Raw genomic sequence first — 115,343 nt, forward strand, 5'->3', positions numbered from 1 at the left:
ACCGCGACCATACGCCCGCACAGCGCCAAACTCGACTACGACACCGAGTACGAGATCGTCATCGACGCCGGCGTGTTCACCGGCGCCGGCATCGCCCCGTGGACCTTCCGCACCCGCGCGGCGGCGCCGACCGGCAACAACCTCAGCGTCGACGATGACGGTCCGGCCGACTTCCGCACCGTCCAGGGCGCGCTCAACCACGCGATGGGCCAACTGCCGCGCGCGGCGCCGGTGTCGATCCGCATCGCCGACGGCCGCTATGACCAACTGCTATACCTGCGCGGCAAGGACAACATCACTTTGCGTGGCGAAAGTCGCGACGGCGTCATCCTCGAAGCGACCAACAACGACGGCATCAATCCCGGCACCGGCGCCGGCCGCGGACCGCTGACACCGGCCGCCAACGGTGGCCGCTCGGTGTTGCTGATCGAGGATGCCGACATGGTGACGCTCGACCATCTCACCTTGATCAACAACACCGTGCGCGCGCACAGCAAGGGCGGCCAGGCCGAGACGCTGGTCTTCAGCAGCGACCGGGGACGCCTTGTCGCGCGCGATGCCAGCTTCTTCAGCGAGCAGGACACGATCCAGGTCAAAGGCTATTCGTGGTTCCACCGCACGCTGATCGCCGGCAATGTGGATTTCATCTGGGGCGGCAACCGGGCGGCGCTGTTCGAGGACAGCGAGATCCGCACCGTCGGCGACAGCGCCCATGCCGGCGGGGGCGGCTACATCGTGCAGGCGCGCACCGTCGCGGCCGGAGAGCCGGGGTTTGTGTTTCTCAACAGCCGGTTGACGCACGGTCCTGGCCCGTTGGGCAACGATGTGCCGGCGGGCAAAGCCTACCTCGCGCGGCAGGGGCCGCCGGCGACCTGGGACAACGTCAGCTTTATCAACTGCCGCATGGACAACCATATCGCGGCGCAGGGCTGGGCGCCGAAAAAGCCGCAGACGCCCGAGGCAAAACCGGGCGCCGGCTGGGGCGAGTTCGGCAGCATGGACCTGGCGGGACGGCCACTGGATGTGAGCCAGCGCACGCCGGGCCACCAGTTGACGGCCGAACAGGTCGCGGCCCGCTTCGGCAGCAGACAACAGATTTTCAACACATTCAACGACGGCAAGGGTTGGAACCCCGTCCCGTAATTGTTTCACCTGGCTTCACCGCTTCACCACAGACGTTTCATTATAAAAAAATAGGAGACTAGAACATGACAACCACGACGAACAATCCCAAACCCCGGCTCGCCCTCACGGCCATCACCCTGGCGGTGCTGGCCCTGACCAACCCGGCCCACGCGCAGACGCAGCAAGCCGACGAGAGCATGACCCGCGTCGAAGTGACCGGCTCGTCGATCAAACGCATCGCCACCGAGAACGCCCTGCCGCTGACCACCTACAAGGCCGAGGAACTGGAAGCCCAGGGCCTGACCACGATGTCCGAGGTGGCCACCTCGCTGGTCACCGGCGCCACCAACGAGCCGGTCGGCGGCGGGGGCGGCGGCACCATGATCAATATGCGCGGCCTCAACACCAACCGCACCCTGGTGCTGCTCAACGGCCGCCGCCTGCCCAACGAGGCCATCGGCGCCAGCTCGGTCAACGTCGATGTCGTGCCGATGAGCGCGGTCGAGCGGGTCGAAGTGCTGCGCGACGGCGCCTCGGCCATCTACGGCACCGACGCCATCGCCGGCGTGATCAACTTCATCACCAAGCGCACCGTCAACAAGGTCAGCCTGAGCGCCGGCATCGTCAAGCCGCAACGCTCCGGCGGCGGCGAGCAGCAGCGCGTGTCCATCACCGGCGGCACCGGCGACCTGAAAAAGGATGGCTGGAACGTCTTCGCCTCGTTCGACATGCAGCGCCGCACGTCGCTGATGCAAAAGAGCCGTCCGGAAATCTGGGACCCGGAACGCATCGCGCAACTGGGCGGCACCGTCTTCACCAGCAACACCTCGGGCTCGTCCTCGTCGCCGGCCAACTACACCGTCTACAACAACGGCAAGCCGACCACCGCCACCGGCAACCCGTACTGGTCCACGGGCTGCGGCAGCAACTACGACGCGCCCTACAGCCTGGCCTCGACCAAGGCCTCCGGCGCCGGCGCCAAGACCTGCATCCTCGACCCGACCATTTACCCGCAACTGCTGCCGGACAACAAGCAAACCACCCTGTTCACCAAAGCCTCGATCCGCCACGGCGACGACAAGCTGTTCACCGTGGAAATGCTCAACACCGAGTCCTACATCGACGCGCTCAATCCGCCGCAGGTGTTCGGTGCGCAAACCGATTACGACAAGCTCAACCCCGGCGTGCGCAAGCCGCTGTTCATCAACCGCAGCAGCAAGTGGTATCCGGGCGGCAGCGGCGGCGTGCCGGCCGTGGCCGGCGTCACCGGCCAGGACCTGGCGCTGACGTGGAGCCTGGACGAACTGGGCACGGCCGGCACCCACGACCGCCAGAACACCAACCGCATCGTCGTCGCCGACGAGGGCGCGGTCATGGGCTGGGACTACCGCGTCGGCTTCAACGCCGCCATGAGCGAGCGCCGGGTCGGCTACAAGAGCGGCTTCGTCACCACGCCGGAGCTGTACGCGGGCGTGGCCAACGGCACGCTCAATCCGTTCGGCAAGCAGGACGCCGAGGGGCGCGCCTATCTCGACAGCATCAGCGTCGACGGCGAAAACTACCGCACCGCCCGCGTCAAATATTTCGGTCCGGACTTCAACCTCTCGCGCGAGCTCATGCCGCTCGAAGGCGGCGCGCTGGCGATCGCCGTTGGCGGCGACCTGCACCGCGAAATGTACAGCGACCGCACCAGCATGCTGGCCAACGCGGTGACCTACAAATCGTCCGGCGCGCCGGGCACCAATCCCAAGGGCGCGCGCACCATCGGCGGCCTGTACATGGAGCTCGACGCGCCTATCACCAAAAAGCTCGACCTCACGCTGGCGGCCCGCGCCGACCACTTCAGCGACTTCGGCTCGACCTTCAACCCGAAGGCCAGCGTGCGCTGGGAACCGCACACGGCTGTCATGTTGCGCGGCACGGCCAGCACCGGCTTCCGCGCGCCCACCCTGCCGGAGCTGTACGGTGCCGCGCGCACCCGCAGCCCGTCGGTCAACCGCTGGGACGATCCGCTGCTGTGCCCTGGCCCGACGCCGTCGCAGCCGAACACCGGCAGCTTGACCACCGACCCGCGCTACGCCGGCCTGAACCTCGATCCGGCGCGCGTCTGCAACACCCAGCTGACCACCCTGACCGGCGCCAACCCCGATCTGCAACCGGAGGAATCGCGCACCTACACCGCCGGCATCGTACTCGAGCCGGTCAAGAACATGATGCTGTCGTTCGACGTCTGGGACATCAAGATGAAGGGCACCATCGCACAGATCACCGAGGACACCATCTTCTCCGACGTCGACCGCTACAACAACCTGTTCACGCGCAACCCCGACGGCACGCTGGACTACATCGTCGTCACCCGCATGAACATGGGCGGCCTCCACACGCGCGGCATCGACGTCAGCTTCCGCTACGTGGTGCCGACCAAGCAATGGGGCAAGTTCGGCGTCAACCTGGACGGCACCTATGTCGACCAGTACGAAGGCCAGAACGACGCCGGCGGCGCCTGGGTCGACAGCGTCGGCCGTCCGGGCGCGCTGGCGACCGGTTCGACCTCGGCCAACACCTACATCTTCAAGTGGAAGCACAACCTGCGCTTCTCGTGGAACTACGCCAAGTTCGGCGCGCAGCTGACGCAGTCCTACACCTCCAGCTACGAGGACACCAACGCGCTGCCGACGCAAAAGCCGGGCCAGCCGTTCCACAACGTCATCGACCACTACATCCTGTATAACCTGAGCACCAACTACAAGTTCTCGGACAACCTGAAAGTAACCTTTGGCGTCAACAACCTGCTGAACGAGGAACCGCCGCTGTCGAACCAGCGTTTGAGCTCGCGCGTGGTGTTTGCGCAAAACATCGCCAAACCGATCGGCCGCGCCTACACTTTGCGCGCCGAATACACCTTCTGATGCCATGACCATGACAACCATGAACCGCTACAAAATCGCCGGCGCCGTGCTGCTGCCGCTCGCGCTGGCAGCGTGCCAGACCGCCCAGGTGGACTCGCCAGCGCCGGCCAAGCCGGCCGCCGCCCCGTGGGTATCGGACCTCGGCAACGGCCAGTACAAGAACCCCGTCCTGCACGCCGACTATTCCGACCCGGACGCGATCCGCGTCGGCGACACTTACTATATGACGTCGTCGAGCTTTAATAGTTCCCCCGGCCTGCCCCTGCTGACCTCCAAGGACATGGTCAACTGGGAGCTGGTCGGCCACGCCTTGCCGGCCCTGGTGCCGTCCGAACGCTTCGCCGTGCCGCGCCATGGCGAGGGCGTGTGGGCGCCGTGCCTGCGCTATCACGACGGCAAGTTCTGGATCTTCTACCCGGATCCGGACCACGGCATCTTCGTCATCACGGCGGACCGTTTCGACGGCCAGTGGAGTACGCCCAAGCTGATTCTGCCGGGCAAAGGCATCATCGATCCGACCCCGCTGTGGGACGACGATGGCAAGGCCTACCTGCTGCACGGCTGGGCCAAGAGCCGCGCCGGCTTCAACAACATCCTGACCTTGCGCAGCATGGCGCCGGACGCCAGCAAACTGCTCGACACCAAAGGCACCACCCTGATCGACGGCAACGCGATCAAGGGCTACAAGACGCTGGAAGGGCCGAAGTTCTACAAAGCCAACGGCTACTACTACGTGTTCGCGCCGGCCGGCGGCGTCGAGGAAGGCTGGCAGTCGGTGTTCCGCTCGCGCAGCCTGAACGGACCGTACGAAGTGCGCACCGTGCTCGAACAAGGCAAGACCGAGGTCAACGGCCCGCACCAAGGCGCCTGGGTACGCGCGCAAGACGGCAAGGATTGGTTCCTGCACTTCCAGGACAAGAATGCCTACGGCCGCGTGGTCCACCTGCAACCTATGCGCTGGGTCGACGACTGGCCCATCATGGGCGAAGCCGGTCCCAATGCGGGCGCCGGGCAGCCGGTGCTCACCCACGCCAAACCGGTGGCGGGCGCGGCGATCAAGGCGCCTCCCACCTCGGATGAGTTCGACGGCCCGCGGCTCGGCCTGCAATGGCAGTGGAACGCCAACAGCAATGCGAAATGGTATTCGCTGAGCGAGCGTCCCGGCCAGCTGCGCCTGTTCACGCAGGCGGCGCCGGATGCGGCCGACTATGTGCGCGCGGCGCCATCCATCCTGGCGCAGAAGCTGCCGGCGCCGGAGTTCGTCGTCAACACCCGCGTCCAGCTCAATGACGCCAACAGCGGCGACCGCGCCGGGCTGATCGTCAACGCCATGCAATACGCCTGGCTGGGCCTGCGCAAGACAGCCGACGCGACCCAGCTGGTCTACACCACGTGCGGCCCGGCCGTGCTGCGCTGCAAGGAAACCACGGCCGTGGTGCTGCCGTCGGCGCCGTCGGCGCTGTACCTGCGCATGACGATGGCGCCCGGCGCGATGGCGAGCTTCGCCTACAGCACCGACAACGTGACCTTCCAGACCGTGGGCCAGCCGCTCAAGATCAGCAAGGGCCGCTGGGTGGGCGCACAGATGGGCGTGTTCAGCATCGGCGACGGGGCGTCCGGCAGCACAGGCGCCAAGGCGTCCAGCCTGGATGTCGATTACTTCCGCGTCAGCGCGCAATGATGGAGAATAAAATGACTAAAGCAGTAAACCCACAACGCCGCAACGTCTTGCGCGCGGCCTCGGCCGGCGCCATGCTCGGCGGCGCCGCGCCGCTCGCGTTCGGCCAGACCGCGCCAGCCGCCGCCGCCGACCCTTGGGCCACGGCGCAGCGCATCATCGACCGTTTCGCCAAGCCGCTGGTATTTCGCAAGGAAGACTTCCCGATCACGAAGTTCGGCGCCAAGCCGTGCAAACTGGCCGAGGTCACCACCACCGGCGGCGACGAGCCGCTGAAGCGCATGTCGCCGGTCGCCAAGTCGCCTGACTGCTATCCGGCCATCGCCGCCGCCATCGCCGCCTGCAACAGGGCCGGCGGCGGCCGCGTGCTGATTCCGGCCGGCGCCTGGTACTGCGCCGGCCCGATCGTGCTGCTGTCCAACGTCAACGTCCACCTTGCCGCCGGCGCCGAGGTCTACTTCAGCGCCAACCCGAACGACTACGCCAAATACGGCGACATCGATTGCGGCAAGAACGGCAAGCTGGTGATCTCGCGCTGGCAGGGCAACGACGTGCTGAACTTTTCGCCGATGATCTACGCCTACAACCAGCGCAACATCGCGCTGACCGGCGAGGACTGGACCAGCATCCTCAACGGCCAGGCAGGCGTGCCGTTCGAAACCGGCGGCGGCTCCTGGTGGGACTGGAGCGGCAAGAACAAGCAGGCGCCCATGCACGGACGCAAGATCAACCCGGCCAATCCGGAATCGCTGGCGGCGGTGGCGCCATCGCTGTCGGACGCCGAGCGCGCGCTGATCCAGGGCACCCGGCCCGACTGGCGCACCGACTCGCGCTACCTGCCGGCGCTGTCCGAGGCCGGCGTGCCGGTGGCCAAGCGCATCTTCGGCCTCGGCCACTACCTGCGCCCGTGCATGGTCGAATTCGTCGGCTGCACGGACGTGCTGATGCAAGGCTACCAGTTGCTCGATTCGCCGTTCTGGCTGCACCACCCGGTCAACTGCCGCAACGTCCACTTCAGCAAGGTCAGGATGGAAAGCAAGGGCGCCAACAGCGACGGCTTCGATCCCGAGTCGTGCGACACCATCCTGGTCGAAGGCTGCCTGTTCAACACCGGCGACGATTGCATCGCCATCAAGTCCGGCAAGAACCGCGACATCGCCGAAGGACCGACGCGCAATATGGTGATCCAGGACACCATCATGAACAGCGGCCACGGCGGCGTCACCCTCGGAAGCGAGATGGCGGCCGGCATCGAGCACGTGTACGCGCAGCGCATCGAGTTCCGCAACGTCCACTGGGACAGCGACCCGCTCGGCACCGCCATCCGCATGAAGACCAATATGAACCGCGGCGGCTTCCTGCGCCACTTCTACGTGCGCGACGTGACCGTGCCCAACGGCGTCAAGACCACGCCGGGCTTCTACAATCCGCTGCCCGGCTCGGTCATCAAGCCGAAGACGGTATCGACCAGCGGCGGCGGCCTGATCACCATCGATTGCGACTACGCGCCGGCCGACGACGATGTGCGCATCCGGCCGCCATCGGTGTCGCACGTGCACATCTCCAACGTCAAGGCCGGCAACATCAAGGTCGGCGGCGCCGAGGTCTCCTGCTACCAGGCCATGGTGATCCTGGGACCGGTGGCGACCAGCTTCAACGGCAAGCCCGGCACGCCGGTGTTGCCGCTGACCGACATCACCATCACCGACTGCGATTTCGGCACGCCGCGCAACGCCGAGCAGCCTTGGTTCACCCACAACGTTAAGGGCCTGGTCTTGAAGAACGTGCGCATCGCCGGCAAGACCATCTCGACGGTACTGGATACCTGACGCGATGACCACGATGACCACGTCCACCACCCAAGCCGCCCGCCGCAACTTCATGCAGACGCTGGCGGGCGGTACCCTGGCCCTGGCCGGCGGCTTGCCGGCACAGTTGATGGCGGCCCCGGCCGCTTCCGCCGACCCTTGGCGCCAGGCCCAGGCCATCATCGACCGCGTGTCGAAGCCACTCACCTTCCGCAAGGAGGATTTCGTCATCACCGCGTTTGGCGGCAAGGCGTGCGACGTGGTGCCGATCAACGCCTGGGTCGGCTCCAGCGAGCGCGCCGACATCCACACGCCGGCGCCCGGCGCGACCGATTGCCATCCGGCCATCAGCGCCGCCATCGCCGCCTGCCACAAGGCCGGCGGTGGCCGCGTATTGATCCCGGCCGGCAACTGGCTGTGCGCCGGGCCGATCGTGCTGCTGTCGAACGTCCACGTGCATCTGGCCAAGGGCGCGCACGTCTACTTCTCCGCCAATCCGCTCGACTATGCGCGCCATGGCGAATTCGATTGCGGCGCCAACGGCAAGCTGTCGCTGACCCGCTGGGAGGGCAACGATTGCCTGAATTACTCATCGCTGGTGTACGCCCACGGCCAGCGCAACATCGCCCTCACCGGCGAGGACTGGACCTCCATCCTCGACGGCCAGGCCGGCGTGCCCTTCCCCGGCGATGCCGATTGCTGGTGGTCCTGGAAAGGCCGCGAGCGCAAGGGCGAGGTGCATGTGCCGTTTACCGTGGGTAAAGTGCAGGAGCGGCCGAACCCGCGCAACCGCCCGCTGGCCGAGATCGCGCCGCATTTGTCCGCCGAAGAAGCCGCGAAGATCCAGGGCGACGATCCGTGGTTCCTGTCGGACTCGCACTACCTGCGCGCGCTGAGCGAGGCGCGCGTGCCTGCCAGGCAGCGCGTCTTCGGCATCGGCCACTTCCTGCGGCCGCACATGGTGCAGTTCATCAGTTGCACCGATGTGCTGCTGGCCGGCTACCAGACCACCAACACGCCGTTCTGGCAGCACAACCCGGTGGACTGCGCCAATGTGCACGTGAAAGGCATCTACGCCAACAGCATGGGCGCCAACAACGATGGTTTCGATCCGGAATCGTGCCGTTACGTGCTGATCGAAGGCTGCCAGTTCAACACCGGCGACGATTGCATCGCCATCGATTCCGGCAAGGGCACGGATACGCAGTTCGGTCCATGCGAGAACGTGGTGGTGCAGAATTGCCGGATGCACAGCGGCCATGGCGCGCTAACCTTGGGCAGCATCATGTCCGGCGGCATCCAGAACGTGTATGCGCAGAATCTGGTGTTCGAGAACGCCAACTGGAAGACCGATCCGCTCAACATCGCCATACGGCTGAAGACCAATATGGCGCGCGGCGGCTTTTTGCGTAATTTCTATGTGCGCAATGTGCAGATCCCCAACGGCATCCGCACCACGCCGGCGTTTTACAAGCCAACGCCGGGGTCCGGGATTCCGGAGAAGACGGTGGCCGCCGGCGCCGGTGGCGTGGTCACCTTCGATTGCGACTACAGCCCGCTCGACGATACCATCCGCACGCGGCCGCCGCTGGTGACCAACGTGCATATCTCGGGTATTAAGGTGGGCAATGTGCAGACCAAAGAGGGCAAATTCTCGTGCTACCAGCCGATCGTGGTGCTGGGACCGGTGGCGGTGAACTACAACGGGCCGGGCAAGCCGCAGATTCTGCCGGTGAGCAATGTCACCATCAGCGACTGCGACTTCGGCACGCCGGTGGTGCAGCAGCCGGCGTACCTGTATAACGTCAAGGAGCTGGTGTTGAAGAACGTGACCATCGCCGGCAAGGTGCACAACCAGCGCTTGTCGTCGTAACCGCCGTCAAACCGCCGCCAGCGCCAGCTGGGGCGCAGGCCGCTTTTGCGGCTGGTGGCCCGCCGGCGCGGCGCGTCCCTGCTCGAGCTTGAACACGCTGACGACCTGCGTCAGATGCGACGCCTGGCCTTCCAGCGCCGCCGTGGCGGCGGCCGCTTGCTCCACCAGCGCGGCGTTCTGCTGCGTCACGGCGTCCATTTCGTTGACGGCCTGGTTGATCTGTTCGATGCCGACCTCCTGCTCGCGGCTGGCCGCCGTGATTTCGCTCATGATGTCGGTGACCCGCTGGATGCTGGCGACCACCTCGGTCATCGTGGTGCCGGCCTTGGCCACCAGCTGATTGCCGGCGTTGACCTGCTCGACCGAGTCGTTGATCAAGGTTTTGATTTCCCTTGCCGCGCTCGCCGAGCGCTGCGCCAGGTTGCGCACTTCCGACGCCACCACGGCAAAGCCCCGTCCCTGCTCGCCGGCGCGCGCCGCCTCCACCGCCGCGTTCAAGGCCAGGATGTTGGTCTGGAAGGCGATGCCGTCGATGACGCCGATGATGTCGGCGATCTTGCCGGCCGACGCGTGGATGTGGCCCATCGTCGTCACCACTTCCTTCACCACCGCGCCGCCCTGGCGCGCCACGTCCACGGCGGACACGGCCAACTGGTTGGCTTGCCGCGCGTTGTCGCTGTTTTGCTTGACGGTGGAGGTCAGTTCCTCCATCGACGACGCGGTCTCCTCCAGCGCGCTGGCCTGCTGCTCGGTGCGCGACGACAGGTCCAGGTTGCCGCTGGCCACTTCCGCCGTTGCGGTCGAGATCTCGTCGCTGCCGGCGCGCACCTGGCCGACGATGTTGTTCAGGCTGTGGGTCATTTCATTGAGCGCTCGCAACAGCGCCCCGATCTCATCCTTGCTTTGCACGTCGACATAGCCGCTCAAATCGCCGGCGGCGACGGTCTGCGCCAGCGCCACGGCCCGGTTCACCGGCACCGTGATGGAACGCGTGATGAACCAGCCGATCAGCACCGCCATGATCGTCGCCGTCACCGACAGGATGAGCGTCAGTTGCACGGCCAACGCGCCGCCCGCCGCGATCTGCTCGCCGTCCTTCTTCATCAGCGATTCCTGGAAATCCTCCATCGCGTTGATGGCGTTGAAATACGGCGTTTGCGCCACCCGCAGTTCCTTGCTCACGTACTTGCCGGCCTGCTCGGACTGCCCCTCCCTGATCATCTTGATGATGGCGGTGCGCGCGACCGTGTAGGCGTCGCGCCGCTCGCTCAGCGTCTTGAACAGCTCCTTGCCCTTGGGAAGCGTCAGCATGGCATCCAGCTTGACGATATATTCTTCGTTCGCCTTCAGCGACGCATCCAGCTTCTCCAACTGCGCCCGCACCTCCGCCGGGTCGCCCGCGCCGATGATGGCGTTGCGCAGCAAGCGCGATTGCACATTCACCTCGGTCTGAATCTGCCGGGCCAGCGTCAACTTGACGAAGCTGTCGCTCAAGATCCGGTCCGTCGCCTCGTTGATCAGGTTGATGCGGGTGATGGCGACCAGCGCCACGGCGGCCAACAGCAGCACCACCACGCCGAAACCCAGGCCCAGCCGCGTTCCGATTTTCAAGTTAGAGATGTTCATGATAGTTTCCATTGGGGTCTATTGGCATAGCAACATTTAGATGTTGGCCCCAATGGCCGTTGCGCATATTGCGGCAAGGCAAGCCAGACGGTTGCGTGTTGTTTCAGCGCGTCAGCATGCTGGTTGATAGCGTAAACGCTGAACGGCGCGGCCATGCCGCGCCGTTCAGGCGTGAATGCGTCGATCGGGGCGCCGCGCCGTCAGGCGGCGCGGTCCTCAGCCGGCCAGCGCCAGGCGCGGGACCGCCCGTCGCGATGGCGAGGGTGAATGGACCGCCACCGGCGCGCCCGTTCTGCCGCCCGTATCCAGCTTGAACACGCTGACCACCTGCGCCAGATGGGCGGCCTGCTGCTCCAGCGCGCCGGTCGCGGCGGCGGCCTCTTCCACCAACGCGGCGTTCTGCTGCGTCACCGTGTCCATTTCGGTGACCGCCTGGTTGATCTGCTCGATGCCGACTTCCTGTTCGCGGCTGGCGACGGTGATCTCGCCCATGATATCGGTCACGCGCTGGATGCTGGCAACCACCTCGGTCATCGTGGTGCCGGCCTTGGCCACCAGCCTGTTGCCCGCGTCGACCCGTTCGACCGAGTCGTTGATCAGGGTTTTGATTTCCTTGGCCGCGCCCGCCGAGCGCTGCGCCAGGTTGCGCACTTCCGACGCCACCACAGCGAAGCCCCGGCCCTGCTCGCCCGCGCGCGCCGCCTCCACTGCCGCGTTCAACGCCAGGATGTTGGTCTGGAAGGCGATGCCGTCGATGACGCCGATGATGTCCGAGATCTTGGCGGCCGACTCGTTGATCTGTCCCATCGTCGTGACCACTTCGCCCACCACCGCGCCGCCCTGGCGCGCCACCTCGACGGCGGACACGGCCAGCTGGTTCGCCTGCCGCGCGTTGTCGCTGTTCTGCTTGACGGTGGAGGTCAGTTCCTCCATCGACGAGGCGGTTTCTTCCAGCGCGCTGGCTTGCTGTTCGGTGCGCGACGACAGGTCCATATTGCCGGTGGCGACTTCCCCGGTCGCGGTCGCGATCTCGTCGGTGCTGACGCGCACCTGGCCGACGATGTCGTTCAGGCTCTGGTTCATGTCCTTGAGCGCCTGCATCAACGAGCCGATCTCGTCCTTGCTTTGCACCTCGATGCGGCTGCTCAAGTCGCCGGCGGCGACGGTTTGCGCCAGTGCGACGGCGTGGTTCACTGGAATCGTGATCGAACGCGTGATCAACCAGCCGATCAAGACGGCGGCGATGGCCGCGCACGCCGACAATACAAGCGTCATCCGCACGGCGAACTGGCCGGCCGCCTTGGCTTGCTCGCCGTCCTCGCGCATCAGCGATTCCTGAAACGCCGCCATGGCGTCCATGGCTTCGAAAAACTCATTCTGCGCAGTACGTAAGTCCTTGAGCAGGTATTTTCCCGCCGCTTCAGCCTGGCCATCCCTGATCATCTTGACGTTGATGTCACGCCTTTGCGCATAGACATCCCGGCGCTCGCTCAGGGTTTTGAACAGCGCCCTGCCCTTGGGAAGGAACAGCATGCCGTCCAGTTTTTTCAAGTTGGCCGCGTTATTTTTGAGCGAGGCATCCAGTTTTCCCAAGGAAGTGCTCACCTCGGCCGGATCGGCGGCGCCGATGAGGGCATTGCGCAGATAGCGCGCTTGAAGGTTCACTTCGGTCTGGATCTGTTTGGTCACCATCAGCTTGGCGAAGCTTTTGTCCAGTATCCGTTCGGTCGCATCGTTAATCAGGTTGATGCGGCTGACGGCGATGAAAGCCACGGCGAGCAGTAAGACGACGACCACGCCAAATCCAAGGCCTAGTCGTGTTCCGATCTTTAAGTTAGCGATTTTCATTATGTTTCCGTTTTCGAGCTGCAAGCGCAGCGATGTAAGTAAGAAACGACGAGCGATGCGGATGGCGTTGGCATCAGGTCCGCTTGCGCGAAAAGCGGCAGGAATCAGGGACGCGGAGAATGACAGCGTTGTCCCGGGGGCATGGGGACGGAAGAGTATATCGACCAGGACATCGCTGGCCCGGCAACCACAAGTTAATTACCCATCTTAGCAAATGTCAAAGGAATTGCCACAAGAAAATAGATATCCCGAACTTTTTCTGACGACACCCTCCAATGCTGAGGCTGCCAGTCCACATTATGGTGTCGGACCCAGCGGGAAATGGCCGTTCGTGATACTTGCTGCTATATTTCCTGATCGATATTTCACACGCTGGAACCCGCATGACACGCCTGCCCTCGCACCTCCCGACCACGCTCGCCGCCTGCACCGTGCTGGCCGGCTGCGCCACCACCCAGATGTCGTTGACCGACTTCACAGCCGGTTCCGGCGGCCCCCGCGCGCCGGAGCAACTGGTCGTCACGTTCGACAAAGCCGACCTGGCGCTGCGCGTCGATCCCGCCACGCAAAGCATCCGTGGCGACGCCGCGCTAACCTTTACCGCCAACGCGCTGGCAACGGCGCCGCTGACCCGCATTGCCGTCGAGCTGGATCGCAACCTGCCGGTCGACGGCGCCAGCGTTGACGGCGTGGAACTGGCGCGCTCGGCGATCAGCAATCCGGAGGGCCGTCTGTACCTCACCTTGCCGACGCCGCTGCCGGCTGGCGCCAGCACCACCGTGCGCATCCGCTACCACGGCGTGCCGCACGTGGCCAGGCGCGCCCCGTGGGATGGCGCCTTCACCTGGAGCAAAACAACGGACGGCCAGCCGTGGATCGCCACCACCGTCGAGGGCGAAGGCTGCGACCTGTTCTGGCCCTGCATCGACCATCCGATGGGCAAGGCCAAGCTGATCGACCTGCACATCAGCGTGCCGGCGCCGCTGGTGGTGGCCGGCAACGGCGTGGCCGTCGGCATGGACGAAAGGGACGGCTGGCGCACCTACCATTGGCGCGCCAAGAACCCCAGCACCTACGGCATCGCGCTCAACATCGGTCCCTACGAGATGCTGTCGGGGGACTACGCCAGCCGCTACGGCAACACCATTCCACTGCGCATGTGGTATTTGAAAGGGCACGAGCGGCAGGCCAAAGACCTGTTCGCCGAGTTCGCGCCCATGCTCGATTTCTTCGAGCGCCGCATTGGGCCCTACCCGTTCGGCGACGAGAAAATGGGCGTCGTCGAAACGCCGCACCTTGGCATGGAACACCAGACCATCAACGCCTACGGCAACGGCTACCTGAAGTCGCCTTACGGCTACGACTGGCTGTTGCACCACGAACTATCGCACGAGTGGTTCGGCAACCAGATGACCAACGCCGACTGGGACGACATGTGGCTGCACGAGGGCTTCGGCAGCTACATGCAGCCGCTGTACCTGCAATGGCTGCGCGGCGACATGGAATTCCAGGCCGAGCTGTTCAACCAACGCAAGTCGCTGCGCAACAAGGTGCCGGTGGTCGGCGGCAAACCGCAGCGCATCGAAGACGTCTACGACGACAAGCGCGGCGGTCCGGGCAACGACATCTACACCAAGGGCTCGCTGATCCTGCACACGCTGCGCAACCTGATCGGCGACGACGCCTTCTTCCGCGCCACGCGCCGCATGGTCTACGGCACAGAGACGCCGACGCCCGGCAACTTCCAGCCGCGCTGGAGCAGCACCAGGGAATTCATCGCCATCGCCAGCGAGATGTGCGGCAGCGACCTGGGCTGGTTCTTCGACGCCTACCTGTACCACGCGGCGCTGCCCGAGCTGGTCGAAACGCGCAGCGGCGACCAGCTGCGGCTGGCGTGGAAGGTGAAGGATGGCGGCCCGTTCCCGATGCCATTGGAAGTGCGCATCGTCGACGACCGGGGCGAGCGCATCGTCCGGCTGCCGATGAGCGGCGGCGGTGGCGAACTGACTTTGGCGGCCGGCGCGCACTATACTGTCGATCCGGCGTCCCGCGTGCTGCGTCAGGAAGCGCATATCGACGAATGGAAGCGCGACGAAGACGAACGTAAAAAGCAGAAAGAGAAGGCCTCATGAAAAAGATCTCGCTGGCGCTGCTGATGGCGGCCGCCTTGTCCGCCTGCAGTCCGCAATACGACTGGCGCGATTACCGCAGCAATGACGCCCCGTACGCCGTGATGTTCCCCGGCAAGCCCGCCAGCCAGACCCGCGCCATCAAGCTGGACGACCTGGACGTGAACATGACGATGACGGCGACCGAGGTGGACGGCGTAGTGTTCGCGGTCGGCAGCGCGCAACTGGCGGACGCGGCGCGCACCCCGGCAGCCCTCGAGGCCATGAAGACGGCGCTGGTCAAGAACATCGGCGCCACGGTGACCAAAAGCGCGCCGTCGGCGGCGGCCGGCCGGACCATGCTCGATGTCGAGGCTAAAGGCAGCCAAAATGGGGAGCCCATGCTGCTGATCGGGCGTTTTATCGCCAAGGACACGCGCATTTACCAGGTCATTGTCATGGGGCGGGAGAAAAATATCGTGCGCGACACCGTGGAAACCTGGTTCAGCTCCTTCAAATTGAACTGAAAACAGGCGCCTGGCTTAGAAGATGCTTAATTGACGTGCGCTAACGTCCATACAGATAGGCTCGTCTCTTGTAAAGTTTCCCTGACGACCTAATGTGAACAGCAACGGCACGCCGCTGCTTTGTCATTCGGCGCACCGTCGGACCTCTCGATCAATAATACTAAGAAAGCGCATCATGTTAATTGCCTTCAAATCCAAATCCAGCCCTGAAGTCCTGATGTATCAGGAACACGCTCAACGCATCCTCGACCTGCTGCATAAAAATCCCACGCGCGGCGTGATCACCGCCGCCGAGGCGGAACAGGCGCTGTCGGTGCTCGAGCATGAAGTGGCCGAAAGCAAACTCCACCCTGAAAACGATGTCGAGCACGACATCCACGCGCACGAGAAGGAAGAGAACGAGACGGTGGAGCATGCCGTCATGCAGCGCGTGGGCTTCCACGCCCGCGCCTATCCGCTGCTGGAGATGCTGCGCTCGGCCAAGCAGGAAAACGAGAGCATTATCTGGGGCGTGTAACGCGATAAAAGTGGGAACCCGGTTCGTCAATCCCCCGCCAGGCTGGCCTTGAGCGGCAGATCCATCGTGAACCGCGTCCCCACCCCGACCACGCTGTCGACCCGGATGCTGCCATCGAGCAGCGACGTCACGATGTTGTACGTGATGCTCAATCCCAGCCCGTTGCCGCCCTGTCCCAGCTTGGTCGTGAAAAACGGGTCGAAGATGCGCGCCTGATGCTCGATGGCGATCCCCGCGCCGTCATCCTGGAACACTATCCGCACCCGGTCCGGTCCCAGCCGCACCGCCCACAGCCGGATCACGCCACCGCTGCGCCCGTCGAACGCGTGCAGCAAGGCGTTGTTGATCAGGTTGATGATCACCTGGCCGTAGGGGCCCGGGAAGCTGTCCATCTCGATATCGTCCGGCATCTCCAGATCGACCTGGTGGCCCGCCTTGCGGATCTGGTTCTTCATCGTCGTGACGATTTCCTGGCTGGCCTGGTGCAGGTCGAAATGGCGCCGCTTGGCGCTGGCCTGGTCGACCGCCACCTGCTTGAAACTGTTGACGAGCTCGGCGGCGTTGCGCAGGCTGCGCATCAGCAAGGTCGACGCCTCGCGCGCGGCGTCGATGAATTGCGCCAGGTCCGAGCGCCGCAGCACGTTGTTGTTCTGGCGCAGCTCGATCTCGGTGGTCTTGTCCTCGAGCGTGCTGGCGATCACCAGGCTGTTGCCGATCGGCGTGTTGAGCTCGTGCGCGACGCCAGCCACCAGCGAGCCCAGCGCGGCAAGCTTCTCGCGCTCGACCAGCTGCTGCTGCGTGTCTTGCAACTGCCGGTAGGAATCGGCGTTCGCGAACGCCACCGCCACATATGACGCCAAGGTGGTCAGCATGTCGGCGTCGATGCGGTGATAGGCATGCGCGCGGTAGCTGTGGACGGTGATAATGCCGCGCACCTGGCCGTTGACGGAAATCGGCACATAGATCAGCGAGCGCGGCTCGGTCGGCAACGAGCCGTCTTCGAGCGTGCCCATGTCATCGGCGCCGGACACCAGCGCCACGCTGTCGATGTAGCGCCCGTATTCCTTCTCCAGGTCGTTGATGAACACCTCTTCCGCATGGTTGATGCACCACACCGCCAGCTGGTTCGGCTCGCGCATGCTGCGCGTGTACGGCGTGTAGCGCTTGCCCTTCTCCATCGCGAACGGATACTCGATCAACTCCTGCTCGGGCCGGTAAATGCCGATGCCGAACACGCTCGCGTCCATCAGCGCGTGCACCTGCTGGTACAGCATGGTCATGATGGCCTCGCTGTCGAGGTTGGCCGTGATGCGGCGGCCGATGTCGGACAGCAGCGAGATATTGCGGTGCGCCAGCTCCACGCTGTCCTTTTGCAGCTCGGCCTCCTGCTTCTGGCGTTCGACCGATTCCTTCTGCAGCACCAGCTCGCGCGTGCGGCTGCCGACCTCCTCTTCGAGCGCCTGCTTTTGCCGCATCAACATGCGGATGCGGATGCGGAACAGCAAATACGCCGCGCCCAGCGCCAGGCCGATCATGAGCAGGCGGAACCACCACATCTTCCACACCGGCGGCGTGACGATCAACTCCAGCACCGCCGGTTCCGGACTCCAGACGCCGTCCTTGTTGGCGGCCCGAACGCGAAACACATAGCGGCCCGGGTCCAGGTTGGTATAGGTGGCGAAGCGCTTGCCGGCGTCCGTCGTCACCCACTGCGGATCGAAACCTTCGAGCTGGTAGGCGTAGCGGTTGCGCTGCGGATCGGCGAAATGCAAGGCCGCGAATTCGATCGAGAACATGACGTCGCGATGGCTCAAGGTCAGCGTCTTGGCATCGCGCAGCGGGCCCTTCGGCAGCACGTCGGGACGCCGCACGTCGCTCAGGATCGACTCGTTGAAGATGAAGAAATCGGTGATGGCGATCTGCGGCGGACGCCTGTTGTCATGGATAGCCGACGGCTTGAACGCCGTCATGCCCGCCAGGCCGCCGAAGTACAGCGTGCCGTCCGGCGCCTTGTGGGCCGCGCCGATGAAGTACGAGCCGTCGATCAAGCCGTCCTTGGCCGTGTAGTGCTTGAAGAATCCGCTCTCGGGATTGAACATCGCGATGCCGGCGGTGCTGCTGATCCACAGCTTGCCGTTGTCGTCTTCCAGAATGGCGCCGATCGGATCGACGGCGCCGCCGTTCTGTCCGGGATAGTAGCGGAAGCGCAGGTCGCCGTCCGGCTGCGGCAAGGCCTTGCACAAGCCGGCGGCGGTGCCGACCCACAGCACGCCCTTTTTGTCCTCGAAGATGAACGGCACCCTTTTGTGGCTCAGGCTGTCCGGCCGGTTCGGATCGTGGCGGTAGTGGCGGAACTTGCCGGTGGCGCGGTCGAAACGGTTCAACCCGTTTTCCGTGCCGATCCACAGGATGCCTTGGCGGTCCTCCAGCAACGCGTAGACGCGGCCGTCGACGCTGTCCGGATTGTTCAGATCGGCGCGATGGGTGGTGACGGCGCCGGTGTCGGGATCGATGCGGTGCAGCCCGCCGCGCGTGCCGGCCCAGATGACGCCGGCCCGGTCGACCAGCAGGCGCTGGATCGACAGCGAATTCGGATCGGCGCCCAACGGCACTCGCGTGTAGCGGCCGGTGGCCGGATCGCGCCGGGCCAGCCCGGTGGAAGTGCCGACCCACAACCGGCCCTTGAGATCGGTGGCCAGCGCGATCACCATGTCGCCGGGCAAGCTGCCGGGATCGCGCTCGTCGCGGTGCCAGGACTCGACCGTGCGCTTGGTCACGTCCAGCCTGGTCAAGCCTTCGCCCGAACCGAGCCAGAGCTGTTTGTCGCCGGCGCCGTCGATCGCCCGCACCTTGCTGTTGGTCACGCCGGGCAGCACGCCGGACGATCCGGTGTAGCGCTCGAAGCCGCCGCTGTCGAGATCGACCCAGTCCAGGCCAGCGTACCAGTTGCCCACCCACAGCGTGCCGGTGCGGTCCTGATACAGGGCGGTGATCTGGTTGTCGCCGATGCCGTGGCGGTTCAGGCTATCCCAACGGTAGCTGTGGAACTCGCCGCTGGCGGGATCGCGCCGTTTCAGGCCGTCCTCCTGGGTACCGACCCACAAAGTGCCGTCGCTGTCATGCATCAGGACGTTGACGCGCTGGGTGCCTAAGGACTGGGACAACGCCTGCGGCAGGCGGGTCGGCTTGGCGCCATCGACCCGCCATGCCTGCAGGCCGGACATGGCGCCGACCCACACCACCCCGTCCGGTGCGACCGACAGCGAAGTGATGTTGTTGGACCGCGTGGTGCCGTCCAGAGGCGTCAGATGAAGGAATTTTGCGGCGCCCGGCGGCAGCATTTCCAGCCCGCTGGCCGTGCCTATCCACAGATTGCCGGACTTGTCGCGCGCCACCGCGTTGACCCGGTCGTCGGAGATGCTGTCGGGGTCGGCCGGCGCGTGCCGCCAGGTGCGCACCTGGCCGCTCGTGATATCGAGATGCTGCAGGCCCTCGCTGGTGGTCAGCCACAGCCCATCCTTGCCGTCACCGATGATGTGGGTGACGGCAACGTTGCCGGCCTTGATGGCTTGGTGGACGAAGCCACCGGTCGACGGATCGTAACGGTCCAGCCCGCCTTTACTGCCGACCCACAGCCGGCCGCCCGCGTCCTCGTACAGCGCCTGGACATAGTTGTCGAGGAGACTGTGGGGGTTGGCGGGGTCGTTCTTGAAAACGTTGACGCGGTAGCCGTCGAAGCGGTTGAGGCCGGCCTGCGTGCCGATCCAGATGAAGCCCTGGCGGTCCTGGATCACACGCGTGACGGACTCCTGCGTTAAGCCTTGCTCGACACCCAAATGTTCAAAGCGCAGGCTGAGCGGAGCGGCATGGACGAGCGAACAGAACGCCAGCAGAAGCAGGCCGCAAAACCGCGCCGTACGCATCGTGAAAACTGACATAAGGTTGCACTCCGATATTAACGATATTGTAATGCAGAAACACGCAGCGACGACAAGGGATGACGGTAGCTGGCCGGGAGATCCGCAACGCTTGCCACACTCAAGAACCATCCGGCTAGAATTACATTTTTATTCATTTCAGGGGTGAATCGATGAAAAAAGTTCTGGCGGGGTGTGTGCTGTTGGCGTCGCTGGGTGCCGGCGCGGGTGCGCAGGAGTGCAAGAGCCAGCAGGAATATGCCAAGGCGCGGGACGTGATCAGGGACTTGGGCCGCATCGTCGCGCCGTCCGGCGTGCAGGAAGCCTATAAGACCAACATCGGCGGCATCGACCAGTGGATCAACGTGCGCGGGCAGGACAAGAACAATCCCGTGATCCTGTTCGTGCACGGCGGTCCGGCCTCGCCGCTGATCCCCACGATCTGGCAGTTCCAGCGCCCGCTGGAAGAGTACTTCACCATCGTCAATTACGACCAGCGCGGCGCCGGCAAGACTTTCAATGAAACCGCGCCGGATTCGCTCAATGACAGCATCCACATTCCGCGCTACATCGACGATGCGATCGAAGTCGCCGAGTACATCAAGACCCGCTACCACAAAGACAAGGTGATCCTGATGGGCCACAGCTGGGGCACGGTGATCGGCATGGGCGCGGCGCTGAAGCGACCGGACTTGTTCTACGCTTACGTCGGCATCGGCCAGGTGATCAACACCCGCGAGAACGAACGCATTAGCTTTGACTACGCGGTTGAGCAATCGAAAGCGCACAACAACGAGAAGGCAATCAAGGAGCTGGCGTCGATCGCACCGTATCCGGGCGACCAGCCGATCACGCGCGAGCGCATCGTCACGGCACGGATCTGGGCGCAGTACTATGGCGGCCTGAGCGCCTATCGCGACAGTTCGGACTACTTCCATAACGCGGGCAAGCTATCGCCGGAGTATAACGACTGCGACGTGCGCGCCATCGACGCCGGCAATATGTTCTCGCTGGGCCGCTTGCTGCCGGAATTCCTCGGCGTGGACTACGGCAACGTGCGCAGCTTCCCGATTCCGGTGGTGATGTTCATGGGCCGCCATGACTACACCACGCCATCGGCGCCGACCGACAAGTGGCTCAAGCGCGTCAAGGCGCCGTACAAACGCGGCGTGTGGTTCGAGCATTCCGCCCACATGATCCCATGGGAGGAGCCGGGGAAGACGCTGGTCACCCTGCTGGAGACGGTGCGGCCGCTGGCCGTGGCGCAGCCAAAATAACCACGGGTCTACGTGGCGGTCGTGCATAACCCCCACACCCCGCCGCCGTATCGCATGCCGTCGGGGTATGGGGTCGTACCCCGTACGGGGTACGACCCCGGGTGGCAGTGCGGGTTTCAAAACGCAAAAAAGCCCACCAGGATCACCTGGTGGGCTTCTTCTTATAACTAGCCTGACGATAACCTACTTTCACACTGGTTGCAGCACTATCATCGGCGCAGAGTTGTTTCACGGTCCTGTTCGGGATGGGAAGGGGTGGGACCAACTTGCTATGGTCATCAGGCATTGACTTGTACGAGCCGCGTTCTTGTGAACGTTGCTCAGAATCTGGAGAAGTAAGTAAATGGGGTAATGAAGTTGTGTATCAACGAACGTTTCAACGCACTTCTCATTCACCATAACCTGCTAAGGTTATAGGGACAAGCCGTACGGGCAATTAGTATCAGTTAGCTTAATGCATTACTGCACTTCCACACCTGACCTATCAACGTCCTGGTCTCGAACGACCCTTCAAAGAGCTCAAGGCTCTGGGAAATCTCATCTTAAGGCAAGTTTCCCGCTTAGATGCTTTCAGCGGTTATCTCTTCCAGACTTAGCTACCCGGCAATGCCACTGGCGTGACAACCGGTACACCAGAGGTCTGTCCACTCCGGTCCTCTCGTACTAGGAGCAGCCCCCTTCAAATTTCCAACGCCCACGGCAGATAGGGACCAAACTGTCTCACGACGTTTTAAACCCAGCTCACGTACCACTTTAAATGGCGAACAGCCATACCCTTGGGACCGGCTACAGCCCCAGGATGTGATGAGCCGACATCGAGGTGCCAAACTCCCCCGTCGATATGAACTCTTGGGAGGAATCAGCCTGTTATCCCCAGAGTACCTTTTATCCGTTGAGCGATGGCCCTTCCATACAGAACCACCGGATCACTATGTCCTACTTTCGTACCTGCTCGACTTGTCAGTCTCGCAGTTAAGCACGCTTATGCCATTGCACTATTAGCACGATGTCCGACCGTACCTAGCGTACCTTCGAACTCCTCCGTTACACTTTAGGAGGAGACCGCCCCAGTCAAACTGCCTACCATGCACTGTCCCCGACCCGGATAACGGGCCAAGGTTAGAACCTCAAATGAACCAGGGTGGTATTTCAAGGTTGGCTCCACGAGAACTGGCGTCCCCGCTTCAAAGCCTCCCACCTATCCTACACAGATTGATTCAAAGTCCAATGCAAAGCTACAGTAAAGGTTCATGGGGTCTTTCCGTCTAGCCGCGGGTAGATTGCATCATCACAAACACTTCAACTTCGCTGAGTCTCGGGAGGAGACAGTGTGGCCATCGTTACGCCATTCGTGCAGGTCGGAACTTACCCGACAAGGAATTTCGCTACCTTAGGACCGTTATAGTTACGGCCGCCGTTTACTGGGACTTCAATCAAGAGCTTGCACCCCATCATTTAATCTTCCAGCACCGGGCAGGCGTCACACCCTATACGTCCACTTTCGTGTTTGCAGAGTGCTGTGTTTTTATTAAACAGTCGCAGCCACCAGTTTATTGCAACCCGTTCGCCCTACTGAAGTAAATCAGCCAAGCTACAAGGGCGTACCTTTTCCCGAAGTTACGGTACCAATTTGCCGAGTTCCTTCTCCCGAGTTCTCTCAAGCGCCTTAGAATACTCATCTCGCCCACCTGTGTCGGTTTGCGGTACGGTCTCGTATGACTGAAGCTTAGAGGCTTTTCTTGGAACCACTTCCGATTGCTTCGAGACCGAAGTCTCTCGTCCCACTCCCTTGAATTACGCGCCCGGATTTGCCTAAGCGCCTTCTATGAAGCAGCAACCAACTATTCCAACAGTTGGACAACCTTCCGCGATCCGTCCCCCCATCGCATCATACGACGGTGCAGGAATATTAACCTGCTTCCCATCAGCTACGCATCTCTGCCTCGCCTTAGGGGCCGACTCACCCTGCTCCGATGAACGTTGAACAGGAAACCTTGGGCTTACGGCGTGGGGGCTTTTCACCCCCATTATCGCTACTCATGTCAGCATTCGCACTTCTGATACCTCCAGCATCCTTTACAAGACACCTTCGCAGGCTTACAGAACGCTCTCCTACCATATGCTTACGCATATCCGCAGCTTCGGTGACTGGCTTAGCCCCGTTACATCTTCCGCGCAGGACGACTCGATCAGTGAGCTATTACGCTTTCTTTAAATGATGGCTGCTTCTAAGCCAACATCCTGACTGTTTTAGCCTTCCCACTTCGTTTTCCACTTAGCCAATCTTTGGGACCTTAGCTGGCGGTCTGGGTTGTTTCCCTCTTGACGCCGGACGTTAGCACCCGACGTCTGTCTCCCAAGCTCGCACTCATCGGTATTCGGAGTTTGCAATGGTTTGGTAAGTCGCGATGACCCCCTAGCCATAACAGTGCTCTACCCCCGATGGTGATACTTGAGGCACTACCTAAATAGTTTTCGGAGAGAACCAGCTATTTCCAAGTTTGTTTAGCCTTTCACCCCTACCCACAGCTCATCCCCTAATTTTTCAACATTAGTGGGTTCGGACCTCCAGTGCGTGTTACCGCACCTTCATCCTGGCCATGAGTAGATCACTTGGTTTCGGGTCTACACCCAGCGACTATCGCCCTGTTCGGACTCGATTTCTCTACGGCTTCCCGAGACGGTTAACCTTGCCACTGAATGTAAGTCGCTGACCCATTATACAAAAGGTACGCAGTCACGGAACAAGTCCGCTCCTACTGTTTGTATGCACACGGTTTCAGGATCTATTTCACTCCCCTCCCGGGGTTCTTTTCGCCTTTCCCTCACGGTACTGGTTCACTATCGGTCGATTACGAGTATTTAGCCTTGGAGGATGGTCCCCCCATATTCAGACAGGATTTCTCGTGTCCCGCCCTACTTGTCGCACGCTTAGTTCCACACATCGCATTTCACATACGGGGCTATCACCCGCTATGGCTCCTATTTCCAGAGGATTCTGTTATGCGTCGTGCTAAAACGTGCAGGCTCTTCCCATTTCGCTCGCCACTACTTTGGGAATCTCGGTTGATTTATTTTCCTGCAGCTACTTAGATGTTTCAGTTCGCCGCGTTCGCTTTGCATACCTATGTATTCAGTATGCAATGACCTAAAAGGCCGGGTTTCCCCATTCGGAAATCTGCGGATCAAAGCTTGTTTGCTAGCTCCCCGCAGCTTATCGCAAGCTACTACGTCCTTCATCGCCTGTAATCGCCAAGGCATCCACCATGTGCACTTATTCACTTGTCCCTATAACGTTAGCCCCTGCGACTAAACAAGGAGCGTTTATAGGAATAAGAAGTACTACGTTGTTGCGTTTGTTGATACATACAATCATTACCCATCGTCTTACGTTTTACCGTAAAACGATCAATAAAAATTTACTTACTTCTTCCAGATTGTTAAAGAACGTACAGCACTTGATCTCTAAAAGATCAAACATAAACATGCGCGATGCGCGTTGCTTGCATTTGAACTTTTTGGTGGAGGATGACGGGATCGAACCGACGACCCCCTGCTTGCAAAGCAGGTGCTCTCCCAGCTGAGCTAATCCCCCTGAGATTTACTACTAGGGTAAAACTGGTAGGGCTGGTTGGACTCGAACCAACGACCCCCGCGTTATCAACACGGTGCTCTAACCAGCTGAGCTACAGCCCCAAATGCTGTTCTTTATATTGACAGTCGATAAGTGTGAACGCTTGATGAGTGAACCGTTTAACGGGTTCGTGCGACTCTAGAAAGGAGGTGATCCAGCCGCACCTTCCGATACGGCTACCTTGTTACGACTTCACCCCAGTCACGAATCCTACCGTGGTAAGCGCCCTCCTTGCGGTTAAGCTACCTACTTCTGGTAAAACCCGCTCCCATGGTGTGACGGGCGGTGTGTACAAGACCCGGGAACGTATTCACCGCGACATGCTGATCCGCGATTACTAGCGATTCCAACTTCATGCAGTCGAGTTGCAGACTACAATCCGGACTACGATACACTTTCTGCGATTAGCTCCCCCTCGCGGGTTGGCGGCGCTCTGTATGTACCATTGTATGACGTGTGAAGCCCTACCCATAAGGGCCATGAGGACTTGACGTCATCCCCACCTTCCTCCGGTTTGTCACCGGCAGTCTCATTAGAGTGCCCTTTCGTAGCAACTAATGACAAGGGTTGCGCTCGTTGCGGGACTTAACCCAACATCTCACGACACGAGCTGACGACAGCCATGCAGCACCTGTGTGATGGTTCTCTTTCGAGCACTCCCAAATCTCTCCGGGATTCCATCCATGTCAAGGGTAGGTAAGGTTTTTCGCGTTGCATCGAATTAATCCACATCATCCACCGCTTGTGCGGGTCCCCGTCAATTCCTTTGAGTTTTAATCTTGCGACCGTACTCCCCAGGCGGTCTACTTCACGCGTTAGCTGCGTTACCAAGTCAATTAAGACCCGACAACTAGTAGACATCGTTTAGGGCGTGGACTACCAGGGTATCTAATCCTGTTTGCTCCCCACGCTTTCGTGCATGAGCGTCAGTTTTGACCCAGGGGGCTGCCTTCGCCATCGGTGTTCCTCCACATATCTACGCATTTCACTGCTACACGTGGAATTCTACCCCCCTCTGCCAAACTCTAGCCTTGCAGTCTCCATTGCCATTCCCAGGTTGAGCCCGGGGATTTCACAACAGACTTACAAAACCGCCTGCGCACGCTTTACGCCCAGTAATTCCGATTAACGCTTGCACCCTACGTATTACCGCGGCTGCTGGCACGTAGTTAGCCGGTGCTTATTCTTCAGGTACCGTCATTAGACCCCTGTATTAGAAAGGTCCGTTTCTTCCCTGACAAAAGAGCTTTACAACCCGAAGGCCTTCTTCACTCACGCGGCATTGCTGGATCAGGCTTGCGCCCATTGTCCAAAATTCCCCACTGCTGCCTCCCGTAGGAGTCTGGACCGTGTCTCAGTTCCAGTGTGGCTGGTCGTCCTCTCAGACCAGCTACTGATCGATGCCTTGGTAGGCTTTTACCCTACCAACTAGCTAATCAGATATCGGCCGCTCCAGGAGCATGAGGTCTTGCGATCCCCCACTTTCATCCTTAGATCGTATGCGGTATTAGCGTAACTTTCGCTACGTTATCCCCCACTCCAGGGTACGTTCCGATATATTACTCACCCGTTCGCCACTCGCCGCCAGGTTGCCCCGCGCTGCCGTTCGACTTGCATGTGTAAGGCATGCCGCCAGCGTTCAATCTGAGCCAGGATCAAACTCTTCAGTTTAATCTCTGTTACTTTTGCCGTTTACCGGCACTCTTATTACTAAGAGGTCGCTCACTCAAAATACTGACAGGCCACTACTTTCGTAGCGCCTATTTCATTACTTCTTGTGAACATTTGATATTTTAAGTATCGCGGAACCGAAGCTCCGCGTGCACTTTCATCAAACGTCCACACTTATCGACTGTTAATTTTTAAAGAACTTGTTTGGTACTGCTTGGTACTGCTTGCTGAAGAAGCGTTGTGTTCATCAGCGAAGAGGCAAGATTATGAGGCGTTTCGAATATTTCGTCAAGCACTTCTTTTTCTTCTCTTCTTCGCATCACTTGGCACTCAGTTGCTAATGAGATGCGTCGTTCTGCGAGGGGGCGAACTATAGCAAGGGCCGCCGCTGCTGACAAGGGTAAAATAACAAATTCATCGATTGCCAGGCAGGCCATGTTCATTCTTCCAACTATCTCCCCTACTCATAACGATGCGCTAGGCGCCTTGCTCGACAAGGCCATCAACAACAAGACCAAACCGCTCGGCAGTCTGGGAGTGCTGGAATCGCTGGCAAGGCAAATTGGCCTGATACAGAACAGCCGCGAAGTCGCGCTGGCGCAGCCGGCCATCCTGGTCTTCGCGGCTGATCACGGCGTCGTCGCCGAAGGCATCTCCGCCTATCCGCAGGACGTTACCTGGCAAATGGTGGAGAACTTCCTGGCGCGCGGCGCGGCCATCAACGTCTTCGCGGCGCAAAACAACTGCGAATTGCGCGTCATCGACGCCGGCGTCAATCACGACTTCGGCCCGCGCGACGGCCTGACCGACCGCAAGCTGGCCCACGGCACCCACAACTTCGCGCAGGAACCGGCGATGACCCACGCCACCTGCGAGGCGGCGCTGGCCGCCGGCATGGTGCTGGCCGCCGAGTTGGACGGCAATGTCGTCGGCTTCGGCGAAATGGGCATCGGCAACACCACCGCCGCCGCAGCGCTGATGCATAAGCTGACGGACATCCCGGTCGCCAATTGCGTGGGCGCCGGCACCGGCCTCTCCGCCGACGGCATCCTGCACAAGCAGCACGTGATTGAAGCGGCGGTCGCCAAGCACGAAAACATCAAAGAACCGCTCGACGTGCTGGCCACCTTCGGCGGATTGGAAATCGCCATGATGGCGGGCGCCATGCTGAAGGCGGCCGAACTGCGCAAGGTGCTGCTGATCGACGGCTTCATCGTCACCAGCGCGCTGCTGGTCGCCGCCCGCCTGCAGCCGGCCATTCTCGATTACTGCGTCTTCGCGCACTGCTCCGACGAAAACGGCCACCAACAAATGCTCGCCGCGCTGGACGCCAAACCACTGCTCAATCTCGGCTTGCGGCTGGGCGAAGGCACCGGCTGCGCGCTGGCGCTGCCGCTGCTGCACGCGGCGGTCAACTTCCTGAACCAGATGGCCACCTTCGAATCGGCCCAGGTCAGCGAGAAGTCTGAGTAAGGGCAGCGCCAGTGCACCAGCTCCGACTGTTCTTCACCGCGCTGCAGTTCTTCACGCGCCTGCCGATCCCGCGCTGGGTGGGCTTCGATCCCGCCTGGCTCAATCAGGCGTCGCGCTATTTTCCGCTGGTCGGCGTGGTCGTCGCGCTGATCGCCGGAGCGGTCTACGCGGTCGCCTTCAAGTTCTTCCCTCCAGTGATCGCCGTCATCCTGTCGGCCGCCGCCGGCATTTACGCCACCGGCGCCTTCCATGAAGACGGCTTTGCCGATATGTGCGACGGTTTCGGCGGCGGCATGACGCCGGAACGCGTGCTGGAAATCATGAAGGATTCGCGCATCGGCGCCTACGGCGCGATCGGGATCTTCTGCCTGCTGCTGCTGAAGTGCGCGATCTTGACCCGAATACCACCGTTCGGGGTATTGGCGGCCCTGCTGGTGGCGCACCCGATGTCGCGACTGATGGCGGTCTCGCTGATCTGGCGGCTGGACTACGCGCGCGCCGAGGGCAAGGCCAAGCCGCTGGCCCAAAAAATGCGCACCATGGAATTCGCCATCGCGGCCATCACGGCTTTGCTGCCTGCGCTGATACTTATATATCTGGGCTGGCTGTCGTGGACAATGCTGATCAGCGGCTGCGCCTTCGCATTGGTGGCGACCTTCTGGCTGGCGCGGAAGTTCGTTCGCCGCATCGGCGGATACACGGGGGACTGCCTCGGCGCGGTACAGCAAGTGACCGAGGTGGTCTTCTATCTGTGCGTGCTCGCCGGGCTGCATACCAGCGCGCCATTTGAGGTTTTCTGAGCCGTGCGGCTGATACTCATTCGTCATCCCCAACCGCTGCTCGCGGCGGGCGTCTGCTATGGCAGCACCGATCTGGACGTCGCGCCGGCGGAACTGGCGCGCACCCTCGCCGAGCTGGCGCCGCGACTGCCGGCCGGTTTGCCGCTATATTCCAGTCCATTGCGCCGCTGCGCCGGACTGGCCGCCGGCCTGTCGGCCACGCCGATTTTCGACGCCCGCCTGGTAGAAATGCACTTCGGCGGCTGGGAGATGCGCGCCTGGGACGACATTCCGCGCGCCGACGTCGACGCCTGGGCTGCGGATCTGGTCAACTACCAACCGGGCGGCGGCGAGAGCGTATTGCACATGGCCGCGCGCATCGCAGCTTTCCACGCCGACCTCCAGCGCCAGCTGGGCGACAACGGCGAGGCCATCGTCATCTGCCACGCGGGCGCCATGCGTTTGCTGTCCGCCTGCCACGCCGGCCTGCCGCCGCCGGAGATGGCCCTGCAAGCCGCCCGGACGCCGCACCATATCGCCTACGGCGCCCAACTTGTCCTGGCGTGACGCCCGTCGCCGTCACCTTCAAGTCGCAGCCATCCGCAGTTTGAGAAAGGCGTTGACGGTCAGCCTTCCGACCGTCGGATCGTCGACCATCAACTCCGGTCGCGTGATAAACCCGGAGTGGAACAGCCCACCATTGTAGAAAATCGCCCGATTGAACTTGGGCTCGACCGTCAGCACTTTCTCGAAATGGTCGTCGGAGGCGATGGCGTAGGTCGGCGCGGAGACGCCGGCCGGCGCCTCCCCCGCCTGGTCCATGCGCTTCAAGTCAAGCAACCAGGCGTCGATTTCCTCGATCGGAAGCTTGGGCTTGAAAAAGCTGGTGCCGCCGAGCCGCTCGTCCTTGAACAGATACAGCACCATCGCGCCGACGCCTTCCATAGGCCCCAGGCCGTAGGAGTCGCGGTGCGGAATGCGCTGGCCCGGCAACAGCTGCTCCGGACGACGCGTCACCAGCGACAGGCGGCTGTGTATGCTGAGCACACGGCGCGCCTTGAGCGGCGTGCGCGCATGCAGCAAGAACGCTTCCTGCATGCTGGCGACGATGCGACCCGTTAGCGGCAGCTCCGGTCCCGGATAATAGTTACCGGCCGAGTCGACGAAATGCCGGTGCTCCAGCGCGGCGTACTCCACCATGATCTCCGGTTCCGCCAAAAAATTATCGACGACGACGCACTGGTGGCCGTCGAAAATCGGCACCACGCTCACCAACGGGCGGGGATTGACCATCGGCCGCACCGCGCGCGCGGGCGTAGACGGAGGCTGGGAAGAACGTAGGTCGAACATGCGCGCTCCTGCGACAATGAAAAGGGCTTGGTTTGTTTGGCGGCAGCCATCATATCGAAAAAAGCCTGTCGTCTCCCACCAACTGTGAACTATTTTTCACTAGGGGAGCCCCCCGCAAAGCCGTATAATGACCGGCTTTGGTGCCCGCGCGTCCGTCCGGATGCGCAGTTAAACGGGAAACACGAAGCCGCCCGGCGGCCCACGTGTGCTGCCCCCGCAACGGTAAGCAAGTGTCGCGCGGCGCGCGACAAACCAGCTCTGACAACCACTGTGCTCCGCATGGGAAGGTGAGATGGTCTAACTTGCCAGCCCGGATACCGGCCAAAGCAGGTGGAAGTGGGCGAACCGAATGCGCGCGCGCATCTCTCGGCTCTCCGCTTCTGTTCAATCTGGCCCACGGGGAAGTAGGCCGGTTGCTCCTAACAGAAAAATAAATCATGTCCTTTCCGCTCTCCCGCCTGGCCCCCCGCCCGGCGGCACTGACCTCGCTGGCACTGGCAATGGCCGCCGCCTTCTCGCACAACGTCGCCCATGCCGACGAGGCGCCCGCCGACACCGTCGTGGTGACCGCCACCCGCACGCCGCAACCGCTGGCCGACATCATCAGCGACACCGTCACCATCAAGGCCGAACAAATCGCCGAAGCCGGCGCCGGCTCGGTGGTCGACCTGCTCAAACGCCAGCGCGGCATCGAAGTGACGCGCAACGGCGGCGCGGGCAGCTCGTCCAACGTCTACATCCGTGGCGCCAACAGCAATCAAAGCATCGTGCTGGTCGACGGCGTGCGTATCGGCTCGTCCACCACCGGCGCCGCCAACTGGAGCGCCATTCCGCTGACCGCGATCGACCATATCGAGATCGTCTACGGCGCACTGAGCTCCCTGTACGGCGCCGACGCGATCGGCGGCGTGATCCAGATCTTCACCAAAAAAGGCAAGGGCGCGCCAGCGGTGACGGCCTTCGCCGGCTATGGCAGCGACAACACGCGCGAAGCCGATGTGACGGTATCGGGCGCCACCGGCGGTGAACACAGCTTCGGCTACGCGGTCAGCGCCGGCAAGGAAAAGTCCGACGGCTTCTCGACCTCCCGTCCCGGCCTGACCTCGTACAATCCGGACGACGACGGCTACGACAAGGAAAACGTCTCCGGTCAATTCAGCCTGCAACTGGCCAAGGGCTACGAGGCCGGTGCGCTTTTCCTGCATAGCAAACTCGATTCGCAGTACGACGCCCTGCGTGCCGGCACCTACGACGTGCGCAGCAAGAACGTCATCGACACCGCCAGCGTCTACGCCAAGGCGCAACTGCTGCCGGTCTGGGACAGCCTGCTGCAATACTCGGAGACCAAGGACAAAGGCGAAAACTACACCAACGCCACCGCCGCCGGCTATGCGCGCATCAAGACCAAGCAAAGCTTCATCACCTGGCAAAACGATGTGCGTGTCGGCGCCGACCTGCTGCAACTGCTGTACGAGCACCGCGAAGAGAAGGTACAGAGTAACGGCTCCAACGGTGTGCTGAACCGCCAGCGCGACACCAATTCGTTCGCCGCCTCGTACAACGCCCGTCGCGGCGCCAATCTTCTGAGCGCGAGCGTCCGCCGCGACAACACGGTCTACGGCTCGCAGAATACCGGCTCGCTGGGCTACGGCTACAACATCACACAGGCATTGCGCGCCACCGCCAGCTACGGCAGCAGCTTCCGCGCGCCGACCTACAATGAGTTGTACTTCCCGGAGTACGGCAATCCCGCCAACAAACCGGAAGAAGGCCGTAACGCCGAAATCGGCCTGCGTTACGACGATGGCGTCAACACGCTGAGCGCCGGCTACTACCGCAACCGCCTGACGGACATGCTCGTCAACATCAACCCATGCCCGTTCGGCCGCGCCGGCTATCCAAGCGGCTGCGCTTACAACGTCAATCGCGCCACGCTGGAGGGCATCACGCTGTCGGCCGCCACCAGGCTGGCCGGGATCAACCTCGCCGCCAACCTCGATCTGCAGGACCCGAAGGATGAGACGACCGGCAAGCGCCTGCAGCGCCGCTCGAAAAAACACGGCAACCTGACCGCCGACTATGCCATCGGCGCGCTGAAGGCCGGCGTGGAGCTGGAAGTATCGGGAGACCGCTATGACGACGCGGCCAACAGCAACCGCCTGGGCGGCTACGGGCTGGTGAACCTGTACGCGACCTACGCCTTCTCGCGCGACTGGTCGGCGCTGGTCCGCTGGAACAACATCGGCGACAAGCAGTACGACCTGGCGCGGTACTACAACACGCCGGGTTCGAAGGTGTTTGCGGGTATCCGCTACGGCTATAAATAGACACGAAAACACGTGGGACGGATTACGGCGTTATCGCTAAGTCTTGCTTAAGCTTGTAATACTGTAATCTGCCAGTGCTTCCCACTCTCTGAAAGTAGTGCATGCATTCTTTCTCACGCAATCTGCAGCAGCGCGCCGCCGTCACCTTGACCGGCCTGGCCCTGTTCGCGTTTGCCAGCCTGGTTTTCTCGGGCATGACCGGTTCGGTCGCGATTCCCCTTTCCGATATTCCCGCAGCGGTCAACGATCTGCTGCACGGCCAGACCACCACCTTGTCGGCCACCCTGCTCGACCTGCGCCTGGGCCGCGCCATCACCGCCTTCGTCACCGGCGCGGCGCTGTCGCTGGCCGGCGTCATGATGCAGGCGCTGTTGCGCAACCCGCTGGCCGACCCTTATGTCCTCGGCATATCCTCCGGCGCCTCGGTTGGCGCGCTGGCCGCGCTGATGTTCATGTGCGCCGCGTGGATGGTCGACGCGGCGGCCTTCGCCGGCGCGGTGGTGGTGTCGATGATGCTCTACATGCTGGCCCGGCGCGACCTGCGCGGCGGCGCGGCGGCCGAAGGCGGCACCGCCCTGCTGCTGCTGACCGGCGTGATCCTGTCGTCGGCCTGCATGGCGCTGGTCACCTTGATGCTGTCGATCGCGCCGGAGAGCCGCCTGCGCACGATGGTGTTCTGGATGATCGGCGACCTGTCCGGCGCGCCGCTGCGCTGGATGCCGTGGGTGGTGCTGGCCGGGGCGCTGATCTTCGCGCTGCGTAACGCGCGCGCCATGAACGTGATGGCGCTGCACGCGGAAGCCGCCGCCACCCTGGGCATCCGGGTCGGCGCATTGCGCAAGGGCCTCTTCTTCACCTCCGGCCTGCTGACCGCCAGCGCCGTGACCAGCGCCGGCAGCATCGGCTTCGTCGGCCTGATCGTGCCGCACGCCTGCCGCTTCGCCGTCGGTCCCGACCACCGCCTGCTGATCCCGGCGGCGGCGCTGGCCGGCGGCAGCTACCTGCTGCTGGCCGACACGCTGGCGCGCACCATCATCGCGCCGCAACAGCTGCCGGTGGGCGTGGTCACGGCCTTGATCGGCGCGCCGGTGTTCCTGTATCAGCTGCATCGGCTGCGTCAATAATATGCTCAGCACCCATCACCTCTCCCTGAAAATCGGCCAGCGCCAGCTGATCGCGGACCTGGACTGGCTTGTCAAGGACGGCGAATGCTGGAGCGTCATCGGCCGCAACGGCGCCGGCAAAAGCACCCTGCTGCGCACACTGGCCGGCCTGCGCCCGCCGGACGGCGGCCACGTGGCCATCGGCGGCCGCGCGTTGAAGGACTGGCCGCTGGCCGAACTGGCGCGCCAGCGCGCCTTCCTGGCGCAGAGCCGCAGCGACGCCTTCGCCTATACCGTGATCGAAACCGTGCTGTCGGCGCGCCACCCCTACCACGACAACCGCTATTGGGAAGGCGGCGAGGACCAGGCCATCGCCATGAAGTCGCTGGAGGCGATGGAGGTGGCCGGACTGGCCGCGCGCGACGTGCGCACGCTGTCCGGCGGCGAACGGCAACGCGTGGCCATCGCCGCCATGCTGGCGCAGGACACGCCGCTGTTGCTGCTCGACGAACCGGCCAACGCCCTCGATCTGGGCCACCAGGTCGGCGTCATGAAGCTGCTGTCGCAGCTGTGCCGCGAACAAGGAAAAACCGCCGTCATGATCGGCCACGACCTGACCCTGGCGCACGGCGTCTCCACCCACGCGTTGCTGCTGATGGGCGACGGCCGCTGGCTGGCCGGCGCCACCGCCGACGTGATGCGGGCCGATCTCCTGAGCGAGTACCTGGGCCACCCGATCGACATTATCCAGCACGGAAAACGCAGCATCTTCATTCCCACCGAGGACCAAGAATGACCGACCAGAATAAAGAAGACACCGCAGCCGTCATCGCAGAAACAGCGGCGCTCAACGAGCGCCATCGCGTGCGCATGGAGCGCAAGAAGGCCATCATCGACGCGCAGATCGCCGCCGCCGACAAGCAGATCGGCATCATCATCGTCAACACCGGCAACGGCAAGGGCAAGAGCTCGAGCGGCTTCGGCATGGTAATCCGCGCGCTGGGCCACGGCATGAAGGTCGGCGTTGTGCAGTTCATCAAAGGCGCGATGCAGACCGGCGAGGAAGCGTTCCTGCGCCGCTTCCCGGACGAGGTGAGCTTCCACACGATGGGTGAAGGCTACACTTGGGAGACGCAAAACCGCGAGCGCGACACCGAAAAAGCGCTGCTGGCGTGGGAGCAGGCCAAGAAATTCCTGGCCGATCCCGCTATCGGCCTGGTGGTATTCGACGAGCTGAATATCGCGCTGAAATACCGCTACCTGGACGTTGAAACGGTGATCAACGATCTGCTGGCGCGTCCGCCGATGCAGCACGTCGTCATCACCGGGCGTGGCGCACCGCCGGAGCTGATCGCCATCGCCGACACCGTCACCGAAATGGAAGTCGTCAAGCACGCCTTCAAGGCCGGCATCGGCGCGCAACTGGGGACCGAGTGGTAATGGCCACTGTCAAGGCGTTATTGATCGCCGCCGTGGCCTCGGGCCAGGGCAAGACCACCGTGACGGCGGCGCTGGCGCGCAAACTGGTTCGCTTGGGCAAACGCGTGCGCGTGTTCAAGTGCGGCCCTGATTTCATCGACCCGATGCTGCTGGAGCGCGCCAGCGGCGCGCCGGTGCGCACGCTGGATCTGTGGATGGTCGGCGCGGAACAGTGCCGCGCCCAGTTGGCGCAGGCGGCCGCCGAAGCGGACGTGATCCTGATCGAAGGCGTCATGGGCCTTTACGACGGCACGCCGTCGTCGGCCGACCTGGCGCGCGAGTTCGGCGTGCCTGTGATGGCGGTGATCGACGCCTCCTCGATGGCGCAAACCGCCGGCGCGCTGGTGCATGGCCTGCGTGACTACGGCCCGGTCGACATGGCGGGCGTGATCGCCAACCGCGTCGCCAGCGAAAACCACGCCAAGATGGTGGCGGCGTCGCTGCGCGATATTCCGCTGTTCGGCACCATGCCGCGCCAGACAAGATCGCTGCCGGAACGCCATCTCGGCCTGGTGCTGCCGGGGGAAGTGAGCGACATCGACGGATTGCTCGATACGCTGGCCGACCAGCTGGCGTTCGACGAAGCGGCGTGGGACCGGCTGCGCAACATCGACATAACGACTCCCGTGGCGATAGATCCCGGGCCGATGCCCGCACTGGCCGGGAAAACCGTCGCCATCGCGCGCGATCCCGCGTTCATGTTCCTCTACCCGGCCAACCTGGATACCCTGACGGCCCTCGGCGCGACACTGACATTTTTCTCGCCGCTGGCGGACGAAAAGGTGCCCGACGGCGCCGACGCGGTCTATCTTCCCGGCGGCTACCCTGAACTGCACGCCGAGGCCTTGTCGCGCGCGGACGCGTGGAAATCGTCGATACGCGCCATCCACGCGGCGGGCATCCCCATCGTCGCGGAATGCGGCGGCATGATGGCGCTGGCCGATACGCTGGCCGACCAATCCGGCGCGATCTGGCCGATGGCCGGCCTACTGACCGGCACTGTGGCAATGCAGCCACGCCTGGCCGGCCTCGGGCCGCAGGCGCTCCCCACGGAGCACGGAATTTTGCGTGGCCACACGTTCCATTACTCCAAATTGGCGACAACAGTGGAGCCGGCGGCGCATACTATTAAACATCCCTCCGCAATACAAGGTGAAGCCTGGTATCGCGCAGGATCGCTCACCGCTTCTTATTTTCACGCTTACTTCCCATCCAATCCGGCGGCTGTCGCCGCCCTGTTTTCAAGGAGTCCGGTATGACACGTACACTCGTTCTGGGCGGCGCACGCTCCGGCAAAAGCGCTTACGCCGAGCGCCTGGCCGTAGAATCAGGCAAGGAAGTCGTCTACATCGCCACCGCCACCGCCGGCGACGCAGAAATGGCGGCCCGCATCGCGCACCACCGCGCCACCCGCCCCGGCGAATGGACCACCGTCGAGGAGCCGCTGGCCCTCGGTAACCAGTTGCTGCGCTGGTCGTCCCCGGACCGCCTGATCATGGTCGATTGCCTGACGCTTTGGCTCAGCAACCTGCTGTTCAGCAGTGGCGAAGAGTATCCGGAAGTCGGCGAGATCACGCTGCCGGCGCTGTTCCACGAGCAGCAGGACATGCTGGCCAGCGCGCTGCTCAAATGCACCAGCGACGTGGTGCTGGTGTCGAACGAAGTAGGCCTGGGCATCATGCCGTCCGGCGCCATCTCGCGCTGCTTCCTCGACGAGCAGGGACGGTTGAATCAATCGGTGGCGGCGATCTGCGACCGCGCGGTGTTCGTCGCCGCCGGCCTGCCGCTGGTATTAAAAGGATAGCCGTGCTGTCAGGGTTGAGCTTTTACGCCGTTGCGGTGTTGATGGTGGCCGGCGTACTGCTGGACTTTTTACTGGGCGAGGCGCGCCGCTGGCATCCGCTGGTCGGCTTCGGCAATCTGGCGATGGCGCTGGAACGCCGCCTCAATCACGGCGGTTTGCGCTTCTGGCGCGGCGTACTGGCCTGGGCGCTGGCAGTGCTCCCGCTGAGCGCCATCGCCGCCTTGCTGGTTTGGCTGGCAGCACCGCTAAGCGCATGGTTGATGTACGCGCTGCACGCCTTCATGCTGTACTTCGCGCTGGGCCTGCGCAGCCTGCGCGACCACAATTTGCCGATCGCCGAGGCGCTGGCGCGCGACGACCTGCCCAACGCTCGTTTGCTGACGGCCCGCATCGTCAGCCGCGATACCACCGGCGCCAGCGAAATCGAACTGACCAAGGCCAGCGCCGAATCCCTGCTTGAAAACGGCAATGACGCCGTTTTCGGCACGCTGTTCTGGTTTATCGTCGCCGGCGGCCCTGGCGCGGTCATGTTCCGCATGGCGAACACGCTCGACGCCATGTGGGGCTACCGCACTCCCCGCCTGCTGCAATTCGGCTGCGCCGCCGCGCGTCTGGACGACGCGCTCAATTACCTGCCCGCGCGCCTGACCGCGCTCTCCTACGTGCTGCTGGCGCCGGGATTGCAAGGAAAACGGCGCGCCTGGGCATGCTGGCGCGCGCAAGCACCGGCGTGGAGCAGCCCGAACGCCGGCCCGGTCATGGCCAGCGGCGCCGGCGCGCTCGGCGTGCAACTGGGCGGCGCGGCAATCTACGACGGCGAGGTCGAAGAACGGCCGCCGCTGGGCCAGGGCGAACCGGCCACCGGCGCCGATATCGCCCGCGCATGGCATCTGGTGGTGCGCACCACGGCGCTGTGGCTATCCTGCGCGCTGGTCGCGGCGTTTATCCTGGAGTACGTGCATGCTTGAACACGGCGGCAACCTGCGCGACGCCGCGTTGCGTTTCGGCCGCGACGACTGGCTCGATCTGTCGACCGGCATCAACCCGCGCTGGTATCCGGCGCCGCCGCTCCCGGACAACGCGTGGCACCGCCTGCCCGAAGCCGATCCGGAACTGGCGCGCGCGGCTCAGGCCTACTACGGCGCGCCGCTGATGTTGCCGGTGGCCGGCACGCAGGCGGCGATACAAGCGCTGCCCCGCTTGCGCAAGCCGTCGCGCGTGGCCGTCACCGCGCCGTCGTACGCGGAGCACGCGCATCACTGGAGCGATCACGGTCACACTCTCACCCAAACACCATACGCAGAGCTGGATGCGGCGGTCGCCGCCAACGACGTCGTGGTCATCGTCAATCCCAACAACCCCACCGGCGCCACGGTGCCGAAAGCCCGGCTGCAGGAATGGGCGGACCAACTGGCTGCGCGCGGCGGCTGGCTGGTCGTCGACGAAGCCTTCGGCGACACGTCGGAGCACAATAGCGTCGCCGCCCATAGCGACAGACCGGGCCTGATCGTACTGCGTTCGGTCGGCAAATTCTTCGGGCTGGCCGGCATCCGCCTCGGTTTCGTCGCCGCCCATCCGGACCTGCTGCGCGGCCTGGCGGACCTCCTCGGCCCCTGGACCATCAGCGGTCCAGCCCAGCACATCGCCATCGCCGCGCTGCGCGACAAACAATGGCAAGCCGGCACGCGCGAACAACTCGACGCCAGCGGCGAACGTCTGCGCCGGCTGCTGTCCGCGCACGGCATCGCATCGAACGGCACGCCTTTATTCCAGTGGTGGAGCGAGGCGCGGCCGGAGGCGTTCTGGCAGCACATGGCGGAACGCGGCATCTGGGTACGGCTGTTCACGCACGCCGCGCGCGGCATCCGCCTTGGCCTGCCTCCCGACGAAGCGGGATGGAATCGCCTACAAAAAGCATTGAACGAATGGACCAACCAATGAAAATGAATCAAATCGCGGCGCTCTGCCTGTGCACAGCGGCCGTCGCCGCCGGATTATCCGCCGCCGACGCCAGCGCCGCCCCCATCACCGTGCGCGACGACGACGGCAACATGATCACGCTGCAAAAGCCGGCCCAGCGGATCATCGCGATGGCGCCCCATGTGACGGAACTGCTGTACGCGGCCGGTGGCGGGGACCGGATCGTCGGCGCCGTCACGTATAGCGATTTCCCGGAAGCGGCAAAGAAGATTCCGCGTATCGGCACCAACCGCCAGATCGACATGGAACGCGTGATCGCCATGAAGCCGGACCTGATCGTCGCCTGGATGCACGGCAGTTCCGAGCGCCAGATCGAAACGCTGCGCCAACTGGGCATTCCGATCTTCCATAGCGAGCCGTTAAAACTGGACGGCATCCCCGACAATCTGCTGCGCCTCGGCCAGTTGATGGGCACCGAGAACGTCGCGCAGCCCGCCGCTGCGGACATTCGCAAGCAGTTTGCGGCGCTGGCCAAACAGTACTCCAACCGCCCGCCGGTGCGCATGTTCTACCAGGTGTGGGACAAACCGCTCTACACGCTCAACGGCGTGTCCATTGTCAGCGACGCCATGCGCCTGTGCGGTGGCGTCAACATCTTTGCCGAGCTCAAAACGACGGCGCCCGTGGTCAGCGTGGAAGCGGTGCTGCAGGCCGACCCGGAGGCGGTCTTCGGCACAGCCGAAAAGGATTATGGCGGCGTCGCGCTGTGGAAGCCTTACACCACGATGAAAGCGGTCCGCAACGACAACCTCTTCACCCTGGACGGCGAGCTGCTGAACCGCGCCGGCCCGCGCATGGTCGCCGGCACCTCCATCCTGTGCGAAAAAATCGAACTGGCACGCCAGCACAGGAAGAATTAAAGTGAGCTTTCCCTATTCCACCCTGATGGTACAGGGCACCACCTCGGACGCCGGCAAGAGCACCGTGGTCGCGGCCCTGTGCCGCCTGCTCAAGCGCCGGGGCGTGCGCGTGGTGCCGTTCAAGCCGCAGAACATGGCCCTCAACAGCGCGGTCACCGCCGACGGCGGCGAGATCGGCCGGGCGCAGGCGCTGCAAGCCATCGCCGCCGGCCTGGCGCCGCACACGGACATGAATCCGGTCCTGCTCAAGCCATCGAGCGACATCGGCGCGCAGGTCGTCATCCATGGCAAAGTGCGCGCCGAGATGAACGCGCGCGACTACCACCAATACAAAACCGTGGCGATGCAGGCGGTGCTGGAATCGCACGACCGCCTGCTGACCCAGTACGACAGCGTGATCGTCGAAGGCGCCGGCAGTCCGGCGGAGATCAATCTGCGCGACCGCGACATCGCCAACATGGGCTTTGCCGAAAAGGTCGACTGCCCGGTGGTGCTGGTGGCCGACATCGATCGCGGCGGCGTGTTCGCGCACATCGTCGGCACCTTGTCCTGCCTGTCGGAGAGCGAGCGCGCGCGAACGATCGGTTTCGTCATCAACCGCTTTCGGGGCGATATCAAGCTGCTGGAACCGGGCCTGGAATGGCTGGAACAGCAGACCGGCAAGCCGGTGCTCGCCGTGCTGCCCTATCTTCACGGCCTGTTCCTGGACGCCGAGGACGCGGTGCAGCCGGTGCAGGCGTCCAAGGGCGCGTTCCGCGTGGTGGTACCGAGCCTGCCGCGCATGAGCAACCACACGGACTTCGATGCGCTGCGCGCCCATCCCGCCGTCGACCTGCATTTCGTGCGCCAGGGCGAGCCGATTCCCAAGGCGGATTTGATCATCCTCCCGGGCAGCAAGAACACGCGCGGCGATCTCGAATGGCTGCGCGCGCAAGGCTGGCCGAAGGAAATCGACCGCCACCTGCGCTACGGCGGCAAAGTGATCGGCGTGTGCGGCGGCTTCCAGATGTTGGGCCGCAGCGTCACCGATCCCCTCGGCATCGAGGGCAAGGCCGGCGACTCGGACGCCCTCGGCCTGCTCGACATGGTCACCGAAATGACGGCCGACAAACGGCTGGAACAAGTCCGTGGCACCTGCGCCTTCGACGCCGATGGCGCCACCGTGGCGGGCTACGAAATCCACATGGGCACCTCGACCGGCGGCGCGCTGGCGTCGCCAGCGTTCCTGATCGACGGCCGGCCGGAGGGCGCGCGTTCGGCCGACGACCAGATACTGGGCACCTACCTGCATGGCCTGTTCGATACGCCGGAAGCCAGCGGCGCGCTGCTGCGCTGGGCCGGCCTGCATTCGGAACACACGGTCGATACCTCGGCGCTGCGCGAAGCCAGCCTGGATCGCATCGCCGACGCCACCCAGCCACTGCTCGACGCCCTGATCGCGCTGAAGAAGGCGCCATGAATCGACACGCTTTTTCGGACGCCGAAATCGAGGGCGTCTACCGCGCGATACGCGAGCGGCGCGATGTGCGCCACTTCAAGCCAGGGCCGCTGGAGGACGGACAGCTGCTGCGCTTCATCGCCGCCGCGCACAACGGGCCTAGTGTCGGCTTGATGCAGCCGTGGCGCTTTATCCGCATCGCCAGTGCGGCGCTGCGCGCCAGCATCCACCAGCACGTGAACGAGGAGCGTATCAAGACCGCCGAGGCGCTGGGCAAACGCGCGGAAGAGTTCATGCAGCTGAAGGTGGAAGGCATCCTGGCCTGCGCCGAAGTGTTGGTGGTGGGCCTGGTCGACAAGCGTGACAACTATGTGTTCGGCCGCCGGACCATGCCGGAGATGGACCTGGCGTCGGCATCGTGCGCGCTGCAAAACTTCTGGCTGGCCGCGCGCGCGGAGGGTATCGGCGCGGGCTGGGTGTCGATGTTCGATCCGCAACGGTTGCGCGAGATTTGCGGCATGCCGGAGGGCAGCCAGCCGATCGCGGTGCTGTGCGTGGGGCAGGTGGAGGAGTTTTACACCGCGCCGATGCTGGAGCTGGAGCGCTGGGACCAGCGCCGCCCGCTGAGCGAGATCATGTTCGAGGACCGCTGGGGAGCGGTTGTCGACGAAAAACCCGGCGCCCCATACAATCCGGCCTAATGACCTGCCCCCGCCTTTTATGTGACAATTGAAGGCATGGATACTTCTGCCGCCAAACGCTACCTGCCCTGGGTCGTCGCCACCGCCCTCTTCATGGAGCAGTTGGACTCGACCATCGTCAACACGGCGATTCCCAGCATGGCGGTCAGCCTGCAGGTCACGCCGCTGAGCTTAAAAGCCGTCGTCACCAGCTACATCCTTAGCCTGGCGGTGGCGATCCCCATCAGCGGCTGGATGGCCGACCGCTTCGGCACCCGGCGCGTCTTCATGTCGGCGGTGGCGATTTTCACGGTGGCGTCGATCCTGTGCGGACTGTCCGTCAATTCGCCGATGCTGGTGGCGGCGCGGCTGCTGCAAGGCCTGGGCGCGGCGATGATGATGCCGGTCGGACGGCTGGCCATCATCCGCACCTTTCCCAAGGCCGAGCTGCTGGCGGCGATGAATTTCGTGATCATCCCGGCGCTGATAGGCCCCCTGCTCGGCCCCACCGTCGGCGGCTTGATCGTCCACTGGCTGACGTGGCGCGATATCTTCTTCGTCAACGTGCCGGTCGGCCTGGCGGCCATCTTCCTGGCCCACCGCTACATGCCGGACTATCGGGGCGACGGCGCGCGGCCGCTGGACCTGATCGGCCTTGTCCTCTTCGGTACCGGGGTGGCCTTGCTGTCATGGCTGCTGGAAGTCTTCGGCGAACACAAACTCGATGCGACATCGGCGGCGGTGCTGCTGCTGATCGCGTGCAGCCTGCTGGCCGCCTATGTGTGGCACGCGCAGGATGCCAAGTTCCCGCTGCTGCGGCTAGCGCTGTTCAAGATCCGCACCTTCCGCGTGTCGGTGGCGGGCGGCTTCGTCACGCGCATCGGCGTGGGCGGCCTGCCGTTCCTGCTGCCGCTTTTATACCAGCTGGGCCTCGGCCTGCCGGCCTGGCAATCGGGCCTGCTGATGATGCCGTCCGCCGCCGCCGCGATGGGCATGAAGTTCATCTCGGCGCGCGTGCTGGCCAGGTTCGGCTACCGCCAGGTGCTCACCGTGAACACGCTGCTGATCGGCGCGACCATCGCCATGTACGCGCTGGTCCATCAGGGCACGCCGCTGTACGTGATCGTGATGATCAGCCTTTGCCTGGGCTTTTTCAATTCGCTGCAGTTCTCCAGCATGAACAGCATCGCCTACGCCGATGTCGACAACGCCGATTCGAGCATGGCCAGCACCATCGCCAGTTCGATGCAGCAGCTGTCGATGAGTTTCGGCCTGGCCGCCGGCTCGCTGATCACCGGCTGGTTCCTCGGCGACCTGCCGCAGTCGAACCGCCTGGCGCTGACGTCGGCGCTGCACTACGCCTTCATCACGCTGGCGGTGCTGACAATGCTGTCGTCGCTGACCTTCCGGTCGCTGCGCAAGGAGGATGGCGAAAGCCTCAGCAAGGGCACGGCTAGCCGGGCGGCTTGACGAACAGGCGGTTCACATAAGGGTCGAGGACCAGCGGGCCCTGATACACCTCGGGCGAGTACTGGTAGGCATAGCTGGGCAGCAGCGAGTACTGGATCTGCAGCATCAGGCGCGGTTGCCGCGCCGGCGCCGTGCCCTTGTGGATGCCGGCGGTGTCGACGGCGAAGCAGAACCCGCGCGAGCCGACCGCCGTCAACAGCATGTCGGCGCCGTAGGCGCTGGAGATCTCGATGTCGGAATAAAAACGCAGGCGCATTGGCGCTTGGGTCAGATGGCTGCCATGCAAATACACATGCGGTCCGGCGTCCAGATCGACGTCGGTCAGGTAGACCAGTACTTTCAAATAGCGCCAGTCCTCCGAGTCGCGGTGGAAAGCCTGCAGCGCGCTGCAATCCCCTTCCACCGGAAACGACCAGCGCAGCCCGAGCGCGGAAATCGTCGGCTTGCAGTCCATGTAGCGGGCGGCCAGGCCCAATAATGGCGGGCTGTTGGCCAGCGCCAGGATGTGCGGGCAGGCGATGACGTCGCGTAAATGGTAGTCGGCCACCCGCACCCCGGTGGGCGCCTGCAGCAGCGTGAACGCCGCGCGGTCCCGGTCGCGGTCGAACAAGGACTTATTCTTTAGATAATCCTTGATCTCGTCGCATTGCGCATTGTCGAGCAAGTTTCCCAGCGGCGCATAGCCGCTGTCGCTCAGGTCCGCCAGCGCGGCCTTCTCCTGTGCTGTATTGCCGTACAACTCTTTTCCCGATCCTTGGCGCACGCGCAAGGCGCCGCTCAGCGCGCGCACCACCATGCGGCGCAGTGCGGGCCGCGTGACAATGCGCTGACTGTAATACAACAGGCTGTGGAGAGGGGCGAAACGGCGGCCGGGGGTCAGCTGCGCATATTCCATTTGGAAATTCCTTCCGGGTTCATCCCTCAGAAGGTAACAACCCGCCGCCCCGGGCGCTTTGATATCGGCTAAACCCCTTGCTTGCGACGGCGGATCATGACACCGATCAAGCCCATCCCGCCCAACAGCATGGCGTAGGTGGCCGGTTCCGGCACGGCGGCGGCAGCGGTCACGTCGGTGTAGGCGCCGTTGAAGTTGAACATCGCCCGCTGGCCGTTGATGCTGGTCATACCGATCAACGCCAGGAAGCTGGCGTCGGCCGAATAGTCGCCCAACAGGCGGAAGGCGTATGCGCCCGTGACGGCTTCGGTGAAGGACAGCGTCTTGCCGCTGACCACAGCGCCCAGTCCGTTGAAAGTCAGCGAGGACGAACCGAGCTGCACCGAGGCGTTGTCGAGCAGCGACAGGCTGGCGAAGGTTTGGCCGTCCGCGCCGGCGTTGGTCAGACGCAGCGCGCCGCCGTTCAGGATCAGCTGGCTGCCGGCGGCGATGCGGTTGGCGCCATCCAGGGTCAGGGTGCCGCCAGTCAGTACGGTGTCGCCGGAGTAGGTGCTCACACCGGACAAGACCACATCGCCGCTTTTGAATTCGACCCGGTTAAAGTTCGAAATCGCTCCGGCGTAGGCGAAGCTGCCGCCGGCCTGGACCACCATCGTGTTCATGCCGCCGACGCCACCGTTGATGTCGCCGTTGATGCTGCCGCCGGTAATGGTCAGGCTGTTGCTACCGCTGCCCATTTCGATGGCCTTGCCGCTGCTGGCGCCATTGATGTTGCCGCCGCTGACAATGACGGTATTGTCGGCGCCGGTCTTGATCGCGGCGTTGGTCGCGCCGCCGCCCTGGATCGTGGCGCCAGCCTGGTTCAGAATGGTGACGGTATATCCGCTGGCGGCGCCGACGGCGACGATGGCCGAATCGCTCTGGCCGCGGATCAGACCGCCGGCTTGATTGGTGATCGTCGCGTTGCCATACAATCCTTCGCGGGTGCCGTTGCTCAGATCGTTACCAGCCAAGGTGATGCCGCGCCCGACCGCGTTGGCGTTGCCCGCCGAGACCAGTCCTTCAATTATGCCGCTGTTGGTGACGGCGCCGCCACCGAAGCTGATGCCTTCGCTGTAAGCCAGACCGTCGGCCGGCGCGCTGAAGGCGTTGACCGAGCGAATGATGCCGGTGTTGGTGATGGTGGCCAGACCGTCGACGTCCAGACCGTCGCCATCGCCGGTGACGCCGTGGCCGATGATGCTGCCGTGATTGATGATGTTGGCGGTCTGGTTCTTGTTAAAGCCGTCCAGGTTGATGCCGGAACCGTTGCTGCCACGAACCACGCCGCCGGCCAGGTTGGTCAAGTCGATAACGAAGCTGTCGCCGGCCTTGTCCTGTCCGCCGGTGATGCCGTGGCGGGCGCCCTCGATCAGGCCGGTCGCACCGTTGAAAATCTTGATGCCGGTGTTGCCCTGGGCGTCGACGCCATCGCTGCTGGCGCCGGTGATGGTGATCGAGCGGATGGTGCCGTTGTTGTTGACCACGCCGTTGACGCCGGCGCGCACCGCGTCCGCCTCGGTCGCCTGCAGCAGGCCGCCGCTGAAGTTGTTGACGACGTTTGCGCCGCTGGTGATGGAACTGAAGTCGACCGCCTGGGCGCCGCCGGCGCTGGCGTTGAGCGAGATCATCGAACCATAGTTGTTCAGCGTGACGCTGGCATTGGCCTTGTTCATCTGGATCACATCGGCGTCGGCGGTCTGCATCAACGCCGCGCCGTTGGCGGCGCTGCCGTTGATGATGAGCAGCCCGGTGGCGCCCGTGTTGTCGCGGACCACGCGGCCGCTGCCGGTCTGGCGGATGCCGCCCTGGTTGTTGAGTGTCGCGTTGTTGCCGGTGATGGTCACCGCCACCGCGCCGCCGCCGACTGTCAGCGATCCGCTGGCAGTCACGGTACCGGTGTCGTCCTTGCCGAGGGTGCGGACGGTACTATTGGCGCCGGTGATGGTGAAATCGGCGGCGAAGGCCGATTGCATGGTCAGCGGCAAGGTCGCCGCGACCAGCAAGGCCTGGATGGCGGAGGAAGCTTTCGGCAAGGTGATCTGCATAGTTGTCCCGGATATTGTAGTAAGCAAACTTTCAATATCCCATAAAATTATGACAAGATCGTGACGCCAGACGGGCGCAGGCCCGCCCCTCCTTCCGTTAAAACGCCGTCAACGCCTTGCTGAACTTGATCAGCCACAGGCGGCTTGGACGCTCGCGGTCGTCGCCACGGGCGACGCGGATCGTGTTGGCCGCATTGCACCCGGCGGCGCTACTGGTGATGATGACGCCATTTGCATCGACATTGCACTTGGTGACGTCGGCGTCGTCCACCGCCACGCCGGCCGCGTCGTAGACCTTGGTTTTGAGGCCGAAGTCGTTGTCGTTGACCAGCGCGAGCGTGTTGCCGTCGACGATGGTCAAACCTTCGGCCTTTTCCGCCAGCCAGCCGATCGCGTTCAGGTCGAGCAGCTGGGTTTTCTTCAGCGCCACCACGGACTTCCAGTCTGCGCCATTGACGGCCGCGCCGCCCATGCTGCTCTTTTCCAGATCCGACGTCGTCACGTTGTAGGCCGCCGCCGCGATGTTGGTCGCCGCGCCGATCTCCACCAGCATCAGCTTGTTAAATACCTTGCCGCCCGGCGCCGCGCCCTGCTCGATCACGATGAACTTGCCGTTGCCCAGCGCAACCACGTCACCCAGCTTGGCGTTGCCGGTGCGGCCATCCTGATAGTCGGCGCCGTCGAGCGGATAGGCGTACATCTTGCCGGACGTGCCGGTGGTCGGATCGAACTCGACCCAGCGGGTAAAGCGCGCGTAGCGTTCGACCGCCTCGTTCTTGCCGGTGACCGAATACGGCGCGTTGCCGTCGGAAAGCGGACTTTGCAGGAAGGCGTGCAGCTTGTCGGTGGTGGTGTCGAGCGCCATGCCTTCCATGCCGCGATTGGCGCGGCGCTTGAGGAAGATTTCCGGCAAGCCGCTGCCGGGCGCGTACTTGTTCAGGATGATGCCGGTGGCCGGATCGATCTTGACGATGAACGGACCGTATTCGTCCGACACCCACAGCACATTGCGTTTCTTGTCGACGACGATGGCTTCGGAGTCCAGGCCGCCGGCGTTGAAGGTGGCTTTGCCGGCGGCGTCGTACTTCATCACATCCATCACCGGCAACTCGGCCGAATTGCCGACCGAGCCAGGCGCAACCGGCAGGCCGGAAGCATTGACGTTGGCCGAGACCTTGATCGGCGTCGACGCTGTCAGCACCGCGCCGGATTTGCCGACGGTGATCAGGCCGAACGCCGGCGTGAAGCTAGGCGACGGGAAGATCTTGGCGCCGGTAACGCCGGTGCCGCTCAACGACGGCAGGTTCGGACCGTCGCCGTTGGGGCCGCGATCGGTCAGGCCGTAGAACTCCAGGTCGCCATTGGCGGCGACGCCTTTGAACGCGATCGAGGAACCATAGGATGGCAAGAAGCCGAGCGGGAAATCTTCCTTGACCTTGGCGTTGCTGCCTTCGTAAGGGATGTAGAAATTGTTGGCCGCCTGGATTTGATAGCGGGTCACGCTGACAGCGACATCGCCGAGTTGGGTCTTCTGCGTGAAGGATTCGTTGACCGGCGTGCCGACCTTGGAGGCCAGCGTGTCTTCGAAGTGTTCACGTACAAGGCCGCGACGGTTGTCGTCGACGGTGCGGGCGGCGTACTTGGCGCCGGCGGCTTTCAAGTTGTCGGTCATGGCGGTATTGAAGGTGGAGGCGGACGCGCCGAAGTCCGCGCTTTTGGATGCGAGCGCGGTTTTCACGTCGGCGGCCAGCTTGATGCCGTTCGACGGATCGCTGTCTTCGTCCAGCAGCTGCAGGGCCAGCAAGCGGTTGATCACTTTGACGTCCTTGATGTCGGTAACGCCAGCCAGTTGCAGCGGCGTGATGGTGGCCGCGCACGGTGCGCTGCCCAGGGCAATACCGCCGATACTGAAGCTGACGGTGTCGCCAGCGTAACACGTGAACTCGCCTTTGGAAGTCGTGCTGGCTTTGGCGGCGGTGCCGGCGACATAATCCAGGTTCTCCACCGCGCCATCGAGGAACACGCCGGTCATCGACTGGCGAACTGGCGCCTCGTTATCGCTGCCACCGCAGCCGGCCAGGACGGAGAATACAGCGAGCGACAATAAGGAAAGAGTTTTCATGCTAACGGGCCTCAAATTGAAAAAGAGGCAAGTCTAGCGGGGCTATGTGACCAGAGTGTGACGAGAAATATGGACGCAAAAAAGCCCCAACTGGATCACCAGAAGGGGCTTCTTCTTATAACTAGCCTGACGATAACCTACTTTCACACTGGTTGCAGCACTATCATCGGCGCAGAGTTGTTTCACGGTCCTGTTCGGGATGGGAAGGGGTGGGACCAACTTGCTATGGTCATCAGGCATTGACTTGTACGAGCCGCGTTCTTGTGAACGTTGCCCAGAATCTGGAGAAGTAAGTAAATGGGGTAATGAAGTTGTATCAACGAACGCTCAACGCACTTCTCATTCACCACAACCTGCTAAGGTTATAGGGACAAGCCGTACGGGCAATTAGTATCAGTTAGCTTAATGCATTACTGCACTTCCACACCTGACCTATCAACGTCCTGGTCTCGAACGACCCTTCAAAGAGCTCAAGGCTCTGGGAAATCTCATCTTAAGGCAAGTTTCCCGCTTAGATGCTTTCAGCGGTTATCTCTTCCAGACTTAGCTACCCGGCAATGCCACTGGCGTGACAACCGGTACACCAGAGGTCTGTCCACTCCGGTCCTCTCGTACTAGGAGCAGCCCCCTTCAAATTTCCAACGCCCACGGCAGATAGGGACCAAACTGTCTCACGACGTTTTAAACCCAGCTCACGTACCACTTTAAATGGCGAACAGCCATACCCTTGGGACCGGCTACAGCCCCAGGATGTGATGAGCCGACATCGAGGTGCCAAACTCCCCCGTCGATATGAACTCTTGGGAGGAATCAGCCTGTTATCCCCAGAGTACCTTTTATCCGTTGAGCGATGGCCCTTCCATACAGAACCACCGGATCACTATGTCCTACTTTCGTACCTGCTCGACTTGTCAGTCTCGCAGTTAAGCACGCTTATGCCATTGCACTATTAGCACGATGTCCGACCGTACCTAGCGTACCTTCGAACTCCTCCGTTACACTTTAGGAGGAGACCGCCCCAGTCAAACTGCCTACCATGCACTGTCCCCGACCCGGATAACGGGCCAAGGTTAGAACCTCAAATGAACCAGGGTGGTATTTCAAGGTTGGCTCCACGAGAACTGGCGTCCCCGCTTCAAAGCCTCCCACCTATCCTACACAGATTGATTCAAAGTCCAATGCAAAGCTACAGTAAAGGTTCATGGGGTCTTTCCGTCTAGCCGCGGGTAGATTGCATCATCACAAACACTTCAACTTCGCTGAGTCTCGGGAGGAGACAGTGTGGCCATCGTTACGCCATTCGTGCAGGTCGGAACTTACCCGACAAGGAATTTCGCTACCTTAGGACCGTTATAGTTACGGCCGCCGTTTACTGGGACTTCAATCAAGAGCTTGCACCCCATCATTTAATCTTCCAGCACCGGGCAGGCGTCACACCCTATACGTCCACTTTCGTGTTTGCAGAGTGCTGTGTTTTTATTAAACAGTCGCAGCCACCAGTTTATTGCAACCCGTTCGCCCTACTGAAGTAAATCAGCCAAGCTACAAGGGCGTACCTTTTCCCGAAGTTACGGTACCAATTTGCCGAGTTCCTTCTCCCGAGTTCTCTCAAGCGCCTTAGAATACTCATCTCGCCCACCTGTGTCGGTTTGCGGTACGGTCTCGTATGACTGAAGCTTAGAGGCTTTTCTTGGAACCACTTCCGATTGCTTCGAGACCGAAGTCTCTCGTCCCACTCCCTTGAATTACGCGCCCGGATTTGCCTAAGCGCCTTCTATGAAGCAGCAACCAACTATTCCAACAGTTGGACAACCTTCCGCGATCCGTCCCCCCATCGCATCATACGACGGTGCAGGAATATTAACCTGCTTCCCATCAGCTACGCATCTCTGCCTCGCCTTAGGGGCCGACTCACCCTGCTCCGATGAACGTTGAACAGGAAACCTTGGGCTTACGGCGTGGGGGCTTTTCACCCCCATTATCGCTACTCATGTCAGCATTCGCACTTCTGATACCTCCAGCATCCTTTACAAGACACCTTCGCAGGCTTACAGAACGCTCTCCTACCATATGCTTACGCATATCCGCAGCTTCGGTGACTGGCTTAGCCCCGTTACATCTTCCGCGCAGGACGACTCGATCAGTGAGCTATTACGCTTTCTTTAAATGATGGCTGCTTCTAAGCCAACATCCTGACTGTTTTAGCCTTCCCACTTCGTTTTCCACTTAGCCAATCTTTGGGACCTTAGCTGGCGGTCTGGGTTGTTTCCCTCTTGACGCCGGACGTTAGCACCCGACGTCTGTCTCCCAAGCTCGCACTCATCGGTATTCGGAGTTTGCAATGGTTTGGTAAGTCGCGATGACCCCCTAGCCATAACAGTGCTCTACCCCCGATGGTGATACTTGAGGCACTACCTAAATAGTTTTCGGAGAGAACCAGCTATTTCCAAGTTTGTTTAGCCTTTCACCCCTACCCACAGCTCATCCCCTAATTTTTCAACATTAGTGGGTTCGGACCTCCAGTGCGTGTTACCGCACCTTCATCCTGGCCATGAGTAGATCACTTGGTTTCGGGTCTACACCCAGCGACTATCGCCCTGTTCGGACTCGATTTCTCTACGGCTTCCCTATATGGTTAACCTTGCCACTGAATGTAAGTCGCTGACCCATTATACAAAAGGTACGCAGTCACGGAACAAGTCCGCTCCTACTGTTTGTATGCACACGGTTTCAGGATCTATTTCACTCCCCTCCCGGGGTTCTTTTCGCCTTTCCCTCACGGTACTGGTTCACTATCGGTCGATTACGAGTATTTAGCCTTGGAGGATGGTCCCCCCATATTCAGACAGGATTTCTCGTGTCCCGCCCTACTTGTCGCACGCTTAGTTCCACACATCGCATTTCACATACGGGGCTATCACCCGCTATGGCTCCTATTTCCAGAGGATTCTGTTATGCGTCATGCTAAAACGTGCAGGCTCTTCCCATTTCGCTCGCCACTACTTTGGGAATCTCGGTTGATTTATTTTCCTGCAGCTACTTAGATGTTTCAGTTCGCCGCGTTCGCTTTGCATACCTATGTATTCAGTATGCAATGACCTAAAAGGCCGGGTTTCCCCATTCGGAAATCTGCGGATCAAAGCTTGTTTGCTAGCTCCCCGCAGCTTATCGCAAGCTACTACGTCCTTCATCGCCTGTAATCGCCAAGGCATCCACCATGTGCACTTATTCACTTGTCCCTATAACGTTAGCCCCTGCGACTAAACAAGGAGCGTTTATAGGAATAAGAAGTACTACGTTGTTGCGTTTGTTGATACATACAATCATTACCCATCGCGTCACCTGTCGGTGACACGATCAATAAAAATTTACTTACTTCTTCCAGATTGTTAAAGAACGTACAGCACTTGATCTCTAAAAGATCAAACATAAACATACGCCGCTTGGCGTTGCTTGCATTTGAACTTTTTGGTGGAGGATGACGGGATCGAACCGACGACCCCCTGCTTGCAAAGCAGGTGCTCTCCCAGCTGAGCTAATCCCCCTGAGATTTACTACAGGCAGAAACTGGTAGGGCTGGTTGGACTCGAACCAACGACCCCCGCGTTATCAACACGGTGCTCTAACCAGCTGAGCTACAGCCCCAAATGCTGTTCTTTATATTGACAGTCGATAAGTGTGAACGCTTGATGAGTGAATCATTGCTGATTCAGTGCCACTCTAGAAAGGAGGTGATCCAGCCGCACCTTCCGATACGGCTACCTTGTTACGACTTCACCCCAGTCACGAATCCTACCGTGGTAAGCGCCCTCCTTGCGGTTAAGCTACCTACTTCTGGTAAAACCCGCTCCCATGGTGTGACGGGCGGTGTGTACAAGACCCGGGAACGTATTCACCGCGACATGCTGATCCGCGATTACTAGCGATTCCAACTTCATGCAGTCGAGTTGCAGACTACAATCCGGACTACGATACACTTTCTGCGATTAGCTCCCCCTCGCGGGTTGGCGGCGCTCTGTATGTACCATTGTATGACGTGTGAAGCCCTACCCATAAGGGCCATGAGGACTTGACGTCATCCCCACCTTCCTCCGGTTTGTCACCGGCAGTCTCATTAGAGTGCCCTTTCGTAGCAACTAATGACAAGGGTTGCGCTCGTTGCGGGACTTAACCCAACATCTCACGACACGAGCTGACGACAGCCATGCAGCACCTGTGTGATGGTTCTCTTTCGAGCACTCCCAAATCTCTCCGGGATTCCATCCATGTCAAGGGTAGGTAAGGTTTTTCGCGTTGCATCGAATTAATCCACATCATCCACCGCTTGTGCGGGTCCCCGTCAATTCCTTTGAGTTTTAATCTTGCGACCGTACTCCCCAGGCGGTCTACTTCACGCGTTAGCTGCGTTACCAAGTCAATTAAGACCCGACAACTAGTAGACATCGTTTAGGGCGTGGACTACCAGGGTATCTAATCCTGTTTGCTCCCCACGCTTTCGTGCATGAGCGTCAGTTTTGACCCAGGGGGCTGCCTTCGCCATCGGTGTTCCTCCACATATCTACGCATTTCACTGCTACACGTGGAATTCTACCCCCCTCTGCCAAACTCTAGCCTTGCAGTCTCCATTGCCATTCCCAGGTTGAGCCCGGGGATTTCACAACAGACTTACAAAACCGCCTGCGCACGCTTTACGCCCAGTAATTCCGATTAACGCTTGCACCCTACGTATTACCGCGGCTGCTGGCACGTAGTTAGCCGGTGCTTATTCTTCAGGTACCGTCATTAGATCTCTGTATTAGAAAGACCCGTTTCTTCCCTGACAAAAGAGCTTTACAACCCGAAGGCCTTCTTCACTCACGCGGCATTGCTGGATCAGGCTTGCGCCCATTGTCCAAAATTCCCCACTGCTGCCTCCCGTAGGAGTCTGGACCGTGTCTCAGTTCCAGTGTGGCTGGTCGTCCTCTCAGACCAGCTACTGATCGATGCCTTGGTAGGCTTTTACCCTACCAACTAGCTAATCAGATATCGGCCGCTCCAGGAGCATGAGGTTCTTGCGAATCCCCCACTTTCATCCTTAGATCGTATGCGGTATTAGCGTAACTTTCGCTACGTTATCCCCCACTCCAGGGTACGTTCCGATATATTACTCACCCGTTCGCCACTCGCCGCCAGGTTGCCCCGCGCTGCCGTTCGACTTGCATGTGTAAGGCATGCCGCCAGCGTTCAATCTGAGCCAGGATCAAACTCTTCAGTTTAATCTCTGTTACTTTTGCCGTTTTACCGGCACTCTTATTGCTAAGAGGTCGCTCACTCAAAATACTGACAGGCCACTACTTTCGTAGCGCCTATTTCATTACTTCTTGTGAACATTTGATATTTTAAGTATCGCGGAACCGAAGCTCCGCGTGCACTTTCATCAAACGTCCACACTTATCGACTGTTAATTTTTAAAGAACTTTATTCGGTACTGCTTGGTACTGCTTGCTGAAGAAGCGTTGTGTTCATCAGCGAAGAGGCAAGATTATGAGGCGTTTCGAATCTTTCGTCAAGCACTTCTTTTTCTTCATCTTCTTCGTTTCACGCCGTATAGTGTACGTCGTTCTGCGAGGGGGCGAACTATAGCAAGCGGCAACAATTACCGCAAGGACTTTTAAAGCCTGACTGCAACATCAGGGTAAAGTCGCACCAGTGTCGAGGTGGCGATCTGTTTGATCAGCGCCGTCGCCGCTTCCGTGTCGGCCTTATCCCGGCGCAGGTCGTTCCATAATGCAACCAAAGCGGCGTCGTGCTGCGCCACCGCCTGCTCTACCTCCTCCTGCCAGAAGGCCGGCGCCTCGTTTTCGACGAAGTTGCCGCGTCCGCGTCCGAAATGGGCCACCGCCAGATAGCGCAGAATGCCGACCACCACCAGATTACGCATAAAGGCGTCGGTAAATTGCACGGCGGCCTGATTGCGGTCGGTACTGGAGTTGAAACCCCAAGCCGCGCCGGCAAACGTCAATGCGCCGACCACGCCGCCCAGCAAGGCGCCGCCGCCCAAAGTCAGCCCGCCCGCCATCACGTCGGCGGACAAGCCGGTCGCCGCGCCCGAGATCACGGCGCCCAGTAATCCAGCCTGCGCCTTATCGATAGGAGCGCGCACAGCGAAGTTTTCGCGCACACGCTCGTTGATCTTGCCGGCGTCGGTTGGGTCGAGCTGGTGCAGGATCAGCAGTTCGCGCGTCGATTCGACCGTCGCCTGGTTCAGCCGCGCGATCAGATTGCCCATGGCACGGTCTTGGCGCTGCTGCTCGTCGTTCTTGCCGATGCCCACCACCTTCAGCGCCGATTTGAGCATGCTCGAAGGCACGGCCTCGACCGCCTCGCTATCGCGCGCGGCAGCCGCCAACTGTTTGGCCAGCAAGCGGATCGCGTGATCGTAGCGGCGCACGTTGGCCGCTTCCCACGTCGCGAACAAACGGGCGTAACCGGCCTGCTGCGACGGATCGAGCAATTTCCCCACCACTTCATAGAAGACGCGCTCATGCACCCAGCAGCGGGCAAAGGCATCCAGCGCCAACACCTCGCGCACCGCCGGGTATTGCGCCAGATGCTCGCGCCAACGCCCCTGCTCCGCCTGTTCTTCGGCGGCGGGACGGGGCCGTCCGGTCTGGTTCAGCAAGACTACCACCGGCTTGCCGATCCACTCCAGTATCTTCATTTCCGCCGGCACATAGCCGGCATCTTTCGGATTTTCCGAGGAGTTGACCAGATAAAGAACGACGTCCGCCGATTCCTTGGCGGTGCGCAAGGCGTTCTGGCTGAGCCAGAACGGCCGGTCGCGGTAGCGGTCCAGCACTTCCCGCAAGAACCAGCCGATCGGGTTGCCCGACTGCCCCAGCCGCTTGAGCAGGCGGACAGAGTCGCCGAAACCCGGCGTATCCCACAATTGCAGGCTGTCGCCCTGCGGCGTCGTCAGCAGGGTGTGCGACTCGGCGAAGATGGTGACGTGGGCGGCGTCGCGCACCTCGCCGATGTCCATGCCGACCAGGGTGCGCGCCAACGTGGTCTTGCCATTATTGGTATGCGAAATCAGTGCGAACTGGATTTGCACCGCGTCCGCAGCGGCTTTTTCAATCGAAACGTTCATGCGGCAGCCGACATTTTCAGCCCGACGCCGGCGTCGAGCGGGTGGATGGAAGGATTCAGCAGATTCACAACGGTCGCCGTGGTCTGGTGGAAATGGCAGAACTCCTGCCACAGGGCGGTTCTCTCGGCCAGGCCGCGCTGGTCGGCCTGGCCCATGCGCTCCACAAACGAGGATTCGTCGAGCAGCACGGCGATGCCGCGCGGCGAGGCTTTCACCAGATAATCGAGAAACGCGCCATGGTTTTCCTTTTCAGGCGTCGCGGTCAAATTGAATAGCACCGCCGTCATGGTGACGTTCGGATCGTTGAGGTCGACGTCGCGCAGCACCTCGCGCGGCTCCTCGCCGTAGGAGGTCGACGGCCGCAGCATCATGCGGCCCTGCTCGCTAAACAGCATGATGGCGATCTGCCCCAAACCCCGATGCCGGGCCTCGTCGACGGTAAAGCTGAACGGCAACACGCGCAGCATGCCGCCGGTTGCGGCGCCGATGGTCTCGTTCAGCTTGCGGAAATATGGCTGATCGAGGTCGAGCGGGAAACGCCGGCTCAGCCGCGCCGCGCGCCAGTTGGCCACCAGCGCCAGCAGCAGGCGCGGCAGCACGACCAGCAGGAAGATCGTCGCCGCGTACAGATGCACCCAGCGGGCGCCGCCTTCGGGCGCCGTGGTCTGCGGAAAGCGCAGCGCCTCGATCTCGGCCAGGGTGAAGCCCTGCAACTGGAAGACGGCAATGGCTGGCGCAAACAACAAGGACAGCAGGGTGTGCACCTGCGTGGCGTCGAGGAAGGTGCTTTCCCAGCCGGCCGCATATTGCGACAGCAGACCACGTCCATATAAAGAGAGCACCGCGCCGAGCGCGAACATGGCCGCGCTCAGGTGGATGGTACGGCTGAGCCGGGCCGCCGTCAGCTTGGCGCTCAGTTGCGACCATTCGCCCATAAAGCCCAGCAATCCGGTCGCCAGCACCGGCGGCACCTTGCGCGGCACCGCCAGCTTGCCCACGCTGAGGCGGCGTATCAAGCCCGACTTCGGCCCGCCGTTGACGCGCGCCGGGATGAACAGACTGATCAACAAGCCCAGATAGACCAGCAAATTCCAGGCAATGATCAGCAACAGCGGCGCCGACAGCAGATCGACGCGGTGCGGATCGGTGATGCGGTCGAGCGCGGCGCCCAGCGCCAGGGCCAGCACCGGCAACAGCCACGCCAGCGCCCGCAAACCGGTCGACCGCTTGGCGAAGCCGGCAAACGCCGGCGTCCGCTCGGCGAGGCGTTTGAGTATCTGTTCCGAGCGCTGCTGCAGGAAATCGTCGGGCGTGACGTCCGCATGCTTGTCCGAGGCCTGCCACTGCGCCAGTTCGCGCGCGCTGCGGCTGGCGTACATGCGGTCGTCCTCGCTGAGCACTTCCTTCTTCTGGTCGGCCAATTCGATGGCGCGCACCAAGACGACGTCCCTGGCAATCTGCTCGTTCATAGTGCTCCTGTGTTTGGTCAAAGCGACAACTCGACAGGATTGTGAACCAATTTAGCGAATCAGGCCAATTCCGCACGCCGTTCGGCAGGTTTCAGCGTGCGGTAGAGAACGACAACGACGAATACGGCAACCCACATCGACCAGAGCGTGTGCGTGAGGAAATGCGCGCCGCGCAATTGCTGCATCCAGCCGACGGTCAGGCCGAAGGCCAGCATCAAGCCGCCGACGGCGGCCGCCATCCGGGGCCGATGCGGCAACCAGAAAACGGCCAACGCCACCAGCCACAGCGCGCTCGACGCGTGGCCGCCAGGCAGGCACTGCCCCGGCGACACGCCCACAGGCAACATCTCCAGCAGCCGCACATAGGGCTCGCGGCCGCCATAGCGCTGCAAATCCCAAGGGCAATGCGAATCGCTGAAGTGTTTCAGCACGCTAATGCAAGTCGGCACCAGGATGGCCGACAGCGCCAGCACGCGCAAGCCGGTGCGGCGCGGCGCGGTCCAATACGGCTGTGGCCGCGCCCAATCCCACGCGGCCAGCGCCACGGCCATCACGCCCAATACCTGCAAGATGGTCTTCAATATGTCGTGATTGAACCGTTCGGCCAGCCAGGCATGACGCCAGGGGAACGTCCCGCTGGCGCGGTCGAACATGGCGTCGGCCAGCGCCAGATCGATATTGGTGTAGTTGCCGATCCAGACGATCAGGACGGCCGATACGAACATGACAACGTCGATGGTGCGCAGCACGCCTCTTGGTTTAAGACTGGTTAGCGAGCGTGCAAGCATGGAAAATATCAAGTCGAGGGTTGTAGACGGCCGTGCTGATGTTCAGCATGCCGAGGAAAGAATGGAACACGTTGTCGTGCGAGAACTCCTGTCCACGCCGCGCCTCCAGGCAGCGCTGGTCCAGGTTGAAACGGTCGCGGTAGCCCTGGTCCAGCCACAGCATAAAGGGAACATGGCGCTGCTCATCCGGCGAAATGAAATACGGCGCGCCGTGCAGATACATATTCTTTTCGCCCAGCGATTCGCCGTGGTCCGAAAAATACATGAAGGCGGTATCGACGTTGTCGGCGGCGCCGGCCGCGCGCAGCAGGTCGATGGTCTTGCTCAGGAAATAGTCGGTATAGGCGATGGTATTGTCGTATGCGGCCACGATGGATTCACGCGAACACTTCTCCAGCTCGTTGCTGGTGCAAACGGGACCGAAACGCTGGAACGCGGGCGGATAGCGCTTCCAGTACGCCGGCCCGTGGCTGCCCTTCTGGTGCAGCACGATGACCAGATCCTGCTTGGCGTTGCGGATGATTTCCGGCAGGCCCTGCAGCATGCGCTCGTCGAAGCACTCCTCCTGGTTACAGAACGGATCGCCGGCCTTCGGCTGCGACATGTCCTCATACGCCACGCGGTCGCACACGCCTTTGCAACCCGAATTATTGTCGCGCCACAGCACTTGCAAGCCCGCGTGGCTGAGCACGTCAAGCAAGCCCTCCCGCGCCTTCGCCTTATCGTCCGAATAATCGACGCGGGCGAAACCGGAAAACAGGCAGGGAACGGAAATCGCCGTTGCCGTACCGCACGATTGCACATTGCTGAAGTTGAGCAGGCCGGCCTGGCGCGACAGCAATGGATTGGTGTCGCGCTGGTAGCCGTTGAGCGAGAAGTTCATCGCACGCGCGGTTTCGCCGACCACCATGATGGTCACCGTGCGGCGTTTTTGCTGCGCCCACAAGGTGCCCTTCATGGCGTCGCTGCCCAGCGGCGCAATCACCATTGCGCGCGCCATTTTACGCTTGACGAAAGAGTTTCCGGCCTGGATGACATTTGTCGGCGTCAGCAGGAAGCGCATCTGGCGGTACTCGCGCACGGCCGGCGCCAAGGTCTTGAAGAATCCCATCATCAAGACGCCGGCCACCAGCAAGGACACGACGATCACGGCGGGATTGATCAGCAGCGCGCGGCGCAGCGGCGGAAACGCCAGTTTGAGGCGATACACCAGCACCGACGGCAGCACCCCCAGCAAGGAAATCGTCAGCACCAGGCTCCAGCTGAACAGCTCGGTAGCCTCATGCACATCGGTTTCCATGACGTTCTGCAGCATCGAAGCGTCGATGGCGATGCCGTAGCGGTTCATGAAATAGCTGCTGAAGGCCGTGACGAAAAACAGCAGGATCAGCACCGGCTTGATCACATAGCGGAAACTGAACAGTGTCAGAAAGGCGTTGAAGGCCAGCGCCAGCAGCGTGAACGATGCGAGATACAGCGGCACATTGGCCAACTGGAAGCCGCCGGTGGCGACAAAGAACGTTTGCCAAAAGCTAAAGTTGTACACGAGTACAAAGAAAGCGGCCACCGCCAGGATCAGGTACTGCACATGGACGTGCGGCACACGCAACAACGGTGTGACGCGCAACAGTGGCAGCAAGCGCGCGCGATGATGGCTAAGCGTTAAGTTCGGATGTATGTTCAACGGAGGCTCCTGAATTCCAGCCTCCACCTTACTAACCTGCCGGTCAACTCCGCGTCAAAGATGCGTTAAGTTTACGTTAAATTCCTCAAGGAAATCTCACTTCAAATACGCTACCGCCGCCGACGCGCTCGCTGTAGGCCAGGTCCGCGCCCAGATAGGCGCAAATGCGCTGCACCAGCCCCAGACCCAAGCCGGTGCCCGACGATCCGCTGGCGCCGGCCGGGATGGCCTCGTTCAGCAACCGCGCGCGGGCCGCCGCCGGCAAGCCGGGACCGGTATCCTCGACAATCAGCGACCGGCCGGCCAGGCGCACGACCACCTCGCCCTGCATGGTATAAAGACAAGCATTGCGCACCAGGTTGCCGATGGCCGCGATCAACAGTTCGCGCGGCGCGTAGATCATGAAATCCTCGCCTCCGGCATACCGCAACTCCAGCGGCTTGGCCGTCGTCAAGGTCTGGCAGCGCGCCGCCTCCTCGCCGGCCAGCCCGGCGGCCGAGACCGACGTCATCTCCAGCATGTCCGGCGAGCGCGCCAGCCGCAGCAGCACCGTCACCGAGTCGGACGCGTCGCGCGCGGCGCGGTAGATGCGCTCCGACGCGGCGTGGATGGCGGGGTTGGCATGCGTCTGCGTCATCAGGATTTCCGCCGCGCCGGTGATGACGGTCAGCGGGGTGCGCAACTCGTGGCTGACGTCGCCGGTGAAAAAACGCTCGCGGTCCAGAACTTCGGTCAACTCCTTGGTTCGGGCAGAAAACGCCCGCGCCAGAATGCCCAACTCGTCCGGGCTGTCCTGCAACGGCAAGTCCGGGCGGCGTGCCTGCACCGCCGCGGCCAAGCCCATGATCGGCGCGACCAGGCTGTTGCCGATATAGGCGCCGAACATCATCGAGCAGATCAAAAACCCGATAAAGCCGATGGCGAACATGCCATACACCACCACTTCGATCTTTTCGTACGCGCTGGCGTGATCGACCACCGCGTAGCGTCCGTTCGCGTCCCGACCGGACCAGACATGCAAATCGACGCCATCGACAGTGATCTCGGTCGCACCGTCGGGCAAATCGCGCAACGAGAGCGGGATTTCGGCGTCGTGATGAAAGCTCAGGCCGGCCGGCATTTCCACCGGCAAACCGCCGGCATGGCGCGGCGAGGCCCAGGCGGCCACTTCCTGCAAGCGCTCGTCGACCAGCTTGACCTCGATGCCTTCGACGGCGACGGCGGCGATGACGGCGAAAAACAGGATGCCGGCGGCGGCGAACGTCAGATAGGCGACGACGATACGCCGGCGCAAGGATTTAAACGGTGGCATCGGAAGCTAGCAGTTTATAGCCGATGCCCGGAACGGTGCGCAGCATGGCGAATTCAAAAGGTTTGTCGAGCGCCTGGCGCAGCGCATGAATGTGGGTGCGCAAGGCGTCGCTGTCCGGACGGTCCTCGCCCCACACTTCCTGCTCCAGCAATTCGCGCGGCACCAGCTTGGGCGCTTGCGTCATCAGGCATTTGAGAATGGTGTAGCCGGTCCTGGTCAGCGCCACCGGGGTGCCGGCGCGCTTGACCTCGAAATTTTCGGTATCGAAGCGCAAGTCGCCGACGCTGAGCACGGCGGCGCCGATGGTCTGGCCGCGCGCGCGCCGCAGCAAGGCGTTCAGGCGCACCTCCAGCTCGACCAGCGAAAACGGCTTGACCAGGTAATCGTCGGCGCCGCTGTCGAAGCCGGCCACCTTGTCCTGCAGCGTATCGCGCGCCGTCAGCATCAACACCGGTGTGGCGTCCCGCAACTCGGTGCGCAGCTTCTGGCACAACTCCAATCCCGTCATGCCGGGCAGCATGACGTCCAGCACGATGACGTCGTACTCGTGCTGCGCGGCCAGCGCCAGCCCGGCGTAGCCGTTCGCCGCCGAATCGAGCACGTGCCCTTTCGCCTCCAGGAACGCATACAGATTGGCCAGGATGTCGGGATTGTCTTCAATAATCAAAATACGCATGGAGGTCGAATTGCCTTACAGGCCGTCAAAATTGGCCGGCCGCTTTTCCAGGAAAGCCTTCATGCCTTCTTTTTGGGCAGGCGTACCGAACGCGGCATGGAACAGGCGGCGCTCGTAGCCCACGCCTTCGGTCAGCGGGACTTCGTAGGCGCGGTTGACGGCATCCTTGACCATCATCGCCACCGAGGTCGGCATGGCGGCGATCACGGTCGCGGCGGCCAGCACTTCCTCGATCAGCTTGTCGGCCGGGACGATGCGCGACACCAGCCCCATACGCTCGGCCTCGACCGCGTCGATGGTGCGGGCGGTCAACAACATATCCATCGCCTTGGCCTTGCCGATCGCGCGCGGCAGGCGCTGCGAGGCGCCGGCGCCCGGGGTGACGCCGATCTTGATCTCCGGCTGGCCGAATTTGGCGGTATCGGCGGCGATCACGAAGTCGCACATCATCGCCAGCTCGCAGCCGCCGCCCAGCGCGTAGCCGGCCACGGCGCCCACCACCGGTTTGCGCACGCGCAGGATGTGCTCCCAGTTGCGGCCGATGTAGTTGTCGCGATAGGTATCCACATACGTGTAGTCGACCATGGCGGCGATGTCGGCGCCGGCCGCGAAGGCTTTCTCGCTGCCGGTCAGGACGATGCAGCCGATCGCCGGATCGGCGTCAAACTTGAACAAGGCCTCGCCAAGTTCGTTCATCATGCGGTCATTGAGCGCGTTCAGCGCCTTGGGACGGTTCAGGCGGATCAACGCGACTTTGCCGTGCACTTCAACGATCAGGTCTTCATATTGCATGGTTGTTGCCTCCATGGTGGAATTTTATGGGTCGATTGTAGCGCCTATCACCGCCGCTGGTATTATTGAAGCTTGGCAACTTACTTCGGCGAGCCTCCCATTTTTACCTCACTGCGCCGCCCGCTGCGCGACAAGCTGGCCGCTGATCCCTTGCTGGGCAATAGCGACTTTCTGCGTTACTGGTTCAGCGCCATCCTCAACGGCTTCGGCAGCTATATCGGCGCGCTGGCCGTGCCGCTGTGCGCGGTGTTGCTGCTTAAGGCCACGCCGGCGCAAATGGGCATGCTGGGCGCCGCGGCGGCGATGCCGTTCGCGCTGTTCGCGCTGCCGGCGGGCGTGGTGCTGGACCGCAACCGCAAGCTGCCGATCCTGCTTGCCAGCAAGGCCATCCAGGCCACCGCCCTGTTCAGCATCCCCGCCGCTTACTGGATGGGCGTGTTGTCGGTCGAGTGGATGTATGCGGTCGCCTTCACCACCGGCGCCTGCAACGTCGTCGGCGGCGGCGCCGAACAGGTTTTCCTGACCAATTTGATCGGCCGCGAGCGCCTGATGGACGCGCAATCCAAATTCGCCGCCACCGACTCCGCATCGCGGCTACTGGCGCCCGGACTGGCGGGGGTGCTGATCCAGTGGCTCACCGCGCCCTACGCGGTGCTGCTCAACGCCCTGGGTTTCGTACTGTCGATCCTGCTGCTGCGCAATCTGAAGGCCAACGATCCGAAACCGGCGCCGTCCGACAAGCACCCGCTGCGCGACATCCGCGACGGCCTGCAATTCATCTGGAAGCAGCCGCTGCTGCGCACCCTGGCCTGGAGCGTGGGCGCCTGGCACATGCTGTTTTACGGCTACGCGGCGCTGGCCGTGCTGTTCGCCACGCGCGACCTGGGCATGAGCGCGGGCATGCTGGGCGCGGCGCAAATGGTCGGCGGCCTCGGCGTGCTGGTCAGCTCGATGCTGCTCAAGCCGCTGACCCAGCGCTATGGCGCCAGCGGCACCATCCTGATCGGCATCGGTCTGACCGCCTTCGCCTTTACGATGACGCCGATGATACCGGCCAAGCTGTTCGGCTATCCGGCCGCCAGCGCGACCGCGTGCGCGGCCTTGTCGTTCTTCCTCGACTGCGGCGTGATGCTGTTTGTCATGCCGTACATGGCCATCCGGCAGAAGGTCACGCCGGACGCCTACCTGGGCCGCATGGTGTCGACGATGCGCTTCCTGACCATCGCGGTGGCGCCGCTGGGCGCGCTCACGGCCGGTTATATCGGCGAGCATTTCAGCGTGCGAACCGGCCTGGCGTGCGTGGCGGTGGGAGCCATCGTGCTGACCGCGTGCATGGCCGTGTCCGCGTCGCTGCGCGAGACCGAACAGCCGGCGGTGGCCGCGTCGTAACCGGCCCTGCCAAGGGCCCTACCGTGCGCCGGAAATCCGGCCAAGACATTAGGCTGACTCCAGTATCAACCGATCCTGATAGGAGTGCGCCATGTTCAAAACCATACTATTGCCGACCGACGGCTCGGACCTGTCGGACAAGGCGACCGCGACTGCGGTCGAGTTCGCCAAACTGAATCGCGCCAAGATCGTCAGCATCACCGTGATCCAGCCTTTGCCGCTGGCGTCGATGGGCGACGGCGGCGCCGTGATCGACTCGGGCCAGTTCGCCGTCAAGATGCAGGAAGCGGCGCGCAGCTACATCGACAAGGTGGCGGCGGCCGCGCGCGCGGCCGATATTCCGTTCGAGGGGGTGATTTCGGTGTCGCACACCCCGTACGAGGAAATCGTCGAGGCGGCGAAAAAATTCGAGTGCGACCTCATCATGATGGCGTCGCACGGACATACGGGCATCAACAAGCTGCTGCTGGGCAGCCAGACCGACAAGGTGCTGGCGCACACGACCTTGCCGGTGTTGGTGTTGAGGTGACCCTCGCGCTTTACGGCTGCTTGGGCAACAACACCCAGACATTGCCGCGCTGCTTCATGCGGCCGGCGTTTTCCGCCGCCTCGGTGCCGAAGCCGAAGAAGTAGTCGACCCGGATCGCGCCACGGATCGCGCCGCCGGTATCCTGCGCCATCACCAGGCGTTGCAGCGGAATATCGCTGTTAGGCATCGTGGTGGCCAGGAACATCGGCGCGCCCAGCGGCAGCTGCGAGGCGTCGATCGCCACCGAGCGCTGCGGCGTCAGCGGCACGCCCTGCGCGCCCTTCGGACCGACTTTCGGGTCCGGCAGCTTCTCTTCTTTGAAGAACACATAGCTCGGGTTCACATTGAATAGCTCCTGCATCCGGGTAGGATGGCCGGCGATCCAGGCCTTGATGCCCTGCGCCGACGCCTGCTCCAGGGTCAACTCGCCCTTCTCCACGAGGTATTTGCCGATCGATTTGTACGGATGACCGTTCTGGTCGGCGTAGGCCACGCGCACGGTTTCCTGCGTATCGGTCAGCTGGACGCGGCCCGAACCCTGCACCTGCAGGAAGAACGACTCCACCGGATCGTCGACCCACAACAATTCCTTGCCGGTGAAGTCGGCCTTTTCGATGTCGGCGCGGGTCGCGTACGGCACCACCTTCTTGCCGACCAGCTTGCCGCGCAGACGCATGCCCTTGAGCTCCGGATAGACGCTGGCCAGATCGACGGTGACCATGTCGTCCGGCACCTTGAACAGCGGCGTTTGATACGGACCGCCCTTTTTTCGGGCGCCGCGCAGCAGCGGCTCGTAGTAGCCGGTGACCAGCCCGTCGGTGGCGCCGTCCGGCGCGATCACCTGGTTCGGCACCATGAATGCCTCGAAGAAGGTGCGGATGGCCTTGTCGTCGGCAGCGTTGACGCTGCGCGCGATCGAGCACGACTCCTTCCACTGCGGCTGCTTGATCAGCACGGCGCACGACGACATGAAAGCCGGCCAGGCGGCGCGCACGTCGTCGCGGTCCCAGCCGGGCAACGATGCGAAGGTGGTCGGCACCATCCGCAGCGCCGCCGGGGCGGTCGGTGTGACCGGGGCTGTAGGCGTGGCGGGCTTGGCAGGGACGGCGGGCACGGTGGGCGGCGCCGGCTGTCCGGCCGGTTTTTCCGCCGGGATTGGCGTGGTGGTGCAGGCGGCCAGCGAAAGCGCGACGACGGACAGCGGAACGAGTAGACTACGACGTGTAAATGACATAAGGATAGCTATGTGGGTAGTGATATTGGAAGCATGCGTCGCGTTTTTCCTGCTGGTATTCATCGTCTGGTGGACGATGTACCAGGGCAAGGGCAAAACCAGGAAGTTGCCCCCGCCTGAACGGGATGACGATTCGAAAAGCGATCCGAAGTAAGGAAGGAAGCGGAGCGGCCGGCAACCCGGCGGCTCAGTGGAGCGTGCGCGGCAGCGACAGCACGAACTCGGGGATCTTAGCCTCGAATTGATGGCCGTCCTCGGCCACGCAGAAATATTCGCCGAACATCGATCCCTGCTGCGTTTGCAACGCGGTGCCGCTGGTGTACTCGAAATGCTCGCCCGGCTGCAACAGCGGCTGATGGCCGACCACGCCCAGTCCGCGCACCTCTTCGATGTGGTTGTTGGCGTCGGTGATGACCCAGTGGCGCGAAATCAACTGGGCGGCGACGGTGCCGGTGTTCTTGATCGTGATCGAATAGGTGAACACGAAATTGGTGCGCTCCGGATCAGATTGATCCGGCAGGTACTGGGTTCTGACCGACACAGTAAATTCATAAGTGGCCATCGAAATTCCTTAAGGCTGAGGCGTGGGGTCGTAAAAAGATCACTGCGATTGTATATCGTCAGGCGCCCATTGCACCGCAAATCGGCAACGCGTGCAAGCGAGATGAGGCTAGAAACAAACTGAAAACCGGCTGAAAACGGGCTGAAAACCGGCTGAAAACGGGCGCGGCCGGGCCGGGCAGCGTAAAATAGCGCATCTTTTTTTAATGCAGGCCTCACGTCATGTCCAATTTCCGTATCGCTCCCAGCATCCTGTCCGCCGACTTCGCCCGTCTGGGCGAAGAGGTACGCAACGTCGTCGCCGCCGGCGCCGACATCATCCACTTTGACGTGATGGACAACCATTATGTTCCGAACCTGACCATCGGCCCGCTGGTGTGCCAGGCGATCCGCCCGCACGTGGACGTGCCGATCGACGTACACCTGATGGTCAAGCCGGTCGACCGCATCATTCCGGACTTCGCCAAGGCCGGCGCCAACATCATCACCTTCCACCCGGAAGGCTCCGAGCACATCGACCGCTCGCTGCAACTGATCCGCGACCACGGCTGCAAGGCCGGCCTGGTGTTCAACCCGGCCACCCCGCTGAGCTATCTGGAACACGTTATGGACAAGATCGACATGATCCTGATCATGTCGGTCAACCCCGGCTTCGGCGGCCAGTCCTTCATCCCTCAGGCGCTCAAGAAGATCGCCGAGGCGCGCCGCCTGATCGACGACTCGGGCCGCGACATCATGCTGGAAGTGGACGGCGGCATCAAGATCGACAACATCGCGGCGGCAGCGGCCGCCGGCGCCGACACCTTCGTGGCGGGCTCGGCCATCTTCGGCCAGCCGGACTACAAGGCCGTCATCGACGCCATGCGCGCCAACCTGGCGGCGATTTAAGATGAGCGTGCTGATAGGCGTGCGCGCCGCCATCATCGACCTCGACGGCACCATGCTGGACACGATTCCCGACTTCCACGTGGCGATCAACGGCATGCTTCAGGAACTGGGGCTGGATTCCATCGAGCAAGAGCAGATCGCGCTGATGGTGGGCAAGGGTTCAGAAAACCTGATCCGCTCGGTGCTCGCGCTCCAGGCCGACGCGGCCGGCGTCGAGCAACGCTTCGACGCGGCGATGGACGCCTACCAGCGCCACTACCTGGGGATCAACGGCCAACACAGCACCTTGTACCCCGACGTGATCGAGGGCCTGACGGCGATGAAAGCCAGCGGCCTGCGCCTGGCGTGCGTGACCAACAAGCCGATCGCCTTCACCACGCCGCTGCTCAAGCTCAAGGGCCTGGACGGCTTTTTCGACGTGGTCTACGGTGGCGATTCGCTGGCGCGCAAGAAGCCCGATCCGCTGCCGCTGCAAACGGTGTGCGCCGATTTCGACCTGCCGCCGGCCCAGGTGGTGGCCATCGGCGACTCCTCCAACGACGCGCAAGCGGCCCGGGCTGCGGGTTGTCCGGTGTTGACGGTGCCTTACGGTTACAATCACGGACAGTCTATACACGGGATCGATTCCGATGGTATAGTAGACACGCTGCTCGACGCGGCAAGCCGTATCAGTTCGCAAAATTAACCTTTAGCTGAACCAAACCTGACCGAATGTCTTCCATCAAAAAACACAATGTCAACCAAACCGGCTCGATTGAGGCCTGGCTTTGGCGACGCTGGCAATCCTGGCAAAACTAAGCCGAACTGATTGCTGTCGCACGTGCACGCGCACCCGACAGGTTTTTTGACAAACCACCGCCAACCCGCACCCATACCTTGGCGGCATGGAGAGAAGACATGACCGAACTCGAATTCAAATCGTTGGCCAACGAAGGCTACAACCGCGTCCCACTGATCGCCGAAGCCTTCGCCGACCTCGAAACCCCGCTCACGCTGTACCTGAAACTGGCCCAGACCCAGAACGCCGGCAAGAACACCTTCCTGCTCGAATCGGTGGTCGGCGGCGAGCGTTTCGGGCGCTTCTCCTTCATCGGCCTGCCGGCGACCACCGTGCTGCGCACCTTCGGCACGCGCACCGAGATCGTCAAGAACGGCGCCGTGATCGAGACCCACGAAGGCAATCCGCTGGAATTCGTCGAGGCCTACCAGAAGCGCTTTAAAGTGGCGCTGCGTCCGGGCATGCCGCGCTTCTGCGGCGGCCTGGCCGGCTACTTCGGCTACGACACCGTGCGCCACATCGAAAAAACCCTGGCCAACACGCAGCCGAAGGACGATCTGGGCCTGCCCGACATCCAGCTGATGGTGACCGAGGAACTGGCTGTCATCGACAACCTGTCCGGCAAGCTGTATCTGATCGTCTACGCCGACACCACGCAGCCCGAGTCCTTCAGCAAGGCGCGCCAGCGCCTGAAGGACCTGCGCATGATGCTGCGTCGTGGCGTCGACGCGCCGGTCACCAGTGCCTCGGTGCGCACCGAAACCATCCGCGACTTCCCGAAAGAGGAGTACCTGAAGGCGGTCGCCAAGGCCCACGAATACGTGATGGCCGGCGACTTGATGCAGGTGCAGATCGGCCAGCGCATCCGCAAGCCCTACGTCGATTCGCCGCTGACGCTTTACCGCGCGCTGCGCTCGCTGAATCCGTCGCCGTATATGTACTTCTACAATTTCGGCGACATGCAGATCGTCGGCGCCTCGCCGGAGATTTTGGTCCGCAACGAGACGCTGCCGGACGGCGAGAAGAAAGTCACCCTGCGTCCGATCGCCGGCACCCGTCCGCGCGGTTCGACGCCGGAACGCGACGCCGAACTGGCAAAGGAACTGCTGGCCGATCCAAAAGAGATCGCCGAACACGTGATGCTGATCGACCTGGCGCGCAATGACCTGGGCCGCATCTCCGAGATCGGCAGCGTCAAGGTCACCGACCGACTGGTCATCGAAAAATACTCGCATGTGCAGCACATCGTCTCCAACGTCGAGGGCAAGCTGAAAGACGGCCTGTCCAACCTGGACGTGCTGCGCGCAACCTTCCCGGCCGGCACCCTGACCGGCGCGCCGAAAGTGCGCGCGATGGAAGTGATCGACGAACTGGAAATCTCCAAGCGCGGCATTTATGGCGGCGCCTGCGGCTACCTGTCGTTCGGCGGCGAGATGGATGTCGCCATCGCCATTCGCACCGGCGTGATCAAGGACGGCATGCTGTACGTGCAGGCGGCCGCCGGCATCGTCGCCGACTCGATCGCCGAGATGGAATGGCAGGAAACCGAAAACAAGGCGCGCGCCGTGCTGCGCGCCGCCGAACAAGTGCAAGATGGCCTGGATGGGGAGTTCTGAGATGCTGCTGATGATCGACAACTACGACTCCTTCACCTACAACATCGTGCAGTACTTCGGCGAGCTGGGTGAGGATGTGCGCGTGTACCGCAACGATGAAATCACGATCGCGGAAATCGAGGCGCTGAACCCGGACCATATCTGCATCTCGCCGGGTCCGAAAGACCCGTCGCAGGCCGGCATCTCGATCGAAGTGCTCAAGCACTTCGCCGGCAAAAAGCCGATCCTGGGCGTGTGCCTCGGCCACCAGGCTATCGGCGAAGCGTTCGGCGGCAAGGTCATACGCGCCAAGCAGGTCATGCATGGCAAAACTTCTTTAATCGCGCATACGGGCGTGGGCGTCTTCAAGGACCTGCCCTCCCCGTTCACGGTGATCCGCTATCACTCGCTGGCAATCGAACGCAGCTCGCTGCCGTCCTGCCTCGAAGTGACGGCATGGACCGATGACGGTGAAATCATGGGCGTGCGCCACAAGGACTACGACATCGAGGGGGTGCAATTCCACCCCGAGTCCATCCTGTCGGAACACGGTCACGCACTGCTGAAGAACTTCCTGGTTCGCTAGCAAACCCGCACTGCCAACAGGGGTCTGACCCCTAGGGGTCAGACCCCTACACGCAAAGCATGCGTATCGCTACAAGCGGGCTGCGGGTTTAAGCGCTCCACAAAATTAAAGAAGGATTTTCCATGGCTATCACCCATCAAGAAGCACTGCTGCGCTGCATCGAACACCGCGAGATTTTCCACGACGAGATGCTGCACCTTTTCCGCCAGATCATGTCCGGCGAAATGTCGCCATCGATGATCGCGGCCCTGACCATGGGCCTGCGCGTGAAAAAAGAAACCATCGGCGAGATCGCCGCCGCCGCGCAAGTGATGCGCGAGTTCTCCACCAAGGTGCCGATGGCCGACACCACCGGCCTGCTCGACATCGTCGGCACCGGCGGCGACGGCGCGCACACCTTCAACATCTCCACCGCCTCGATGTTCGTGGCGGCGGCGGCCGGCGCCCGCGTGGCCAAGCACGGCGGCCGCAGCGTGTCGTCGTCGTCCGGCAGCGCCGACGTGATCGAATCGCTGGGCGCGAACATCAACCTCAAGCCCGAGCAGATCGCGCAATCGATCGCGCAGACCGGCATCGGCTTCATGTTCGCGCCCAACCACCACGCGGCGATGAAGCACGCGGCGCCGGTGCGCAAGGAACTGGGCGTCCGCACCATCTTCAACATCCTGGGACCGCTGACCAATCCGGCCGGCGCGCCCAACATCCTGATGGGCGTTTTCCACGCCGATCTGGTGGGTATCCAGGTGCGGGTGCTGCAGCGCCTCGGCGCGCAGCACGCCATCGTGGTCTATGGCCGCGACAACATGGATGAAGTGTCGCTGGGCGCCGGCACGCTGGTCGGTGAATTGATCGATGGCGAGATCCGCGAATACGAAATCCATCCGGAGGACTTCGGCCTGCCGATGATCGCCAGCCGCAATCTGAAGGTGGCCAACGCCGCCGAATCGAAGGCGAAGATGATGGAAGCGCTGCGCGGCGAGCCTGGCGCGGCGTTCGACATCGTCTCGCTCAACGCCGGCACGGCGCTGTACGCGGCCGGCGTGGCCAGCTCGATCGAGGACGGCCTGGCGCGCGCGCGCGTGGCGATCAACTCCGGCGACGCGCTGAAGAAGATCGAGCAGTTCGTGCAGGTCACGCAAAGCCTGGCCTCCACCAACTAAGGGCGGCGATCATGTACGGCATCCACGACCTGACGCTGTTTATCATCTCCGGCCTGCTGCTCAACATCATGCCTGGCCCCGATTCGCTGCTGATCATGACGCGTAGCGCCACCCAGGGCTGGCGCGCCGGTTCGGCCGCCGCGCTGGGCATCGGCGCCGGCACGATGATCCATATTTTCGCCGCCGCGCTGGGTTTGTCGGCGCTGCTGTCGACCTCCGCCGCCGCCTTCATGGTGGTCAAGTGGGTGGGCGCGGCCTACATCATCTATGTCGGCATCGGCATGCTGCGCGCCAAAGTGCGCGGGGACGCGGACGCGCAAGCGGAGCAGGCTACGGTCAACGCCGCCGCCGCGCGCCTGCCGTACCGTAGGATCTTCTTCCAGGGTTTCCTGACCAATGTGCTGAACCCCAAGGTGGCCTTGTTCTTCCTGGCGTTCGTGCCGCAGTTTATCTCGGCCGATTCGACCAGCAAGCCGCTGGCCTTCATCATCCTGGGCTGCATCTTCAATTTCAACGGCATGCTATGGTGTCACGGTCTGGCCTTCTTTACGGCCTTCGCCAGCGCGCGGCTCAAGGTCAAGCCGCTGGTAGCCCTTTGGCTCAACCGCGTCACCGGCGGTCTTTTCGTCGCACTCGGCCTGCGCCTGGCGCTGGCGGAACAACAATCATCCTAGGTCCATCATGTCCGATATCCTGAATAAAATCCTCGCAGTCAAAGCCGACGAAGTCGCCGCCGCAAAAAAACACCGCGGCATGGCCAGCCTGCGCGCCGACGTCGAAGGCAACGCGGAACTGCGCGCCGACCTGCGCGGCTTCGAGGCCAGCCTGCGCGGCAAGATCGCCGCCGGATCGGCCGGCATTATCAGCGAAGTGAAAAAAGCCTCGCCGTCGAAAGGTGTGATCCGCACCGACTTCCGCCCCGCCGACATCGCCGTCAGCTACGCCGCCAACGGCGCCGCGTGCCTGTCGGTGCTGACCGACGAACAGTTCTTCCAGGGCTCCGAAGCCTATCTGCGCGAGGCACGCGCCGCCTGTGCGATTCCGGTGCTGCGCAAGGACTTCATGATCGACGTTTACCAGATCTACGAAGCGCGCGCGATGGGTGCCGACGCGATCCTGCTGATCGTCTCGGCGCTGGACCACGGCCTGATGGCCGAAATGGAAGCCTGCGCGCACGAATTGGGCATGGGGGTGCTGGTCGAGACCCACGACGGCGACGAACTGACCGCCGCCCTGCGCCTGAAGACGGCGATGGTGGGCATCAACAACCGTAACCTGCGCACCTTCGAGACGTCGCTGTCGACCACCATCGGCCTGCTGGACCGCATTCCGCCGGAAAAACTGGTGATCACCGAGTCCGGCATCATGGTGCCGGAAGACGTCAAGCTGATGCGCGACGCCAATGTCCACGCCTTCCTGGTCGGCGAAGCCTTCATGCGCGCACCCGATCCTGGCGCCGAACTGAGCCGTCTGTTCAACTAATCAGGAACTACGCCGACGCGTGCAGCGGAAGAACCGCCTCGGCGGCGATCTCTATGCGGTCGCGGCCGCGTTCCTTGGCGCAGTACAGCGCCCGGTCGGCACGCAGCAAAATGTTATCTAAATCCTCATCCGGACTGACCTGGCAGGCGATGCCGATGCTGACCGTGTAGGGCGGCAAGGCGGCGGCTGCCGCGCTCTGTTCGCTCTCCGTTTCAGAACGCGGCGCCCGCAGCACGGTTTGAATGCGCTCGGCGACATGGTGGGCCCGCTCCAGACCGGTTGCCGGCAGCAGCACGACGAACTCCTCGCCGCCGAACCTGGCGACATGGTCGGAGGCCCGCAGCGCCTTCGCGATGACCGACGCTACGTCGGTTAAAACCCGATCACCGGTCGAATGTCCATAGCAATCGTTAATCGCCTTGAAGTAATCCAGATCGATGCTCAGCATTGTCATGACCGTCTGTTCGCGCCGCATCAGCGCATGTTCCTTGGCATAGACCTCGTTAAAACCACGCCTGTTGAGCACCTGCGTTAGCGGGTCCAGTGTCGAGCGGCGCTCCAGTATCGTCTGCAAGCGGCGGGTGGCGACCGTCATGAATCCCACCGTTAAAAGCAGCGTCATGAAATGGCTGGTGAGCAGATAAAGATTTTGATGCGGGCCGCTGACGAATTGATTCATATCGTCGCTGCTATGGGTCATCGCCAGAACCCCGCGTATCAGCACGACCACGGATTGGAATAACATCAGCAGGCCGAAAAACACGGTGGAGAAATGGCGCTCACCATACCCCCATATCAGCACCACCTGGTAGGAATATAAAACAAAAGCCAGCATGGAAAAGATGGCCAGACGCCCGGAATAGTCCGGGTTGACAATCACGTAGTAACCGCTCGCAATCATTCCCAGGCCCCAGGCGAAATGGAATAACCACCAGGAGCACTCGCGGCTATAAAACATTTGCGTCCCGATCAAGCCTAAACCCAGCCCCCACAAAATAACCGCATTGGCGCACAAGGGCGACAATATATTGCCGAGCAGTCCGCTGGTCGATGCGTAAATCCCGGAGCCGAACGCCAACAATACCAGGCTGATCGCCCATTGTTTCAGGCCTTTAATTTCTCTGGGAAAACTCGAATGCGCGGAATACAGGACGACACTCATCGCAACGGCCATCACGGTCGACATCAAAACAATAGTGGCGGGATCGAGTGGCATAACTTGCGAATCGGTAGCTGACCAATAGATAGTTATGGTTAAATTCTAAACCACTTCTGAACTTGCCGGAAAATTAAGCCCGATGAAAACGCTGCATTGCACAAAAATGTGACACCGCATCGCCTACGCATGCCGAATTTTGGCTAATACGCGCCAATATTTAGCGTGAAATTAGCAAAAGAAAACCGCCAGCGCCAGCAAAACGGCGAACCGTTGCGGCGGTGGCGGTGGATTGCGGCCTAGCGCGTGGCGCTCGGTCGCAGCGGACCGGCGGATTTTTTGGCGGCAGGGTCCAACGCGAGGGTAATGCCGGGTACTCGATCGCCCTGTAGTGTCATACTGAAAGTCATCAACTCATCGCGGCGGAAGGCATGCACTTCCACCGTCGAACCGACGCCATAACGGGAAAGCAGGGTGTCAAGATTTGTCGCGTTGACACGCAAACCATCAATCGCGACCAATAAATCGCCGGCCGATAAACCCGCCAAATGCGCCGCGCCATTCTCGTGGACGCTCGACAGTTTGCAATCGTTGCCTTCGCGGCCGATATTCGCATCAAGACCAGGTTTGGACGATTTACGCTCATCGCTATATTTAACGCCGAATGGCGCCAGCATTTTAGCCAGCGGTACATCCTCGGTTCCGCGTATATATTTGTCGAAGAATGGTTTAAAACGCGCGCCGCTGATTTCATCGAACAGCGCTTCCACTTCGGCCGGCGTTACGCCGCGTCCGCCGCCGTTATAAAAATCACGGCCATAGCGCTGCCATAACGCACGCATCACATCATCCAGCGATTTCTTGCCGCCGGTTTTAGCGCGAATACTCAGGTCCAGCGCAAGACCGATCAGCGACCCTTTCGTGTAATAACTAATGATGGCATTGGGCGCATTCTCATCCTGACGATAATATTTACCCCATGCATCAAAACTGGACTCGGCGACGCTTTGTTTGGTACGGCCGCTGCCGCGCAGCACGCTGCCGATCGTTTTTCCCAGCAACTTGAAATAGGCGGGCTCGGCGATCACGCCGGCACGTACCAGCATCAGGTCGTCGTAATAGCTGGTGAAGCCCTCAAACAACCACAGCAGCGGCGAATAGTTCTCGACTTGTAAGTTATAAGGCGCGAACGCCGCCGGCTTGATGCGCTTGACGTTCCAGGTGTGGAAGTATTCATGACTGCACAGGCCGAGATATTGCAGGTAGCCGTCGCTGATGTCCTTGCTGGTGGCCGTGGTGCTCGGCAAATCGGCGCGGGCGCAGATCAGCGCGGTCGAGGCACGATGCTCCAGGCCGCCGTAGCCGTCGCCGACCGCCAGGGTCATGAAGACGTAACGGTCCATCGGCGCCTGCTTCGATTTCGGTTCGAAGAACGCGATCTGGGTTTCGCAGATCTTTTTCAGGTCGGCGCTCAGGCGCGCCAGGTCCAGGTTCGGCACCCGGCCGCTGATGACGATGTCGTGCGGGATGCCGTGGGCCTTGAAGGTGGCCAGCGCAAAATCGCCCTGCTCCACTGGATGGTCGATCAATTCATCGTAGTCGGCGGCGATGTAGGTGCCAAAACCATAACGCTTGGCCTTCAACTCCGGCAGCGACGTCGCCACGCGCCAGGTTTGCGCCGCCGCGTCGGCGGGACGCTGGATGTCGACCACGTGCGGCTGGTCTTCCTGCCCCAGCACCCGCAGGAACACGCTGGTGCCGTTGAAGAAGGCGTGGTTCTGATCCAGATGCGCGGCGCGCACCGACAAATCCCAGGCGTAGACCTCGTAGTGCAGCGTGAGCGGCGACGGGCCTGTTTTCAGCGGGTCTTTCTGCGGCGCGGCCTGCCACGAGTGTTTATCGAGCTTGGTCAGCGCGACCGGCTCGCCGTTCGACTCGGCGCGGATGCGCACAATATTGCGCGAAAATTCACGGATCATGTAACTGCCCGGTATCCAGGCCGGCAGCGCGAATATCTGGCCGTCCGGCGCCGGCGCGTCCACCGTCAGCGTGACGTGGAACAGGTGCGCCGCCAGATCGTGACCGACGATGCTGTAGGCGATGGCGGGGTTCTTGTTCGGTTTCTTCATGTCGGTCCTTGTGTTTATATGTCAGCGCGCAAATCGCCGGGCGTATCGATATCGCGCACCACGCCGGCGTCGTCGGTCACCAACTCGCTTACGGCATGGCTTTTCAGGATCGCGCGCGCGCCCTGGTCGCCGGAGAGCGCCAGCAGCAGCGGCAAGTGAAAACTGCTGAAGGCGACCGGGTTGCCGCGCCGTCCTTCATACACCGGCGCCGCGATGCGCGCGCCTCGTTCCACCGTGGCGGCCAGCGCCCGGATGGTTTCGGGCTGCACGTAAGGCATGTCGCCCAATGCGATCACCCAGCCTTCCGCGCCCTTGGTGTGTTCGATCGCCGTCGTCAGCGACTCGCCCATGCCCAGATCGGCGTCGGCGCACACGCGCACCTCGCATCCGAGGGCGCCCAGCAGCGCCGCGACCTTGTCGTCGCCGGGCCGCACGACGGCCAGCACGCGCGGCAGCGCCGTCAGCATGTTCTTCGCGCTGGCGGCGACGACCACATCGCCTGCGGCGCCGTCGACGGTTTGCAGCAGCTTGTTTTGCACGCCGGACGGATCGAAACGCTTTCCCCGTCCGGCCGCCAGCAAAATACCCGTCAGCGCCATGCGGCTTACGCCTTGGCCGTGCTCAGGTCGAACGGCAGCTTGCGCAGGCGCTTGCCGGTCAACTTGAACAGCGCGTTGGCGAAGGCCGGCGCCAGCGGCGGCAAGCCAGGTTCGCCCATGCCGGTCGGCGGATCGTTCGACGGCACGATATGCACGTCGATGACCGGCATGTCGGTCATGCGCGCGACCGTGTAGTCGCTGAAGTTCTGCTGCTCCACCACGCCGTCCTTGATCGTGATCGCGGCGCCGCGCAAGGTCATGCCAAGGCCCATCAGCGCCGCGCCCTGAACCTGCGCCTCGATCGTCAGCGGATTGACGGCCGTGTTGCAGTGGACGCCGGCGGTGACCTTGTGCAGCTTGGGCGCGCCATCCTTGACCGAGGCCACTACCACGTAGGCCACCACAGTGCCGAACGACTCGTGCACCGCCACGCCCCACGCCTGCCCCTTGGGCAAGGCCTTCTTGCCGTAGCCGGACTTGGCGACCGCCAGATCGAGCGCCGCGACATGGCGCTTGCCCTTCTCGCCCATGATCTTCTTGCGATAGGCGACGGGGTCCATTTTGGCCGCGTGCGCGGCTTCGTCGATCAGCGTCTCCATCACGTAGGCGGTGTGGGTCGAGCCGACGGAACGCCACCACAGCACCGGTACGTTGGCCTTGACGGTGTGCGCGCTGAGCTTCAGCGGCACCTCGTACGGCTCGCCCATGCCCTCGATCATCGTATTGTCGACGCCATTCTTGACCATCATCGCCTCGAACGGCGTGCCGGTGACGATCGACTGCCCGACGATGACATGGTCCCAGGCGACGATGCCACCCTTGGCATCGATGCCGATATCGGCGCGGTGCACGTGCGACGGGCGGTAGTAGCCGCCCTTGATGTCGTCCTCGCGGCTCCACACCACCTTGACCGGTTCGGTCTTGCCGGCGGCCTTCCAGACCTTGGCGATGTTAACCGCCTCCACCAGGTAATCGGAGCTCGGCACGGCGCGGCGGCCAAAACCGCCGCCGGCCATCATTGTGTTGAGCACCACCTGCTCCGGTTTCAGGCCGGCGGTGGCGGCGATGGCGCCCTGGTCGACGGTCTGGAACTGCGAGCCGGCCCACACCGTACAACCGTCCGCGCGCAGGTCGACCACGCAATTCAATGGCTCCATCGGCGCATGCGCGAGGTACGGGAATTCATAGACGGCGGAGATCTTCTTCGCCGCGCTGACCAACCTGGACAGGTCGGCCTCGCGCACCACGGTGCCGGTTTTTTGCGCCAGCGCCTTGTACTCTTTCATCTGCTTGTCGGTGCTGACCTTCTCGACCGCGCTGGTGTCCCACTCGATCACGAGCGCCTCGCGGCCCATCTTGGCCGGCCAGTAGCCGTCGGCCACCACCACCACGCCGCTGCCGCCACGGTCGGTCGACACTTGCAGCACTTCGATCACGCCCTTGATGGCCCTGGCCTTGCTGGCGTCGAACTTCGCGACCTTGGCGCCGAACACCGGCGGCCGCGCCACCAGCGCTACCTTGCTGTCGGGCGCCTTGAAGTCCATGCCGAATTGCTGCTTGCCGCTCGACTTGAGCGCCGCGTCGAGCCGCTTGACCGGCTTGCCGATGATGGTGAAGTCCTTGGGGTCCTTCAGCTTGACGCTGGCGGGCACCGGCTGCTTCATGGCCGCATCGGCCAGCTCGCCGTAAGTAGCCTTCTGGCCGGCCGGGCCGCTCAACACGCCGTTGGCCGCCTTGACCTGGTCGGGCGACACCTTCCACTGCTCGGCGGCCGCCGCGACCAGCATCGCGCGTGCCTTGGCGCCGATTTCACGATACTGCAGATACGAGTGGGCGATGCTGCCCGAGCCGCCGGTGATCTGGATGCCGAAGGCCGGATCCTTGTACTGGTCGCCAGCCGGCGCCAGCGCGCCCGCCACCTTCGACCAGTCGGCGTCGAGCTCCTCGGCGATCAGCATCGGCAGCGAGGTTTGCACGCCCTGGCCGAATTCAAGGCGGTTGACCTGTACCGTCACGGTGTTGTCCGGTGCGATGTGCAGGAAGGCGTTCGGTTCATAGACCTTGGCCGGCGGCTGCTGGGCGTTGGCGAAGCGTCCGGCGGCGGGCATGAAAAAGCCCAGCACCAGGCCACCGCCGGCGACCGCGCCGGCTTTCATGAAGCCGCGGCGCGACACGCCACCGGTCGGCGTCCCGGCATTTGCCGTTGGAGCCAGCGAGGCCATGTTTTCCTGATTAAGCCATTCGATACGCATACGGTCCTCCCTTAAGCGATGGTGCTGGCGGCGTCTTTGATGGCGGCGCGTATGCGTTGATAGGTGCCGCATCGGCAGATATTGCCGCTCATGGCGTTGTCGATGTCGGCGTCCGACGGCTTTTTGTTCGTGCGCAGCAGCGCGGTCGCGCTCATGATCTGGCCGCTCTGACAATAGCCGCATTGCGGCACGTCGAGCTTGACCCAGGCGTCCTGCACGGCCTTGCCGATCTTGTCGTTCTCCATTGCCTCGATGGTGGTGATCTTCTGGCCGACGGCGGCCGAAATCGGCGTCACGCAGGAGCGGATCGGTTCACCGGCCAAGTGCACGGTGCAGGCGCCGCACAGCGCCGCGCCGCAACCGAATTTGGTGCCGGTCATGTTCAGGCTATCGCGCAGGGTCCACAAAATCGGCGTCGATGGATCGGCGTCGACCTGCACGTCCTTGCCGTTGATATTCAAGGTGATCATTCAATTCTCCTGGAGGGAAACCGCTTATAGGTATATGTTTAGGGGACCGCTAGGGTCCCCTGGTAAAACGGGTGAAGCTTACTGCTTAAGCTTGGCGAACTTCGCCTCCAGCGCCTTGGTGTCGACCGCGCCGGGGATGCGCGAGCCGTCGGCGAAGAAGATCGACGGCGTGCCGCTCACGCCCAGTTTGCGGCCCAGCGCCAGCACGTCCTGGTTCGGGGTCTTGCAGGATTCGGCGGCTGTCGCCGGCGTTTTACCGTTCAACATCCACTCGTCCCAGGCCTTGTTGCGGTCCGGCGCGCACCACACGCCGGCCGATTTGGTGAACGAATCCTCGCGCAGGATGTTGTACATGAAGGTGTAGACGGTGACGTTGTCGATGTCTTTGAGCGTGGTCTTGCGGAACTGCTTGCAGTAGCCGCAGTTCGGGTCCTCGAATACCGCGATCACGCGCGAGCCGTCGCCCTTGACACTCTTGAGCGCTTTGTCCAGCGGCAGATCGGAGAACTTGATCTTGTTAATGTCGTCGATGCGCTCGCGCGTCAGATCGGTGCCGGTGGTCAGGTTGAAGATATGGCCGTTGAACACATAAGTGCCGGTTTTATCGGTGTAGAGGATCTCGTTACCCATGCGGATTTCATAGAGACCGGCATAAGGCGTGGCCTTGACCGAATCGACCTTGACGCCCTCGCCCAGGCGCGGCTCGACCAGCTTCTTGATCTCTTCCTCGGTCGGCGAGGTTTGGGCCTGGCCGCAAGACGCCATCATCACAGACAACAACAGCAAAACGAACTTACTTTTTTTCATGACATCTCCGGTGACTACAGACAGACCATGCCGCCGCCTTTTTTCCACTCACTTGCCCATGGCGTGAGAGATCAGGCGACGCTTCAGCACAGGTAATTTATCCAACAAGTTTAATCCCAAATTGCGGACCACGCGCAAGGGTTCGACGTCGGCGCCGAACAGGCGCGCCAGGCCATCGGTGGTCAGCTGCATCAGCAGCACGTCTTCCTTGCGGGCGCGCTCGTAGCGGGCCAGCACGCGGGCATCGCCGACGCCGCGCTGCGGTTCGCGCTCGGCCAGGGTCTTCATCAGCTGCGCCACGTCGGCGAACCCCAGGTTCATGCCATGGCCGGCCATCGGGTGGACCACGTGGGCGGCGTCGCCGACCAGCGCCACGCGCGGCGACGTCATCGCGTGCGGGCGCAAAAGGCGCAATGGGAAATCGCGCACCAGCTCCGGCTGCAGCGGCGTCAGGGCGCCCAGTTTTTCGGCGGCGTAGACGGCCAGGCGTTCGGCGATCTGCGCGGCCGATTCCTCGCGCAGCCGGTCGGCCAGCAGGTCCGGCGCCGACCACACCAGCGACACCTTGTTACCGGGCAGCGGCAGCAGCGCCACGATGCCCTCGGCGCCGGTGAACCACTGATAGGCGGCGCCATGGTGCGGTTTTTCGCAATCGAAGTTGGTCACCACGGCGCGCTGGGCGTAGCTGCGGTAATCGAGGCCGATGTCGCACTGGCCGCGCACCCAGGAGTCGGCGCCGTCGGCGCCCACCACCAGCTGCGCTTTGACGCTGGCGCCGTCGTCGAGCCGCACGGTGGCGTGATCGTCGCCGCGCACCAGCTCCGCCGCCCGGCCATGGACCAGGGTCACGTTGCGGGCGAACTTGAGGGCGGCGTCGAGCGCCTGTCCGAGGTTGCGGTCTTCCAGTATCCAGGCCAGGGTGCCGGCGTGGGCGCCGTAGGCGTCGAACGACAGGTCGCCTGCGCGGGCGCCGTCGCCCTGGATGATCATCGCGTCGACCGGCGCCACGCGGGCGGCGTCGAGCGCGTCCCAGACCCTCAGCGACGACAGCAAATCGCGGGCGGTGTGGTTGAGGGCGTATACCCGGGAATCCCAGCCGGGCTCGGCGGCGCCGGCCGGCGCGGACGGTGGCGATGACGGAGGACAGAGCAAGGCCACGCTCAGGCCGGACTGGGCCAGGCCCAGCGCGGTGGTCTTGGCAATCGCGCCATTGCCAACAATGCAAATGTCACTCTCGATAACGCGCGGCGGGGACGATGGAATATTCATCCACCCATTATAGCGTTTGTGTGCGTGAGAAATTGTTCCTTGCAATTTCGCTCCGGCCTGCTATAATTCTGCTCCTTGGCCTGGTAGCTCAGTTGGTAGAGCAGAGGATTGAAAATCCTTGTGTCGGTGGTTCGATTCCGCCCCGGGCCACCAAGATCAAAGAAATCCGCTTTCGATAGCGGATTTTTTTTGCTCGTAAAGATGTCAAAAATATAACCAAAAATGCCGCGTAGCACGGCGCCACCTCCAGGGAAACTTATGATCCGCAGCACATCGACCATCCTTATAACTTGTCTTCTGGCCGCCTGTGGTGGCGGTGGCGGTGGCGGTGGCGGTGGCGGAAACACTACTAGCGGCGCCGGCGGTGGCAGTCCCGCTGTCGCGGCGGACCAAACCAGTCCGAGCGTCGGAGACTTCTACACATACAGGATGACGGGTTATACGCTAACGAATGGAACTAATCGCTACGATTACCTGACAGGCTACGATACGGACTTGACGACGGCGGTCGTCGGCGGGGCGGCGACGGTCAAGACCTTGTACGGAGATCAATATACAGGGTGGTATGACCTTAGTGCCACGCTCAACGGCTTTTATACAGGCGGAACGAGCGCGTATTGCACGAACACCTACACGGCCGGCGCGTACGGGCCACCCGCAAAACTGGCGCTGAACGTCAGTTGGGACAACAGCACCTCGCTCAAGATCGACTGCGGCGGGGGCCAGCGCGTGCAGAACTTCAAGCTCGCCAGCAAAGGTTCGGTGGTCGCGATTGAAAACATTACGGTCGCCGCCGGCAGTTTCCAGGCCTATAAGTCGACCGCGACCGTGCGGGAAGAAAGAAACTCCGCCTTCCCCAACGATCCGGTACAGCCTCCTTCGATACATACAAGCAAGCTGACCAGCTGGATCGACGTCGACACCGGTGTTGAATTAAAGCGCTCGAACGAGGCAGTAGCAAACTATGGCGACACCGTTTACTTCGAATCGACCAGCCGTGAGCTGGTCGGCTTGTCCCATTCGAAGTCGGCGCGCCAGGTGCTGATAACCGAGCGCTTCGTCGGCCCGGGCTGGAAAGGCAGCTATTCCGGCAAGCTAAGCGGCACCTGCTTTGCGAAGGTCTTCGAAGGCGGCGGGATCGACGCCCGTTGCGCGGAAGGCACCTCCACCGTTACCACCTTTACCCCGGAAGGTACGATCAACAACAGCGGCCAAGTGAACTTCGCTCTGCCGGCCGGCAGCAGGACCGCACCGAAGTTTACGGGCCAAGCCACATCGCTGACGAAAATGAGCGGCACCTGGACCGACGGCGCCGGCGCCACCGGCACCTGGGAATTGAACCGCGAAAATTAAACCCGTGACGGACCGCTGCTGGTCATTGGCTGGCAGCGGGCCCTTTCCTTATTCCTTCTTTTCCCTGAATTCGCCATCGATCACCGTGTCATCGGGCTGCTTGCCAGGGTTGCGGCCGGTCAATTTGAAGACGGACCCTAGCAGGCGGTCGAATATCACGCGCCGCAACCAAGGCAATGTGAGAAGAAACACCGTCGTAACGCCAATGAACAGTGCGGCCACGTAGTCGCCTTGCCACGCAAAGTGCAACAAGCACAGTACCAGAATGCCCACGATCAGCGGGCGACGGACCGGTTTCGGCAACAGGCCGACAATGCGCGGCTTACCTTTCCTGATCCACGGAAATCTCGCAAGCAGAACGCCCAGCAGCAGGCCTGCGACGAACCGGCCCGTGCCAAGTTGATCGGCCAATACGCCGACGACCAGGAAACCGGTATAGGCCATCGTGCCGGCCAATGCCGCCAGCACGAAGAATGCAACAGCGGCCGTTAGCTTGGGCACGCGGATCGCCGTTCTGACTAAAAAAGGTAGGATTTGTGTACTCCTGCAACGTGGGTCGGAAGACGATTGCAAATTCTAACAGCACTTCCGGAACCTCTCCGCGCGAGCCGTCACAATCACGGGACTTCCATTGAATTCGAACCAGGCCAAGTCGGTAAGCCGCTTGAGCAAACTTGTGCTCTAATGGTTATAACAACTACGCGGCATTCCGCGTTTCCAACCACCTATGGGAGCACATGATGGGATTACTCGATCAACTGGCAGGGCAAGTCATCGGTTCGTTGGGCGCCCACAAGCAGGACTCCGTCTCCCAAAGCGATTTGCTCGGTGGTGTGATGGGCTTGATTAACAACGCCGGCGGCCTGCAAGGCATCTTGCAGCAGCTGCAATCGAGCGGCATCGCCGACCAGGTCGCGTCGTGGATCGGCACCGGCGAGAACGCTCCTGTGTCCGGCAACCAGATCGCCGACGCGCTGGGCGCAGACAAGGTCGGGCAGATCGCCCAGCACGCGGGCATCGAACCGGAACACGCGGCCACCGGGCTGGCCCAGTTGCTGCCGCAGATTATCGACAAACTCACGCCCGGTGGTCAGGTGCCGCAGAACGAATTGCTTGAGCAAGGCTTGAGCCTGCTGCGGGGCAAACTTTTCGGCTAATGGCTCGCCGCCCTCGGCCCGTGTCGGGCGGCGGATGACAATGACAGTTTAGTGGTCTATACTTGGACAATCAATTGTCTCAGACTGGATCGACGATGGCTTCCTCCGCAAAAAAGCCCGCACCCGGGCCGGCGCCCAACCCACCCATCAGGCTGGCACGGCAAGCAGCCCCATCGCCGGCATACGTTTCGAGCGACGAATCCGTCCTCCAGGCCGATGCTTTCCGCGGCGACGCCTCCGAACTCATTAGAAAAATGCGTGCCGGCACGCCCGCCCGGATCATCCCGGACATGGCGGCCCGCCTCGGCCTGAGCCAGGATCGGCTTTTCGACACCCTCAAGCTTGCCAAAAGCACCATGAAGGCCCGCATCAGCGAGGACGCCCTGCTATCCTCCGCCGAGCAGGACCGCATCTACCGCGCGGAAAAAGTATGGGTGCGCGCGCTTGGCGTGCTGGAGGACGAGCAATCGGCCAAACGCTGGATCACCCAAGAAAACAGGTCGCTCGGCGGCGAAGCACCGCTGTCGCTGCTGGACACCGAAGCCGGTTATGAGCTGGTGCTCGATACCCTGGGCCGCATCGAGTACGGGATCGTGTCGTAATGACGCGCGCGGAGGTGGCGCTGTGGAGGATATCGAAGCATACCGCCGACTACTCCGCCACCGATCTGAGCGGAGGCGGCGCCAGGGCCTGCGGCGGGCGCTGGAACAGCAAAGGCATTCCGGTGGTTTACGCGGCCACCACCATCGCGCTCGCCACGCTCGAGACGCTGACCCATCTGGGTGACAACATCGCCATCCGTAACGCCTTCCTGGTGCGTATCGACGTGCCGGCGTCGGTATGGAAATCGCGCCAGACCCTCGCCGCCGGCGAATTGCCCCGACCTGGCTGGCCGAGCCGCCCGGCTCCACCTCCATCGACGCCGGCAACGCGTGGCTGGCCAAACGCGCCTGCGCGCTGCTGCTCGTGCCCTCGGTCATCGTCCCCGAGGAATACAACGTCCTGATCAATCCTTTGCATCCACTGGCAAACAAGCTGACCGCGTCCGTCGTGCGGCAGTACGTCTACGATCCAAGGCTGTAACGCCAGCCCATACCCCGGATCGTGCGTCCCGTCGCATGGTCAACCTGGCAACTTGGTATTGGTCTATCATCGACTTGTGATTTTTTCATTCTTTCCACAACGATGAGGTCCATATGAAGCGCTACCTGTTGTCCGCCGCCGTGCTCGCCACCATGCTGCCGGTCCACGCCCAGTCCCCGGCACCATCCGAGGCCGCCGCGCCGGACGTGCCGCTGATCGAGCGCACCAAGATCTTCGGCAATCCCAGCAAGACCGGCGGGCGCCTCAGCCCGGACGGCAAGTGGCTGTCATGGATGGCGCCGCGCGACGGCGTGCTCAACGTCTGGGTGGCGCCGGCCGCCGATCCCTCCAAGGCCCGCGCGCTGACCGAGGAAAAAACGCGGCCGATCCGCACCGCCATCTGGTCGCCAGATTCCAAGCAGTTGCTGTTCATCCAAGACAAGGGCGGCGACGAGAATTTCCTGCTGTACGGCGTCGACGTCGTCAGCGGCAAGCAAACTAGCCTGACGCCGTTCGAGAAGACCCGCGTGCGGCCTATCGCCTACAGCAACAAGGTCAAGGACCGCTTGCTGATCGGCCTGAACAACCGCGACGCGCGCTGGCACGACGTCTACAGCCTGGAGCCGGCCACCGGCAAGCTGACATTACTGCTGCAAAACGACGGCTACGCCGGCTTCATCGCCGACGAGCAACTGAACCTGCGCGTGGCCGAGAAAGCGCGCCCGGACGGCGGCACCACCTATTTCCGCCTGAAGGATGGCAAGCCCGATGGCGAACCACTGGCCGACGTCGGCCTGGACGACTCGCAGACCACCGCGCCACTGACCTTCACCGCCGACGGCAAAACGCTGTACTGGACCGATTCGCGCGGCCGCAATACCTCGGCGCTGGTGGCGCAGGACGTCGCCACCGGCAAGACGACCATCGTCGCGCAAGACGCGCGCGCCGATATCTCCAGCGCCCTGTACGATCCCAAAACCGGCGCCGCGCAGGCCTACAGCGTCGACTATCTCAAGCAGGAATATGTGGCACTAACGCCGGCCCTCAAGGCCGATCTCGAGTTCCTGAAGAAGAACATCAAAGGCCAGTTCACGGTCGGTTCGCGCACCGAGTCCGACGACAAATGGCTGGTCTCGGCCGATTCCGTCACGGCGCCGCCGGCCACCTGGCTGTACGAACGCAAGGCCAAGCGCCTGACCAAGCTGTACGTGACCCGTCCGGAGCTGGAAGGCGCGCCGCTGGCGCAGATGTATCCGCACGAGATCAAGTCGCGCGACGGCCTGACCCTGGTGTCCTACCTGACCTTGCCGAAATCGGCCAACGCCGACGGCGAGGGCAAGCCCGGCAAGCCGGCGCCGATGGTGCTGCTGGTGCACGGCGGCCCGTGGGGGCGCGACGGTTACGGCTACAACGGCTACCATCAATGGCTGGCCAACCGCGGCTACGCGGTGCTGTCGGTGAATTTCCGCGGCTCGACCGGCTTCGGCAAGAACTTCATTTCGGCCGGCGACCTGCAATGGGGCCGCAAGATGCAGGACGACCTGATCGACGCGGTCGACTGGGCGGTCAAGCGCGGCGTCACCACCGCCGACAAGGTCGCCATCATGGGCGGCTCCTACGGCGGCTACGCCACCCTGGCCGGATTGGCGTTCACACCCACCACGTTCGCCTGCGGGGTCGACATCGTCGGCCCGTCCAACCTGTTCACCTTGCTCAAGACGATCCCGCCGTACTGGGAGGCGGGCAAGCAGCAATTCTACAAGCGCATGGGCGACCCGACCACCGAGGACGGCAAGGCGCTGCTGAAGGAACGCTCGCCGCTCAACTTCGCCGGCAACATCCAGCGGCCGCTGCTGATCGGCCAGGGCGCCAACGATCCGCGCGTCAACATCGCCGAATCGGACCAGATCGTCGAAGCGATGGCGGCCAAGAACATTCCGGTCACCTACGTGGTGTTCCCGGATGAGGGCCACGGCTTCGCGCGGCCGGTCAACAACATCGCCTTCAACGCGGTGACCGAGAACTTCCTGGCCAAGTGCCTGAGCGGGCGCGCCGAGCCGATCGGCAAGGCGCTCAAGACGTCGACCGCGCAGGTCAAGCACGGCGCCGAGTTCGCGCCGGGGTTGAAGGAGGCGCTGGAGTAAGCAACGTGGCGCGGGCGCCGGCGTGTCGCTGCTAGACTCGTGACTCACCGCCAGCCTGCGCCAAGGAGCAACGCCATGCGCCCACATCTCGGACTTGTCTGCATCACCCAATCGAAAGACGTACGTTACCGCATGGTCACGCGCAAGCGGCTGCTGGAGCTGGCGCCGGACGGACAGCGCAAGCTGCTCGACGAGATCTACCGGGACAACATTCAAACCTTCAATACGGCGTTGCGCTATTGCGAGCGCGAATCGATTTCCCTCTACCGTATCCTGTCCTCGATCTTTCCGTTCGCCGACGAGGATGTCGGGCGCGAAACGCTGCAGCCTTTGAGCGACACGTTGGCCGATGCCGGGCGGTACGCGCTCGAGCGCGGCATCCGGCTGGTCATGCATCCCGATCAGTTCGTCGTGCTCAGCTCCGACTCGGCCGGCGTGGTCGCCAACAGCGTCAAGATCCTGCAGATGCACGCGGACATCATGGACTTGCTGCAACAGCCGCGCTCGCCGTGGGCGCTGCTCGAGATCCACGGCGGCAAGGCCGGCCGGGCCGACGCGCTGGTCGAGCGCATCGCCACGTTACCGGACGCGATCCGGCTGCGGCTCGGACTGGAAAACGACGAGTACGCGTACAGCGCCGCCGAGATCCACGACATTTGCCTGCGCAGCGGCGTGCCGATGGTGTTCGACGCCCATCATCACATCGTCCACGAGCGGCTGCCCAGCTACGACCATCCGAGCGTGGCCGAGATGCTGGCGAAGGCGCGCTCGACCTGGTCCGACCCGGCGCAACAACTGGTCCACATCTCGAACGGTCGCGACGGCTTCAACGACCGCCAGCACGCCGACCTGATCGAGGTGATGCCGGCGTCCTATGTCCAGGCCCCGTATATCGAGATCGAAGCCAAGTTCAAGGAGGAGGCGATCCGCAAGCTGCGCGCGTGGCAATCCGGCGCCGCCGCGACGGCGCCTTGAGACGGCGATTTGAGGCGGCCGGCGCGCTGCGGGACCATCGGTTATACTGGTTCCAGGCACCTCCGATATTGATTTCCTCATGAACATGTTCCGCACTCCTGCGAAGCATCATTGTTCGTCCCTGAACGAGGGCGTATCGTCTGCGGCCGCACCAACGGCGCGAGACTCCGCCGGCCTTTCCCGGGCTCGGTAAGCGCCCCGCAAGACCAACCGGTCTGCTTCGCACTGCCGAGCCCCCCCACAGTAACAACCCTGACAGGCGATCGCACGCGGCTTTGCCACGCGTGTCGCCCCTCGCTTATCCGCGACCACTTATCTGGAGCTATCATCATGCAACCGAAAATCATCGTTTCATCGCTCGACGCCGAACGGCTGGAAATCCTGCTCGACGCCCTGCCGCCCGCCGAGGCCGCCGCACACGAAGGGCTGCTGGAGGAGCTCGGCCGCGCCGAGATCGTCGCGCCGCAGGACATGCCGGCCGGCGTGGTCACCATGAACTCGACCGTGCGCTTTCAGATCGACGCGCCGCTGGAGGAATTGCGGCTGACCTTGGTCTATCCGCGCGATCTGGCCAGCACCTCCGATGCGATCTCGATCCTGACGCCGGTCGGCAGTGCGCTGCTCGGCTTGTCCGTTGGCGACGCGATCGACTGGCCGCGTCCGGACGGACAATTGGCGCGGGTGCGCATTCTTGAGGTGGTGTATCAGCCGGAGCAGGCTGCGGCGCTTGCACGCTGACGGCGCGGGTGGTCAACGCGGCGGTGGCGGCTCATGCATGGCGGATTACGCTGCGCTAATCCGCCCTACGTGGTTTATTGGCGGAGCTTGCCGTGCGTTCGCCCCAAAAACCCCCGCCGGCTTTGAGCTGGCGGAGGTTTTTGCGGCCTACCGGCGTGATTACAATGGATTGCCGTCGGCATCGATCTTGCGCACGTCGCCCAGCTTCAGTTCGCGCACGCCGCTTTCGACCTTGCTCATGTCGCCCACCACCACCCACACCAGCTTGCCCGGCGCGATGGTGCGCGCGGCCAACGCGTTGGCTTGCTCCGGCGTCATCGCCAGCACCGTGTCGGTGAAGGTGTTGTAGTAGTTCTCCGGCAGCTTGTACTGCAGGATGGTGCTGTAGGCGCCGGCCAGCTGGCCCGCCGTCTCAAACGAGCCCGGCAGCGCCAGGGTTTCGTTGCTCTTGGCCTCGCCCAGTTCGGCGGCGCTGATCGGCTTGGCGCCGGCGATGTCGCCGTATTCGCGCACCAGTTCCTGCAGCGCCTCCTTGGTCTTGTCGCTTTGCACCGGCGACGTGCTCATGTACAGACGCTGGCCCAGCGCCGGCGACAGGCTGGAACGCACGCCGTACGACCAGTGCTTGTCCTCGCGCAAATTCATATTGATGCGCGAACCGAAGTTGCCGCCGAAGATGTTGTTGACCACGCCAAGCTGCACCGCGTCCGGCGAATTGCGCGGCGGCGCCAGCTGCACGCCGTAAATCACGCTTTGCAGCGCGCCCGGCTTGTCCATCAGATAGACCACCGGCTTGTCGGACGGCGCCACCTGGGCGATGTTCTTCTTCGGCGCCTCGCCTGCCTTCCAGCCGCCGAAGGCTTTTTCCAGCAACGGCGTGATCTCGGCCAGGGTGGTGTCGCCCACCACCAGCAAGGTCGCGTTGTTCGGCTTGAACCAGGCCTGGTGATACTTGACCAGGTCGTCGCGGCCGATGCGGGCCACCGCAGCCTCGGTGCCGCTGCCGGTCAGCGGCAGAGAATAGGCGTGGCCCTTGCCATACACCAGCGACGGAATCACCCGCAAGGCCATCGTCGAAGGATTGGATTTTTCGCGCTGGATCGCGGTCAGCTGGTCCTTCTTCAACCGGTCCAGCTCGTTCTGGGCGAAGGCCGGACGCAGCAGCACGTCGGCGTACACGTCGAGCGCCTTCGGCATCGTCGCCTTGAGTGCGTTCAGTTGCACGAAGGCGCCGTCGAGATTGGTGCTGACGGAGAAGTTGGCGCCCAGCGATTCGAATTCCTCGCTGATCTTCGCCGCGCTGCGGGTGGCCGTGCCTTCGTCGAGCATGTTCGTGGTGAGGCTCGCCAGTCCCGGCAACGCCTGCGAGTCCGACGCGTAACCGGCATCGACCATCATCGAGAAGTTGACCACCGGCGCCGCGTGGCGTTCGGCCAGCACCACCTTCAGTCCGTTGGACAACGTGGCCTTCTGCATCGGCGGCAGGTTGAGCGATTCGGCCTTGCCCAGCGCCGGCGGCTTGCTGCGGTCCAGCTTGGCGGTGGTGGCGTAGTTGGTGGCGAACGGTTTGACTTCCAGCACGTAGTCGCCATCAGCCAGCCACGCGTTCATCGCCTGCTTGACCTGCGCCGGCGTGGCCGCCTTGACCGCCGCCAGGTACTCCTTGTAGCAATCCGGATTGCCGGTATAGGTGGTGCAGCTGGCCAGCAAATCGCTCTTGCCGCCGAAGCCGCCGACACGCTCGACGATGCGGGTATAGGAGGCCAGGATCGCCGTCTTGGCGATGTCCAGCTCGGCGGCGGTGGGGCCGGACTTCATCAGCGCGCGCAATTCCTCGTCGGCGATCGCTTCCATTTTGGCCACATCGGCGCCGGGGCGCGCGGTCAGCACGGCATAAAACTGGCCGGCGATCTCGGAGCTGTTGTTGCCGGCGCTGGCGTCGCTTGCCAGCTGGTCCTTGTAGACCAGGCGCTTGTAGAAGCGCGACGTCTTGCCGCCGCCGAGCACCTGCGCGGCCAGGTCGAGCAGCGGTTCGCTCGCGGTGCTTGCGCCTGGCACGTTCCACACGCGATAAATGCGCCCCTGCGGCACGCGGTCCTCGACCGAGCCGCGATGGGTGCCGGTGCGCTTGGCGATCCATTCCTTGTGCTTGGCCAGCGGCGGGCCGGCCGGAATGTCGCCGTAGTATTTCTCGACCTTCTCGCGCGCCTGTTCGGGCGTGATGTCGCCGGCCAGCACCAGAACCACGTTGTTGGGGCCATAGTTGGTCTTGAACCAGTCCTGCACGTCGGTCATCGACGCCGCGTCGAGGTCGGCCATCGAACCGATCGTCGTCCAGGAGTAAGGATGGCCGGCCGGCCAGGTGTTCTCGGTCAACAGCTGGCGCGTCACGCCGTACGGCTGGTTCTCGCCCTGGCGCTTTTCGTTTTGCACGACGCCGCGCTGCAGGTCCAGTTTTTTCTTGTCCAGCACGCCAAGCAGATGGCCCATGCGGTCGCTCTCGGCGAACAGCACGTAGTCCAGCATCGAGGTCGGCACGTTCTGGAAGTAGTTGGTGCGATCGGGATTGGTGGTGCCGTTCAGGTCGGTCGCGCCAATCTGCTGCATGGTGTTGATGTAGGTCTTGTTGAGATTGTCGCTGCCGCTGAACATCAGGTGTTCGAACAGGTGGGCGAAGCCGGTCTTGCCGGGTTTTTCGTTCTTGGAGCCGACGTGGTACCAGGTGTTGACGGCCACCACCGGCGTCTTGTGGTCCTCGTGGACCAGCAGGGTCAGGCCGTTTTTCAGCACGAACTTGGTGTACGGAATATCGGGAATGGCGATGTCGGACTTGGCCGATTTGCCCGCGGCCGGCTTGGCGGCTTCGGCGGCATTGGCGGATTGCACGCCGCTAGCGGCAAGCAGCGCAATGGACATGGCGACGGACGCCGCGATCGTGGTACGGCGGATGGACATGGTCATGCGGTGGGCTCCTGGTTGGGAATGGACCTGCAAAAACGCGCCGGCATTCTAGCCGGCGCGCAACCATTTTATTGCATTTTAGTTAAACATAAAACTATTTACGCTTGGCCTCGGTCTTGTCGCGCGCGGCGCGGAACTCGGCGTCCGGCGCCCAGTTCGGCCAAGCCTTCGACTCGGCCAGGTCGCGGCCGAGCGCGTACAGCATGCCCAGGTCGTGCGCCATGCCCTTGAACGACCAGTCGGCGCTCCACTCGTCCGACGGCTGGTGGTAGTTGTTGGTGGTGTAGCTTTCCTCGGCCTGCTTGCCGGCCCGCAGCCCGCCATCGACGAAGTCATTGCCCGAGCCATAGGAAATGGCCGGCACGCCGCGCTTGGCGAACGGGAAATGGTCGGAGCGGAAGAAGTAGCCGGCCTCCGGTTTCGGATCGGGCGAATACACCAGGTTCCATTCCTTGGCCTTGGCGATCAGCTGGTCGAGCAGCTCGACCTTGGCGCTGCCGGAGATGGTGAAGTTGCGCGACACGCCTTGCGGGCTCAACGCGTCCATATTGATCACGCCGACCGTCTGCGCCAGCGGATACAGCGGATTCTGCGCGTAGTACTCCGAGCCCAGCAGCCCCTTCTCCTCGGCCGTCACGGCCAGGAACAGCACGCTGCGCGCGGGCGCCGGCGCCTTGCCGTAGGCGCGCGCCAGTTCCAGCAGCGCGGCCAGGCCGGTGCCGTTGTCGACCGCGCCGTTGTAGATCTTGTCGCCCTTGGCGTTCGGCAAGCCGACGCCCAGGTGGTCCCAGTGGCCGCTGTAGATCACCGTCTCGTCGGGCTTGCTGGCGCCGACCATGCGGGCCGCCACGTTTTTCGACGTGATCACTTGCGCGTCGACCGCGTAGTGGGCCGACAAGGTCACGTCCTTCAGCTGCACCGGCTTGAAGTCGCGTGTCTGCGCCAGTTTCTTGAGCGCCTCGAAATCCTGGCCGCCGCGCTTGAACAGGTCGACCGCCAGGTCGCGCTGTATCCACGCCTCCATCGGCGCATGCGCCTCGGACGGCTTCTTGCGCACGATGTCGTACATCACGTTGGTGTTGGAATTCTTGACCGTCGGCCAGCCGTACGACGCCGGCGCCGTTTCGTGCACGATGAGGGTGCCCAGCGCGCCGCGCTTGGCCATCTCCTCGTACTTGTAGGTCCAGCGGCCGTAATAAGTCATGGCCTTGCCGCCGAACTCGCCGGCGCCGGTCTCGAAATCGGGGTCGTTGATCAGCACCACCGCCAGCTTGCCCTTCAGGTCGAAGCCCTTGAAGTCGTCCCACTTGCGCTCGGGCGCGGTGACTCCGTAGCCGACGAACACCAGCGGCGCGTTCTTGAAATCGACCAGCTTGGCGCCGCTCATCGAGGCGCGCACGGCCAGGTCGTCGCCCTGCTTCAACTCCTGGCTGCCCTTGGCGTCCTTGACCGACAGCTTGACCGGCCCCTTGATCTCGAAACGGCCCAGCGGCACGTCCTGCGTCCAGCTGCGCTCGCCTTTCTTGCCTTTGACCGGATCGCCGCCCGGCTGCATGCCGGCCGCCTTGAACTGCTCGATCAGATAATTGACGGTCTTGGTTTCGCCGGCGGTGTTCGGCCCGCGCCCTTCGAACTCGTCGGAGGCCAGCAGCTTGACGTCTTGCGACAACTTCTGCGGGCTGAATTCGGGACCGGCGGCGGCCTGCGCCAGGCCGGCGGCAAGCAATGAAGCGATGAGCAGCGATTGTTTCAAGATGACCCTTTTCAAGATAAACCTCCATGGCAAACAGATCGGCAATACTGCCATGAAACCACAAGTACAGCAATCGGACCGCGCTCGGTGGGGTGGCGAACAGTACGGAAAAGGCGGCCGGCGCACACTGAAGGCTTCATTGCGAAACGGAGCATGCCATGCCCGAAGGACCATCGATCGTCATCATGCGCGAGCAGACGGCCGGCTTCATCGGCAAAACCATCGTGCAAGCGAGCGGCAACACCAAGGGCGTCGACATGGAGGCGCTGCGCGGCCAGCCGGTGCTGGACCTGCGCAGCTGGGGCAAGCACTTCCTGATCCAGCTGCCGGACCTGGCGCTGCGCATCCACCTGCTGATGTTCGGCAGCTACCGCATCAACGAGCGCAAGGATGCCACGCCGCGCCTGCGCCTGGAGTTCGACGATGGCGAGGAGCTGAACTTCTACACCTGCTCGGTCAAGACGCTGGAAGGCGACCTCGACAGCCAGTACGACTGGCGCGGCGACGTCATGTCCGACGACTGGTCGGCGGCGGCCGCGCTCAAAAAGCTGCGCGCGGCGCCCGACACGCTGGTGTGCGACGCCCTGCTCGACCAGGATATCTTCGCCGGCGTCGGCAACATCATCAAAAACGAGGTGCTGTTCCGCATCCGCGTCCATCCGCTGTCGACGGTGGGCGCGCTGCCGGCGGCCAAGCTGCGCGAGCTGGTGGCGCAGGCGCGCGAATACAGTTTCGATTTTCTGGAATGGAAGAAAGCCTTTGTGCTCAAGCAGCACTGGCTGGCGCACACCAAGCGGGTCTGCCCGCGCTGCGACCTGCCTTTCCACAAGGGACATCTGGGCAAGACCAAGCGCCGCAGCTTCTTCTGCCCCAATTGCCAGAAGCAGTATCCGCCACCGCTGACAGTGACGGTGACGGTGCCGGCTAAACCAGCCCGGTCAAGTAGTAAACCGCGATCACAAAGAACACCGCCGCCGTCTTGATGACGGTGATGCCGAAGACCTCGCGGTAGGATTGCTTGTGCGTCAGCCCGGTCACCGCCAGCAGCGTGATGACCGCGCCGTTGTGCGGCAAGGTGTCCATGCCGCCGCTGGCCATGGCCACTACGCGGTGCATCACCTCCAGCGGTATCTGCGCCGCCTCGGCCGCGCGGATGAACTGGTCGGACATGGCCGCCAGCGCGATGCTCATGCCGCCCGAGGCCGAACCGGTGATGCCGGCCAGGGTGGTCACCGACACCGCCGCGTTGACCAGCGGATCGGGCACGCTCTTGAGCGCCTGGCTGACGGCGACGAAACCGGGCAGCGCCGCGATGACGCCGCCGAAGCCGTACTCGGATGCCGTGTTCATCGCCGCCAGCAGCGCGCCGCCGACGGCCGCCTTGGTGCCTTCGGCAAAGGCGTCGCGCACCCGCCCGAACGCGGTCACGACCACGAAGATGATACCGAGCAGCAGCGCGCCCTCCACCGCCCAGATGCCGACCAGCGTCTTGATCGGCGTGGTGATCGTCGCATGCAGGCCGGGCAAGGCGTCGGCCGTCAGCGCGTAGCTTTCGCCGTACCAGACGGGTATCATTTTGGTCAGCGCGAAGTTGACCACGCCCACCAGCAGCAGCGGCGCGACCGACAGCAGCGGGTGCGGCAGACCGCGCTGTGGCGTGCCGGCCGCCGCCGCCGGCTTGGCCTTGTCCTCGACGCCGTAGCCTTCGCCGGTGGCCATCACCGCGCGGCGCCGCCATTCCAGGAAGGCCAGCCCGGCCGCCAGGGTGGCGATGCCGCCGATCGTGCCCAGCCACGGCGCGGCCCAGCCGGTGGTCTTGAAGAACGTGGTCGGGATGATGTTCTGGATTTGCGGCGTGCCCGGCAAGGTGTCCATGGTGAACGAGAACGCGCCCAGCGCGATGGCGCCCGGCATCAGCCGCTTGGGGATGTTGCTTTGACGGTAGAGCTCGGCGGCGAACGGATAGACGGCAAACACCACCACGAACAGCGACACGCCGCCGTAGGTCAGCAGCGAGCACACCAGCACGATGACGGCGTTGGCGCGCGTGCGGCCGATGTAGCGGATCGCCGCGACGACGATGGACTCCGAAAAGCCGGACAGCTCGATCAGCTTGCCGAACACCGCGCCCAGCAGGAACACCGGGAAGTACAGCTTGATGAAGCCGACCATCTTGTCCATGAAGATGCCGCTGAACACCGGCGCCACCGCGCCCGGATCGGTCAGCAGCACCGCGCCGAGCGCGGCGACCGGCGCGAACAGGATCACGCTGTAGCCGCGATAGGCGGCCAGCATCAGGAAACATAGTGCGGCGAGAACGATCAGGAAGGACATGCCGGCTCCGACGATGGTTAAGTGGGTGTCGTCGGATATTGTAAAGTTTATCGAAACTGTTCGTCGCCCCTCTTAAAGCAAGGCCGCCGGTCCCGCCCGGTCACGGCCCCACCGTCACCCGGCACATCTGGTACGGGAAGGCCTCGCTGCCGACGAAGGCGCGGTAGGGCGTGCAACTGCCCTGCTCCAGCCGCAGTCCGTAGCCTTGCACATGGGTGGCCGCCGCCGCGATGATGGCGGCGTTGACCGCCGGCAGGTCCATACGGTGTTTCGGCAACAGGTCGAAGGTGCAGCCGCCGTCGGGCAGGCGGCGCAGCTCGACGCCGAAGCGTATCCGCTGCATGACCCACGCCAGCTTGCCGCACCCGGCCGCGTCGCGCGTCATGCCCAGCCACTGCGCGGCGGCCAGCTTGCGCTGGCGGGTGCCGTCCTTCTCGTTGTTGGCGGCGTTGAGCAGCAGGTAATGGGGGCCGGGCCGCTCGGCGATGGCTTGCGCGATACGCTGGCGCCAGCCGGCCGATTCGGGGAAGCCGGTGCCGATAGAGACGAACCTGGCCTGCGGCGGCATGAAGGTGGTGATCCAGCCGGTCGGCGGGTCCCAGTGCGCCAGGAACACGATGCTTGCCGACGGCGTGGCGAAGGCCGGCACCTCGGCGCTGTAGGCGCGCTCCCCCCATGTGGCGTGGCCCCAGGTGTTGGCCGGGAACACGCTCAGCACCAGCAGCGCCAGCGCCACGCCGCCCCATTGCCGGGCCGCCGCCGTGGCCGGCGCCACGAGGCCCCAGACGATCCAGAACACCAGCGGCGCCAGCAGCTCGAGCGGGATCAGGTAGCGGTAGATGCTGAACATGCGCATCCACACCACGTAGCCGATGACGAAGAACAGCAGCACGAACACGGCGCGGCGGTCCGCCGGCGCGGCACCGGCGCCGGCGCGGGCGCTGCCGAAGCGCCGCGCCAGCCATGTCGCCGCCAGCACGGCCAGCAGCACATACAGCGCCGGCCACATCATCAACTTGAGGCCGAGCTCGGAAACCCGGCGCGTATCGAAGGCGGAAATGAACGGCCACAGCACGTTCTCGAGCATGTCGCGCGGACGGAAATGCGTGTCGAGCACGCCGTTCTCCGGCGCCAGCGGGCTGCGGAACAGGTTGTTAAATTGCGGGAACAGCGGATTGCCGAAGGTTTGCCACATGGTGAGGAACCACCAGCCGGCGGTGGCCGCGATCCCGCCAAGCACGCCAACGCCGAACACAAACGCCAGCCACACGCGCCGCCACCAGTCCAGCGGCAAGGCCAGCAGCGCCAGGCACAGCGCGACGGCAAAGACGGCGTTGGTCAGTTTCAGGCCGGCTGCGGCGCCCATCAGCAGGCCGGCGGCCAGCATGGCCGCCACATTGCCGGCGCCGACGCGCGGCAGCGCCTCCCAGCGCCGCAGCACCAGATACAAGCCGCCCAGCAGCGGCAGCGCCGTCAGGTTGTCGCCCATGGTGTTACCCAACGCGCTCAGGAAGCCCGAGCCGAGCATGCCGGCGCCGGCCAGCAGCAAGGCCAGGCGCTGCCGCTGGTCGCCCAGCAGGCGGCGCGCGATCGCCGCCAGCACGATGAAGTTCAGGCCCTGCAGCGCGCCCATGACAAAGCCGGCCAGCCGTGGCGGCAGCGCGCCGTTCAGCAAGTGGTAGAAGATGTCGAGCGTCGGGTTGAAATAGGTCTGGAACGCGGCGGGCGCCAGGTCGAAGCCGACCCGGCCGTTGAGCACCGCGTAGCCGTTGTACAAGTGATAGTTGCGCAGGTCCCAGTTGCTGTCCTGCCCCAGCAGCATCGAGGCCAGGCCGAACAGCAGCGGCACGCACAGCGCCGCGCGCGTGGCGGCGCCGGGGGCGGACAGGAAAGCGGTGCGGCGCGCGAACCACGCGGCCAGCGCCGCGACGAGGCGATTGAGGAAAGTCATGGAATCATCCGGATCGAAACACAAGGAATTTGGCACTGACGAAGTTCAGCGCCATGCCCGCCAGCGAGCCGAGCGCGACTGCCGCGGCCGGCACCCACGGCGCCGCCGGCAGCAGCCACAGCGCGAGCGTGTAGGCGCCCAGGTTGAGCAACGCGCCGCCGCTCATCGCGCCCAGGTAGCGCCACCACTCGGTCCACGGCGAGCCGGTCGGCGCGAACGTGTAGCGGCGGTTGAGGCGCCACGTCACCAGCACCGCCGCCAGGAACGACAGCGCGCGGCCGGCATAGGGGCCGGCGCCCAGCGCCAGCGCGCCATACAGCACGCCGACGTCGGCCAGCAGGCCGAGCACGCCGATGGCGGCAAAGCGCAGCAGTTGTCCGGCGGCCCTAGCCACGCGCGGGCGGCGGCGCCAGCGACGGCGCCGGCTGGGCCAGGTAGGCGAAGCGTTTTTGCTCGATGCGGCCCTTGGTCAGGGCGTCGAGGATGACGCCGCACGCCAGCAGGATCAGGCCGAACAACATCAGCGAGGCGCACAAGGTGGCCGTCGGCAGGCGCGGCACCAGCCCGGTGTGCAGATAGGTTTCCACCAGCGGCTCGGCCAGCGCCAGCGCCAGCAGCGCGGCGGCGCCGGCGCCGATCGAAAAGAACGCCAGCGGCCGCTCGGACTTGAACAGGCGGAAGATCGTGGTCAGGATGCGCAAGCCGTCGCGGTAAGTGTTGAGCTTGCTGACCGATCCCTCCGGACGCGACTTGTACACGGTCGACACCTCCGCCACCGGCATGCGCAGCGCCAGCGCGTGCACCGTCAGCTCGGTCTCGATCTCGAAGCCGGCCGAGTGCGCCGCGAACGACTTGACGTAGCGCTGCGAGAACACGCGGTAGCCGGACAGGATGTCGGTGAAGGTACGGCCGAAAATGAACGACACGCAGCCCGTCAACAGGGCGTTGCCGAAGCGGTGGCCGGGCCGGTAGGCGTCCTGCTCGGTGCTGACGCGGTTGCCGACGACCATGTCCAGCCCCTCGCGGAACAACTGCTCGACCAGTTGCGGCGCCACGCTGGCGTCATAGGTGTCGTCGCCGTCGACCATCACATAGGCGTCGGCCTCGATGTCGGCGAACATGCGCCGCACCACGCTGCCCTTGCCCTGCGCCGTCACGTTGCGCACGATGGCGCCGGCCTCGCGGGCGATGGGCGCGGTGCCGTCGGTCGAATTGTTGTCGAACACGTAGACCTGCGCCTGCGGCAGGCAGGCGTGGAAATCGCGCACGATGGCGGCGATCGTCAACGCTTCGTTATAACAAGGCACCAGGATGGCGATGCGCTTATTGCTCAGTTTGTCCATGGCGGTGGTGGCGGGGTAGCAAGGGAATCAAGGCCGCCATTATAAGCTTGTGAAAAATAAAACCCTATTTATTTGCTATTGGGCAATAAGAGACAGTGGCGGCGGTAACCGTTGGTATCGATTGACGCTCGCGGAACAGGCTGCAATACTGGGTCATCGCAGCCGATGCAGGACGCCATGACTGAATTACGGGCCTCGCTCAAGAGCGGTGGCAGGTTCTCGCTGAACTGGAGCTATCTGAATGCCATCGCCAACGGCGTGTCGGCCATCGACCTCGGCGCGCTGGCGTTGCGCAACCTGCACGACGCCCGCCAGTTCGTGCGCGAGTACGGCTTCGACCTGGAGCAGCCGGCCGCGCCGGCGATCATCGCCCGCGCCCACCGCGAAGCGGTCGACTTCCTCGCCTGCACCTTCCTGGCGCCGGAGCAGGCCGGGTTGATACCGGACGAGGTCAGCCATCCCGACGATCCGCTGCAATTGCTGGTGTACGCCTCGCTGCGCGGCACCAGCGTCGACGTGCGGCGCATGTGGTCGTGCGCCGTGCTCAAGGTCATGCACGGCATCTTCTACATCGACAACAACCTCAAATTGCGCCACTTCCACGCCATCCGCGCGCAGGTGTTCGCCACCCTGGACGAGGTGATCCGGCACGACGGCGACCGCCACTTCCTCACCGACGGCGAGGTCTGCCTGCCGATGCTGCATTACGAGCGCAAGGACAACAAGGGCCGCAACAGTATCCTGCTCAAGCTGCTGCAAAAAGCCGCCTACCTGGCCGCCGACATCTTCGACCACCTCGGCGTGCGGCTGGTGTTCGCGACCCGCTTCGAATGCCTGCTGGCGCTGCGCAGCCTGCAGCGCGCGCACCTGCTGTCGGTCACCAACGTCGACGCCGAACGCACCCGCAACACCTTGCTCGACCTCGAGGCGGCCAAGCAGATCTTCAACAAATACCGCGCCCAAATAGAACACAGCGACGACTATCCGCTTGAACTGCTGCGCACCATGGACGCCGAGCTCGCCGAGCTGGCACAGCCGCAGACGCGCTGCGACAATCCGCACAGCGGCAGCGGCTTCAACAGCATCCAGGTGACGGTGCGCAAGATGATCCACGTCCAGCCGGACCACCCCAACCTCGGCGCCGGGGGCGAGCAGGAATACGACGTCGGCTTCTTCTTCGAATACGAGATCCAGCTGATGGACCAGGCCAGCTACGCGCGCAGCCTGGCCGGCCCGGCCAGCCACAACGCCTACAAGCGGCGCCAGGTCGACACGGCGCGCACGCGTGTGTTCGGCCGCGAACTGCTGCGCTGGGTGGAGTCGCAGGCGGCGCCATGAGCGGTGCGCCGCGAACGCGCGCGCTGGCCTAAGATTGGTTTCCGCAGTAGCAGGAGCCCGCTTGTCCAATTTTACGCAACGCCGCGCATGGCACTATCTGCGCTATCTGACGGCCGCGACGCTGATCGCGGCCTGCTGTCCGGCGTCCGGTCAGCAGGCGCCGGCCAAAGTGACCGTCACGGCCACCCGCGATCCGGTCGACAAGTCCTACCGAAAAATGATCGCCGGCATGGACCGGTTCGAGCGCAACCGGGCGCTGGCGCCGCAGGCGACGTTGCGCTTCCAATTGCTGCCGCGCCTGCCCACCACGCGGCTCGACGGCATCACCTTGCGGGTGGTCGGCGACAACCTTGCGCTGCCGGTGCCCGTCGCGCCCGACCACACCTTCACCCTCGACCGCAACGACCAGGCGCTGCGCGAAGACGCGGCGCTGATTGCCAGCAGCAAGACCAGCACCCTGACCTGGCGCGCGCAGGTGCGCAGTCCCAACGTGCCGCCCGGCATGCGCCGCCTGGGCGACTTGCGGCTCGAATGCCAGGTCGGCGTCGAGGCCGGACTGCTGTCGAACAACGGCAACGTGTTCGCCTGGCTGGGCGAACTGCTCACCGATCCGGACCGGGTCTGCGCCGCCGCCGACGGCAACTACCTGTTCTTCGCCGAGCGCCCGCTGTTCGGCGTCACGCTGCGCGACGGCGCGCGTTCGGAGACATTACCGTTCTCGATGCTGTACGCGGGCGGCACGCAAACGCCGGACACCCTGCCCTTCTGCGATTGCCAGGTCTTGCTCGACCGCAGCTATTACGCGCCGCTGTGGGACCGCCGCTGGTCCGACGATACCCTGGTCGAATTCGACTACATGGACGACACGCCGGGCGCCGCCACGGTGTCCATCGCCGAAACCCACCGTACCACCGCGCAAATGCGCGCCGCGCTGGGCCCGGCCACGACGGTGCGCTTCGACAGCGGCTACCAGGTCTGGCGCTACCGGTACCCCAAATTGAAGCCGGAGACGAAGCCGGAAGACGGCAAGCGCGCCGAATTCGTCATCCTGTTCGGCCCCGACGGCGTGGCGCGCAAAGCACGATTGAGCGAGCCCTTGTAAAGCGGCGGCGATTGGATCATCATGAAATCATGAAAATCGCTCCCCGTCCCCTCTCCCTTCGTCTTGCCGCGGCAAGCCTGTTGATGCTCGCCGCCAGCGCCTGCGGCAGCGCGCCGTCGGCCACCCCGGCCGCGCCGGCAGCCGGCACGCCGACCGCCAACAAGGCCGAAGCGCTGTGGAAGAAAATCCAGGCCGCCAACGCCGACACCAGTTGCGACAGCCAAGCCCAGTGCCACACGATAGGCTTCGGTTCAAAGGCTTGCGGCGGTCCCGAGCGCTATATGGCCTGGTCGAGCAAAAACAGCGACGGCGCCGCGCTCAAGGCGCTGATCGAGCAGCACGCCGCCGCCCGCCGCGCCGACGACGCGCGCGAGCAAATGATGTCGACCTGTTCGCTGGTCAGCGACCCCGGCGCCACCTGCCGCGCCGGCCAATGCGTCACGAATGCCATATCTCCCGGAAACACCACGAATCCACGTCGGGCGGATTAGCGCAGCGTAATCCGCCAAGCTCCGCCAACAGATCATCCAGCACCAACAAACAAAAAAACCCGCGAGCCCAACCGGCCTCGCGGGTTTCTCACAACCAAGCCAAGCGCTTAAAACGCCAGCGCTTCCTTGCTGCGCGAACCCTTAAACAGCGGCAACGGATCGGTGGTATCGACATCGATCACCGTCGCGCCCTGCTTGACGCCGCCCAGCAGGTAGTTCACCACGCCGACGTGGCGCACGCCAGGCGCCAGGCCGGACCAGCTCATGCCCACGCTGGCGGTGCCGCCGATCGTGGCCGAGCTCGGCATAACAACCTTGAAGTTGCCGCCCGTCGAAGGCTGCACCACCCAGCTCGACAACGCGTAGGTGGCCTGGCCGCCGTTCGGACGGAAACCGATCACGCAAACGTTGTAGTCGCCGGCGGCCGGGGCCACCATCTGGATGGTTTCATTGGCCGTGTCGCCGCCGCTGCTGAGCACAGGCGTGTTGCCGCGCATGACGATCATATCCAGGTCCGAGTCGCCCGGCACGGCGCCGGTGGTGTCCGAATCGAACAGCGAGAAGCGCGCCAGCAGGGTGCCGGCCGGGATCGTCACCGGATGCAGGTTGACGCCGGTGGCGGCGCCCGCCTGGCACAGCGCCGCGTTGCTCAGGCCGGTGTTGGCGGTGCCGATCGAACGCGTCTCGCGGGTGGCCGGCTGCAGGCCGCCCTTGACCGCGCTCATGGCGCCGGCAAAGCCGGTGCCGACCGTGACGACCTTGCTGCCGGTGGCCGCCTCGCTCACCACGGTGGCCGGCGCCGACAGGCCGGTGGCGCGCGCCGTCAGCGGGCTGCGCACGACATGGGTGCCGTCTTTCCAGTTCAACACGCCATAAGCCCAGGTGTCGAGCGGCGCGCTGGTGCGGGTCAGCTTGACGATGAAACTGGCCTTGGCGCCGGCCGCCAGCACCAGGGTCGACGGCTGCACCGAGACGTTGAAGCCCGGCAGCGAGGCCGTGGCGTTATAGGTCGCGGTGGTGTTGCCGACGTTGGTGACGGTGCGCGTCATGCTCAAGGTGCCGAGCACGTTGGCGGCGGTCAGCGAGGCCAGGTTCAGGTTGTAGGCGGCGATGCTGCCGCCCATCGTGGTGCACTGGGCGGTGGTGTAGATCAATCCCTGGCCGCACAGGAAGCGCGCGTAGTCGAGCGGCGCGATGTCGTACACCAGGCCGGGATCGGCCGCCGAGTTCGGCGCGATGTGGCCGGCGCCCTGGCCCCAAGGCAAGGTGCCGGCGTTGGTGGCGCTGCTGTCCCACGCGACCTTGGTGGTCAGGCCGTCGCTGAAGGTGTCGGTGGCGCTGGTCATCAGCGCCGACTTGATGGCCGACGGCGTCCAGTCCGGATGCAGCTGTTTGAGCAGCGCGGCCACGCCGGCCACGTGCGGCGAGGCCATCGAGGTGCCGCTGTAGAAGGCCCAGTCGGTCACCGGAGCCGGCGCGCCGGCGGCGACGGCGTCGCGCTGCGCCTGGGTCAGGTCGGCGGTGACGGCGGCCAGGATGTCGGTGCCCGGCGCGGTCATGTCCGGCTTGAGGATGTTGGCGTTGGCCACGTTGGGGCCGCGCGACGAGGTGCTCGACATGATCGGCGCCTTGACCGTCGGATCGAAGGTGGCGCGCAGGTTGCCCAGCGAGGCGACCGCCGTGTTCGGACTGGCGGCGATGTAGCTCTTCAGGACGGCGGCGTTTTCCTTGGTGATGTGCACCGTCGAGATGGTGTGCGCCTGGTTGATGATGGTGGTGCCGCCGCCTTCGACGTTGGCGATGATCACGCCCACCGCGCCGGCCACCTTGCCGTTGGCGCTCTTGTTGACCAGCACGTTGCCGCCGCGGTCGCACACCAGGATCTTGCCGGCCACCTTGGCCGGGTCCAGCAGCGGCGCGACGGCGTCGGTGCCGCCCAGGCAACGCTCGAGCTGGAGCGGATCGGCGCCCGGCAGGCCGGCGTCCTTGGCCAGCACCAGCGGCGAGGTCGGCGTATTGGCGTTGCTCGAGGCGCCGGTCAGGGTCGCGCCGCTGCCGGTGACGGCGTCGGCCAGGTACAGGCGGTTGTGGGTCGAGTTGCCGACCGAGGCCAGCCACGGGCTGATGTGGCCGACCGGCGCCGGCGCGGTCGCGCCCGGGCCCTGGTTGCCGGCCGAGGTGGCGACAAACACGCCGGCGGCGGTCGCGCCCAGGAAGGCCTGTTCGGTGGCGTCGGTGAACGAGCCGCCGCCGGCGCTCGAACCGATCGAGAAGTTGATGACGTTGACGCCGTCCTTGACGGCCTGGTTGATGGCCGCCACGCTGTTGGAGGGCGCGCAACCGTTCTTGCCGGTGGCCGCATCGGTCCAGCATACCTTGTAGGCGGCGATGCGGGCGCGCGGCGCGATGCCGCTGACCTTGCCCAGGTTCAGGCCCGCGGTGATCGCGCTCACGCCGGCGTTGCCGGCCGCCGTGCTGGAGGTGTGGCTGCCGTGGCCGCCGTGGCCTTCGGTGCCGGCCACCGAATCGCGCGCCGAGAAGAACTCGGTCCAGTGCAATTGCTGGCCGGCCTGTTTGTAGTAGCGCGCGCCGATCAGTTTGTTGTTGCAATTGGCGACGCTGAAGCCTTCGCCGGTGTCGCAAGTGCCTTTCCAGCTGGCCGGCGGGGCATCGTAGACCACGGTCGAGCCGCTATGGCTCGGGTTGCCATTGCCGTCGACGCGGTCGGCGTAGCTCGGATTCTCCGGCCAGATGCCGCCGTCGACGATGCCGACAATGATGTTCTCGCCCGACGAGCCCTTGCCGCCCAGCTGATCCCACAGGCCGCCGGCCTTGTCCAGGCCGAGGAAGGTGGGCGTGTAGCTGGTGTCGAGCTCCATCATGGAATCGGCCGTGATGGCGGCCACGCCGCTGTTCTTCTTGAGCGCGCGCACTTCGTCGTCGGTCAGCATGGCGGCGAAGCCGTTGAAGACGACATCGTATTTATGGGTGATCTCGGCGGCGTTGATGGTGCCGATGACCGCGTTCTGCTTGGTGTCCAGGTAGCTGATGTAGGCCTGCACGGCGGCGGCGTCGACATTGAGGCGCTGGCCCTGGGCGGGCATCGTCGCGGCCAGGCCGGCGACCTGGCCGGTGTAGGTGGCGACCGGCTTGTCGGTCAGTTGCACGATGTAGGAGCGGCGCTCGGACTCGGCGTTGGCCGAGCCGGCGCTGGTCAGGGCGGCGGTCAGCAGCAGGACGGCGGCGGAAATAGGACGGAGTTTCATGTGGGGCGTTCCTTGCTCAGGCGATGGTGGTGGCGGCGGTGGTGGTGTTGGCGGCGGCGGCCGCCTTGGCGCGGCGGCGCGACAGCAGGCCCACCAGGCCCAGGCCGAGGCCCATCATGGCGTACGTCTCCGGCTCCGGCACGGCGGTGACCGCGCTCAGATGCAGGTTGTCGAAGGCGAATTGCGCCTGGTTTTCCGAACCGGCGAGCGGGCTGTAGCAACCGCCGGCGCCGTCGAACAGGCAGGAACTGATGACCAGGCTGCTCAGGCTGACGTTGCCGAAGGCCGTCAGCGCGTTGGTGACGAACGGCGAGCTGCCCAGCGCGTCGAGCAATGGGAAATCGTAGGCGACCGAAATGGTGCCGCCGCCGGCGCGCGTGCCGACCAGGGTCAACTGGCCATACGAGTAGCTGGGCAGGCCGCCAACCGGCGCCAGGAAGGCGTAGTCGATGCCCGACACCTGGAAGGCGGCGTTGTCGCCGCGCGCCACCTTCAGGCTGCCGTCGTTGACGCCCATGTAGAAGTGGCTGGCGTTGCCGGTGGGGCAGGCGGCGATGGCGCACAGGTACGGGTCGGCGCCGTCGCCGACGGCGCCGGCGAGGCCGGTGCCGCCCGGGGAGGCCGGCGTGTCGATCACGGTCATCGTGTAGCCGCTCTCGCTCAGGGTTTCGGTGCCGCCGTAGATCGACGGGCCGATGGATTCGAAATCGATCACGGCAGCCATGGCTGGCGTGGCGCTCATCAGCGCAAGGGCGCCGAGTGCGGCGCCGGTCATTTTTTTCAATTGCGCTTGCTTCAAGTGGTTCATTTCACTGCCCTTTTGATGAAAGTAATGGCGCCGTGGCCCGCCGGTCTGGTCGCCCGCTGGACCTTTGTCTACCCTTTGTAGGTAACAATGAATATAAACAAACAACACAATTCGAGTAACTTCAGATTAACAATGATTATTCATTAATCATAAATATTTACCAAATAAAATCTTGCCTACACTATGAAAGCGATGTCATCCCCCTGTCACGAAATTGTGCGGTTTTGAGCATTTTTCTGTTGTTCTTTTACAAAACAAGAATGTCTGAATCGAAACCAACAAGTTAGCGATAAAGTATGTAAATGAAATAAATTCCGGCTTTTCCGGCCTACTTCAGCGCTTGTCGCAGCCATCGTCCGGCAAAGCGCCCGGGCGAAAAAAAAGCCAGCGGAGCGCTGGCTTTTCACAAAAAACAGGTCGGCAATTAAAATACTGTCATTGCTTTCTTTATGGCAACACAACGTTCATCTTCCTGATGTCTTACCAACAAAGAACGTTTAGTACCCGTCGACAAGTCGGGTAATTTAACAATCGCCGCCTGCAGGCGGGCCACGCTGGCCGGCGTGCAAGCGGCCGGGATCATCGCCTCGGCGTACGCGCGCATGAAGACCGGGCCGGCGGCCTTGTCGACCTGCCCCAGCGTCGCCAAGCGCTGCTCCGCACTCAGTTCGCTCAGCGCGCCCTGGCCGGCCGGATACATGACTTGCATCGCCTGGCGGATCTTCGAGAACGGCAACTTGGTTTGCAGATCGCCGATATTGGCCAGCCACTCGGCCTTGACCTTGGCGTCCGGACGGATCACGCGCGCGGCCAGTGCGGCGGCCTGCCCGCTGTCGGACTTGTCGCGCTCCTGCTCGGCCGCCAGCAAGTCCTCGCTGCCGGGGTAGGCAAACCGGTTCAGCCGTTCGACGATATCCCAGCGCACATCCTGGCTGACGTTCAGGCCCGGTACCACCAGCTTGCCGCTGAGAATATCGGCCAACCGCTTCAGCGCCGGCTCGCTGCTGGCCAGGTCGATAAAGGTGGCAAACCAGCGACGCTGGAAATTCTTGTCGGCGCTGGCGGCCCCCGTCGCCGTAAACGCCATCTGTTCCAACTGCGCGCCCACCTTCGTCCGGTAGGCGGCCGCCTGCGGTCCCATATTGTCGAGATAGGCCCTGGACTGCGCCACCTTGGTCAGGATATTGCCGAGCAGGGTGTAATCCTGCTCGCCCGGGGCCTGGGTCAGCACCGTGCCCAGGAAGGCGTTCAGCGGCAGTTTGCCGTCGCGTACGCTGTCCCACAGGCTTTGCCACAACATCGAGCGCAGCAGCGGATCGGCGACCCTGCCCAGGCTCGATTGCGCGGTGGCGAACGACTTCTTATCCAGCTGGACTTTCGCGTAGCCCCAGTCCTGGTAGTTCGGGTACGCCAGGTCGGGACAGGCCGCGCCCTTGAGTTCCGGCACGGCGGTGACGGCGCCCTTGTAGGTTACCGCCACGTTCTTGCCGAGCGATAGGCCATCCTTGTCCAGGTTGAACAGGCCGATCTGTACGCGCTGCTCGCGCAGGGTCGGCATGGCCGCGCTCGGCGCACTCTGGTGCAGGCTGAACGATTTGATCTTGCCGCCGGCGCAGCTGAACTCGGCGGCGATGGTGTTCACGCCCGGCTCGTACAGCCATTCCCTGGTCCACGGACCGAGGTCGCGGTTGGCGGCCTTGGCCAGGCTGCCGATGAAGTCGTCGAGCTTGGCGTTCTGGTAGGAATACTTGACCAGGTAGTTGTGCACGCCCTGGCGGAACACCTCCTCGCCCAGCAGGTGGCGCAACTGCTTCAGGGTCGAGGCGCCCTTCGAGTAGGTGATCGCGTCAATATTGTCGAAGGCGTTGGCGGTCGACGGCACCGGCGTTTCGATCGGGTGCGTGGTGACGCGCTGGTCCTGCGTGTAGGCGTTCTGCTTGGCGTTGGAATAGAAACTCTGCCAGGCATGGGTGAATTCGGTGGCCTCGGCCGTGGCCAGGGTGCCCATGAAGGAGGCGAAGCTTTCGTTGAGCCACAGGCCGTTCCACCATTTCATCGTCACCAGGTCGCCGAACCACTGGTGCGCCATCTCGTGCATGATGACGCCGGCCAGGCTCTCGCGCTGGGCCGCCGTCATTTCATCCTGGTGCAGGAAGGCGCGTTCGGCGAAGGTGATCGCCGCGGCGTTTTCCATCGCGCCATACAGGAAGTCCGGCACCAGCAGCTGGTCGTATTTCTCGAACTGGTAGGGCACACCGAAGTACTGGTTGAAGAATTTCAGGCCGCGGCTGGTGTAGCCGAACCAGTCCTTGGGCGAGACCTGCGCCGCCACCGACTGGCGGGCGAACAGGCGCATCGGATACGGGCCGCTGTTGTCTTCCCACACCTTGTACGGGCCGGCGTGCATCGAGAAGTTGTAGGGGCTGAGCTTTTTGCTGCGCGGGAAGGTCCAGCGCTTGCCGCCGTCCACGTCGGCCACGCCCGATTCGCGCATCGTCGACGATACCACCCAGTCGGCCGGCGCGGTGACGGTTACCTGGAAGGTGCCCTTCAGGTCCGGCTGGTCGAACAGCGCGAACATCTGGTGCGCGGCGGCCGGCTCGAAGTGCGAGTACGTGTAGACGCGGCCGTCGACCGGGTCGACCATGCGGTGCAGGCCTTCGCCGTTGGTGCTGTGCAAGCGCGTGTAGGCGATGGCGACGGTGTTGCGGCCGGCCTTCAGGTCCTGCGGCGCCAACGTGATGAACCACTGGTTGTATTGCGGCGTGACGGCCTTGCCGTTGACGGTCAGGCTGGCGATGGTCGCCTTGTCGAGGTCGATGGTCAGGGGTTGCGAGGCGTCGTTCAGGTCGAACGCCAGCGTGGTGGTGCCGGAGAAGGTTTCCTTGCCGGTCAGCGCGAATGCGAGCGTGTAGTCGACGTTGCTGACGCGTGCCGAGCGGGCGGCGGCGTCCTCTTGCGACAAATAGGCGTTCTCGGCGCGCGGGGCGGTAGTGTTGGTGGTGGTGGCGGCTGGCATTTGGGCCATGGCCGCGCCATAGGCGAGCACCAGCGCCGCGACGATCATACTTTTTTTCATTGTTGCATCCTCAAATATGGAAACGCCCGCGACGTTGGCGGGCGTGAGATCAAGCGATCCGGCAGGGCTTATTTCTTAATGTACGTGTCGAGCCAATCGATCACCGTGTGATGCCACAGCACCGAGTTGGCCGGCTTCAGCACCCAATGGTTCTCATCCGGGAACACCAGCAGCTTGCTCGGGATGCCCTGGCGCTGCAGCGCCGTGAACGTGCCCAGGCCCTGCGAGGTCGGAATCCGGAAATCCAGGTCGCCCTGCACCACCAGCATCGGCGTCTTCCACTTTTTCACCTGCAACGCCGGATTGAACTTCTCGTGCTTCTCCGGCACATCGTAGTAGGTACCGCCGTTTTCCCACTCGGTGAACCACAGCTCCTCGGTCGCGTAGGCCATGCCGCGCGTGTCGAACACGCCGTCATGGTTGACGATGCATTTGAAGCCGTCGGACCAGTTGCCTTCGATCCAGTTCATCATGAAGCCGCCATACGACGCGCCCAGTGCGCAGCTGCGCTCGCGGTCCAGCCACGGGAATTTCTGCACCGCCGCCGCCAGGCCCTTCTGCAAGTCCTCCAGCGGCTTGCCGCCCCAGTCGCCGCTGATCGAATCGGTGAACTTCTGGCCGTAGCCGGTCGAGCCGTGGAAATCGATGAACACGGTGGCATAGCCGGCGCCGGCGTACACCTGCGGGTTCCAGCGGTAGCTCCACGAGTTGCCGAAGCTGCCCTGCGGGCCGCCGTGCACCAGGAAGGCGATCGGATACTTGACGCCGGGCTTGACGTCCCACGGTTTCATGACGTGGCCGTAGACGGTCTCGCCGTTGGCCCCGGCGAACGAGAACTGCTCGAACTCGCCGAACTTGACGTCGGCCAGCGCGGCCGCGTTCAGCTCGGTCAGCTGGGTGGCTTTGTCGCCGCTGCCGCCAAGCTTGAATTTGTACAGCTGCGCGCCTGACGACAGGCTGGCCTGCGCCATGACGATGGTGTCGCGCGCGACGTCGAAGCCGCTGACGTAGCCGTTGCCGGTCAACCTGGCGACCTTGCCGCTGGCGGCGTCGATGCGGAACAGCGGATGCTGGCCGATGTCGTCGGCGGTGGCCAGCAGCGCCTTGCCGTCCGGGGTCCAGCGGTAGTCGGCGATCGAGCGATCCCAGCTGTCGGCGACGGTGCGCTTCTTGCCGCTGGCCACATCGACCAGCACCAGGTGGTAGCGGTCGGCCTCGAAGGTCGGCTTGTCCATCGCCAGGTAGGCCAGGGTCTTGCCGTCCGGCGAGTAGCTGGCCTTGGTGTCCCAGGCCTGGTTGTCGGCGGTCAGATTGGTCGGCGCGCCGCCGGTGGCCGGCACCGTGTAGACATCGAAGTTGGTCGACCACGCCTCGGTCTTGCCGGCGATGCGGGCGGCGAACACCACCGTCTTGCCGTCGGGGCTGAAGCGGTACTCGTCGCGGTCGCCGAACGGCTTGGACGGCACGTCGCCGTCGAGCGAGCCGCTCAGGCTGATTGGCTGGGCGCTGACCTTGCCCGTGGCGTCGATCGGCGCCGAGTACAGCACGTTGTTGCGGCCGTCCGCCCACGTATCCCAGTGGCGCACGAACAGCTTGTCGTAGAGCTTGCCGCTGGCCTTGTCCTTGGCCTTGGCGTCCATGCGCGACTTGGTGCAGGCCAGGTCGGCACAATCGCGGAACACGGCCAGGCTCAGCGCCAGGCGGTCGCCTTGCGGCGACAGGCGGAAGTTGTCGACGTCGATCGCCAGGTCGGTGACCCTGGCCGCCTCGCCGCCGGCCAGCGGCAGCCGCCATACCTGCGACGAGCCGGAACGGGCCGACAGGAAATAGACGGCGTCGCCGTTGGGCGACCATTCGGGATCGCTGCTGCTGGCGTCGGCCTGGGTCAGCCGCACCGGCGCGGCCTTGGGCGCGCGCAGGTCCAGCATCCACAATTGCGTGTTGCCGCGGTTCTTGTCCAGATTGGTGGAGCGCACGGTGTAGACGACGCGGCTGGCGTCCGGCGACAGCGCAGGGCTTCCGACCCGCTCCATCTTGACCAGGTCTTCCACGGTGAAGCCGCGCGGCGCGGCCATGGCGCTGGAGGCCGCAACAGCGGTCCCAAGCAGCAGCAGGGGTAATCTCATTCGGGGATCTCCGACGTTTGTAGAAAAATACCGGCTGGTGGCCGGTCGTCGAGCATCATACCAAGTTCGCGCCGCGGCAAGTAAATTGTTACTTTACGCAACTTTACCGGGGTGGCGTCCCGGGGCGGCGCCGGCTAATGTTTTTTGGGAAACTCGGAGATGAACTGGCGGAAGCCGGGCGTAAGGCGGGCCTGGGCGATGGCTTGCCAGTAAGCCTCCACTTGCGGCTGGTGCTTTTGGTAGAAGTCCTTGTTGACGATCAGGTAGATGGGCGTCTTCTGGAACGGCGCCGGCAGCATCTCGATCTGGCCCCGGTATTTGCGCGCCATCAGCTCGCCGCCCTCGTCGCGCTCGGTCACCACCGCCGCCACCCGCTTGCCCGCCAATTTGGCGAACACCTGGTCCACGCTGGAGCCGCTGTCGTCGATGACGACGTCCATCTCGCGCAGCATCGGCATGTGCAGCAGGTCCGGTTGCGCCCCCACCGGTTGCCGGCCCAGGCCGATGAAGCGCTGGCCGTCCCAGTCCACCGTGTCGCCCTGCCGGCGGAACACGGAAAAGTTCAACTCGCCGACGCCGCGCCCGGGATCGGGCTGCTCGCCCTTCATCGGATAGGCGCCGTAGGCGGTGCGCTCGGGCGTAAAGGCGGCCAGCATGGCGTTGACCTGGCCGTTGCGCAAGCGGTTCATGCATTGGGAACGCGGCGCGACCAGTTGCCGGACCGCCACCGGCTGCAGCGCCGAGGCGCGCCGCAGCAGTTCCAGCGACTGGCCGCAGCCGTCAGGAAATGTCATGGGCGAGAACGGCTGGTCGAACACGCACACCGTCAGGTCCAGCGCCGCCGCCGGCACCGAAGCGGCCAGCATCAAACCCGACATCAGCGAAAGCCCGTTCCACCGCTTAGCTTTGGTACGCACAGTAGATAACCCATATTCACCATTGGTACGCTAACTATATAGTTGGTATTCAGCATTGTCTATCAAACAATAAGTAACCAGCGGGGAAACAACGCGGCAAACAACGCTTGACTTATTTAAGACGACCGGTCATATTATGCACATGGCCAAAGCTAACATCAAAGAACAAATCGTCACCGCCGGCATGACCCTGCTTCACAGCAAGGGTTTCAACGCCACGAGTGTGCAAGACATCACCGAGGCGGCCGGCGTGCCGAAAGGATCGTTCTACAACCATTTCGCCAGCAAGGAAGAGCTGGGGGTGGAGGTATTGCAGCGTTATTCGGATCAGGCCGGGCAGCTTGGCATCCGGCTAGGCGAGTCGTCGCTGCCGCCACGGGAGTGGCTGCGCGGCTACTTCGGCCAGCTGATCGAAGCCAACGTTGCGTCCGAATTCAACGCCGGATGCATGCTGGGCAATTTCAGCACCGAGCTGTCGAACCAGAGTCCGGCCATCCGCCATCAGGCGCGGCAGTCGTTTGCCGCCATGTGCGCGATGCTCGAGCAAGTCATTGGGCAAGGGCAGCGCGACGGCGGCATCGCCACCACGCAACCGGCAAGGGAGTTGGCCAATTTCACCGCCGACGCCTGGCAAGGGGCGGTACTGCGCGCCAAGGCCGAACAGGACCGGGCGCCGCTGGACCGCTTCATCGAGATGGTGCTGAACCGCGTTCTCGTGTGATCGTTTTTTTTACCCGGTTTTAAGATGACCGGTCATATTGTAAGTTATTGTTAACCTGCACTCTCATTGAAAGGCACTACCATGAACATCAAAGACTCCGTCGTCCTCGTTACCGGCGCCAACCGCGGCCTGGGCAAAGCCCTGGCCGAAGCGGCCCTCAAAGCCGGCGCCCGCAAGGTTTACGGCGGCGCCCGCAATCCGGCGTCGGTCACCCTGCCCGGCGTCACGCCGATCAAACTGGACGTAACCAACGCGGACGACATCGCCGCCGCCGTGCGGGCGATTCCGGACCTGACCGTCCTGATCAACAACGCCGGCATCTTCAGCGGCACCGACCTGGCCGCGCCCAACGCCTTGCAAGTGATGCAACAGGAACTGGACACCAACTTCTTCGGCCCGATGGCGCTGAGCCTGGCGTTCGCGGCGGCGCTCAAGGAAAACGGCGGCGGCGCCATCGTCAACGTGCTGTCGGCGCTGGCCTGGATCAGCATGCCGGGCACCGGCACCTACAGCGTCTCCAAGGCGGCCGCCTGGGCGCTGACCAACGGCCTGCGCGGCGAACTTCAGGCGCAGAAAACGCAGGTGCTGGCAGCGCATATGGGTTACATGGACACCGACATGGCCGCAGCCGTCGAGGCGGCGAAAACCGCGCCGGCCGAGGTCGCGCGCATCATCGTCGCCGCGCTGGAAAACGGCGACGACGAAGTGCTGGTTGACGACATCAGCAAGCAGGTCAAGCAGGGCCTGGGCGCGCCGCGCGGCATCTATCTGGGGGCGCCGTTGGCGGCCTGATTTTCGCCGCATCGCAACAAAGCAAACCGCGCCGCCACAGGCGCGGTTTGATACAAAACTTTTTTTGATAGTAAGTCGTAAACGCCTACACGGCGCCAGAAAATGGGCGCATAATTTCCCACTCAGTCAGGAAGAGTACGCATCAGTTATCACCGGCATGGCATGTGACTAACGCGTTTTCCCCGCCGGTAATCTTCGAAGTTGAGACTTATTATTGCAGCACAATTATTGCTCTTTAACTAGTTGTGAACAATTGTAAATCGACGTTGAATGAGATGAGCTCAGCGCTAAGGTAAACCCACTGGCCGCGCCGACCGCAGAGCATTCCTCGCTTGCCGCGCAGCCGAAGTCAGACGAATACGGGAAACGTTATGCTAACTGCCACTTATGTCTTACTGACACTCTCCATCGAACAGAAAAAAGAACGCCATTTCATCTCGCGGTTGCTGCAGCACGTGCAGTCGATCGCGCGCCGCCCGCAGGAGATCGATCCTGTGTTCATCGAGTCCCAGCTCAAGGAGCTGACCAGCTTTGCCGAAGCGCGCCATCAGCGCAAGGTCGAAGCGTGCCTGATGCCCGCCGTGCGCGCGGCCGATTCCAGCTGCGCCGCACTGATGAACGACCTCGAGACGCTCAGCCGTCTGGGCGGCGCGATGCTCAACGCCGTGCACAAATGCCTGCGCCGGGCGATGCGCCGCAGCGCCTCGCAGGGCAAATTCCTGTGCCGCACGATCGACCTGTACTGCCAGAATTTGCTCAAGCGCCTCGACAAGGAGGAGCAGGAGCTGCTGCCGCTGGCGCAAAAGGTCATTTCCAGCGACGAGTGGTTCGAGATCGGCACCCAGTTCCTGGCGCAGGAAGACGGCGACGCCGCCACCAAGCCCGAGTTGCGCCCCCGCCGCAACGTCGGCACCATGAATTACAACGCCCGCCCGGTGGCCGGCGGTGCGATCCGCGTTTAACCCGGTTTTACCCGCCCCCTTGCGCCACGATGGTGCGTGAAAACGCCGCCATCGTGGCGCTTTGTTGTTTTGAGTTCCCCATTGCGCCAAACGCTTGCCTAAGGTTTTAGGCACGGCTAATATCGGCTACATGCAGACCACCCTTGCCCACGCATCGTGAACCATGGCGCCACGCTTCTGCACCTGCGCGGCGCTGCCGGCATGGATGCAATCTACCGCAAGATCAGCTGGCGCGTGCTGCCGCTGCTGATGCTGTGCTGCGTGGTCGCGTACATCGACCGCGTCAACGTCGACCTCGCCCAGCGGCACATCCAGGACAGCCTCGCCTTCGGCAATCAGGTCTTCGCCTGGGGCGCCGGCGTGTTCTTCTTCGCCTACGCGCTGTTCGCCGTGCCTTGCAATCTGCTGCTGGAAAAACTCGGCACGCGCAAGATCCTGCTGCGCATGATGCTCGGCTGGGGCGCGGCCACCGCCGCCGGCGCCTTCGTGCGCACGCCGCTCGAGTACTACACGATCCGCTTCCTGCTCGGCATGTGCGAGGCCGGCTTCTTCCCCGGCGTGATCCTGTATCTGACCTATTGGTATCCGGCCGCGCGGCGGGCGCGCGTGTTCGCCGTCTTCGCGTCGGCCGCGCTGATCGGCGGCATCGTCGCCGGGCCGCTGTCGGGCGCCATGCGGCAGGCGCTGCATCTCTACAGCGGTTTGCAAGGCTGGCAGTGGCTGCTGCTGGCGCAAGGCCTGCCGGCCGCGCTGTTGGGCATCGCCGCCTACTTCTATCTGGACGACCATCCGGACGATGCCAAATGGCTGTCGGGGTTCGAACAGCAGATGGTGCGGCAGGACTTGAACC

83 protein-coding genes, 5 tRNA genes, 6 rRNA genes, 1 pseudogene and 1 riboswitch (2 of these 96 cut by a window edge) are annotated in these 115,343 nt (G+C 63.1%); of the genes and pseudogenes, 49 read left to right on the top strand and 46 right to left on the bottom strand.

Translation table 11 applies throughout. The annotated features are described in order from the left end of the window. The 5 genes from AC0IYS_RS27155 to AC0IYS_RS27175 all read left to right on the top strand — a co-directional run. Positions 1-1,143: the 3' portion of a pectinesterase family protein gene (locus AC0IYS_RS27155; protein ID WP_471708087.1), read on the top strand. The gene continues 306 nt to the left of window position 1, outside the view; 1,143 of the gene's 1,449 nt are visible here — the last part of the coding sequence; its start codon lies off the left edge, out of view; it ends in the stop codon at positions 1,141-1,143. 65 nt (positions 1,144-1,208) lie between these two features. After that, positions 1,209-4,034 carry a TonB-dependent receptor plug domain-containing protein gene (locus tag AC0IYS_RS27160; protein ID WP_471708088.1) on the top strand — a complete coding sequence of 942 codons (2,826 nt, stop codon included), beginning with the start codon at positions 1,209-1,211 and terminating at the stop codon, positions 4,032-4,034. Positions 4,035-4,053: 19 nt separating this feature from the next. Continuing rightward, positions 4,054-5,715, top strand: coding sequence for a glycoside hydrolase family 43 protein (locus AC0IYS_RS27165; protein ID WP_471708089.1), 1,662 nt, complete (start codon positions 4,054-4,056; stop codon positions 5,713-5,715). 11 nt (positions 5,716-5,726) lie between these two features. Then, a complete protein-coding gene (locus AC0IYS_RS27170) occupies positions 5,727-7,541 on the top strand; it encodes a glycoside hydrolase family 28 protein (RefSeq protein WP_471708090.1) in 1,815 nt (604 codons plus the stop codon). Between the two features lie 4 nt (positions 7,542-7,545). After that, positions 7,546-9,393, top strand: a complete 1,848-nt coding sequence (locus tag AC0IYS_RS27175) for a glycoside hydrolase family 28 protein (protein ID WP_471708091.1) — start codon at positions 7,546-7,548, stop codon at positions 9,391-9,393. Positions 9,394-9,399: 6 nt separating this feature from the next. Here the strand turns inward: AC0IYS_RS27175 and AC0IYS_RS27180 are convergent, their stop codons facing one another. Together AC0IYS_RS27180 and AC0IYS_RS27185 are read right to left on the bottom strand one after the other, a co-directional pair. Further along, entirely contained in the window at positions 9,400-11,019 is a 1,620-nt protein-coding gene (locus tag AC0IYS_RS27180) for a methyl-accepting chemotaxis protein (RefSeq protein ID WP_471708092.1), read from the bottom strand. Positions 11,020-11,235: 216 nt separating this feature from the next. Further along, a complete protein-coding gene (locus AC0IYS_RS27185; protein WP_471708093.1) occupies positions 11,236-12,867 on the bottom strand; it encodes a methyl-accepting chemotaxis protein in 1,632 nt (543 codons plus the stop codon). Positions 12,868-13,250: 383 nt separating this feature from the next. On the opposite strand from AC0IYS_RS27185, the gene AC0IYS_RS27190 reads away from it, so the two are divergent. The 3 genes from AC0IYS_RS27190 to AC0IYS_RS27200 all read left to right on the top strand — a co-directional run bounded on the left by AC0IYS_RS27190 (position 13,251) and on the right by AC0IYS_RS27200 (position 16,019). Next, complete coding sequence (locus AC0IYS_RS27190) at positions 13,251-14,999, top strand: M1 family metallopeptidase (RefSeq protein WP_471708094.1); 1,749 nt, start codon at positions 13,251-13,253, stop codon at positions 14,997-14,999. Further along, positions 14,996-15,502, top strand: coding sequence for a hypothetical protein (locus tag AC0IYS_RS27195; RefSeq protein WP_471708095.1), 507 nt, complete (start codon positions 14,996-14,998; stop codon positions 15,500-15,502). Before AC0IYS_RS27190 ends, AC0IYS_RS27195 begins: the two co-directional genes overlap by 4 nt. A 175-nt stretch (positions 15,503-15,677) precedes the next feature. Continuing rightward, a complete protein-coding gene (locus AC0IYS_RS27200; protein ID WP_090323773.1) occupies positions 15,678-16,019 on the top strand; it encodes a DUF1840 domain-containing protein in 342 nt (113 codons plus the stop codon). Positions 16,020-16,045: 26 nt separating this feature from the next. On the opposite strand, the gene AC0IYS_RS27205 is transcribed toward AC0IYS_RS27200, so the two are convergent. Then, positions 16,046-19,957, bottom strand: coding sequence for a two-component regulator propeller domain-containing protein (locus AC0IYS_RS27205; RefSeq protein WP_471708096.1), 3,912 nt, complete (start codon positions 19,955-19,957; stop codon positions 16,046-16,048). A gap of 152 nt (positions 19,958-20,109) precedes the next feature. Here AC0IYS_RS27205 and AC0IYS_RS27210 point away from each other — a divergent pair, with 152 nt between their 5' ends. Beyond that, positions 20,110-21,213 (top strand): alpha/beta fold hydrolase, encoded by a 1,104-nt coding sequence (locus tag AC0IYS_RS27210; RefSeq protein ID WP_471708097.1) that lies wholly within the window; start codon positions 20,110-20,112, stop codon positions 21,211-21,213. 170 nt (positions 21,214-21,383) lie between these two features. On the opposite strand, the gene rrf (AC0IYS_RS27215) is transcribed toward AC0IYS_RS27210, so the two are convergent. From rrf (AC0IYS_RS27215) to AC0IYS_RS27240, 6 genes are all read right to left on the bottom strand, one after another. Further along, a 5S ribosomal RNA gene (gene rrf, locus AC0IYS_RS27215) occupies positions 21,384-21,496 on the bottom strand. Between the two features lie 132 nt (positions 21,497-21,628). After that, a 23S ribosomal RNA gene (locus AC0IYS_RS27220) occupies positions 21,629-24,501 on the bottom strand. A 231-nt stretch (positions 24,502-24,732) separates the two neighbouring features. Further along, a tRNA-Ala gene (locus tag AC0IYS_RS27225) sits at positions 24,733-24,808 on the bottom strand. A 24-nt stretch (positions 24,809-24,832) separates the two neighbouring features. Next, positions 24,833-24,909, bottom strand: a tRNA-Ile gene (locus AC0IYS_RS27230). An 80-nt stretch (positions 24,910-24,989) separates the two neighbouring features. Continuing rightward, a 16S ribosomal RNA gene (locus tag AC0IYS_RS27235) occupies positions 24,990-26,518 on the bottom strand. The 16S, 23S and 5S rRNA genes sit together here with 2 tRNA genes alongside, the layout of an rRNA operon. A 191-nt stretch (positions 26,519-26,709) precedes the next feature. After that, on the bottom strand, positions 26,710-26,955 hold the full coding sequence (locus tag AC0IYS_RS27240) for a hypothetical protein (protein ID WP_471708098.1): 246 nt from the start codon (positions 26,953-26,955) through the stop codon (positions 26,710-26,712). On the opposite strand from AC0IYS_RS27240, the gene cobT reads away from it, so the two are divergent. From cobT to AC0IYS_RS27255, 3 genes are read left to right on the top strand one after another with little or no spacing between them, the layout of a single operon-like run. Then, positions 26,954-27,991: a nicotinate-nucleotide--dimethylbenzimidazole phosphoribosyltransferase gene (gene cobT / locus AC0IYS_RS27245; protein ID WP_471708099.1), complete on the top strand. Its 1,038-nt coding sequence runs from the start codon at positions 26,954-26,956 to the stop codon at positions 27,989-27,991. The genes AC0IYS_RS27240 and cobT overlap by 2 nt on opposite strands. Positions 27,992-28,002: 11 nt before the next feature. Next, positions 28,003-28,791 (top strand): adenosylcobinamide-GDP ribazoletransferase, encoded by a 789-nt coding sequence (locus AC0IYS_RS27250; protein ID WP_471708100.1) that lies wholly within the window; start codon positions 28,003-28,005, stop codon positions 28,789-28,791. Between the two features lie 3 nt (positions 28,792-28,794). Continuing rightward, positions 28,795-29,337, top strand: coding sequence for a histidine phosphatase family protein (locus tag AC0IYS_RS27255; RefSeq protein ID WP_471708102.1), 543 nt, complete (start codon positions 28,795-28,797; stop codon positions 29,335-29,337). 18 nt (positions 29,338-29,355) lie between these two features. Here the strand turns inward: AC0IYS_RS27255 and AC0IYS_RS27260 are convergent, their stop codons facing one another. Beyond that, positions 29,356-30,120 (bottom strand): DUF6445 family protein, encoded by a 765-nt coding sequence (locus tag AC0IYS_RS27260; protein WP_471708103.1) that lies wholly within the window; start codon positions 30,118-30,120, stop codon positions 29,356-29,358. A 121-nt stretch (positions 30,121-30,241) separates the two neighbouring features. Further along, positions 30,242-30,460, top strand: a riboswitch (cobalamin riboswitch). 97 nt (positions 30,461-30,557) lie between these two features. Here AC0IYS_RS27260 and AC0IYS_RS27265 point away from each other — a divergent pair. The 12 genes from AC0IYS_RS27265 (at position 30,558) to AC0IYS_RS27320 (ending at position 43,261) form a co-directional block, all read left to right on the top strand. Continuing rightward, entirely contained in the window at positions 30,558-32,447 is a 1,890-nt protein-coding gene (locus AC0IYS_RS27265; RefSeq protein ID WP_471708104.1) for a TonB-dependent receptor domain-containing protein, read from the top strand. 101 nt (positions 32,448-32,548) lie between these two features. Continuing rightward, positions 32,549-33,571 (top strand): FecCD family ABC transporter permease, encoded by a 1,023-nt coding sequence (locus AC0IYS_RS27270; RefSeq protein WP_471708105.1) that lies wholly within the window; start codon positions 32,549-32,551, stop codon positions 33,569-33,571. 1 nt (position 33,572) lies between these two features. After that, a complete protein-coding gene (locus AC0IYS_RS27275; protein ID WP_471708106.1) occupies positions 33,573-34,346 on the top strand; it encodes an ABC transporter ATP-binding protein in 774 nt (257 codons plus the stop codon). After that, positions 34,343-34,990: a cob(I)yrinic acid a,c-diamide adenosyltransferase gene (gene cobO, locus AC0IYS_RS27280; protein ID WP_471708107.1), complete on the top strand. Its 648-nt coding sequence runs from the start codon at positions 34,343-34,345 to the stop codon at positions 34,988-34,990. Before AC0IYS_RS27275 ends, cobO begins: the two co-directional genes overlap by 4 nt. Then, the gene (locus AC0IYS_RS27285) at positions 34,990-36,288 is read left to right on the top strand and encodes a cobyrinate a,c-diamide synthase (RefSeq protein ID WP_471708109.1); all 1,299 of its coding nucleotides are present in this window, start codon (positions 34,990-34,992) and stop codon (positions 36,286-36,288) included. Before cobO ends, AC0IYS_RS27285 begins: the two co-directional genes overlap by 1 nt. Beyond that, positions 36,285-36,833: a bifunctional adenosylcobinamide kinase/adenosylcobinamide-phosphate guanylyltransferase gene (cobU, locus tag AC0IYS_RS27290; RefSeq protein ID WP_471708110.1), complete on the top strand. Its 549-nt coding sequence runs from the start codon at positions 36,285-36,287 to the stop codon at positions 36,831-36,833. The genes AC0IYS_RS27285 and cobU overlap by 4 nt, the downstream gene beginning before the upstream one ends. 2 nt (positions 36,834-36,835) lie before the next feature. Further along, positions 36,836-37,801, top strand: a complete 966-nt coding sequence (cbiB, locus tag AC0IYS_RS27295; protein ID WP_471708111.1) for an adenosylcobinamide-phosphate synthase CbiB — start codon at positions 36,836-36,838, stop codon at positions 37,799-37,801. Further along, entirely contained in the window at positions 37,794-38,774 is a 981-nt protein-coding gene (gene cobD, locus AC0IYS_RS27300; protein ID WP_471708113.1) for a threonine-phosphate decarboxylase CobD, read from the top strand. Before cbiB ends, cobD begins: the two co-directional genes overlap by 8 nt. A gap of 2 nt (positions 38,775-38,776) precedes the next feature. After that, positions 38,777-39,673: a cobalamin-binding protein gene (locus AC0IYS_RS27305; protein ID WP_471708946.1), complete on the top strand. Its 897-nt coding sequence runs from the start codon at positions 38,777-38,779 to the stop codon at positions 39,671-39,673. Positions 39,674-39,698: 25 nt separating this feature from the next. Further along, positions 39,699-41,132, top strand: coding sequence for a cobyric acid synthase (locus AC0IYS_RS27310; RefSeq protein WP_471708947.1), 1,434 nt, complete (start codon positions 39,699-39,701; stop codon positions 41,130-41,132). Then, positions 41,129-41,812 (top strand): 5,6-dimethylbenzimidazole synthase, encoded by a 684-nt coding sequence (bluB, locus tag AC0IYS_RS27315; protein WP_471708114.1) that lies wholly within the window; start codon positions 41,129-41,131, stop codon positions 41,810-41,812. Before AC0IYS_RS27310 ends, bluB begins: the two co-directional genes overlap by 4 nt. 36 nt (positions 41,813-41,848) lie before the next feature. Further along, complete coding sequence (locus tag AC0IYS_RS27320; protein ID WP_471708115.1) at positions 41,849-43,261, top strand: DHA2 family efflux MFS transporter permease subunit; 1,413 nt, start codon at positions 41,849-41,851, stop codon at positions 43,259-43,261. Here the strand turns inward: AC0IYS_RS27320 and AC0IYS_RS27325 are convergent. From AC0IYS_RS27325 to AC0IYS_RS27395, 15 genes are all read right to left on the bottom strand, one after another. Beyond that, complete coding sequence (locus AC0IYS_RS27325) at positions 43,245-44,156, bottom strand: phytanoyl-CoA dioxygenase family protein (protein WP_471708116.1); 912 nt, start codon at positions 44,154-44,156, stop codon at positions 43,245-43,247. The two genes, AC0IYS_RS27320 and AC0IYS_RS27325, sit on opposite strands and share 17 nt — an antisense overlap. 68 nt (positions 44,157-44,224) lie before the next feature. Next, positions 44,225-46,243, bottom strand: a complete 2,019-nt coding sequence (locus AC0IYS_RS27330) for an FxDxF family PEP-CTERM protein (RefSeq protein ID WP_471708117.1) — start codon at positions 46,241-46,243, stop codon at positions 44,225-44,227. A gap of 97 nt (positions 46,244-46,340) precedes the next feature. Beyond that, positions 46,341-48,365, bottom strand: coding sequence for an esterase-like activity of phytase family protein (locus AC0IYS_RS27335; RefSeq protein WP_471708118.1), 2,025 nt, complete (start codon positions 48,363-48,365; stop codon positions 46,341-46,343). A gap of 124 nt (positions 48,366-48,489) precedes the next feature. Further along, positions 48,490-48,602 (bottom strand): 5S ribosomal RNA (gene rrf / locus AC0IYS_RS27340). Positions 48,603-48,731: 129 nt separating this feature from the next. Then, positions 48,732-51,604 (bottom strand): 23S ribosomal RNA (locus AC0IYS_RS27345). 230 nt (positions 51,605-51,834) lie between these two features. Beyond that, positions 51,835-51,910, bottom strand: a tRNA-Ala gene (locus AC0IYS_RS27350). A 23-nt stretch (positions 51,911-51,933) separates the two neighbouring features. Beyond that, positions 51,934-52,010, bottom strand: a tRNA-Ile gene (locus AC0IYS_RS27355). Positions 52,011-52,089: 79 nt separating this feature from the next. Next, positions 52,090-53,620 (bottom strand): 16S ribosomal RNA (locus AC0IYS_RS27360). A gap of 395 nt (positions 53,621-54,015) precedes the next feature. Beyond that, positions 54,016-55,494, bottom strand: a complete 1,479-nt coding sequence (locus tag AC0IYS_RS27365) for a GTPase domain-containing protein (protein WP_471708119.1) — start codon at positions 55,492-55,494, stop codon at positions 54,016-54,018. Beyond that, the gene (locus AC0IYS_RS27370; RefSeq protein ID WP_471708120.1) at positions 55,491-56,963 is read right to left on the bottom strand and encodes a DUF2868 domain-containing protein; all 1,473 of its coding nucleotides are present in this window, start codon (positions 56,961-56,963) and stop codon (positions 55,491-55,493) included. Before AC0IYS_RS27370 ends, AC0IYS_RS27365 begins: the two co-directional genes overlap by 4 nt. 59 nt (positions 56,964-57,022) lie before the next feature. Continuing rightward, positions 57,023-57,712 (bottom strand): phosphatase PAP2 family protein, encoded by a 690-nt coding sequence (locus AC0IYS_RS27375; protein WP_471708121.1) that lies wholly within the window; start codon positions 57,710-57,712, stop codon positions 57,023-57,025. A gap of 10 nt (positions 57,713-57,722) precedes the next feature. Continuing rightward, entirely contained in the window at positions 57,723-59,390 is a 1,668-nt protein-coding gene (locus AC0IYS_RS27380) for a phosphoethanolamine transferase (RefSeq protein WP_471708122.1), read from the bottom strand. A gap of 130 nt (positions 59,391-59,520) precedes the next feature. Continuing rightward, positions 59,521-60,747, bottom strand: a complete 1,227-nt coding sequence (locus AC0IYS_RS27385; protein WP_471708123.1) for a sensor histidine kinase — start codon at positions 60,745-60,747, stop codon at positions 59,521-59,523. Next, positions 60,734-61,423: a response regulator transcription factor gene (locus tag AC0IYS_RS27390; protein ID WP_471708124.1), complete on the bottom strand. Its 690-nt coding sequence runs from the start codon at positions 61,421-61,423 to the stop codon at positions 60,734-60,736. The genes AC0IYS_RS27385 and AC0IYS_RS27390 overlap by 14 nt, the downstream gene beginning before the upstream one ends. A 15-nt stretch (positions 61,424-61,438) precedes the next feature. Continuing rightward, complete coding sequence (locus tag AC0IYS_RS27395; protein WP_471708125.1) at positions 61,439-62,215, bottom strand: enoyl-CoA hydratase; 777 nt, start codon at positions 62,213-62,215, stop codon at positions 61,439-61,441. 72 nt (positions 62,216-62,287) lie between these two features. Here AC0IYS_RS27395 and AC0IYS_RS27400 point away from each other — a divergent pair, with 72 nt between their 5' ends. Together AC0IYS_RS27400 and AC0IYS_RS27405 are read left to right on the top strand one after the other, a co-directional pair. Next, positions 62,288-63,604 (top strand): MFS transporter, encoded by a 1,317-nt coding sequence (locus tag AC0IYS_RS27400; protein WP_471708126.1) that lies wholly within the window; start codon positions 62,288-62,290, stop codon positions 63,602-63,604. Positions 63,605-63,695: 91 nt separating this feature from the next. Next, complete coding sequence (locus AC0IYS_RS27405) at positions 63,696-64,133, top strand: universal stress protein (protein WP_471708127.1); 438 nt, start codon at positions 63,696-63,698, stop codon at positions 64,131-64,133. Between the two features lie 10 nt (positions 64,134-64,143). Here AC0IYS_RS27405 and mltA read toward each other — a convergent pair whose 3' ends face one another. Both mltA and apaG read right to left on the bottom strand, forming a co-directional pair. After that, positions 64,144-65,367, bottom strand: coding sequence for a murein transglycosylase A (gene mltA / locus AC0IYS_RS27410; protein ID WP_471708128.1), 1,224 nt, complete (start codon positions 65,365-65,367; stop codon positions 64,144-64,146). Positions 65,368-65,554: 187 nt separating this feature from the next. Further along, a complete protein-coding gene (gene apaG / locus AC0IYS_RS27415; RefSeq protein WP_471708129.1) occupies positions 65,555-65,929 on the bottom strand; it encodes a Co2+/Mg2+ efflux protein ApaG in 375 nt (124 codons plus the stop codon). A 221-nt stretch (positions 65,930-66,150) separates the two neighbouring features. Here apaG and rpe point away from each other — a divergent pair, with 221 nt between their 5' ends. The 7 genes from rpe (at position 66,151) to trpC (ending at position 72,417) form a co-directional block, all read left to right on the top strand. Beyond that, a complete protein-coding gene (gene rpe / locus AC0IYS_RS27420) occupies positions 66,151-66,816 on the top strand; it encodes a ribulose-phosphate 3-epimerase (RefSeq protein ID WP_471708130.1) in 666 nt (221 codons plus the stop codon). Position 66,817: 1 nt separating this feature from the next. Beyond that, the gene (locus tag AC0IYS_RS27425; protein ID WP_471708131.1) at positions 66,818-67,501 is read left to right on the top strand and encodes a phosphoglycolate phosphatase; all 684 of its coding nucleotides are present in this window, start codon (positions 66,818-66,820) and stop codon (positions 67,499-67,501) included. A gap of 212 nt (positions 67,502-67,713) precedes the next feature. Then, positions 67,714-69,210 (top strand): anthranilate synthase component I, encoded by a 1,497-nt coding sequence (gene trpE, locus AC0IYS_RS27430; RefSeq protein WP_471708132.1) that lies wholly within the window; start codon positions 67,714-67,716, stop codon positions 69,208-69,210. Position 69,211: 1 nt separating this feature from the next. Further along, positions 69,212-69,775, top strand: a complete 564-nt coding sequence (locus AC0IYS_RS27435; protein ID WP_090326971.1) for an anthranilate synthase component II — start codon at positions 69,212-69,214, stop codon at positions 69,773-69,775. Positions 69,776-69,897: 122 nt separating this feature from the next. Continuing rightward, positions 69,898-70,935, top strand: coding sequence for an anthranilate phosphoribosyltransferase (trpD, locus tag AC0IYS_RS27440; RefSeq protein WP_471708134.1), 1,038 nt, complete (start codon positions 69,898-69,900; stop codon positions 70,933-70,935). A gap of 11 nt (positions 70,936-70,946) precedes the next feature. Further along, positions 70,947-71,609, top strand: coding sequence for a LysE family translocator (locus AC0IYS_RS27445; RefSeq protein ID WP_471708135.1), 663 nt, complete (start codon positions 70,947-70,949; stop codon positions 71,607-71,609). A 7-nt stretch (positions 71,610-71,616) separates the two neighbouring features. After that, the gene (trpC, locus tag AC0IYS_RS27450; RefSeq protein WP_471708136.1) at positions 71,617-72,417 is read left to right on the top strand and encodes an indole-3-glycerol phosphate synthase TrpC; all 801 of its coding nucleotides are present in this window, start codon (positions 71,617-71,619) and stop codon (positions 72,415-72,417) included. 7 nt (positions 72,418-72,424) lie between these two features. On the opposite strand, the gene AC0IYS_RS27455 is transcribed toward trpC, so the two are convergent. The 7 genes from AC0IYS_RS27455 to AC0IYS_RS27485 all read right to left on the bottom strand — a co-directional run bounded on the left by AC0IYS_RS27455 (position 72,425) and on the right by AC0IYS_RS27485 (position 81,099). Continuing rightward, positions 72,425-73,633 carry a GGDEF domain-containing protein gene (locus tag AC0IYS_RS27455; protein ID WP_471708137.1) on the bottom strand — a complete coding sequence of 403 codons (1,209 nt, stop codon included), beginning with the start codon at positions 73,631-73,633 and terminating at the stop codon, positions 72,425-72,427. A gap of 239 nt (positions 73,634-73,872) precedes the next feature. Then, positions 73,873-75,702: a M61 family metallopeptidase gene (locus AC0IYS_RS27460; protein ID WP_471708138.1), complete on the bottom strand. Its 1,830-nt coding sequence runs from the start codon at positions 75,700-75,702 to the stop codon at positions 73,873-73,875. A 14-nt stretch (positions 75,703-75,716) separates the two neighbouring features. Further along, positions 75,717-76,301 carry a nucleotidyltransferase family protein gene (locus AC0IYS_RS27465; RefSeq protein WP_471708139.1) on the bottom strand — a complete coding sequence of 195 codons (585 nt, stop codon included), beginning with the start codon at positions 76,299-76,301 and terminating at the stop codon, positions 75,717-75,719. Positions 76,302-76,306: 5 nt separating this feature from the next. After that, the gene (locus AC0IYS_RS27470; RefSeq protein ID WP_471708140.1) at positions 76,307-78,553 is read right to left on the bottom strand and encodes a xanthine dehydrogenase family protein molybdopterin-binding subunit; all 2,247 of its coding nucleotides are present in this window, start codon (positions 78,551-78,553) and stop codon (positions 76,307-76,309) included. A gap of 11 nt (positions 78,554-78,564) precedes the next feature. Continuing rightward, complete coding sequence (locus AC0IYS_RS27475; protein ID WP_471708141.1) at positions 78,565-79,023, bottom strand: (2Fe-2S)-binding protein; 459 nt, start codon at positions 79,021-79,023, stop codon at positions 78,565-78,567. Positions 79,024-79,101: 78 nt separating this feature from the next. Then, a complete protein-coding gene (locus AC0IYS_RS27480) occupies positions 79,102-79,830 on the bottom strand; it encodes a DsbC family protein (RefSeq protein ID WP_471708143.1) in 729 nt (242 codons plus the stop codon). A gap of 48 nt (positions 79,831-79,878) precedes the next feature. Beyond that, entirely contained in the window at positions 79,879-81,099 is a 1,221-nt protein-coding gene (locus AC0IYS_RS27485) for an FAD-dependent monooxygenase (protein WP_471708145.1), read from the bottom strand. A 77-nt stretch (positions 81,100-81,176) separates the two neighbouring features. Here AC0IYS_RS27485 and AC0IYS_RS27490 point away from each other — a divergent pair. Next, positions 81,177-81,252, top strand: a tRNA-Phe gene (locus tag AC0IYS_RS27490). 105 nt (positions 81,253-81,357) lie between these two features. Then, positions 81,358-82,452 (top strand): hypothetical protein, encoded by a 1,095-nt coding sequence (locus AC0IYS_RS27495; RefSeq protein ID WP_471708146.1) that lies wholly within the window; start codon positions 81,358-81,360, stop codon positions 82,450-82,452. Positions 82,453-82,500: 48 nt separating this feature from the next. On the opposite strand, the gene AC0IYS_RS27500 is transcribed toward AC0IYS_RS27495, so the two are convergent. Beyond that, a complete protein-coding gene (locus tag AC0IYS_RS27500; protein WP_471708147.1) occupies positions 82,501-82,953 on the bottom strand; it encodes a hypothetical protein in 453 nt (150 codons plus the stop codon). Between the two features lie 239 nt (positions 82,954-83,192). On the opposite strand from AC0IYS_RS27500, the gene AC0IYS_RS27505 reads away from it, so the two are divergent. The 6 genes and pseudogenes from AC0IYS_RS27505 (at position 83,193) to rnk (ending at position 88,549) form a co-directional block, all read left to right on the top strand. After that, positions 83,193-83,609 (top strand): YidB family protein, encoded by a 417-nt coding sequence (locus AC0IYS_RS27505; RefSeq protein WP_471708148.1) that lies wholly within the window; start codon positions 83,193-83,195, stop codon positions 83,607-83,609. Between the two features lie 95 nt (positions 83,610-83,704). After that, a complete protein-coding gene (parS, locus tag AC0IYS_RS27510; RefSeq protein WP_471708149.1) occupies positions 83,705-84,211 on the top strand; it encodes a type II RES/Xre toxin-antitoxin system antitoxin in 507 nt (168 codons plus the stop codon). After that, positions 84,211-84,692: pseudogene (locus AC0IYS_RS27515) on the top strand (RES family NAD+ phosphorylase). The gene parS and the pseudogene AC0IYS_RS27515 overlap by 1 nt, the downstream one beginning before the upstream one ends. A 113-nt stretch (positions 84,693-84,805) precedes the next feature. After that, a complete protein-coding gene (locus tag AC0IYS_RS27520; protein ID WP_471708150.1) occupies positions 84,806-86,836 on the top strand; it encodes a S9 family peptidase in 2,031 nt (676 codons plus the stop codon). Positions 86,837-86,911: 75 nt separating this feature from the next. After that, positions 86,912-87,811 carry a UV DNA damage repair endonuclease UvsE gene (uvsE, locus tag AC0IYS_RS27525; RefSeq protein ID WP_471708151.1) on the top strand — a complete coding sequence of 300 codons (900 nt, stop codon included), beginning with the start codon at positions 86,912-86,914 and terminating at the stop codon, positions 87,809-87,811. A gap of 330 nt (positions 87,812-88,141) precedes the next feature. Further along, positions 88,142-88,549: a nucleoside diphosphate kinase regulator gene (gene rnk, locus AC0IYS_RS27530; RefSeq protein ID WP_471708152.1), complete on the top strand. Its 408-nt coding sequence runs from the start codon at positions 88,142-88,144 to the stop codon at positions 88,547-88,549. A gap of 159 nt (positions 88,550-88,708) precedes the next feature. On the opposite strand, the gene AC0IYS_RS27535 is transcribed toward rnk, so the two are convergent. Further along, positions 88,709-91,510 carry a M16 family metallopeptidase gene (locus AC0IYS_RS27535; protein WP_471708153.1) on the bottom strand — a complete coding sequence of 934 codons (2,802 nt, stop codon included), beginning with the start codon at positions 91,508-91,510 and terminating at the stop codon, positions 88,709-88,711. Positions 91,511-91,604: 94 nt separating this feature from the next. After that, positions 91,605-93,278 carry a M28 family metallopeptidase gene (locus AC0IYS_RS27540; protein ID WP_471708155.1) on the bottom strand — a complete coding sequence of 558 codons (1,674 nt, stop codon included), beginning with the start codon at positions 93,276-93,278 and terminating at the stop codon, positions 91,605-91,607. Positions 93,279-93,421: 143 nt separating this feature from the next. Between AC0IYS_RS27540 and AC0IYS_RS27545 the strand changes: the two genes are divergently transcribed. After that, on the top strand, positions 93,422-94,246 hold the full coding sequence (locus AC0IYS_RS27545) for a DNA-formamidopyrimidine glycosylase family protein (protein WP_471708157.1): 825 nt from the start codon (positions 93,422-93,424) through the stop codon (positions 94,244-94,246). Here AC0IYS_RS27545 and AC0IYS_RS27550 read toward each other — a convergent pair. The 4 genes from AC0IYS_RS27550 to AC0IYS_RS27565 all read right to left on the bottom strand — a co-directional run bounded on the left by AC0IYS_RS27550 (position 94,188) and on the right by AC0IYS_RS27565 (position 98,891). Further along, positions 94,188-95,597: a GntP family permease gene (locus AC0IYS_RS27550; protein ID WP_471708158.1), complete on the bottom strand. Its 1,410-nt coding sequence runs from the start codon at positions 95,595-95,597 to the stop codon at positions 94,188-94,190. The two genes, AC0IYS_RS27545 and AC0IYS_RS27550, sit on opposite strands and share 59 nt — an antisense overlap. Positions 95,598-95,697: 100 nt before the next feature. After that, positions 95,698-97,548: a hypothetical protein gene (locus AC0IYS_RS27555; RefSeq protein WP_471708159.1), complete on the bottom strand. Its 1,851-nt coding sequence runs from the start codon at positions 97,546-97,548 to the stop codon at positions 95,698-95,700. Between the two features lie 4 nt (positions 97,549-97,552). Then, positions 97,553-97,942 (bottom strand): GtrA family protein, encoded by a 390-nt coding sequence (locus AC0IYS_RS27560; RefSeq protein WP_471708160.1) that lies wholly within the window; start codon positions 97,940-97,942, stop codon positions 97,553-97,555. Next, positions 97,935-98,891 carry a glycosyltransferase gene (locus AC0IYS_RS27565; RefSeq protein WP_471708161.1) on the bottom strand — a complete coding sequence of 319 codons (957 nt, stop codon included), beginning with the start codon at positions 98,889-98,891 and terminating at the stop codon, positions 97,935-97,937. Before AC0IYS_RS27565 ends, AC0IYS_RS27560 begins: the two co-directional genes overlap by 8 nt. A gap of 177 nt (positions 98,892-99,068) precedes the next feature. On the opposite strand from AC0IYS_RS27565, the gene AC0IYS_RS27570 reads away from it, so the two are divergent. The 3 genes from AC0IYS_RS27570 to AC0IYS_RS27580 all read left to right on the top strand — a co-directional run bounded on the left by AC0IYS_RS27570 (position 99,069) and on the right by AC0IYS_RS27580 (position 101,822). Next, a complete protein-coding gene (locus tag AC0IYS_RS27570; RefSeq protein WP_471708162.1) occupies positions 99,069-100,229 on the top strand; it encodes a TIGR04552 family protein in 1,161 nt (386 codons plus the stop codon). Positions 100,230-100,290: 61 nt separating this feature from the next. Next, positions 100,291-101,331: a hypothetical protein gene (locus AC0IYS_RS27575; protein WP_471708163.1), complete on the top strand. Its 1,041-nt coding sequence runs from the start codon at positions 100,291-100,293 to the stop codon at positions 101,329-101,331. A 29-nt stretch (positions 101,332-101,360) separates the two neighbouring features. After that, complete coding sequence (locus tag AC0IYS_RS27580; RefSeq protein WP_471708164.1) at positions 101,361-101,822, top strand: hypothetical protein; 462 nt, start codon at positions 101,361-101,363, stop codon at positions 101,820-101,822. Between the two features lie 107 nt (positions 101,823-101,929). Here the strand turns inward: AC0IYS_RS27580 and AC0IYS_RS27585 are convergent, their stop codons facing one another. The 5 genes from AC0IYS_RS27585 to AC0IYS_RS27605 all read right to left on the bottom strand — a co-directional run bounded on the left by AC0IYS_RS27585 (position 101,930) and on the right by AC0IYS_RS27605 (position 111,979). Beyond that, the gene (locus AC0IYS_RS27585) at positions 101,930-105,088 is read right to left on the bottom strand and encodes a S8 family peptidase (RefSeq protein WP_471708165.1); all 3,159 of its coding nucleotides are present in this window, start codon (positions 105,086-105,088) and stop codon (positions 101,930-101,932) included. Positions 105,089-105,104: 16 nt separating this feature from the next. Next, a complete protein-coding gene (locus tag AC0IYS_RS27590) occupies positions 105,105-105,896 on the bottom strand; it encodes an NF038120 family PEP-CTERM protein (protein WP_471708166.1) in 792 nt (263 codons plus the stop codon). Positions 105,897-106,320: 424 nt separating this feature from the next. Beyond that, positions 106,321-108,975, bottom strand: coding sequence for an aminopeptidase N (gene pepN, locus AC0IYS_RS27595; RefSeq protein ID WP_471708167.1), 2,655 nt, complete (start codon positions 108,973-108,975; stop codon positions 106,321-106,323). Between the two features lie 68 nt (positions 108,976-109,043). After that, positions 109,044-111,101, bottom strand: a complete 2,058-nt coding sequence (locus AC0IYS_RS27600; protein ID WP_471708168.1) for a S9 family peptidase — start codon at positions 111,099-111,101, stop codon at positions 109,044-109,046. A gap of 134 nt (positions 111,102-111,235) precedes the next feature. Beyond that, the gene (locus tag AC0IYS_RS27605; protein ID WP_471708169.1) at positions 111,236-111,979 is read right to left on the bottom strand and encodes a hypothetical protein; all 744 of its coding nucleotides are present in this window, start codon (positions 111,977-111,979) and stop codon (positions 111,236-111,238) included. 181 nt (positions 111,980-112,160) lie between these two features. On the opposite strand from AC0IYS_RS27605, the gene AC0IYS_RS27610 reads away from it, so the two are divergent. From AC0IYS_RS27610 to AC0IYS_RS27625, 4 genes are all read left to right on the top strand, one after another. Next, entirely contained in the window at positions 112,161-112,739 is a 579-nt protein-coding gene (locus AC0IYS_RS27610; RefSeq protein WP_471708171.1) for a TetR/AcrR family transcriptional regulator, read from the top strand. A gap of 81 nt (positions 112,740-112,820) precedes the next feature. Further along, the gene (locus tag AC0IYS_RS27615) at positions 112,821-113,531 is read left to right on the top strand and encodes an SDR family oxidoreductase (RefSeq protein ID WP_471708172.1); all 711 of its coding nucleotides are present in this window, start codon (positions 112,821-112,823) and stop codon (positions 113,529-113,531) included. 371 nt (positions 113,532-113,902) lie between these two features. Next, on the top strand, positions 113,903-114,493 hold the full coding sequence (locus AC0IYS_RS27620) for a hypothetical protein (protein ID WP_471708173.1): 591 nt from the start codon (positions 113,903-113,905) through the stop codon (positions 114,491-114,493). A 201-nt stretch (positions 114,494-114,694) separates the two neighbouring features. After that, positions 114,695-115,343, top strand: the start of a protein-coding gene (locus AC0IYS_RS27625; protein WP_471708174.1) for an MFS transporter. 707 nt of this gene lie beyond the right edge of the window; 649 of the gene's 1,356 nt are visible here — the first part of the coding sequence; its start codon is at positions 114,695-114,697; its stop codon lies beyond the right edge, outside the window.

Source organism: Duganella sp. AC237, assembly GCF_979254035.1.

Coding starts and splice junctions, on each gene's coding strand:
- AC0IYS_RS27325 (WP_471708116.1), bottom strand. CDS start 44,156: ATGGAATATGCGCAGCTGACCCCCGGCCGCCGTTTCGCCCCTCTCCAC.
- AC0IYS_RS27185 (WP_471708093.1), bottom strand. CDS start 12,867: ATGAAAATCGCTAACTTAAAGATCGGAACACGACTAGGCCTTGGATTT.
- AC0IYS_RS27480 (WP_471708143.1), bottom strand. CDS start 79,830: ATGAAAAAAAGTAAGTTCGTTTTGCTGTTGTTGTCTGTGATGATGGCG.
- apaG (WP_471708129.1), bottom strand. CDS start 65,929: ATGGCCACTTATGAATTTACTGTGTCGGTCAGAACCCAGTACCTGCCG.
- AC0IYS_RS27335 (WP_471708118.1), bottom strand. CDS start 48,365: ATGAAAACTCTTTCCTTATTGTCGCTCGCTGTATTCTCCGTCCTGGCC.
- AC0IYS_RS27455 (WP_471708137.1), bottom strand. CDS start 73,633: ATGCCACTCGATCCCGCCACTATTGTTTTGATGTCGACCGTGATGGCC.
- cobD (WP_471708113.1), top strand. CDS start 37,794: ATGCTTGAACACGGCGGCAACCTGCGCGACGCCGCGTTGCGTTTCGGC.
- AC0IYS_RS27435 (WP_090326971.1), top strand. CDS start 69,212: ATGCTGCTGATGATCGACAACTACGACTCCTTCACCTACAACATCGTG.
- AC0IYS_RS27620 (WP_471708173.1), top strand. CDS start 113,903: ATGCTAACTGCCACTTATGTCTTACTGACACTCTCCATCGAACAGAAA.
- AC0IYS_RS27485 (WP_471708145.1), bottom strand. CDS start 81,099: ATGAATATTCCATCGTCCCCGCCGCGCGTTATCGAGAGTGACATTTGC.
- AC0IYS_RS27460 (WP_471708138.1), bottom strand. CDS start 75,702: ATGAAGAAACCGAACAAGAACCCCGCCATCGCCTACAGCATCGTCGGT.
- bluB (WP_471708114.1), top strand. CDS start 41,129: ATGAATCGACACGCTTTTTCGGACGCCGAAATCGAGGGCGTCTACCGC.
- AC0IYS_RS27565 (WP_471708161.1), bottom strand. CDS start 98,891: ATGGACAAACTGAGCAATAAGCGCATCGCCATCCTGGTGCCTTGTTAT.
- AC0IYS_RS27585 (WP_471708165.1), bottom strand. CDS start 105,088: ATGAAACTCCGTCCTATTTCCGCCGCCGTCCTGCTGCTGACCGCCGCC.
- AC0IYS_RS27465 (WP_471708139.1), bottom strand. CDS start 76,301: ATGGCGCTGACGGGTATTTTGCTGGCGGCCGGACGGGGAAAGCGTTTC.
- AC0IYS_RS27190 (WP_471708094.1), top strand. CDS start 13,251: ATGACACGCCTGCCCTCGCACCTCCCGACCACGCTCGCCGCCTGCACC.
- AC0IYS_RS27195 (WP_471708095.1), top strand. CDS start 14,996: ATGAAAAAGATCTCGCTGGCGCTGCTGATGGCGGCCGCCTTGTCCGCC.
- cobT (WP_471708099.1), top strand. CDS start 26,954: ATGTTCATTCTTCCAACTATCTCCCCTACTCATAACGATGCGCTAGGC.
- AC0IYS_RS27210 (WP_471708097.1), top strand. CDS start 20,110: ATGAAAAAAGTTCTGGCGGGGTGTGTGCTGTTGGCGTCGCTGGGTGCC.
- trpE (WP_471708132.1), top strand. CDS start 67,714: ATGACCGAACTCGAATTCAAATCGTTGGCCAACGAAGGCTACAACCGC.
- AC0IYS_RS27495 (WP_471708146.1), top strand. CDS start 81,358: ATGATCCGCAGCACATCGACCATCCTTATAACTTGTCTTCTGGCCGCC.
- AC0IYS_RS27385 (WP_471708123.1), bottom strand. CDS start 60,747: ATGCCACCGTTTAAATCCTTGCGCCGGCGTATCGTCGTCGCCTATCTG.
- parS (WP_471708149.1), top strand. CDS start 83,705: ATGGCTTCCTCCGCAAAAAAGCCCGCACCCGGGCCGGCGCCCAACCCA.
- pepN (WP_471708167.1), bottom strand. CDS start 108,975: ATGAAAAAAAGTATGATCGTCGCGGCGCTGGTGCTCGCCTATGGCGCG.
- AC0IYS_RS27170 (WP_471708090.1), top strand. CDS start 5,727: ATGACTAAAGCAGTAAACCCACAACGCCGCAACGTCTTGCGCGCGGCC.
- AC0IYS_RS27505 (WP_471708148.1), top strand. CDS start 83,193: ATGGGATTACTCGATCAACTGGCAGGGCAAGTCATCGGTTCGTTGGGC.
- AC0IYS_RS27285 (WP_471708109.1), top strand. CDS start 34,990: ATGGCCACTGTCAAGGCGTTATTGATCGCCGCCGTGGCCTCGGGCCAG.
- AC0IYS_RS27310 (WP_471708947.1), top strand. CDS start 39,699: ATGGTACAGGGCACCACCTCGGACGCCGGCAAGAGCACCGTGGTCGCG.
- trpC (WP_471708136.1), top strand. CDS start 71,617: ATGTCCGATATCCTGAATAAAATCCTCGCAGTCAAAGCCGACGAAGTC.
- AC0IYS_RS27520 (WP_471708150.1), top strand. CDS start 84,806: ATGAAGCGCTACCTGTTGTCCGCCGCCGTGCTCGCCACCATGCTGCCG.
- AC0IYS_RS27475 (WP_471708141.1), bottom strand. CDS start 79,023: ATGATCACCTTGAATATCAACGGCAAGGACGTGCAGGTCGACGCCGAT.
- AC0IYS_RS27445 (WP_471708135.1), top strand. CDS start 70,947: ATGTACGGCATCCACGACCTGACGCTGTTTATCATCTCCGGCCTGCTG.
- AC0IYS_RS27165 (WP_471708089.1), top strand. CDS start 4,054: ATGAACCGCTACAAAATCGCCGGCGCCGTGCTGCTGCCGCTCGCGCTG.
- AC0IYS_RS27200 (WP_090323773.1), top strand. CDS start 15,678: ATGTTAATTGCCTTCAAATCCAAATCCAGCCCTGAAGTCCTGATGTAT.
- AC0IYS_RS27580 (WP_471708164.1), top strand. CDS start 101,361: ATGAAAATCGCTCCCCGTCCCCTCTCCCTTCGTCTTGCCGCGGCAAGC.
- AC0IYS_RS27395 (WP_471708125.1), bottom strand. CDS start 62,215: ATGCAATATGAAGACCTGATCGTTGAAGTGCACGGCAAAGTCGCGTTG.
- AC0IYS_RS27205 (WP_471708096.1), bottom strand. CDS start 19,957: ATGTCAGTTTTCACGATGCGTACGGCGCGGTTTTGCGGCCTGCTTCTG.
- AC0IYS_RS27175 (WP_471708091.1), top strand. CDS start 7,546: ATGACCACGATGACCACGTCCACCACCCAAGCCGCCCGCCGCAACTTC.
- AC0IYS_RS27275 (WP_471708106.1), top strand. CDS start 33,573: ATGCTCAGCACCCATCACCTCTCCCTGAAAATCGGCCAGCGCCAGCTG.
- uvsE (WP_471708151.1), top strand. CDS start 86,912: ATGCGCCCACATCTCGGACTTGTCTGCATCACCCAATCGAAAGACGTA.
- AC0IYS_RS27600 (WP_471708168.1), bottom strand. CDS start 111,101: ATGAGATTACCCCTGCTGCTGCTTGGGACCGCTGTTGCGGCCTCCAGC.
- mltA (WP_471708128.1), bottom strand. CDS start 65,367: ATGTCATTTACACGTCGTAGTCTACTCGTTCCGCTGTCCGTCGTCGCG.
- rpe (WP_471708130.1), top strand. CDS start 66,151: ATGTCCAATTTCCGTATCGCTCCCAGCATCCTGTCCGCCGACTTCGCC.
- AC0IYS_RS27320 (WP_471708115.1), top strand. CDS start 41,849: ATGGATACTTCTGCCGCCAAACGCTACCTGCCCTGGGTCGTCGCCACC.
- AC0IYS_RS27615 (WP_471708172.1), top strand. CDS start 112,821: ATGAACATCAAAGACTCCGTCGTCCTCGTTACCGGCGCCAACCGCGGC.
- AC0IYS_RS27555 (WP_471708159.1), bottom strand. CDS start 97,548: ATGACTTTCCTCAATCGCCTCGTCGCGGCGCTGGCCGCGTGGTTCGCG.
- AC0IYS_RS27610 (WP_471708171.1), top strand. CDS start 112,161: ATGGCCAAAGCTAACATCAAAGAACAAATCGTCACCGCCGGCATGACC.
- AC0IYS_RS27390 (WP_471708124.1), bottom strand. CDS start 61,423: ATGCGTATTTTGATTATTGAAGACAATCCCGACATCCTGGCCAATCTG.
- AC0IYS_RS27405 (WP_471708127.1), top strand. CDS start 63,696: ATGTTCAAAACCATACTATTGCCGACCGACGGCTCGGACCTGTCGGAC.
- AC0IYS_RS27160 (WP_471708088.1), top strand. CDS start 1,209: ATGACAACCACGACGAACAATCCCAAACCCCGGCTCGCCCTCACGGCC.
- AC0IYS_RS27240 (WP_471708098.1), bottom strand. CDS start 26,955: ATGGCCTGCCTGGCAATCGATGAATTTGTTATTTTACCCTTGTCAGCA.
- AC0IYS_RS27270 (WP_471708105.1), top strand. CDS start 32,549: ATGCATTCTTTCTCACGCAATCTGCAGCAGCGCGCCGCCGTCACCTTG.
- AC0IYS_RS27180 (WP_471708092.1), bottom strand. CDS start 11,019: ATGAACATCTCTAACTTGAAAATCGGAACGCGGCTGGGCCTGGGTTTC.
- AC0IYS_RS27330 (WP_471708117.1), bottom strand. CDS start 46,243: ATGCAGATCACCTTGCCGAAAGCTTCCTCCGCCATCCAGGCCTTGCTG.
- AC0IYS_RS27570 (WP_471708162.1), top strand. CDS start 99,069: ATGACTGAATTACGGGCCTCGCTCAAGAGCGGTGGCAGGTTCTCGCTG.
- AC0IYS_RS27265 (WP_471708104.1), top strand. CDS start 30,558: ATGTCCTTTCCGCTCTCCCGCCTGGCCCCCCGCCCGGCGGCACTGACC.
- AC0IYS_RS27470 (WP_471708140.1), bottom strand. CDS start 78,553: ATGCGTATCGAATGGCTTAATCAGGAAAACATGGCCTCGCTGGCTCCA.
- AC0IYS_RS27590 (WP_471708166.1), bottom strand. CDS start 105,896: ATGAACCACTTGAAGCAAGCGCAATTGAAAAAAATGACCGGCGCCGCA.
- cobU (WP_471708110.1), top strand. CDS start 36,285: ATGACACGTACACTCGTTCTGGGCGGCGCACGCTCCGGCAAAAGCGCT.
- trpD (WP_471708134.1), top strand. CDS start 69,898: ATGGCTATCACCCATCAAGAAGCACTGCTGCGCTGCATCGAACACCGC.
- AC0IYS_RS27365 (WP_471708119.1), bottom strand. CDS start 55,494: ATGAACGTTTCGATTGAAAAAGCCGCTGCGGACGCGGTGCAAATCCAG.
- AC0IYS_RS27370 (WP_471708120.1), bottom strand. CDS start 56,963: ATGAACGAGCAGATTGCCAGGGACGTCGTCTTGGTGCGCGCCATCGAA.
- cobO (WP_471708107.1), top strand. CDS start 34,343: ATGACCGACCAGAATAAAGAAGACACCGCAGCCGTCATCGCAGAAACA.
- AC0IYS_RS27260 (WP_471708103.1), bottom strand. CDS start 30,120: ATGTTCGACCTACGTTCTTCCCAGCCTCCGTCTACGCCCGCGCGCGCG.
- AC0IYS_RS27550 (WP_471708158.1), bottom strand. CDS start 95,597: ATGTCCTTCCTGATCGTTCTCGCCGCACTATGTTTCCTGATGCTGGCC.
- AC0IYS_RS27605 (WP_471708169.1), bottom strand. CDS start 111,979: ATGTCGGGTTTGATGCTGGCCGCTTCGGTGCCGGCGGCGGCGCTGGAC.
- AC0IYS_RS27535 (WP_471708153.1), bottom strand. CDS start 91,510: ATGACCATGTCCATCCGCCGTACCACGATCGCGGCGTCCGTCGCCATG.
- rnk (WP_471708152.1), top strand. CDS start 88,142: ATGCAACCGAAAATCATCGTTTCATCGCTCGACGCCGAACGGCTGGAA.
- AC0IYS_RS27305 (WP_471708946.1), top strand. CDS start 38,777: ATGAATCAAATCGCGGCGCTCTGCCTGTGCACAGCGGCCGTCGCCGCC.
- AC0IYS_RS27545 (WP_471708157.1), top strand. CDS start 93,422: ATGCCCGAAGGACCATCGATCGTCATCATGCGCGAGCAGACGGCCGGC.
- AC0IYS_RS27425 (WP_471708131.1), top strand. CDS start 66,818: ATGAGCGTGCTGATAGGCGTGCGCGCCGCCATCATCGACCTCGACGGC.